Here is a 115,343-nt window from a genome sequence, read left to right on the forward strand (position 1 = left end):
GCCGCGAGGATGATGCGCATACCCAAGCGCTGACGGCGGCGCTGAACGATACCGCGGCCTGGCAGTGCTGCCAGGCCGAGCGAGCCTTCGCACAACGGCTGGGGGGCAGCTGCCAATCGCCGATCGGAGGCTTCGCGCAGGTCGAAAACGGACGACTGATTCTGTGCGGGGTGATCGGTTCGCCGGACGGGCTGGAGATCTATCGCGGCGCAGCCTCGGGAGCGCCGCAGGACGCCCGGGCGATCGGCATGGAACTGGCGGAGCGTCTGCTGGCGGACGGCGCGGGCCCGTTGCTCGAGCGCCTGCGTTCGGATCCGGCATGATCCCGAAAGTCCTGCCGCCCTTGACGGCGCTGAGCGTGCTGGTCACACGTCCCGAACCCCAATGCCTGGGGTTGTGCGAGCAGATCGAGCGCTACGGCGGCACCGCTGTACCCTTTCCGGCGCTGCGCATCGAAGCGCTGCAAGCCGCACCGGCCGCCGATCACGACTTGATCGTGTTCTTGAGCGTGAACGCCGTTGTGCACGGCGCGCATCTCGTGAAAAAAGCACCGGGAACGCGCATCGCCGCCATCGGCAAGGCCACCGCGGCGTCGCTGGCACAAGTGCGGATGCCGGTGGATATCGTCCCCGAGACCGGTTTCACCAGCGAAGATCTGCTCGCACATCCGCAGCTGGCGGCGCCGGCCGGTACTCGCGTCCTGATCGTCCAAGGCATCGGTGGACGAGGCGTCCTGCACGAGCGTTTCCGCGCCCAGGGCATGATGGTCGAATCACTGGAAGTCTACCGGCGCGTGCTGCCTGAAATCGACGAGCACGAGCGGACACGTATCGAAGCGCACTGGCAGAACGACGGCATCGACGTCGTGACGCTCACCAGCGTCGAAATCTTGCACAACCTGCTGCAAATACTGACGCCGCGAGGGCAGGAACTATTGCGCAGGACCGCGCTGCTGACCGTAAGCCGGCGCATCGCCCAAGCGGCGGCACATGCCGGATTGCACGGTCCCGTGCTGCACGCCGGTAGCGCCGACGACGCGACGATGATCGGCACGCTGGCTCAATGGCGCACGCGTGCGCGCATCGGCTGAAACCGTCTTGGGCAGCTCGACGCACGGCAGCCGGCGGCAGTGCTACCATGACCGCACCATGACCGACGAGGCTCCGCACACTCACCCCATCCAGGCGCCACCCGCCGAACCGCCCAAGACCCAGCCTGCCTCTCACGGCTGGATGGCAACGGCATTGGCCGTTCTGGCGCTGATCGCGACGGCCTATACACTGTTCAGGCTGGACGCCACACATGACCGACTGGATGGCCTGCGCGATGCGCTGCACGCTTCCCAGCAGGATCGCGATGCGCTGCGCACACAGTTCGAGGCGCTGGCCGAGCAGGAACGGCAGGCACGCGAAGACATCTCCCGCCGGCTCGATGCACTGGATGATACGCCGCGCCAATTGCAGGATCTCGCCGCCGCCATCGAAACACTGCGCGGACGCTCCGAAGGACCCGAGCGCGCCTGGTCGCGTGCCGAGGCAATGTTTCTGTTGGAGCTGGCGCAACGCCGTCTGACACTGGAGCGCGACATCGATACGGCGATCGCTGCACTGGAAGCCGCGGATTCCCGGCTCGCCGCGCTGCGCGATCAATCTTTCGCCCCCGTGCGACAACAGATCGCCCGCGAGCTGCAGTCGTTGCGCGCCGTGAACTGGCCGGATACGACCGGGCTGCTGGCACGGCTGACCAGCGCCGAGGAATACGCGGGAACCCTGTCTCCGCGAGACATGCTTGCGCATGATGCTCAAGCACACACGCATGCACAGGCACGAGGCGGTTTGTCGCGTGCCTGGTCGATCGCGCGCGAGTCCCTGGCGAAGCTGATCGTGGTGCGCCATGTGGAGGATCGGGACGCTACCGTCATGACTGCTCAGCAACGCACCTTGCGGCGTCAGCATCTGCAGCTGCTGCTGTTTTCCGCCCGCACGGCCATCGCTCGTCACGATGAGGCGGGCTACCGCAATGCGCTTGTACAGGCACGCCGGTGGCTGGAGGATTTTTTTGATTCGAACGATCTTTCAGTGCGTACGCTGCTCGAGGAAATCCAAGCTCTGGAGCCGGTGGACATCGATCCGCCTCTACCGGACATCTCCGCGTCGTCACGAACGTTGCGCCGTCTGACGCCGGATCTGCGCGGCCAGCAATAAGATGCTCGCGATGAAAAACGCCTTGATCCTTGCGACGGCACTGATCGGCGGCGCTCTGCTGGCCAATCTGCTGCTGACCGATCCCGGCTATGTCGCCCTGCGTCTGGGCGGACGTCTGATCGAAATGTCCGCGGTGACGTTTGCATTACTCCTGATCGCCCTCTATTTCCTGGTACGGCTGGGCGTTCAGATCTGGAATGCGCGGCGCATATGGCAACAGTCCCAAACAGAGCGGCGCCGTGAGCGTGCCCGGCGCAGTCTTGCCCAAGGGTTGCTGGAAATGACCGCCGGTGATTGGGAAACCGCTGAAACCACCTTGACACGCCATGTCCGCGATGCAGAGCAGCCGCTCGCCCACTACCTCGCCGCCGCGCGTGCGGCAGAGTTGCAGGGCATGGCCGGCCGCCGCGACGAATGGCTGACACGCGCACTGGAGACATCGTCCGAGGCACGCGTACCGGCGCTGGTCATGCAGGCCGAACTACAACTCAAGCACAAGCAGGTATCTGCGGCGCTGGCGACCCTGGAGCAGCTCGAAGCCGGCGGAGAGTCCAATGCACGCACGTTGATGCTGCTGGCGCGCATCTATCACCAGACCGGTGCATGGCAACAGTTGCAGGCGCTGGAGCCGCGTCTGCGCAGCATGCGCGGCATCACCGAGGACATGGTGGACCAGACTCTGGCCCAGGTCCACCTGGACCGCCTGAAGGCAGCAGGCGCAAGCGCTGACAAAGCTCAATTACAAGCGGTCTGGAAGGCCGTTCCTAAGTCGATGGCGCAACGCGCCGATGTGGCGATCGCCTATGCGCGCGCCGCCGTGGCCTGCAGCGACCCGGATGCCGCCGAAGCCTACCTCGCCGAATGCATCGCCCGCCAGTGGGATGAAGCGGCGGTGCTGGCCTACGGCGAGGTGGAAGGCAGCGATCCGCTCAAACCGCTGGAGAAGGCTGAATCCTGGCTGGCATCGCGCCCACAAGATGCGGCGTTGCTGCTGTCCTGCGCCCGCCTGGCGATACGCGCCGAGTTGTATGGCAAAGCACGCAGTTACCTGGAGACCAGCATCGGCATTCGGCCGCGTCCGGAAGCCTATCAACTGCTGGCCGGACTCATGGAACAACTGGGCGAGCGGGAGCGTTCGCTGCAGGCATTGAACGACGGACTGGCGCTCGCCGTCGGGCGCCGTGCCAACCTCAAGGTTCGCGCGCGGCGATGGACCGCTGGCGGCCGGAGCGATCCCCGATTGCGCTAGCGTGACTGTTTTCATGAATGACACGCAAGCACGCCCGCGGATCCTGGTTGCAGGGTGCGGATATGTCGGCCGGCGGCTGCTGTCGAAGCTCGAAGCAGACCACGAAGTCATCGCCCTGGTACGCTCGGCGGCCAGTGCGGCTGCGCTCGCCGCTCGAGGCACACATGTGCTGGGCATGGACCTGGATCTTGCACACAGCGGTAGAGCGGGTGGTTTCACGCTCCACCAGGAAATCGGTCAAGAACCCGATGACCGCTTCGATTTCCTGATCGATCACCCGATCGATCAGGATCCTGAGTGGGACGATGGGCGGCAAGCTCCGGTGGCGATTCTTTACCTGATACCACCGCAGCGGCAGGGCGAAAGCGACCTGCGCCTGGATCGTTTCCTGCAGCGGCTCGGCACGCCGCCGCAGTGCTTCATCTATATAAGCAGTACCGGCGTCTACGGCGATACCGGCGGCGGATTGGTGGATGAGAGCACCCCGGTGCAACCTCGCAGCGAGCGGGCGCGCCGGCGCATCAGCGCGGAAGAAATGATCCGCGTCTGGTGCCATGAACGCCATGTAAGACGGGTTGTGCTGCGCGCCGGCGGCATCTACGGGCCCGGCCGTCTGCCGCTGGAGGCACTGCGGCGCGGCGAGCCGGTGGTGCAGGAACAGGACAGCGGAATCAGCAACCACATCCATGTCGATGACCTGGCGGAAGCCTGTCTGGCCGCACTGTCCAACCACGAAGCCTGCGGCATCTACAATATCAGCGACGGTCAGCCGCTGAGTTCCGGCGACTTCTATCTGAAAGTCGCCAGAGCGTCCGGACTCCCCGACCCGCCCCGGGTATCCATGGATGAGGCGCAATTGACGTTCACGCCGCAACGTTTGTCGTTTCTTGCCGAATCCCGCCGGGTGGACAACCGGCGCATGCTGACTCATCTGGGCGTAAAGCTGAAATATACGGACCCGGACGCTGGAATACGCGCCAGCCTGCAGGAAACGATCTGACAGGAAATGATCTGAACTCGGGAAACAGGCGCCGCCGAACGCTCGCCGGATCCGACGCGATCTTGGCCGAGCGCCCGGTGCGCAGATTCAGTCGGGCTGACTGCGCTTGCTCTTCAGCCATTTGACGAGCGGTTCCCACTGCTGCCAATCCGGCCAGGCCAGGTACTCCGGAAGCTCGAAGATGCACATGCCGCGCTGGAATGCCCGCAGATAGTTGGTCGACTGCCGCAGCGCTCCCAGGTAGGGCACCCGCAGCTTCTCCAGATATTTATCCAATTCGTCGAATATCAGCGTGTGCTCGCGCACACGATTGGCAACCACCGCGATGCGCGCCTGTTCGCGCTGCACTTTGCCGAGTTCCAGCAATTCCGCCAGGAAGTGTGCGCTGGCCTTCATGTCGATGGGCGAAGGCAGGACCGGCACCAGGATCGTCTCGGCGCGGCGCACGAGTTCGTTCATTTCCGATCCATGGGTGCGCGCCGGAGCATCGATCACCAGAATTTCGGTATCCCGGGGAACGCTGCGCAGCCCCTCGTCGCAGGCGGCCACCGCGGCAATGGCCGGCAGATCATCCGGCCGCAGATCCAGCCAGTCCAGGCTGCTGCGCTGCGGATCATAATCGGCCAGGGCGACCCTGTGGCCCTGGACGGCGAAGTAGCCCGCGATATTCGTGGCGATCGTACTCTTGCCGCAGCCGCCCTTCGAATTCATTACCATCACATGGCGCATGTAATTCCTCGCTTCGCGTGGATCCAGCCCCTTGCTCGCCGGCCCGCCGGGCGTTGCCTTTACCGCTGGCCGCAAAATCGCCGTTTACTGCACGACGGTAACTTAGAATGCCCGCGCAAAAAAGTCATCCATTGTGCAAGCCCCGGCGGATGCACGCACAGTCCGCTCGATCCGCACGTGCCGCGGCGGCTCGCACGATCCAAGTAGACAGAATACAGAGGGGATGACGTATGCTTCTGCACATGCGGCTGTCGTTCACCAAGATGCAGAGCCTGGGCAACGATTTCATCGTTTTCGAGGTGCCTGACGATATCTCCGTACCCACAGCCGGCACTCTGCACCGCTTGGCCGATCGGCGCACCGGCATCGGCTTCGACCAGGCCCTGGTCCTGCTGCCCCCGCCCGGCACCCAGGCCAGTACCCGGACTGACTCCCCGGCCGGCTCGCGGGCGAACATCCAGACGGACAGGGGCACCGGCGGGCATTCGCCCGATTCCGCCCGGGATATCGACATCTTCTATCGCATCTTCAACGCCGACGGCTCCGAGGTCGAACAATGCGGCAACGGTGCGCGCTGCGTCGCCAGCCTGGTGGCCCGTCGGCTCAAGCGTCGCGAAGTGCGCCTGGGCAGCCCGGGCGGATACATCACCGGTCAGCTGCACGATGATGGACTGGTTTCAGTCGATATGGGCGTGCCCCGCTTCGATCCCGCGGCATTGCCCTTCGAAGCGACGCGCGAGGCCGACGTCTATCCCCTGAGGATCGGCGAGAAGGAAATTCAAATCGGCGCGGTGTCCATGGGCAATCCTCATGCCGTGATACAGGTGCCTGCCGTTGCCGAGGCGCCCGTGGACACCCTGGGGCCCGCCGTGGAAAATCACGTGCGGTTTCCCCGGCGAACCAATGTAGGGTTCATGGAGATCGTGGCGCCCGACCACATTCGTCTGCGGGTCCATGAACGCGGCGTCGGCGAAACGCGGGCCTGCGGTACCGGCGCCTGCGGCGCGGTGGCGATCGGCCGGCGACGCGGACTGCTCCAGGAGCTGGTACGGGTGGATGCACCGGGTGGTCGTATGAGCGTGCACTGGGCCGGACCGGGCCAGTCCTTATGGCTCACCGGTCCGGCCGTCACCGTGTTCGAAGGAACCGTGGAAATCTGACGGCCGGGAATTCCAGGCCGGGGCGCAAAAACCTGCCAGATACGCAATGAAAGTTCGACGAGGATGAGCTGAGGCCCTATGAGCAAACAACCTGTTCGCGGCGTGGGAATGGAATCTCGGATCGACACGGCCGAATCTCAGGCCGGATCCGTCGTGAGCGCATCAGCGAGCGTCCGGCACAAAGCCCCTGAACCGAGCGAGGCAGAGGTCGCGGATTTCCTGCAGCGCCATCCCGATTTTTTCGAGCGCCATGGTGCATTGTTGACGAAAATGGTGCTGTCGCATGCCCGCGGCAGCACCACCATATCCCTGATCGAACGCCAGGTGCTCGCGCTGCGAGAAAAGAACGAGGCGCTGGAGACGAAGCTGCGCGAACTGATCGATATCGCCCGCGGTAACGATGTCTTGGCAACCAGGATCCACCGGCTCGCCTGCCGGCTGCTACGCACAGGCACCGCCGCCGAGTTGATGGACGCCCTGGAAGTTTCGTTACGCGAGGATTTCGGCGCCTCCGAATGGCTGCTGCTGCTTGCCGCCGATACTCGTCCGGATTTCACCGGCATCCATGACCGGCATTTGCGCCTGGTGGCGTCCGGTGCGCCGGAATTGAAAATGTTCGAAACCTTGTTCGCATCCGCACGCCCGCGCTGCGGCCAGATCCGCGACAGCCAGCGCGATTTCCTGTTCGGCGCCGGCACCATCGAGATCGGTTCGGCGGCACTGGTGCCCCTGGGTCCCCAGCCCTCCTCCGGACTGTTGGCGATCGGCAGCCCCGATGCAGAGCGCTTTCATCCGGCCATGAGCACGGAATTCCTGGCGCGAATCGGCGACCTGGTGAGCGAGGCGGTCTGCTCGGTATAGAACGCTCGCATGTCCCCTTCGGCCTTGGCCTGGCTGCCCCGCTACCTGTCGCACCTGGCTCTGGAACGCCAGCTCTCGCGCCATACCGACGCCGGCTACAGGCGCGATCTGCAACGCTTCATCGCCTGGTGCGATCAGGCCGATGTCCAGGAATGGCGGGTCGTGGACAGCCAGCACATCCGCACCTTCGCTGCGGCCGAGTTTCGGCTCGGATTCGGTGCGCGCACGCTGCAACGCAGATTGAGCGCCTTGCGCGGTTTTTTCGCTTTCCTGCTCCGGGAAGGGCAGCTACAGGCCAACCCGGCCACCGGCATCCAGGCACCCAAGGCAGGCAAACACCTACCCGAGACATTGGACGCGGACCAGATGGCGCGCCTGCTGGCATTTCGCACCGACGCCGAGTTGGAGGCGCGCGACAAGGCCATCATGGAATTATTCTATTCCTCCGGCCTGCGCCTGTCCGAACTGGCAGGTCTGGATCTGAACGATCTGGATCTGCCCGATCACACTGTCAGGGTGCTGGGCAAGGGCAGGAAGACCCGTATCGTGCCGGTCGGCCGTCATGCAATCCAAGCCCTGTCGAACTGGCTGCGGGAACGCACTGCCCTGACCCGTCAGGATGAGCAGGCGCTGTTCGTCAGCCGCCTGGGCTCGCGTATGCATGTACGTACGATTCAGCAACGGATCACGGTCTGGGCGAAACGGCAGGGACTAGGCATGCACGTTCACCCGCATATGTTTCGCCACTCCTTCGCCAGCCATCTGCTGGAATCCAGCCATGACCTGCGCGGTGTGCAGGAATTGCTGGGTCATTCCAGCATTTCCACGACTCAGATCTATACTCACCTTGATTTCCAGCATCTCGCCAGAACCTACGATGAAACCCATCCACGCGCACGGCGCAAGCCGTGAATCCGCAGCCGATCTGCACCGCCGCCTCGATCCTTGATTCATGCCGATGACTGAACTACGCGGAACCACCATTCTTTCGGTACGCCGCCAGGGCGTGGTGGCCATCGGCGGCGATGGCCAGGTGTCGCTGGGCAACACGGTGATGAAGGGCAATGCCCGCAAGGTGCGGCGCCTGCACGACGGTAATGTGCTGGCCGGATTCGCCGGCGGCACGGCCGATGCCTTCACTTTATTCGAGCGGTTCGAAGGCAAGCTCCAGCAATACGGCAATCTCACCCGTGCGGCGATCGAACTCGCCAAGGACTGGCGCAGCGACCGCAGCCTCAGGCGCCTGGAGGCGCTGCTGTGCGTCGCCGACGCCAGAAGTTCGTTCATCATCTCCGGTACCGGTGATGTCATCGAACCCGAAGACGAGATCATGGCGATCGGTTCCGGAGGCTCCTACGCTCAGGCCGCCGCCCGCGCCCTGGTGCAAAACACCGAACTCGGCGCATGCGCGATCGTGGAAAAATCACTGCATATTGCCGCAGATATCTGTATCTATACGAATCGAAATCTGACCATCGAAGAACTCGGATGAAGCCGAGTTCGAACGACCTCCTTTTGCTCATGTCCATGACACCCAGAGAAATCGCCCAGGAACTCGACAAGCACATCGTCGGACAAGGCGCCGCGAAGCGAGCCGTCGCGATCGCGCTGCGCAACCGCTGGCGGCGCATGCAGGTCGCCGCCGCGCTGCGCGCCGAGATCACGCCCAAGAACATCCTGATGATCGGTCCCACCGGCGTGGGCAAGACGGAAATCGCCCGCCGGCTGGCGCGCCTGGCACGAGCGCCCTTCATCAAGGTCGAGGCCACCAAGTTCACCGAGGTCGGCTATGTCGGCCGCGAGGTCGACTCGATCATCAAGGATCTCGTAGACGTCGCGATCAAGATGACGCGCGAAGCGGAAATGGAGAAAGTGCGCCATCGTGCCATGGACGCCGCCGAGGAACGCCTGCTCGATGAACTCCTGCCGCGGCCTAAATCCATGGGATTCGACACCGAACCCGAGGCCGCGCCGCGCGATCACGACACCCGGCAGAAGTTCCGCAAGATGCTGCGCGAAGGCCAGCTGGATGAGCGCGAGATCGAGATCGAGGTGCGCGCGTTGCCCGTCGGGGTGGAAATCATGGCGCCCGCGGGCATGGAGGATCTCACCCAACAGCTGCAAAGCATGTTCTCGAATCTGGGGAATACGCGCACGCGCACGCGCAAGGTAAAGGTCCGCGAAGCCTTCAAGCTGCTCATCGATGAAGAAGCCGCCAAAATGATCAACGAGGACGAACTGAAGCTGCTTGCACTGGGAAACGCGGAGCAGAACGGCATCGTGTTCATCGACGAAATCGACAAGATCGCCCGCCGCCAGGAAGCGCATGGTGCGGATGTATCGCGCGAAGGCGTGCAGCGCGACCTGCTGCCGCTGGTGGAGGGCAGCACGGTCAGCACCAAGTACGGCGTCGTCAAGACCGACCACATTCTGTTCATCGCCTCCGGCGCGTTTCATACCGCCAAGCCCTCGGATCTGATTCCGGAGTTGCAGGGACGATTTCCGATTCGCGTCGAGTTGGACGCATTGAAGGTCAATGAATTCATCCGTATCCTGACCGAGCCGGATGCCTCTTTGTGCAAGCAATATCAGGCGCTGCTGGACACCGAGGGCGTCGAGCTGGAATTCGTGGACAGCGGCGTACGGCGGATCGCGGAAGTCGCCTTCCAGGTCAATGAGCGCACCGAGAACATCGGCGCACGCCGGTTGCACACGGTGCTGGAACGGCTGCTGGAAACCCTGTCGTTCGAGGCAGCCGACCGCGCGGGACTGAAGGTCACGATCGATGCCGGCTATGTCGACGAACACCTCGGCGAACTGGTCAAAGACGAAGACCTGACACGCTACATCCTGTAATGCAGAACACCCACCGACCGACCCGCCTGAAACTGCGCACTCGTTCGCGCCTGCTCGAAATCGAATTCGACGACGGCGCATGCTTCGAACTTCCTTTCGAGTATTTGCGGGTCTATTCACCCTCCGCGGAAGTGCGCGGCCACGGCCCCGGCCAGGAAACCCTGCAGATCGGCAAACATGAGGTGGGCATCACCCAGATGGAGCCGGTCGGCAGCTATGCCGTTCGCCTGGTGTTCGATGACGGACATGACAGCGGCCTGTATACTTGGTCCTATCTGCATGAGCTGGGACGGGACCGGGAGCAAAAATGGGCGCGCTACCTGGCGCGCCTGGCTGAATTGGGCATCCCCTATCCCACCCCGGCACCACGCGGCAGATAACGCGCCGGGCCGGGAAACCGGGAAACGCCTGCTCCACCCCCGGCCATAGGGTGGCCGCTGAGGGATCAAGTACGGCCTCTGATGAATTGGCCGGCTGTTCATCGAATCAAGCCGGCCAATTTCAACCGGCGGAATCCACACCGGTAGCCTCCATGAGCGAATCCGATCCCGAACCGGCTTTCGACAGGACACCCGGCAAGACCACGCCGTGGCGCCAACGTAGATTCATGCGAGAAGCGCTCAATCAGGCGCTGATCCAGCACCCGGCGTCGTTCGAGATGCGCGCTCATGAACAGGCTCGGCTAGAATGCCGCCCTCACTCCGGGACGACGATGAACGCGCCGCACGCTCCAGCCTCCGACGATAAGACCACGACCGACTTCGGCTATCAGCAGGTACCGTTCGCCGAGAAAGCGGCACGCGTGCGCGCGGTATTCGAGTCGGTAGCCGGCAACTACAACTTGATGAACGACCTGATGTCGGGCGGTACGCATCGGCTGTGGAAGCGCTTCGCGCTGTCGCAGACGGGACTGCGGCCAGGCGGTCGGGCGCTGGATGTGGCCGGGGGCACCGGCGACCTGGCAGCGGGCATGGCCCGGCAGGTCGGCGCCGACGGCCTGGTGGTGCTGAGCGATATCAATGCGGCCATGCTGCAGGAAGGCCGCAATGCGCTGACCGATCGCGGCCTTGTCGCCAATGTCCGCTACGCACTCGCGGACGCGGAGCAGTTGCCCTTTGCCGATTCCAGCTACGATTGCGTCACCATCGGTTTCGGCCTGCGCAATATCACCGACAAGGCCGCCGCACTGCGCTCCATGACACGCGTACTCAGACCCGGCGGACAACTGCTGGTACTGGAATTCTCTCACCCGGTACTGCCCGGTCTGAAGCCGATTTACGATGCCTACTCCTTTTCGGTCCTGCCCTGGCTGGGCAAGGTGGTGGCGAAGGACGAGGAGAGCTATCGCTATCTGGCGGAATCCATCCGCCGCTTCCCGGACCAGGACACCTTGTTGAGCATGATGCGCGAGGCCGGCCTCGAACAATGCCGCTACCACAATCTCAGCGGCGGTATCGTCGCTTTGCACCGCGGCTATCGTTTGTGACATGCGCCTTGCACTGCTGGAATCGCTGCTCAATCGTCATATCGCCGCCTCGTCCGAGGCACGCAGCCTGTGCCGACGCCTGGGCACAAAAACCCTCGCACTGCACATACAAGGCCTGCCGCTGAGCCTGTATTTTCTCGTCGACGGCCAGCGCCTGCAGCTGACGACCGATCACGGGGGATCGACGGACGCCAGCCTATCGGGCAGTCCGCTGTCTTTCCTGCGCCTCATGGGCCAGGCGCCGGAAGGCGCCGTACGCACAGGCTCGATCCAGATCAACGGCGATGCTGAAGTGGCACAAACCTTCAGCGAATTGCTCCGGCAGGCGCGTCCCGATCTGGAAGAAGAGCTTGCTCGTTACATCGGCGATGTGGCGGCCCATCAAATCGGCAATGCCGCACGTTCCACGCTGGACTTCGTGCAACGCAGCGGCCGGACCTTGGCGCAAAACGTCACTGAATTCCTGCAGGAGGAAGGCCGCGACGCTCCCAACCGGACGGAAGCCGACGAACTGATGACCGGTGTCGACAGGCTGCGCGACGATGTCGATCGGCTGGCGGCACGACTGGATCAGCTGGAACGGCAGCGGCTGCGCTGATGCGTCTTCGTGTTCTGTCCCGTCTGTTGCAGATCCAGCGCGTGCTCGTGCAGCATCGGCTGAGCGAGATCATCCTTGCGGCCCATCTGTTCCGACCGCTGCGTTTCGCCTTTCTGCTCTCGCCCACGGCCTGGTTTCGCCGTGGTCATCGCGGCGGCCGCGGGGAGCGGCTGAGACTCGCGCTCGAGGCGCTCGGACCGATTTTCATGAAATTCGGCCAGACACTGTCGACCCGCCGTGACCTGCTGCCGCCGGATATCGCCGATGAGCTGGAGAAATTGCAGGATCGCGTGCCGCCCTTCAGCGGCACGGACGCGCGTCACATCGTAGAAACCGCCTATGGGCGCACATTGGACCAGGTTTTCGCGCAGTTCGAGGCAACACCGCTCGCCGCCGCGACGATCGCCCAGGTGCATTGCGCGCGACTGCATACCGGACAGGATGTCGTCGTAAAGATCGTACGGCCCGGGATCCGCACCCTCATCGAACGAGACATCGAGGTGCTGTATGCGCTGGCCCGGCTCGCCAGCCGTTATTGGCCGGACGCGCATCGGTTGCGTCCGGTGGAACTGGTCCAGGAGTATGAGAAAACCATCCTGGATGAATTGGACCTGATGCGCGAGGCAGCCAACGCAGCGCAGTTGCGGCGCAATTTCTCGGACTCGAACCTGCTGTACGTTCCGGAAGTCCACTGGGATTACTGCCGCAAGAACGTCATGGTGCTGGAGCGCGTGCACGGCGTACTCGTGAACGATCTGGATGAGTTGCACAAACGCGGCGCCGACATCCAGCGATTGGCCGAAAACGGCGTGGAAATATTTTTCACCCAGGCGTTTCGGCACAATTTTTTTCATGCCGACATGCACCCCGGAAATATCTTCGTATTGCTGGATGATCCCCAGCAACCGCGCTATGCGGCGGTCGACTTCGGCATTGTCGGCACCCTGCACCCGCGCGACCAGTATTACCTGACCGAAAACTTCCTGGCGTTCTTCGAGCGCGACTACCGGCGCATCGCTCAGCTCCACATCGATTCCGGCTGGGTACCGGCGCAGGTGCGCGTCGATGAACTCGAATCGGCGATCCGTACCGTCCTGGAGCCCATCGCCAACAAGCCGCTCAAGGAGATTTCCTTCGGCCAGGTATTGCTGAGCCTGTTCGCAGCGGCACAGCGCTTCGACGCCCGGCTTCAGCCCCAGCTCATGCTTATCCAAAAAACGCTGTTGCAGATCGAGGGGGTCGGCCGGCAGCTGTATCCCGATCTGGACCTGTGGAAAACGGCGCAGCCGCTGCTGCGCCAATGGATGAAAGAGCGTTGGAGCCTGCGCGGTATGGCCCGCAGCGCACGCGCCGAGCTACCCGACCTGCTGCAAGCCCTAAAACAATTGCCGCCGCTGGCGGAGCGCATGATCCATCGTGCTGCGGACGGCCGGCTGCGCCAGCCGGTGGACACACGGGACATCGAGCTGTTGCGTCAGGAAATTCGTCTAGCCGCACGCCGTCGGGACATCACCTTGGCCGCTACGACCGGAGCACTCGCCGGCATCGTGTGGCTGGCACTGGCCGGTCAACCGGTCTGGCCCGGCTATCTCATGCTGCTGGCCAGCGCCGTCGGTTTCTTTTCGCTGCGCCGCTGACGCTCCGCCCCCTTGTGTCAGGGGCTGCCCCCCGGCAAAGCGTCACCGATTTCGTGCGCAGTACCTGATATCTTCCCGTGCCGATCCGGCGTCGAAAAAAGCGTCCAATCTATTGTGCGGCCAAGTGTCATTGCCAGGCGTCATTCATGACTGGCGAGCCGGTGCCGGCTTCAGCAATCCATAGGCCACCGGCAGCAGTGACGCCGCCACGATCAGGACCGTCACGATGCCGAAATTATTCTTGACGATGGGGACATTGCCGAACAGATAGCCGCCCCAGATGAACACGCTGACCCACAGGAATCCGCCGCCTATATTGTAGGTTGCGAAGCGCCGCCGATTCATCAAGCCGATACCGGCGACGAAGGGCGCGAAGGTACGAATGATGGGGATGAAACGCGACAGGACGATGGTCTTGCCGCCGTGTTTCTCGTAGAAGTACTGAGTACGGAACAAGTAGTCCCGCTTGAGCCAACGGATACTGCCGCTGAAGGCCCGCGGTCCTACGATACGGCCGATGCGAAAATTGGTTTCATTCCCAAGCACCGCGGCGATGACGAGCAAAACCCAAATCAAAACCGGATCGAGCGTACCGGTCCTATCGACAGCTGCCAGCGCGCCGACCGCGAACAACAGTGAATCACCCGGCAAAAACGGCGTCACCACCAGGCCGGTCTCACAAAAAATGATTACGAATAGAATCCCGTAGATCCACAGATGATAGGTGGCGATCAGCCCGGTGAGATGCTGGTCGAGATGCAGGATGAAATCGATGAACCAGGTGATCAGCTCCATGTCATGCCCATGCCGTCAACCTGCGTCCGCTGCAACGTTCCGGCGCGGGCGATTATGTTCGTCGACCAGCACGACGATCGGCTGATGATGCTCCAGCTCATCCTCCGAATAGATCGAATAGGCGCAAATGATCAGCAGATCGCCCACCAGGGCCCGGCGTGCTGCCGCGCCGTTCAAGGAAATTTCCCCGGAACCGCGCGGTGCCTTGATGATATAGGTCGAGAAGCGCTCTCCATTGGAGACGTTGTAGAGATCGATGTACTGATGTTCACGCAGACCCGAGGCATCCAGCAGATCTTCATCGATCCCACAGGATCCCTCATAGTCGAGATCCGCCTGGGTGACGCGAACGCGGTGCAGCTTGGCCTGTAGCAGGGTGCGAAGCATGGGAGTCGTTACCGGGGTGCAAGGCGCCGGGTCTGGCGTCCGGGACAAGTTTACGAAAACATGGCGGCGCAGGCTGCGGAATATGCCCCGAAGTGTCAAGCCGAAGCCGACCTTGGCCGGCGCATCCCCCTGGGGCCGGGGTGCTATGCCGGTATCGACTGCCCGGCGGAGCGGTGAACCCTCTGGAGCAGTTCATCCAGGAGAGCCGCCGGATCGGTACCGACATGCAGGGCGGCGCGGTGGCGTGGACGCAGGAATCCGGCCTGGGTCGCCTGATCCAGGAAGCCGATCAAGGCATCGAAATAGCCCTCATGATTCAGCAAAGCACAAGGCTTGTCGTGCAGATCGAGTTGCGTCCAGGTCCATGCCTCGAACAATTCATCCAGGGTACCTATGCCGCCGGGCAGCGTCAAAAACGCATCGGACAACTCTCCCATCAGCAGCTTGCGCTGGGACAAGGTCTCCACTATATGCAACTCCGACAGATCCGCGTGACCCGCTTCCCGATCCATCAGCAGGCGCGGAATCACGCCGATCACACGTCCATTCGCCGACAGGGCGGCATCGGCCAGCGCGCCCATCAGGCCGACCCGGCCGCCGCCGTATACCAGCGTCAGACCCCGTCCGGCGATCAGGGTGCCGACCCGCCTGGCAAGCGCCAGATAGGTCGGATCGTCACCTGAATTCGCGCCGCAGAACACGCACAAAGATCGCATTCCCGCATTAGAGCAGAAATCATCGGCACGGCGGTTCGGTAATGCCGAAAACGGCAGTAGCAGCAATACAAGGAACCGGGATCATCCGCGACGCAACGCTTGCAGGAAGGCGGCCGGATCCTCGCCGCGCTCGATGACTTCGACGAGCGCCGAACCGACGATGACACCATCGACATAAGGTGCCAGCCGGCTGACCTGTTCCCGGCCGCGAATACCGAAACCGGCGCAGACAGGCAAAGGCGATACACGCCGTGCCCGCTGCAAATAATCGAGCGTATTCTGCGGGATCGCCACGCTCTTGCCCGTGGTACCCGTCATCGTGACGGCATAGACGAAACCTCGGCTGTAGTCACAAAGCATCTGCAGGCGAGCGGGCGGCGTCACAGGGGTAATCAACTGCACCAGCGCAAGACCTCGGGTATCGAGTGTCTGGCGCAGTGGTCCACATTCCTCGTAGGGCAGATCCGGCACAATGAAGCCGGACACTCCGGCGCGCAGTGCGGCATCGGGCAGCCGCTCAAGACCATAGGCAAGCAATGGATTCAGATAGCTCATGAGCAGGATCGGCACGGCCGGCCGGCGCTCCGCGGCGGCAAGCTCGGCAAGGATCCACTGGAGCGAGACCCCTTGCGCCAGCGCAGCCCGATTAGACCGTTGGATGGTCGGACCATCAGCCATCGGATCCGAGAACGGCACACCGATTTCGATCACGTCCACCGCTTCGGCAATCGCATGCAATTGCTCCAGGAAGCCTTCGCGGCGCGGGAATCCTGCGGTCACATAGGCCACGAGCGCGGGTTGGCCGCCGGCCGCCGCGCTACGAATCGCCTCACTGATCCGGGTCTGCGGCGACATCATTCCTTCTCCCCGAGCAGTCTGCTTTGCAACGTCGACATGTCCTTGTCGCCTCGGCCCGACAGCCCGATGAGGATACGCGCCCCCGGATGAGCCTGGGCGTAGCGTCGCGCGCCGGCCAGTGCATGGGACGACTCGATCGCCGGCAGGATACCTTCGGCCGCGCAGCATTCCGCCAGCGCTTCCAGGGCATCCGTGTCCTCGACGGCCTCGTAGCGCACCCTTCCCACGCTCATCAGCAGCGCATGCTCGGGCCCGACGCCGGGATAATCCAGACCCGCGGAAACCGATTGGGTTTCTTGAATCTGGCCGTGCTCATCCTGCAGCAGCAGCGAATAGCAGCCCTGCAACACGCCGGGCGTGCCATGCGCCAGCGAGGCGGCGTTCTGGCCCAGGCCCGCGCCGATTCCGCCCGCCTCCAGGCCCAGCATCTGCACTTCGCTGTCCTTCAGGAAAGGATGAAACAAGCCGATGGCGTTCGATCCCCCGCCGATACAGGCTGCAATCAGATCGGGCAAAACGCCGGTTTGTGCCAGAAACTGTTCGCGAGCCTCACGACCGATGACGGACTGCAATTCGCGCACGATGTAAGGGTAGGGATGCGGACCGATGGCCGAACCCAGACAGTAGTACGTGCCGTCAGGGTCGGATACCCAGTCGCGCAGCGCCTCGTCGACCGCCGCGCGCAAGGTGCGGTCTCCACTGGTCACCGGCACGACGCCGGCGCCCAGCAATTTCATGCGTCCGACGTTCGGCGCCTGCCGCGCCATGTCCACGGCACCCATGTAGACCGTGCATGGCATGTCTAATCTTGCACAGGCCGCCGCGGTGGCGACCCCGTGCTGGCCTGCCCCGGTCTCGGCAATGATGCGCCGCGCCCCGAGTTTCTTCGCCAGCAGCACCTGTCCGATCGAATTGTTGATCTTATGAGCACCGGTATGCGCTAGATCCTCCCGCTTCAACCACACCTGTGCGCCCCAGCGGCTGGACAGACCCCGCGCGTGCGTCAGCGGCGTGGGGCGCCCGACCCAGCCTGCCAGTTCCGCATGAAACTCCTCCAGAAAATCCGCATCGCGTAAATAGCGATCGACGCCCGCCTGGAGGCGATCGATCGCCGGCACCAGCGTTTCCGGCACATAGCGGCCGCCGAACGGCCCATAGCGCCCACGGTCGTCCGGATAAGCGTCTTCGAGCAGCTTCGCGAGCATGGCTCGCGATTCATCCTCGCTCAGTATCGAATTCATCCACCTACTCCACTCTCAGCGGCACGCGCCCGGCGCACGAACGCATGGATTTTCAAGGCATCCTTGATGCCGGGCGCCATTTCGACGCCGCTGCTGACATCGACGCCGAAAGGCCTAACCGCCGTAATGGCCGCGGCGACATTATCCGGATTCAATCCCCCGGCAAGCACCAGTCGCGTCGCGCGCGACACGCGGGCGGCGCTCGCCCAGTCCGTACACTCGCCGGTACCGCTGCGCGCGCCCTCATACAGCAGGCTTCGCGGCAACGGCGCGGGCGGCGCCCGGTTCGAGCGAACGACCGGCAGCACACCGAGATCGTCCGGCAACTGCAGACCGCCCAGATCCTCGAGATCGGTCTGCAGCAGATCCGGTCGGAACCTCGACCACACCTCATCCAGCAAGGCCTGGCTCGGATGCAGCATGACCGCCACGCGCATCACCGCGCCGGATGTCTCGCCTGCCAGCCTCGCCGCCTGCCCGGGACTCACCTGGCGACTGGAGGGTGCGAACACAAAGCCGATGGCATCAGCGCCCGCATCCAGGGCGGCGCGGACATCGCTTCGGGTGGTCAGGCCGCAGATCTTGATCCACAGTCGTCCGTCAGTGCGCAGATCAGACACCGGTTCCGGGCGATCGTTCATGCCGGGAGCCGCCTCGAGGCGGTGCTCCCCTGCTCATTGCTCATCCTTGCCCGCCACGCCGGTGGCGATCCTCAAGCTACGGCCGCGCGCTGCCAGAGCGCATTCACGGCCGGCGGCCAGCATCGCATCCAGCAGCTCGCAGGGTTCCTGCGAATGCATGAGCGCCGTACCGATCAGCGCCAGCGCATAGCCGATATCGACGACACGCTTGACGTCGTCGATCGATGCGACGCCGCTTTCGGCCACGTGCGGATGGCCTTCAGGCAGATACTCGGCGAGATCCTCGAGCCGCGACAGATCCACGCCGAGTTTCTCGAGGTCGCGGCAGTTGATGCCGACGAGCGTCTGTTCATCGTGCCCCTTGCGCGCCGCCAGCACTTCGTTAGCCACGGCAAGATCCGCCTGATCGAATGCCTCGATCAGCACGAACATTTTCAACATTGCCGCGCAGTCCAGCAGTTCCGTGATCCGGCTCCGGTCCAGCATGCGTACGATGACCAGCACGCCGCCGGCACCCGCAGCCCGGGCTTCCATCACCTGGTAGGGATCGACCAGAAAATCCTTGCGCATCACCGGCACTTTCGCCGGTAGCAGTACGCGCGCCGCCTGCTGCAGATGCGCCAGCGAGCCGCCGAAACGTGTCGGTTCGGTCAATACCGACACTGCGCAGGCGCCGCCGTTGGCATAGGCCTTGATACGGCTTTCGATATCGACGGTATGCGCCGACAGATCGCCGGCCGACGGTGAGTGCAGCTTGCATTCCGCGATCACATCGAAACCTTCCGGCGAGAGGCGCAGCGGCGGCGGCGGCGGCGCATCGGAGACGCGCGCCCACAGCGCCTGTTCGGACTCGGCCGCCCGCGCCCGTTCCAGACGATCCAAGCTTCCCTGCGCCATTTCAGTCAGTAACCCGCTCATGCCCGTTTTCCGAAGGCCGAAATTCTGTCCAACAGCGCACGCGCCGCGCCGCTATCGATGGCCTGCTCGGCCATATAGGCAGCTTCCAGGGCGCTGGACGCCTTGCCCATCAATTCAAGCACCAGCGCGGCCTGTAACACGATCGCATGACGGTGCGCGCCGCGATCACGGTTTTCCAGTACGGCGCGCAGCTGCCGCGCATTGTAGGCCGCGTCGCCGCCTTTGAGATCCTGCGCAGTGCACGGCGGCAGGCCGAACTCTTGCGCGCTGCGGGTCATGCGCACGACCTTTCCGGGACACACGTCGAACAGCTCGAAGGGCCCGATCGGCGTCGCCTCATCCCAACCGGCAGCGCCATGCACCACGTAGCTGCGCCGTATCGGCATGCCGGCCAGACTGTCGGCCATCAACGCCGCGACATCCACGTGATACGCACCCAAAAGGTGATACGGAGGTTCGGCCGGATTCGACAGCGGTCCTAGAATATTGAACACCGTACGCACCCCCAGCGCCTGGCGCACGGGCATGATCGCCTTCATGGTTGGATGGTAATGCGGAGCGAACAGAAACGTGAATCCCGTGGCGGCCAGGCAATCTCCTGCCGCCTGCTCATCCAGAGGCAGATTCAAGCCCAGCGCACGCACGGCATCCGCGCTGCCGCTACGGCTGGATACGGAACTGGTGCCGTGCTTGGCGACCCGGATGCCCATGGATGCCACCAGCAAGGATGCCCCCGTGGAAAGATTGAAGCTGCCGGAGCCATCCCCTCCGGTGCCGACCATGTCGACCAGCGGTGTCCCCTCGGGAAGGAGCGGCCGCCGGGCCAACCGGCGCATGCCGAGCGCAAAGCCTCGTACTTCCTGGGCGGTTTCTCCCTTGGCGCGCAGCGCGCACAATAGTGCGCCCGCCATGGCGGGCGGCAACGTCGTATCCGTCAATGCCAGCATCAATTCATAGGCCTGGCGTTCCTCGAGGTCCTGCTTGCAAAGCAGGCGTTCCAGGATTTCGCGCAGATCGATCATACCTCGCGTCTCGCACTGCGAATGGCCAGAAACGCGCCCAGGAGCATCGGGCCATGGGGCGTCAAGATACTCTCGGGATGAAACTGTACGCCTTCGATGGCCAGCGTCTTGTGACGCACACCCATGATCTCCCCTTCCGCGGTGTGCGCCGAGACTTCCAGCACCTCTGGCAGCGACTCGGATCGTACGATCAAGGAATGATACCGTCCGGCCTCGAACGGATCGGGCAGGCCGCGCAGGATGCCCTGTCCCGAATGATGCACCGGCGAGGTCTTGCCGTGCATCAGCCGCGGAGCACGCACCACCTCGCCGCCGAACACCTCGACCAGGCATTGATGGCCCAGACACACACCGAGAATCGGCACCTCGCCCGCGAACGCCTCGATCATCGACATCGATACCCCCGCAGCCTGCGGCGTGCCCGGTCCCGGAGAAATGCACAAATGGGTCGGGCACAACGCGCGCGCCTCCTCGACCGTGATCCGGTCATTGCGATGCACCAGCACCTCGGCGCCCAGAACCAGAAAGGCTTGCACCAGGTTGTAGGTAAAGGAATCGTAGTTGTCGATCAGCAGCAGCCGCGCTGCAGCGGCATTCGTGGCGCTCATAACCCCTCCTCGACGAGCGACAGCGCACGCCGCACGATCGCGCTCTTTGCCATGACTTCCTGATACTCCGTCGCCGCGACGCTATCCGCGACGATGCCGGCGCCGGCCTGAAAGCTGTAGGTATCGCCGCGAAACACCATGGTGCGAATGGTAATGGCCTGGTCCATGTCCCCCCCATGGCCGAAGTATCCAACCGTGCCGCCATAAAAGCCCCGCCCGACCGGTTCGAGTTCATCGATGATCTGCATGGCGCGCACTTTGGGCGCGCCCACCAGGGTGCCGGCCGGAAAAGCGGCAGCGAACAGATCGAAGGCATCCTTGCCCTGCATCAACTCGCCGTTCACGCCGCTGACGATGTGCATGACGTGACTGTAGCGCTCGATGCTGCGATAGGGACTCACCTCGATCGAACCCGCCGTGGCGACACGCCCCAAGTCGTTGCGCGCCAGATCGACCAGCATCACGTGTTCGGCGTTTTCCTTGGGATCGGCCAGCAGTTCCTGCTCCAGACGCGCATCCTGTTCGTCATCCTGGCCGCGCGGCCGGGTACCGGCGATCGGCCGCAGACTGGCGCGCCCGCCCGACAGTTTCACCAGCGCCTCGGGCGAGGAACCGACGACCACACTGTCGCCTAGATCGCAATAGAACAGATAGGGCGACGGATTCAGCAACCGCAGCGCGCGATAAGCTTCAAAGGGCTCGAGTTCGCATCGGCCGGCGAAGCGCACCGATAAGACCAGCTGATAGACATCTCCGGCGGCGATGTACTCCTTCACTCGATGCACGCCGTCGATGAACTGCGCCTCCGATAAACTACCAAGCGCCGGGGAGTAGCTGATGCGGCTGCGCGGTGCCGGCAACGGTCCTCGCAGCGCCTGGATTACTTCCCGGCGCAGCGCGATGCGTTCGGCCTCGCTGCCCGCATGCAGCAGTGCGACCCCGCGGGTCAGATGATCGAACACCAGCAGCGAACGCGGCGCCAGGTAATGCGCTTCCGGCGTTGCCCCATCCGTCGATGCACTCCCGGCCCGGCGCGCCGGCAAGCGTTCGAAGCGCCGCACCAGATCATAGCCGGCCACCCCGACCAGGCCGCCCGGCAGCGGCACGCCTGGAATCTGGGGTTGCAGCTGCGGCGCATCGGCCAGGGCGGTGCGCAGCGCATCCAGCAAGCCCGCCGAGGTCGGCGGCGCCGGCCGGGTGCGGCCATCGACCGTGAGACCCCGTTCGTCCAGACGGATCTCCAGGCAATCCCCGAAACCAATGAAGGAATAACGTCCCAGATGCTCCCCGCCCTCGACGCTTTCCAATAAAAAGCGAGGCTTGAAAGGTTTGAGTTTCAAGTAGGCCGAGACCGGCGTATCCAGATCGGCAGCGATGTCGAACGGTGGTTTCAATGAAGCTTCCTCGTCATGGACTTTACCCGGTCATCAACTTTCCTGGGCAGTCCGGACGAGAGACGACAACACCCATCTCCGGACTGGTGCTCGGAGATGGGTTGCTGGATCCTGCTTATGTGTCGATCGGTTCGATCGGCCGGGTGTCGTCCGGGAAGCGCCCGGGCCGGCCATCCAGGGGCCCTCTCCTTCAGGAGGGGCGCCACCACCCGCATGGGGCCGGTATTTCGAACTGCGTGTACATGGGAATATCAGTATCACTTGGGCCTCGAAAGCCGTCAAGCGCCATGCCTGGATGAGCGCCGCCCGCCCGTCATCGGGTTTCACCGCGGCACGCAGTAGATCCACGCGCCCTGATCCCTAATCTTTCTGCCCCAGCAATCGTTTCTTCAGCTTGATCCAGGCATCGAATTTGCGCAGGTCCACCGGCGGGCGGCGGACGGGCGATGCATCGGGGAGTGCGGTCCGCCCGGCCCGGGGCACCGCTCCGCCTCTGCCGACCAGACTACCCGCACGATCGTAGGGATTGAAACCGCCGCCGGATCCGGACTGGTCATGGGGATCGAAACCGCCCGCGGACGGGGCGGCGCCGCGAGCAGCCTTCCCTGCAGCCCCGCCCGAAGGCGATCGAGGACTCCGACCGCCCGGTCGTTCCCGCAGCTGCTGGTGACGAGCCGTCTCGGCGATGGACAACTCGCTCGCCTCCAGTTGGCGCAGCCTCAGAGTGTCGGGATTGCGACTATAGATGCCGGTGGAGATCCGCCATTCCCACACGGCATTGCCACGCTCGTCGACGCCCGCGCGCCCGGATGATTTACCGGCCGTGCTGCCGGCCTCGCCCCGGACATCGTCCGGGCGGGCCGAAGAAGACTCCTTACGAGGCGTTCTGGCATTCTTCATGAGCGGTACGGCGAATGCGGCCAGATGGCACGAAAGCCCATGCTACCCTTCGAATCGCCGTGGAACCGGGGTCCGCAGCACAGATTTCGCGCCTGGATGCGTCGCTCCGGCAGTGCAGGCCGGGGCTGCTACATCGGCAGCGCTCTCCTGTCATCCTCCCTCGAGAACGGCTCGGTCCAGAATTGCTCAGTGCCGGACGCGGTCCGGCCGCAGGTCGATGACGACTTTTCCGGAGACCTGTCGATCCATCAATGCGCGGATCGCCTGCGCACCCCGCTCCAGGGGAAATTTAGCTGCGATATGAGGTCTCAACTTACCGGCCTGGAGCCATGCGAACAGCTGGGCCAGGTCAGCGGCATTGGCTTGCGGCTGTCGCCTGTTGTAGTCGCCCCAGAATACGCCGACGATCGAACAGCCCTTGAGCAGCGGCAGATTCGCGGCCAGTTTGGGGACCTCGCCGTTGGCGAAACCGACGATCAGGAGCCGCCCCCGCCAAGCGCAGCAGCGCAGCGCAGCTTCGGTGAAAGAGCCGCCGACCGGATCGAAGATGACGTCCACTCCCTTGCCGCCGCTTAAATCCATGATGCGCTGCTTGAGATCCTCCGTTGCATAGTTGATCAACTCATCGGCGCCATGCTGCCGGCAGATATCCAGCTTCGCAGCCGTGGAAGCCGCGGCGATGACGCGGGCACCGGCCGCCTTGGCGATCTGCACGGCCGCCAGGCCTACACCGCCCGAAGCGCCCAGGACCAGAACGGTTTCGCCCGGTTGCAAAGCGCCACGATCGAGCAGTGCATGATAGGACGTGCCATAGGCCATCGCGAAGGCCGAGGCGACATCCAGATCCATGCCATCCGGCACGGCAATGAGCCGATCGGCGTCCACCACCACCTGTTCCGCGAATGCGCCGAATGAAGAGAACGCAATGACGCGATCACCCGGCTGCACACCTTCGACCTTGGCGCCCACCGCAGCCACCACGCCGGCACACTCGGTACCCGGCGAGAAAGGCAGCTCGGGTCGAACCTGGTATTTTTTCTGGATGATCAGTACATCCGGAAAATTCACCCCCGCCGCATGCACGCGAATCAGCACCTGGCGTTCGCCTGGCTGCCGATCGGGCAGTTCTTCGACGACCAGATTCTCGGGGGGACCCCATTCCTTACACAACAGCGCTTTCATGACTTCCTCTGAGATGCGATTCATGCCCGCGGCCAACTTACCACAGGCGGATGCGCCGCCCCGTCCGCACCACTCCAGGGGTAGCAGTCCTGCCCCCACTACTCCACGGGTGGCAGTCCCGCCCTGGGTTCTTGGCCGCCGTAAATTCAAATTCACGGCGGCCAAGAACCCAGGGCGGGACTGCATTTCATTGATGGGCAGGCGCCACGAACAAAGAAGCGGAACTGCTATGCGACGAGAAACACCGCCGCCAAGTCGAATTTGAGAACAGCGATGCATCGTCGCCGCGACGATCAAGGTCAATCCACGATCAGCTTGTATCCTGCACCCGGCGCGGTCTGCAGGATCTGCGGGGTGGCCGGGTCGATCTCGATTTTTTGCCGCAGGCGATGCACCAGTTGCTTGAGCAGTTGCCGGTCGCCGGAACTCTTGTGGCCCCAGACTTGCTGCAGCAGCCGGTCTGAACCGACCGTATGCCCGGCATTGGCGATGAGCATCTGCAGCAGGCGCAGCTCGAGCTTGGTAAGACGCACCGGCACCTGGCCGCCGATCCGTACTGTATGTTCTGTCATTTCCAGCTGTACACGGCCAGCGGCAAGCGGTGCCGAATTCTCCATTCCGGCACGCCGCAGCAATGCCTTGACCCGTGCCAGCAAGGTGCGCGGGCTGAAGGGCTTCGTCAGGTAGTCGTCCGCTCCCTGTTCGAGGGCGCGCACCAGGTCCTCTTCCTCGCCGCGCACCGTCAGCATCATCACCGGCACGCGCGACTGGGTGCGTATGGCCTCACAGGCCTGGAACCCGCTGGCGCGCGGCATGTTGATATCCAGGATCACCAGATCCGGCGCCTCCGCCTCGAACGCTTCCACGGCGGCAATGCCATCGCTGGCCTTGACGACGAGATAGCCCGCCTGTGACAACGTAAACGCGATCAGCGCCAGCAGGTCCTGGTCGTCATCGGCGGAAAGAATCTTCATCGATCGAATCTGTACTTCTCTATACCGATCCCTGCGCGACAGGCAGCCTGACTTCGAAGCGCGATTTGGCATCCGCCGTGCGCCGTGCCGTGATCTTGCCGCCGTGTCGATCCACGATGGATTTCACGATCCATAAACCCAGGCCCAGACCGCCGGGTTCCGGCTCCTGTTCCTGATCGGTGCCACGATAGAAACGATCGAAGATCGAACCGTTCTCGATCTCCGGAACACCGGGACCCGCGTCCTCCACCCATACCGTTACACTGCCATCGTCATGGCATGCGCCGACTCCAATGATACTGCTCTCGGGCGCGAATTTGCTGGCGTTGCCCAGCAGGTTGACCAATACCTGGGTCAGACGCGGGCCATCACCCTCGATATCCGGCAGATCTTCCGGCAGATCGCGCATCAAATGTTGATGGCGCTGCTTGAGCAGCGCGCCGACCAGCTCATCGGCATCTTCGACGATTTCCGCGATCGATACGCTCTGATGCCGGATGCCGAGCTGTCCGGATTCGATACGCACGCTCTCCAACAGGTTGTCGATCAGCCGTGTCAGACGCAGTGTGCCGCGCTCCAGCGACAACACCAGCTCCTTCTGTTGATCCAAGGACATCGTATCGAAGCCTGCCCGCAGCAGTTCGATCGAAGCCAGTTGCGCCGCCAACGGCGTACGAAATTCATGCGAAATATTCGCCAGCACCGAGTCGCGCGCACGACGCACGCCCTCCAACTCGGTTTCGTCGCGAATCACCTGCACCTGCAGTTCGTCGACCGGCGCCGCGCTGGTAATGATGATGGTGCGGGGCACGCCTTCAACGACATTCAACCGCTCGGTCGCCATCGCGCTCCCTTCGGCGCGTGCGCGGATGATAGGGCAGCGGGTCTCGCAGGGCCGCTGGCCGTTCTCCAGGCAGGGCTTGAGCACGTCACCGCAAAAACGGCCGATAGCTTCGTCCGGATGCACTCCCAGCAGATGCGCCGCCTGGGGATTGAGGTAGCGGATCTTGCGTGATTTGTCGACCGCATAGACCCCCTCCACGATCCCGCTCAGTACCGCCTGCGCTTCGGCTTCGCGGCGGCGCAGTGTGCCGGTGAGTTCGATCAGGTTGTTGCGCATGTCCTCCATGGTGCGACCGAGCTTGCCCACTTCCTTGGTGCCGCCCACAGGGATGAACGTCGAGAAATCGCCTTGCCCAAGCTTCTCGGCCGCATCGGTCAGAGTGCTGACCGGCCCGGTGACCTGCCATCCCAGGATCACGCCCGCCAGAACCGCCAGCGCCGCCAGGATGACCGCGGTCAGCAGCAGGCGTTTGACCAGACCGCCGACCGATGCGTCGATCTCCGCGGAAGGCAGCCGGGCCTCGAGCAGTTCGATCGCCTCGCCGGTGGCGGCAAAAATCGGAAAGCTGGCGGCATATAGATCGCGTTCGTCGATGCGCATGACGGCGGAGCGCCCATCGGACAGGCCGGCGGAATGCAGCCGCGTGAATGCATCGGCCTTCTTGCTCTCAGCGAAGGCGCGATAATTGATGAGCCGGATCTCGATCCCGACACGCTCACCCAGCGCTGCCGCCATGCGTTCATCGAACAAACGTGCGACATAGAGGCGCCGATGGGTGGCGCCGCCGACCTGCGCCGATGCACCCAGCACCGCAAACCGCCCGGTGGCGTCGACGAACATGAAGCGCTCGCCCTGCTCGGCAGCCGCCGCGACGATCTCCGACCAGGGCAGCTCGACGCCGGCCTGGGCCATCAGGGCATCCGCCTCGAATACCGCACAGGAGACGATCGCGTCGGTATTGCAGGAACGGCGCAGATAGGGACCGACGGCCGTCGTCTGACGATCGGCAAGCAGCCGCTGGAAGGTCTGACGGTCGGCGACGCCCTTGGCCTGGGTCAGGGCATCCTCGGCATAGCGTCGAACGTCTTCGCGCGCCATGGCGCCGGCGAGCTGGACGCGCGCTTCGCCTTGCTGGTTCGCCAGGTCGCGCAAGGAGCCGATTGCCGAAATGGAGATGCCGCCGACCACCAGCACGACGATCGTGACATTGATCGCCGCGATCCATACGCCCAGGCTGGCACGCGAAGTATCGAGCTGCAGACGATCGACGAATTCCTGGATACGTTCGAGCACTAGTGCCTCTGATACCCGGTACGCCATTCCACCAACGATTTGATCACGAGCGTCACGACGGCCAGCAAGGTCAGCAGCGAGGCTACCGCGAAAGCGCCTACGAAATTGTACTCGTTATATAGGATTTCCACGTGCAGCGGCATCGTGGTCGTCAGGCCGCGGATATGCCCCGAGACAACGGAAACCGCGCCGAATTCGCCCATGGCGCGGGCATTGCACAAGATCACCCCGTAGACCAGACCCCAGCGAATCTTGGGCAAAGTGACATGAAAGAAGGTCATCAGGCCGCCGGCGCCGAGCGTGATGGCCGCTTCCTCCTCGTCATTGCCCATCTGTTGCATCAGCGGGATCAGTTCCCGTGCAACATAGGGAAATGTCACGAACATGGTGGCCAGCACAATACCCGGCAGCGCGAAAATGATACTAATGTCGTTCTCCCGCAACCACAGACCGAACCAGCCCTGCATGCCGAACAACAGTACATAGACCAGGCCGGAGATTACCGGCGACACCGCGATCGGCAGATCGATCAAGGTGATCAATATGCTCTTGCCGCGAAATTCGAATTTGGCGATCGACCAGGCGGCAGCGATGCCGAAGAGGGTATTGACGGGCACGACGATGGCAGCCACCGTCAAGGTCAGACGGATCGCAGCCAGGGTGTCCGAGTCCTTGAAGCTGGCGAAGTACAGCGCCACGCCTTTATCGAGCGCAGTGGCAAATACGATTGCCAGGGGCGCGAACAACAAGGCGGCGAGAAACGCCAGCGATACCGCAATGAATAGAACCTTGACCGCCGTAGCGGCGATGGTGCGCCCCGGACGGCTGGCGATCTCCGCCAACAATGCCTTGGAAGGGCCGCCCGTCATCTAACGTCCCGCGGCAACGACGTGCCGGCGGCCCCAGGTTTGCAGAAGATTGATGGACAGCAGCATGATGAAAGACATGAGCAGCATGACGAAGCCCAGTGCCGCCGCGCCGGCATAATCGAACTGCTCCAGCTTGATGACGATGAGCAGAGGCGTGATCTCGGTCTTCATCGGCAGGTTGCCCGCAATAAAGATGACCGAACCATATTCACCCACCGCGCGGGCAAAGGCCATGGTAAAGCCGGTCGCCAATGCAGGCATGACCGTCGGAAAAATAATGCGCCTGAAGATCGTGAAGCGGCCGGCGCCGAGCGTCTCGGCGGCATCTTCCAGGTCACGTTGCACCTCGAGCAAGGCAGGCTGCACCGAGCGCACCACGAACGGCAGGCCAATGAGCGTCAGCGCCACGACGACACCGATCCAGGTATAGGCCACCTTGATGCCGAACGGCGCGATATGCTGACCGATCCAGCCGTTCGCGGCGAACACCGCCGTCAGCGCAATGCCGGAGACAGCGGTGGGCAGCGCAAAGGGCATGTCGATCAATGCGTCGATCAGTTTGCGGCCGGGAAATTCGTAGCGCACCAAGGTCCAGGCGATGATGAAGCCGAAGATGCCGTTGAGCGCAGCCGCCAGCAACGACGCCCCGAAGCTGAGCCGATAAGAAGCGAGCGCCCGCGGATCCAAGACCACGTCGAGGAAATCGCGCCAGCCCATGCTCGCGGTCTTCATGACCAGGGCAGCCAGCGGAATCAGCACGATCGCCCCCAGAAAGAACGTCGTGAAACCGAGTGTCAGCCCGAATCCCGGCAGGATCGAGGGTGTGCGTATGGGACGGCTCATGCGCAGGCGCCTCCACGGGGCAGGATCGAACTCCTGTTCACACCGCTGCTCATCGATGGGCGCTGTAGATGCGATCGAAGATGGCGCCGTCGGCGAAGTGCCGTTCGTAAGCGCTGTCCCAGCCGCCGAAGATTTCGCCGATCGAAAACAGTGTCAATTCAGGAAACTGTTGCCGATGGCGCTGCAGGATCTGCGGATCGCGGGGCCGGAAATAGTGTTTTGCCGCAATCTCCTGCCCTTCGGGCGTATACAGGAACCGCAGATAGGCTTCGGCCACCTGCCGTGTGCCGCGGCGATCCACGACCGTGTCGACCACCGCGACCGGCGGTTCGGCCAGAATGCTGACCGGCGGGGCAATCATTTCCAGTTGGCCGGGCTCCAATTCTCTGAGCGCGAGCAGTGCTTCGTTTTCCCAGGCCAGCAGCACATCGCCGATATTGCGCTGTACGAAGGTATTGGTCGAACCGCGCGCACCGCTGTCGAGCACCGGGACATTGCGATACAGGGCGGCCACGAAAGCCTGCGCCTTGGCGTCGGCCCGCGCGACCTCTGCAGCGGCTGCCGGATCGTCGAGCTTCGACCAATCTTCGCCGAGCTGACGATACAGTTCCGCACCCCAGGCGGCCAGATAGATCCAGCGCGCGCCGCCTGAAGTCTTGGGATTGGCGGTCACGACCGCGACATCCGGCTTGAGCAAGTCCGGCCAGTCATGAATCTGCTTGGGGTTGCCCTTGCGTACCAGGAATACGATCGTCGAGGTATAGGGTGCACTGTTGGACGCAAAGCGGGTTTGCCAGTTCGCACCCAGGCGCTTGCCTTTGCGCTGGATCGAATCGATATCGTAGGCCAGCGCCAGGGTCACGACGTCCGCCTCCAGGCCATCGATGACGGCGCGTGCCTGGCTGCCCGAGCCGCCGTGCGACTGGCGAATGAACACCTGCTGGCCGGTGCTCTCCTGCCATTGCCTGGCGAAGCTCTCGTTTACCTCGCGATAAAGCTCGCGAGTCGGGTCGTAACTCACGTTCAAGAGCGTGATACGTCGCGTGCCGGTCTCGTCGGTGCCGCCGCATGCGGACAGGAACAAGGCGGCGCATAGCACCAGCGCCCGTATCGTTGCCAGCGACGGCCGGCTCTGCCCCGCCTGTATCATTCGACCGCTCCGTCGGCGTCATGTGCCGTTCGATACACAATCATCACCGGCAAGGCTCCGATCTTGGCAAGCAGCGGGGCAAAGCGATCGCGCAGCTGTGCTCGAGCGGAGACGCCCAGGATCAGCATCTGCTCGGGCAGTTCGCCCAGACGATGCTGCAGTTCCTCGGCGGCCTCGCCGAAGCGCAGTTCCGTACGCATGTCCAGGCCATGCACGGACTGCGCCTCGGAACGCGCATCCAGCAGCGTGCGCACTCCCAGAGGACGCTGCGCTTCACCCGCTCCTTCCGGAAGAATGCCCACATACACCGCTTCCGCGGCGACGTGCCGCAGCAGGCTGGCGGCGACCGCGAGCGTGGAGCGGCGGGCGGCATCGTCCGCCCAGTGAATCAACACGCGCTGCGGCGGTATCGCCTGGGACGGCATCACCAGAACTTCGGCAGCGCCGTTGCCGAGCAGCCATTCGATCTGCGCGGCCTGCTGCGGATGCGAGCCGATCACCGCGACGCCTGCGATAGGCTCGGCGAGCACCTGGCTGCAACTCTGCAGCATGGGCATTACGCGCTTCGCAATGCGCGTCTTCATGCGGCCCGCCAGTTCGACCAGGAACGGATGTGCCGCCAACCGCCCGGCGGTTGCCTCGTCCGCTGCACATACCGTGTAGCTCGACAGCGGTGTCGGCAACAAATGGATACGACGCACACCGATCGCGACCGACTGGCCCAGCACCGCCGGGAACAGCCGCTGCTCGTGCTGGGTGCGCGTCACGTCCAGGAATGCAGCCTGTGACTGAACATCCTGGGTAGTCGCATTCGCGATCTGCAGATCCGTGGTATTGCAGGTCATGCGTATACGCAGTCGCTCGTAGGCGCCGGTGAACACCTGTTCTTCGATGACGCCGCTGGCGATGCAGCTGGTGTGTAAATTATCGCGTGTGGGTGCAAGCTCCACTTCCTCGGGCCGCAATACCGCGACGACCTCGTGTTCGCGGCCGCCTTCCGGCTTGTCGGCATCGCGTATACCTGCGGGTGCGGCATTGAAGCGGATACCCTGGGAAGTCTGGCGCGCCAGCAGCAGGTTCGCCGCACCCAGAAAGGTGGCCACGAAACGCGTGGCGGGGCGTGCGTACAGTTCATCCGGCTTGCCGCTCTCCAACAATCGGCCGAGGTTCATCACGCCGATGCGATCGGCCAGCGCAAAAGCCTCTTCCTGGTCATGCGTAACCAGGACGGTGGTGATATTCAGCTCGCGCTGCACCTGGCGAATCGTGCGCCGCAGTTCCTCGCGGATCTTCGCATCCAGAGCGCCGAACGGCTCGTCCAGCAGCAACACCGGCGGTTTGTGCGCCAGCGCGCGGGCGACGGCCACGCGTTGCTGCTGCCCTCCCGACAATTGGGTCGGCAGACGATCGTCCATCCCCTCCAGGGCCACCAGCCGCAACAGCTCCCGGCGTCGGGCACGCCTTTCGGCAGCTTTGACATGGCGTACGCGCAAGGCGAACTCGATGTTCTCGCCGACCGTCATGTGCCGGAACAAGGCATAATTCTGGAAAACCAGCCCGACACCTCGCTGGCGGGCCGATACGCGAGTGACGTCGTTGCCATGCAATGCAATACGGCCGTGATCGATCCCGGTCAGGCCGGCGATGGATCGCAACAGGGTGCTCTTGCCGCTGCCGCTGGGGCCCAGCAGCACATAGAATTCACCCTCGGTGACTTCCAGTGAAACATCGTTGACGACCGGCGAGCCCTGATATCGCTTGGTGATTTGATCGAGGGTGATTGACATGGTCTGTTACCAGCAGGCTCCGGGCGTCGTCGATGTTCTGCCGCAGGAGCAATCCGCCCTGAACACGGAATTATTCCCTGAACTGTTCGAGCAGCCCCATCCGGCACTGCAAGGAAGGTGCAGATTACCCGTCCAGCGGTGATAAGGTCGGTATTATCGAGGTTATAAAGTGGTTATCCGTGGATGATTCAGCCCACTCCTCTCCCCGCTCAGCCCTATGAAAGGCTCGGCTCGTTTTATTTGGGCCGCCAGGTCGATGCTGCCACCGGCCGGGAGCAGGCCGATCTGCTGCTGTACGATTCGCGTGATCTAACCACGCACGCCGTATGCGTCGGCATGACCGGCAGCGGCAAAACCGGCCTGTGCCTGTCGTTGCTGGAGGAGGCCGCAATCGACGGTATTCCGGCGATTGCGATCGACCCGAAGGGAGATCTCGGTAACCTGCTGCTCAGCTTTCCGGAACTGCGCGCCGAGGATTTCGCACCCTGGATCGATCCCGGCGAAGCTGCTCGCAAGGGCATGACGCCCGCAGCGTTCGCGGAGCGGACCGCCCATGACTGGCGGCGCGGGCTGGCGGAATGGGATCAGGACGGCGAGCGCATCCGACGCCTGCACGACGCCGCAGAACTCGCGATCTACACCCCCGGCAACGAAGCCGGTCATCCCTTGTCGATTCTGCGGTCCTTCTGCGCACCGCCTGCCGAACTGCGTGCGGATGCCGGCGCATTGCGCGAGCGCATCGCCTCCAGCGTATCCAGTCTGTTGTCGCTGGCCGGCATCGACGCGGATCCGCTGCGCAGCCGCGAACATATTCTGCTCTCGACCCTGTTCGACCGAGCCTGGAATGCCGGACGGGACCTGGATCTGCCCGCACTCATTCAGACGATCCACAAGCCCCCCTTCGACACGGTCGGCGTCTTCGATCTGGAAACATTCTATCCGGCGAAGGATCGTCTGCAACTGGCCATGTCGATCAACAACCTGATCGCCGCGCCCGGTTTCGCCGCCTGGATGCAGGGCGATGCGCTGGACATACAGCGGTTGCTGTTCACCCCGGCGGGCAAACCGCGCATCGCCATCATTTCCATCGCCCACCTCAACGATGCCGAGCGCATGTTCGTGGTCACCCTGTTGCTCGGGGAAATCGTCGCCTGGATGCGGCGCCAATCCGGTACGTCCAGCCTGCGCGCGCTGCTCTACATGGATGAGATTTTCGGCTATTTCCCGCCGACGGCCATGCCGCCCTCGAAACCGCCGCTGCTCACCCTGATGAAGCAGGCCCGCGCCTTCGGTCTGGGCGTGGTACTGGCCACTCAGAATCCCGTCGATCTGGATTACAAGGGTCTGTCGAACGCAGGCACCTGGTTCATCGGCCGTCTGCAGACCGAGCGCGACAAGGCGCGTCTGATCGACGGCCTGCTCGGCGCGGCAGGCGAGGGATCCGGCGGGACGCTCGAGGGTCGTCTCGACAAGCCTCGCATCGAAGGGCTGCTCGCCGGCCTCGGCAACCGGGTGTTCCTGATGCACAATGTGCACGACGTCGCTCCCGTACTGTTTCGGACGCGCTGGGCGATGTCCTACCTGCGCGGACCCATGACCGTGCAGGAGATCGCCAGGATCACCGCCGCACAACGATCGGCGGCCTCCGTCCGCATCGAAGCCGGATCCCGCCGCGACGCCGCGCACACACCCGCACTCGAGAGCACCGCCGCTGCCACCATTGCCGGCACCGCCCAAAAATCGCGCGAGACCTCGAAGCCCGTCATCCCCGCCGGCATCGAGGAGTATTACTTGCATGGCGCGGTATCCACATCCGCGCCTGCGCCGGAAGCCGGTGCGATTTCCGTCCCCGCCGCTCACGCTGCGCCGCCCCTTGCCGGAACCTACCAGCCGCGCATCCTGGGCGTTGCCCGCATGCATTTCGTGGACACGGCCGCGGGCGTGGACGCCTGGGAAATCCGTTCCTGGGTGGCGCCGCTCGGTGCCGACGGGCAATCCGACTGGACACAGGCCGATCACGGTACCGATCTGCGCGACCAGCTCAGTCCCGAACCGCCCGAGGATCGCGGCCATGCGTCGGCGCCTGCCGCCTTGCTGCGGCCCCAGAATTATGTCCGCTGGCGCAAAACGCTCGCCTCCCATATCCATGCGAATTCCACCATGACCCTGTTTCGCTGTCCCCAGGCCGGCGCGAGCATGGCGGCGGGAGACGACGAAGGGGAGTTCCGGGCCCGGCTTTCGCATCTGCTGCACGAAAAACGCGACACCAAAGTCGACCGCCTGCGCAAGAAGTACGCCGCCCGGCTGACCGCCTTGGAAGACCAGGTCCGGCGCGCGAACCAGCGCATCGAGCGCGAACGCTCGCAGCTTTCGCAGCAAAAAATGCAGACGGTGATCTCGGTCGGCACCTCGCTCGTCGGCATGCTGCTCGGCCGCAGGAAGCTCGGTACGACGAATGCAGGGCGCATCGGCACCGCCGCGCGCAACGCCGGACGTATCGGCAAGGAAAGCGACGATGTGAATCGCGCCGAGGAAAGCCGTGAAATACTGGAGCGGCGGCTGACCGAACTGCGCACCGAACTGGAGCAGGAAATCGATAAAATCAAGACTGAGCTCGATCCGCGGCACGCGCAAGTGCAGCGCATCGATATCAAGCCACGCAAGGCCGACATCGAGATTCTGAACCTGGCGCTGGTGTGGGTGTGACCGTGCCGGTCCGTACGCTCGCCGCCTGGCTGTGGCTGCTGGCGGCAACGGCCTGGATCGCAGGATGCGATGCCCGCCTGACCGAACCACGGCTCGGTGCCTATCGCGCAGTGCTCGAATTGCCCGGCGGTGAAATGCCGTTCGGCCTCGAGATCACTCGAGAACGGGACCGGTATGCGCTCTATCTATCCAATGGCGAGGAACGCACGCGCATCGACGAGGTGCAATTGACGGAACGCGAACTCATCGCCCAACTATCCAACGGTGCCGAGGCTCCTTTCGAGAATTCGACATCGTTGGCGAGCGGCAATCCACCGGCCGATTTCGCCAACACCGGTGCGCAGCACCAGCATGCGGCCGGCAGGACGGCCGGCGGCGACAGAACCTTGCGTGTGGTCATGCGCCGCAAGCGCCTGGACGGGCAGCTCATTGTGATCCAACCCGACGGCGCCCGGCAGCGCATTCCGTTCAGGGCGACGCTCGGAGAGACGCACCGCTTCTATGTGAAGTCCTCGACCGACAACGCCGATGTCTCGGGCCACTGGGCCATGACGTTCACAAATGGCGACGGCCGCGCCATGCCTGCCCTGGCCATGCTCGTGCAAAGTCATGACCATGTCACCGGAAACATCGAAACGTCGGACGAGTACCAATCCGTCGATGGCCAGGTACATGGGGATGAACTGCGCCTCGCCAGCTTCACCGGCGGCACCGCACGCCTCTATCATCTTAAAGTTAACCAGGCCGGTGACCTGCAGGGCGAGTTCTGGCAGGATCTGCAGCGGCACGAGCAGATTGACGCACGGCGCGCTGCGGACGCAACGCTGGATGACGGCTGAGGAGAATACCGGGTGGCGCACCGGCGACAGCTGCGAACCATCTCTCGGTGCAATATCGCCGGAACCGGGGAGGATTGTCGGGCAGGATTGCGGATTGCATCGGCACGCCAGGATCGCGATGATGCGCACAGTGCGGTCCGCGGTGGTTTGTCATCATGCCTTCCTTCGATATCGTCTCCGAACTCAATGCGCATGAGGTCGCCAACGCGATCGATCAGGCGAGTCGCGAAGTAGACACCCGCTTCGATTTCAAGGGCACGAATGCCCGATACGAGCTCAAGGACTTCGTCGTCACCCTGAGCGCGCCGGCGGATTTCCAGCTCAAGCAAATGATGGACATCCTCAAACTCAAGCTGGCCAAGCGCGGTGTGGACATCGCCTACATGAAGGTCGATGAACCGGTGACGACCGGCCAGACGGTGAAACAAATCGCCACCCTGCGCCAGGGCATCGATACAGAGTTCGGCAAGAAGCTGCAGCGCATGATCAAGGACTCCAAGCTGAAGGTACAGGCTGCCCTCCAGGACAAGCAGGTACGCGTCAGCGGCAAAAGCCGGGACGAACTGCAGGAAGCCATTGCCCTGGTTCGCAGCAGCAAGCTGGACCTGCCGCTGCAATTCACGAATTTCAGGGATTGAACAGGCTGAAAGGATTGAGCGGGCGGTACCGCCGCGCAGTCACCCATTCGACGATTCACGCAACCTGAAGAGAAACCCGCGCCGGTGCCGGGACGGCTCGTGCGAAGCCTGCTGCCGAAACCGGGTTCATGCGCAGGATCCGGCCTGCGGAGATTTGCTAGGATGACACCATCATGCACTTGCGCCAGACACGCAGCAGGGCCCTCCCTGGAAAAGGGTTGCAGCCGTGAATCTGCGCGACCTGCGTTATTTCGTTGCACTTGCCGATACGCGCCACTTCGGCAGGGCGGCCGAGCGCTCCTTCGTCAGTCAGCCGACGCTCTCGGCGCAGATCAAGAAGCTCGAAAATCATCTCGGCGTACAGCTCGTCGAGCGCCAGCCGCGCCGTGTCACGCTTACGGACACCGGCGCCAGGATCCTGCCGCTGGCGCGGCGAATACTGCAGGAAAGCGAAGAAATCGTATCGCTGGCGCGCAATGAGCACGATCCTCTGTCGGGCAAGATCAATGTCGGACTGATACCGACGATCGGACCCTACCTCCTACCCCTGGTGGTTCGTAAACTGCGCAAGCGGCTGCCGCAGCTGCAGTTGATGCTTTACGAATACCAGACCCAACCGTTACTGGAAAAGCTGCGCTGTGGCGACATCGAACTCGGCATCCTTGCCCTGCCCGTAGCGCCGGACGGCCTGGAGATCCGCGGGTTGTACACCGAGTCGTTCCACGCGGCCCTGCCGAGCGGCAGCCCGCTGGCGAAAAAAACCTCGATCAAGCTCGACGATCTGATCGGCGAAAACCTGCTGCTGCTCGAGGATGGCCATTGCCTGCGAGATCAGGCGCTCGAGGTCTGCAATCGCATCGACATCAAGGAAAGCGGCGACTACCGGGCCACGAGCCTGGAAACCCTGCGCCAAATGGTCGCCGCAGGCCTGGGTGTGACCTTGCTGCCGGAACTCGCCGCGCGCGGACCTTTCGGCTCCGGCCATGGCCTGATCGTCCGGCCTTTTGCCCGTCCCAGCCCATCGCGCACCGTCGGTGCCGTCTGGCGCCGCAGCAGCACACGACAGACGGCGATCGAAGCCGTCTGCGATATCATTCGCACAAGCATGGATTCATGATGCAGCTCCAGCGCCGTATGTCGGCAGTGAATCCCAGGCGTTCGCGCTTCCTTCGTACCCGCGGCCGCGCCTGGACTCTGATCGCGGCCGGTGTCGCCGGCATCCTGGCGGCGATATCGATGCCGGGCTGTCATGCAGGATACGATGATGAGACCAGGATCCTGAATCCGCGAACGACGGCAACGCCGCCCGATACTGTAGTGGCCGCAGCCTACATGGACATAGTATCTGCACACGGTGACCGGCTCACCGGCGCCAGCACGCCGGCTGCCGAGCGCGTCGAGATCCATGACAGCCGACTGCATAACGGCGTGGCGAGAATGCGCCCGGTGCAGGATGTCGAACTGGCATCCGGACGACGCTTTGTATTCGAGCCCGGCGGCATGCACTTCATGATCGTCGGCCTGAAGCAGCCTCTGGCGGCGAATACGCGGATTCCTTTCATCCTGCATTTCGAACACGCCGGCGACATATCCGTCGAACTGGTCGTATCGGCAGCAGGCGCCGGTGCCGTCCCACATACGCACGGCGATTCTCACTCGCCAAGCGCCGGACACTCGCATTGAGCGGTGGATCGGATGATGTTGCCATGCCGCTGAGCGACGATTCACCGGGTCCCGGAGATCTGCACGAGGACCAGATCGTCGCCTCGCTGCGCTCCGGCGCCCACGCCGCGTTGCTATGCGCCTACTTCGGAGAACCCGAATATCATGAGCTGTGCCGGCTGGCGAAGTTGGCCGCTGCGCACTACGACCCAGGCGGTACGCAGGTATTCGTGCTGCCCGGCATCATGGGTTCACGGCTGGGGACGACATGCGATGCGATGCCGAGCCTGCTGTGGTTGAACCCCGCCGCCATCTCGCAGGGCGAACTGCTGCAACTGGCCATGCCGGGCCCGCGCTCGATACGCGCACTCGGTGTGATGCTGCCGGGTTACCTGAAGCTCAAGCTGTCGCTGGAGATCGCAGGTTTTCGAACGGTCTTTCACTCCTTCGACTGGCGCTGCGACCTGGACCGGCTCGCGCGCGAATTCATCCACGTCGTCGAGACCGCCGCCGCTCCGGCTTTCGTCGTCGGCCATAGCATGGGTGGTCTCGTAGCACGCTGCGCGCTCGCCTACGATCGTCATATGAAAATCGCGAAACTCATACAGATCGGGGCGCCCAACGAAGGTTCCTTCGCGCCGATCCAGGCTCTGCGAGCCGCCTATCCGACAGTCCGCAAGATCGCTGCTCTGGATCGGTACCACTCCGCCGAGGAACTGGCGCGGCGCGTATTTCTCACCCTGCCCGGGCTGTATCAGATGCTGCCGTCGGCGCAAAATGCCGCTCAGCCGGATTTTTTCGATCCCGGCAGCTGGCCCAGGGATGCGCTGCCGCCGGATACCCAACTACTCGCGCACGCACGCCGGCGCCTGGCGTCTCTGCCTCCGGCCGATGAGCGCTGCATGGCCATCGTCGGCGTGAACCAACCCACCGTCGTTTCGGCTGCGGTGGTCCCGGCATCGGCCGGACAAGCCGAAGGCTTCGAGTACGCCATTCGCCCCGACGGTGACGGCACCGTACCCTCGTCCCGAGCCCTGTGGAAGGGTGCACGAACCTGGTTCGTCGAGGAAATGCACGGTGCGTTGACCACTAACGACGATGTCATCGCGACGGTCGCGGACCTGCTGGGCACAGGCCGCTGCGGCCGGCTCGGCACGCAGCCCCCTCCACAAAGCGGCGACGCCACCCGATACACCAGCGATCGGGAACTGCGCCGGGAGATCGCCCACAAGGTAAACTGGGATGATTTGTCGCCTGACACTCGCCGCCGCATCCTCGAGCCGGTCGTTTCAGCGGAGTTCCGGGCACCGGCTCAAGCGGGGTCCGGTCCGGGTATTTCCTTGGAAATGGATGACGGGATCACACCTGCGGAATGATTGACGAGGCGCAAACGACGCCGCTTCCCCATTTCCGCAACTAGGTATACGCTTGGCAGGCTGAGGTCAGTGTCGCACTGGGTTTCTCAGTGTCGCGGCGGATCGATGCGCCGCCGCAACCACTCAAAGACGGAGCTTCGTACCGCGGTGCAACCAACCGATATCCGCGATCCAGGGCACTTTCATCGTGTCGTGGATTGCCAGTGGGCCTGTCCTGCCCATACCGATGTCCCTGAGTATATTCGGCTTATTGCCCAGGGAAAATTCACGGAAGCCTATCTGGTCAATCGTGAATCCAATGTATTTCCCGGTATCCTTGGGCGGGTCTGCGACCGTCCCTGTGAGCCCGCCTGCCGTCGCAGCCGGGTAGAAGCCGAGCCGGTTGCGATCTGTCGGCTGAAGCGCGTCGCTGCCGATCATCGTGACGACGTACGTCCTTATCTGCCCAGTGTACCTGCACAAAAGAATGGCAAGCGCATTGCCTGTATCGGTGCCGGACCGGCCTCGCTGACGGTCGCGAACGACCTGATGCCGCTGGGCTACGAGGTGACGATCTTCGAGAAATGGGGCACGCCCGGCGGCCTGATGCGTACCAACATTCCTGCCTTTCGCTTGCCCGAAGGCGTACTGGACGAGGAGATCGGCTACATCCTGGACATGGGCGTGGACCTGCGCCTGGGTTCGCCGGTCACGAGCATGGAACGCCTGCTCGCCGGCGGGGAATTCGACGCCGTCTTTGTCGGCAGCGGCGCACCGAAGGGCAAGGATCTGGACTTGCCCGGACGCCGCGGTCCCAAGGAAGTGCAGGATCACATCCACATCGGTATCGACTGGCTGGAATCGGTCGCATTCGAGCATGTCAAGTCGATCGGGCAGCGCGTACTGATCATCGGCGTCGGCAACACGGCGATGGACTGCTGCCGTACTTCGTTGCGGCTGGGCGCAAGCGAGGTCAAAGTGATGGCGCGCAAGCCGCGCGGCTTTTTCAAGGCCTCCGATTGGGAACTCGAGGATGCCGAGGAAGAGAATGTCGAGATCATCGTGAATCACGCGCCGAAAGCTTTTGTCGTGGAGGCGGGCCGACTCGCCGGCATGCTGTTCGATCGCATGGAATACGACTTGGACGCCGATGGGCGCATCCTGGCCGAGCGGGTGCTCGGCGAAGAAATGATCCCCTGCGACGACGTCATCCTGGCCATCGGGCAAGAAAACGCCTTTCCCTGGATCGAGGACGGATTGGGCATCGAGTTCGACAAATGGCATGTTCCCAAGGTCGACCCGGTGACGTTCCAATCCAGCCTACCGCAGGTGTTCTTCGGCGGTGACGCCGCCTTCGGGCCCAAGAACATCATCTGGGCCGTGGAACACGGACATCAGGCGGCCATTTCCCTGCACAAATATTGTCAGGGGCTACCGGTGGCCGACCGTCCGCCACCGATGGTGACCCTGTCGAGCCGAAAAATGGGCCTCCACGAGTGGTCGTACAAGAATGACTACAATCCGCTCGAGCGGCGCACGATGCCGCACGTGGCTCTCAAGGAGCGATTCAAGAAGGTCGATATCGAGGTCGAGCTAGGCTTTACCGCCGAACAGGTCGAGATCGAAGTGCAGCGCTGTATGAACTGCGACATCCAGACCGTTTTCGACGCGCGGCTGTGCATCGAGTGCGACGCCTGCATCGACATCTGCCCGATGGACTGCCTGACGATGACCACGAATGCTCCTGAAGAAGAGCTGCGTAGCAAACTTAAGGCGCCGGCACTGAACCTCGACCAGCCCTTGTTCGTTTCCTCTCCGCTGCAACACACCGGCCGCGTCATGGTGAAAGACGAAGATGTCTGTGTGCATTGCAGTCTGTGTGCCGAACGCTGCCCCACGGCAGCCTGGGACATGCAGAAATCGAAAATCCAGATTCCTTACGCGAGCGACGAGATTCCTCCATCATGCCTCACCCACAAGACTCGCAAAACCGCATAAATGATTTTGTCGTCAAGCTCGCGAATGTAAACGGTACCGGCTCGGCCAGCGCAAATACGCTGGTGATGAAGTCCATCTTCCGTATGGGCATTCCGGTGATAGGCAAGAATTATTTTCCGTCCAATATCCAGGGCCTGCCGACATGGTATGAGATCCGGGTGACTCGGGAAGGGCACGCCGCGCGCTCCAGCCGTGTCGACCTGATGGTGGCGATGAACGCCGAAACCTATGCCAAGGACGTCAAGGATGTCAGCGCCGGCGGTTACTTGATCTTCGACTCGACCTGGCCCCGCCCGATGCTGCTCAAGCGCGATGACATCACCATCCTGGGCGCACCGCTGGCACGCATGTGCAATGAAACCTTCCAGGGAGTGCGTTCGCGCATCCTGCTCAAGAACATCATGTACGCGGGGCTGCTGGGCGCTCTGCTCGACATCGATCTGCAGATCATGCGGACGCTGCTGGGTGAAAGTTATGCCAACAAGAAGGCGCTGCTGGACTCGAACATCCAGGCGTTGGAAATCGGCTACAACTACGCCAAGGAACATTTCACCTGCCCGTTGCCGCTGCGGCTCGAGCCCATGGACAAGACGTCGAATCATATTCTGATCGACGGCAACACGGCTGCCGGACTGGGCTGCCTGTATGCCGGTGCAACCGTCGGTGCCTGGTATCCCATCACGCCGTCGACTTCGATCATGGATACCTTCAAGAGTTTTTGCCAGAAGTGGCGGGTGGATGCGCAGACCGGCGAGAACGATTTTGTGATCGTACAGTGCGAAGACGAGCTTGCCGCGATCGGTGCGGTGATCGGCGCCTCATGGAACGGCGCACGGGCATTTACCCCCACCAGTGGACCCGGCATCTCCTTGATGAACGAGTTCATCGGTCTGGCCTACTATGCGGAGATACCTGCGGTCATCATGGACGTTCAGCGCGTGGGTCCCTCCACGGGCATGCCGACGCGCACCCAGCAATGCGACCTCATGCTGGCCGCCTATGCCTCGCACGGCGACACGCGGCATGTACTGCTGTTTCCCAGCAATCCCGAGGAATGCTTCTATTTATCGGTCCAGGCATTCGATCTCGCCGAACGTTTGCAAACACCGGTATTTCTCATGTCCGATCTGGACATCGGCATGAACGACTGGATGTGCACGAACCTGGCCTGGGACGACGAATATCAACCCGACCGCGGCAAGGTGCTGAGCAAGGAGCAGATCGAAAAACTCGACAAGTTTTACCGTTTCTTCGACCACGACGGCGATGCGATCCCATACCGCACTCTGCCCGGTGTGCATCCGAAGGGCGCGTATTTCACGCGCGGCTCCGGCCATAACCAGTACGGCGGCTACACCGAGGATGCCACCGAATACCAGATCGTCGTCGATCGTCTGAAACGCAAGTTCGATACGGCCAAGACGCTGGTACCGGAGGCTGTACTCACCGGTGACGGAACCCACGCAACGGGTATCATTTCTCTGGGCAGCTGCGACGGTGCAATCCAGGAAGCCCTGACCCTGCTCGAACGGCAGGGTATCCAACTGGATTACCTGCGAGTGCGCGCATTTCCTTTCGGCGAGGACGTGGAGGCATTCCTGGCCGCACACTCGCTGGTGTTCGTGGTCGAACAGAATCGCGACGCGCAGTTCAAGAGCCTGCTGACCCTGGAAACTCGCGTAGAGAAGGAAAAACTGTCCTCCATCCTTTATTACAGCGGCCTGCCGATGGCCTCGGACGTGGTGGTCGACGGCATCCTCGCCGAGCTGGGGCGCCGGCAACATCCATCCGTCGGCGGCAAACGTCCCTCCCCCGTCATCAAACTCCAGCCGAGTTTCACATGAGCTTCATCGCCAAGCCGAAAGTCGCGCATCCCAGCCTGCCTAGAAATGCGCTGGGCCTGACACGGCGTGATTACGAAGGAGGCATGTCCACCCTGTGTGCCGGCTGCGGCCACGACTCGGTGACGGCGGCGATCGTCGAAGCCATCTGGGAAATGTCCATACGCCCCGAACAGCTGGTGAAATTGTCAGGCATCGGCTGCTCCTCGAAGACGACTGCGTATTTCGACAGTGGCGGACACGGCTTCAACTCGGTGCATGGCCGCATGCCTTCGATTGCGACCGGTGCGATCTCGGCCAACAGGGATCTTCATTACGTCGGCGTCTCCGGCGACGGCGACACCTTGTCCATCGGCTTCGGTCAGTTCGCCCATGCGATCCGCCGCAATCTGAACATGCTCTACATCATCGAGAACAACGGCGTGTACGGGCTTACCAAGGGCCAGTTCTCAGCCTCGGCCGATATCGGCACAAAGGCGAAGCGCGGGGAGGAAAATCGCCAGCCGCCGGTCGATCCGGTGCTGACCGCATTGACGCTCGGCGGCAGCTTCATCGCCCGCAGCTTTTCCGGCGACAAGGAACAGCTCGTGCCCTTGATCATGGCGGGGCTGCGGCACCGAGGATTCGCCCTGATCGACGTGCTGTCACCCTGCGTCACGTTCAACGATCATCAAGGTTCCACCAAGAGCTACAGCTTCATTCGTGAAAATTACGACGCTGTCGTGCATGCGGATTTCATCGCTCCGGCGCAGGAAATCACCGCCAGCTATGCCGCCGGCGAAGCCATGTCGGTCGCCATGCACGACGGCAGCCGCATCCTGTTGCGCAAGCTCGATCCCTCCTACGATCCCACCGACCGGACGCGCGCCTATGCCTACCTGCGATCGAGGCTGGCGCAGGGTGAATATGTCACGGGCTTGATCCATATCGATGAAAGCAGCCCGGATTTCCATGAGGTCAGCGGCTCTTCCACGACACCCATGAACCAGCTGCCTTATGCAAGGTTGAGTCCAGGCAGCGAGGGACTGAAAAAGATCCTGAACCGCTATCGCTGAACGGCAGTCGGAACACACCCTTGCGCACTGCCGGTAGAGGCAAACGGAACGAGCCGTTCCGACTCGCTCAAGTCGTCAGCATCGAAGCTGCCGCCAAACGCTCGCGGCATTCGGCCACCATGCGCTCGATCAGTTCATGACAGCTCGGCACGTCGTCGATCAAACCGACGACCTGGCCCGCCCAGATCAGGCCTGCGTCCAGATCTCCGGTTTCCAGCGCCATGCAGCCTTTCTGTCCCGACACCAGGTGCTGAATATCCTTGAATTCGCAGCCGCCGGGACGTCGTTCGATGGCGATGACTTCATCGGAAACGGGCGTCTTGAGCACCCGCCCGGTGTTGTGCAGTGTACGAAAGATCAGATTCGTCTCGTGCTCCGACGCGTCGACCAGGGCTCGCTTGATATCCTCGTGGATCGGTGCCTCCCGTGTCACGCAAAAACGAGTGCCCATGTTGACGCCTTCAGCACCGAGCGCAAAGGCGGCGGCCATCGTTCGCCCGTCGCCGATGCCGCCTGAGGCGATCAATGGAATGCTGATCTTCTTTGCAGCGACGGCGAACAGCACCAGTCCTCCGACATCGTCCTCACCCGGATGGCCGGCACATTCGAAGCCGTCGATCGAGATCGCGTCGACGCCATTGCGCTGCGCCGAAAGCGCATGGCGCACCGTGGTGCACTTGTGGACGATCTTCACGCCTTTGGACTTCGCCTTGGCGATGAACTCCTTCGGATTGTTTCCAGCCGTTTCCAGGATTCTCACACCATTATCGAGCGCCGCATCCAGATAGGCCTCGTAAGGAGGCGGTTTGGCAGAAGGCAGGATCGTCAGATTCACGCCGAAGGGGCGATCCGTCATGGTGCGGCAACGCGCGATCTCCTTGATGAGTGCGTCCGGCGTCGGCTGCGTCAGCGCAGTGAGGATTCCCAGGCCGCCGGCATTGGAGACCGCCGACGCCAGCTCCGCGCGGCCCACCCACATCATGCCACCCTGGATGATCGGATAACGGATGCCTAGCAACTCGGTAACGCGTGTCTTCATCGTAACTCCAACTCAAATATTCCAGCCGGCCTCCTACGGCCTATCACGATGCGATTGATCGGGATGGGACCGAGGCCGCAGCAGCCCCCCCGGCATGGATAGTCCAGCTCCAGTTCAGCTTGGATTGCCGCTGCTTCGTTTTCAGTTATGGCGAGCGTAAACCACCTCTCCGGCGTGGCAGCACCCAAGCCAGGATACCGCAGTCATGAAGCCATCGTCATTCCGCCCGATCGGGTAATACCCTTGAATAAATCTTAAAAATTACTCCCGCGATGCGCTAGGTCGTGAAAGCCCAGGTCGACGGGCCGGGAGCATACGACGGCAGTTCGGGCCATTGTTGTGCGAGGTCTGCAGCCGGGCAATAGACTATCAAATGATGCAATATAGACCATCATTATCGCCGCCCTTCGGCCCATGAGCTACCCAAAGACTGGGGTGTGCTGCCCAGCTCGACGGCTGCAGCCGAATTCGGCGACCAATTCCTGCGCGACGGTGCGCATCTAGGCCTGGTCGTGCCGTCGGTGGTCATGCCGGAGGCTTGCAACATCGCGCTGAACCCTCTGCACCTGGCATTCAGCGCGATGGCGTTCCAGGTAGTGCCGTTCATTCAAGTTCGATTCCCGCCTGCGCTAATGGCGATCCCGTGCTGCCGTAGTCGATTATCACTATGGGCCCGGCATGTCATACCACACTTGTCTGGGCAACGGCCGGGACAGTCGCCATCGTGAGCCTGCTCTGCTTAGCAAAATCAGACCGATGCGAGCCGTGACACTTACATCATGGCCCGGGCGCGCAGCGCCGTGTCCGGGAAATCCGCGAACACTCCATCCAGTCCCAGCGCGAAGAATTGTATGTACTCGCGCACGGGGTCCGCTTCATAGACTGCCGCCAACGTCGCCGGCTCGTCCCGAAACGTGTAGGCATGAACGTATAAGCCCGCTTCATGGGCCTGCTCGACCAGGGTCGTCGGCAACAGCGAAGACTGTTCCGTATCACGCAGTATCATCCGCTTCCATGGACCGATGGCGTTTGCGTACCGCGCGATGTCCCGCAGATGCCGCGGCGGCAGGCCGCCGCGCGGATCGGCAAACTGCGGGATCGTCACTCGTGCACCAGCTCCGCCGGACGCCATCTCCAGTCCCTCGGGGCCGAGCAATTGCACCAGCGGCACTCGGCTCCTGAAGCGCAGATATTGCAGGTTTGCACTCTCGAAGGACTGGATGAACACCGGCGCGTCGGCACGATCGAGACCGCGCGCCTGCAGCGCCTGCAGCAGACGATCCTCGAGCGCGAGGCCAAGTTGCAAATGGAAGCTCGGATGCTTAGTCTCAGGATAAACGCCGATCGTTCTTCCGGCTCGCCCGGACGGCTCCTCCAGCAGATCCAGGATCTCCTCGAAAGTCGGGATTTCATATAACCGGTCATACGCCTTCGAGCGCGCTGCGTTCGGCTGCACGGCGCGCAGCTGTTTGATCTCCGGCAAAGTGAAATCGCAGGCAAAGTATCCTGTGATGGAGATGCCGTCCAGCATGCGGGTCGTACGGCGAGCAGCGAACTCGGGGTGCGCGGCCACATCCGTGGTCTCGTCCAGCAAAGGTTCATGCCGCGCGATCAGGTGACCATCCCGGGTCGACACCAGATCGGGCTCGATATAGTCGGCGCCCATCTCGATTGCCAGCGCATAGGAGGCCAGGGTATGTTCGGGCCGATAGCCGGAGGCGCCGCGATGGGCGATCACCAGCGGCGGCCTGCCATCGAGTGTGTTCCATCGGGCATCACTCAGCATGGCAGTTTTCCTTCATATATCGATCTACGAACAGACTGAATCTGCTCGCAACATCCGCACCTGCGCGCTGTGGTGACAGGCTGAAGTCGCTTCTCGCTCTCAATCCAGATTCAACCAGGATCGACTCGCGTCGATACAAACTCATCGCCAGCCATATCAATACCGCGCCTGCCAGCAGACTCGCCGCCGCAGACATCGTGACATGCAGCATGGGGATATCGTCTCCACGAATCATGGCGGTCGCCAGCAGATGCTGGCTCAGGCTCGGGATCGCCATCAGCGTCAAACCTTTGGCCCGATCGATAGGCAACAGGAGTGCTGCGAGCAAGACGGCGACGAGGACACGGAAAAAAGACACCCGGTATGTCGCTTGCCGCGGCCCCAGTCGCGGATGGAGGGGAAGCCGCCCAGGTCCGGTGCTGACAAATACGCTCCCATCGCCTGTCATCCCGTGGATGAAATGAACTCCTGATGCCACCCGAGGTCCTTCAAATACCGGCCCGAACCAGCGGCAGCGGCCTTCGCTCGCCGGTATCGCACTTGCCGGCATCACGCATCCCGCACCCAACGCCACTCTGGTACATTCCCGACTCCGTAAGCGAGTTCTCGAATAGAGTTCCACTACATGCCCCCCGGATCAAGGAGTGTGACATGCGCCTGCTTTCCCTGCTCACCGCCGCACTGAGCTTCGCCGTGGCCACCGGCGGGATTCCCGGCAGGGCAGCCGCGCAGGATCACCAGGGCCAGGCGATCGCCGAGGCCGTCGCAGCTCCGCATCGCTCCGCTGATTTCGTTGCGCGCGATCGGTATCGGCATCCGCAGGAAGTTCTGGAATTCCTGGACCTCGAGCCCGGTATGACGGTGGTGGAAATCTGGCCCGGGGGCGGCTACTGGACGGAGATGTTGGCGCCCTATCTGCGTGAACGGGGCATCTACCACACGGCGATTTCCCCATCCGGCGCCAGCGAGCGCGCCGCCCGCGCCGCCGCCGAGTGGCGCAAGAAACTGGCCGGCGCACCGGCGATCTACAGCAAGGTCAAGATCGGCGAATTCGGCCGCGGTGTCGCGGAAATCGTTCCGGCCGGCAGCGCCGATGCGGTCTTGACCTTCCGTAATATACACAACTGGATGAGTGCAGGTTTCGCCGAAGAAGCCTTTGCCGCATTCTTCAAGGCCCTCAAGCCCGGTGGCATCCTGGGCGTGGAAGAACATCGCGCGCGCACCGACCAGCCGCAGGATCCGCAAGCCTCGAACGGCTATGTACGCGAAGATTATGTGATCGAACTGGCGAAGAAGGCGGGGTTCGAACTGGCGGGCCGCTCCGAGGTACTGGCGAATCCCAAGGATACCAAGGACTGGCCGCGAGGCGTCTGGACGCTGCCTCCGACCCTGGCGTTGGGCGATCAGGACCGGGACAAGTACCTGGCCATCGGTGAGGCCGACAACTTCCTGATCAAATTTCGCAAGCCCTGAACGTTGCTCCGAGGTGCCGCCGCAAACACCGCCCGGATTCTCACCATCCGCCGCAGGGCAGGAACTCGTCAATCATCGACGTGGAGAGTATGCATGAACGAAGACGCCAAACGATGGATCTATTGGACCCTCCCGATCGTGGTCGTCATAGGCCTCCTCGTCGCGCTTTACTACGGGCGCAAGGAACGGGCAATCCCGGAACCCGTAGTGCAGGAGACGCCACTGGCAAGGAACGACGAGCCGTTGATCCAGCATCCCATCAGCGAGGAATCCGGACAGACGCAGTCCATGCCGTCACTGGCAAACAGCGATCACGACGTACAAGCATCTTTGGACGGATTGTTCGGCAGTTCCATCGATGCCTTCCTGATTCCGCAAAATCTGATCCGCCGCTTCGTCGTCACCGTCGACAATCTGCCGCGCAAAAAAGTCGCCTTGCAGCTGCGTCCCCTGAAACCAGTGCCGGGAGAACTCGTCACCTCGAACGATCTGCAAGGCCGGGAACTTACGCTCAGTGCGGAAAATTATGTGCGCTACACGCCGGTTGTCGATCTGCTGCGCAAGGCCGATGCGGCGCAACTGACCGCGCTGTACAGGCGATATTACCCGCTGTTTCAGGAAGCCTACGGCGATCTAGGCTACCCGGATGCCTACTTCAACGATCGCCTGGTGGAAGTCATCGATCATCTGCTGGCGACACCCGAGATCGATGGACCGATCCATCTTACGCGTCCCAGCGTGTACTATCAGTTCGCCGACCCCGCCCTGGAGGAACGCTCGGAGGGACAGAAGCTGTTATTGCGCATGGGCAGCAGCAACGCGGCAGTGATCAAGGATATGCTTCGTGAGCTACGCGAAGAAGTGACCACACCGGTCAACCCGCCGGCACCCTAGTGAAGACAACCGGGAATTGTCAACGAATCATCGAGGCACGATCATGAAAAATATGCCCAGGATATTCCGCGCATTCGTTCCGTTTGCTTTGAGCCTACTGGCTCTGACCGCATGCGGCGGACCGCAGCCCCCGACGACCGCCACGACTTCGACACCGCAGCCAGCCGCAGATGAGCCGGTACTGCCCGCCGACGGCGCTTTCGTCGGCCGCTTCTGGATCTCCACCACGCCAGGCAGCGCCCGCGGCTCGATCATCGTGTTCTTGCCGAATCGAACCATGCTGATGGCATCGTGTTTCGAACCCTTCCGGCTATCCGAATGGGGAAGCATGGGCGAGAGCATCCGCTGGATCGAGGACTCGATCCCGATTCAGGCCGAGGTCACGATGCAAGGCCGGGATGCATTGCGCTTGCAGATCGTCGGAATGGATCGGGCACGATCCTATGTCGCAGCGGACGTTCCCTACGTTTGTCCCGACAGGCCCAGTCAGGACGGTAACGGTTAGGACAGTTCCGATTAGGAACGAGCCAAGAAATCTATCCGCGGCTGCGGCTCAAGCCCCGGGATCGACCTCGAGCCAGCCGGTGATTCGCGCCGCTCCGCGCGTGCCCCTGCTGACCACCTCGTGATGGGCTGTTCACGACCCTGTCACCGACAGGCCGACCGGCGGTGTTCTCCTGCCTCGATCCGTTCATCGTGCGCATGCCGCCGCGCGGCTCCTCATGATCTCGAGGGGGCGGTGCGGGCGGAAACTCGGGTAGCCTGACTTGCGGAATCTGCTTGCGCAACAGCTTCTCGATATCCTTGAGCAGCCCCGATTCATCGCCGGATACCAGCGACACGGCGATGCCGCTGGCGCCGGCACGACCCGTACGGCCGATACGATGCACATAGTCTTCCGGCACATTGGGCAGTTCGTAATTCACCACATAGGGTAGTTCCTTGATGTCCAGACCCCGCGATGCCACTTCGGTCGCCACCAGCGCCCGTATGCTGTAATTCTTGAATCCTGCCAGCGCCTGCGTGCGCGCGGACTGGCTCTTGTTTCCGTGGATCGCTGCAGCTGCTATGCCGTCCTGCTGCAACTGCTTCGTCAGGCGATTCGCGCCATGCTTGGTGCGCGTGAACACCAGAACCTGCGACCAGTCTTCATCACGTATGAGGTGCGACAGCAAAGCCCGCTTGCTGTCCTTCTCCACCCTGTAGACCCGCTGTTCAACGCTGTCCACAGCCGCATTCCGGCGCGCCACCTCGACCTCGGCCAGATGGTGCAGCAAGGATTGGGCAAGTCGGCGAATGTCATCGGAATACGTTGCCGAAAACATGAGATTCTGGCGTTGTGGCGGCAACAGCTTGATCACGCGGCGAATGTCGGCAATGAATCCCATGTCCAGCATCCGATCGGCCTCATCGAGCACCAGGATCTCGACGTGGGATAGATCCACGGTACGCTGCTGCGCATGATCGAGCAGGCGTCCCGGCGTAGCAACTAGGATGTCCGTTCCGCGGCGCAATCCTTCGATCTGGGGATGAATGCCCACGCCGCCGAATACGACCAGGGAACGCAGGCGCAGATATTTTCCGTATGCCAGGACGCTTTCGTGGACCTGGGTTGCCAGTTCACGAGTCGGCACCAGGATCAGCGCCCGAGGCGCTCGCTGAGGCGCGCCGGCCTGCAGACGCTGCAGCATCGGCAGGGTGAATCCGGCAGTCTTGCCGGTGCCCGTCTGAGCGCCTGCCAGAATGTCACGGCCCGCCAGGATCGCAGGGACGACGCCGGCCTGTACCGGCGTCGGCTCGACATAACCACGTTCGGTGAGCGCACGAGCAAGTTCGGGCATCAACCCGAGAGCAATGAAGGGCATAAATTCCTCAGTCAGTTCACAGGAACAGCAGGTTTCCCGGAGGGATCCTTGAATACTTTCCTGGTCCAGTGAGGTGCAAGATGGGTTCGAGGCAGAAGGCGAGATGCCCTTGAAGACCGCACAGTGAACGAACCGACCGGACAGCGGTTTGTATGGGGTTACTTTACAGGGATTGCCCGTCTTTTGCACCTGAAGTTTGTCCCCGGGGACAGCGTAGCCGACTGCAGGAACCAAGTCCCGCCCGGAGTTGCTTCAGCGCCTTCCTCGCCGACGCCGTGGACCGTGCCCGCGCCGCCTCTGCAGTCCACAAGGATGCGGCAAGAATGGCAAGCGGCAGCGGAATGACGAACGCCTGCACGATCACTCGTCGGTCGAGGAATGCTGAAATCGCTCCTCCGGCACCGCCAGATCCTTCGTCACATTCATCGCGGCGTTGGGCATCGGCACACGCGCCAGCCGATAGCTGTTGCGCCGGATGATCGCGCGAGCGTCCTGATCGCCGCGCAGTCGCGCCAGTTCACCGAAAAACAATCGTGGAAAGATCACGGGAATATCTGCCTGCCGGTCATGGAAGGCAGCCGCAATCGTGGCATCATCATGCTTCCACGCATCCAGCAACTGACGCAGATCATCGACCGTCACTCGCGGCTGATCGCTCGACAGAATCAATACGGCATCGCAGGCTGCCGGCAGCGCTGCGACGCCGATCCGCAGCGATGAACCCGGGCCTTCGTCCCATTGCCGGTTCAGCACCATGGATACGGACAGACCGGCCAGGGCGGGCGCAGCCTGCCGGGCGTTCGCGCCCAGAACGACGGTGACGGCGTTTCCCGCCAGTGCGACGGCAGTCGACACGACACGGTGCAAAGCGGACCGCCCTGCCGGCACATACGGCTCGGCACGCGGCGAAGAAGCGGCTGCAGGTGCAGCCAGTACCAGGACATGCAAGGATGCCGTCATCTTGCGTACCTGCGTGGAATCGTGTGAGATTCTCTGCTAGCGCCGATCATAGCGGCGAATTGTCGTCTTCCACTGGAGAGATTGCCAGGTGCGACCGGCGATGGCCTTGCGAAAGATCAGGGGTAGATCATTGCTGATCGGCGCGCCATGATGATCATCCAAGGTGTTCCTGCCGATAAAGCCACGGCTTTTCGAGGAACCTTCGGCCACCAAGGTATTTGTTTTCGATCCCTTGCGATGACGATTTTCCGATGACTGTTCGTACGGTACTCAAGATGGGAGATCCCCTGCTGCTGCAGGTGGCTCGTCCCGTGGAGCGGTTCGATACCGATGAACTGCATTGCCTGCTTGCCGACATGCGGGACACCATGCATGCATTGAGCGGCGCCGGTCTGGCCGCACCGCAGATCGGCGTATCGCTACGGGTCGTCATCTTCGGCGTCGGCGCGAATCCACGCTATCCGCAAGCCGAAGAGATCCCCTATACCGTCCTGATCAACCCGCACCTGGAGCCTATCGGAGCCGACATGGAGGACGGCTGGGAGGGCTGCCTATCCGTGCCGGGCATGCGCGGCCTGGTACCGCGGTTTGCACATATCCACTACCGCGGCTTCGATCCCCTGGGCGTACCGATCGAGCGCACCGTATCCGGCTTTCATGCACGCGTCGTTCAGCACGAGACCGATCATCTCAACGGCATCCTGTATCCCACACGGATTCGCGATTTACGCAATTTCGGTTTCAACGAAGCCTTGTTTCCCGGACAAGTGCTGCTGGATGAATAAGGCGTTCAGGCGTCTGACATGAGCGCCGGTACCGACCGCCTTCATCCCGCTGATCGACCTCGATGCCGGATCCAGACATAACTAAGCACACTGCATACTGCAGCGGCGGCCATGATCACTGCCAGGGTCAATACAGTACCGTCATTCACCGCCGCGACCACCATGCTCACGATCATGGCGACCAGGGAGTGCAGCGCCCCCATCAGGCCCGACGCCGCACCCGCATCCTGCCCATGCGGCGCCATGGCCAGTGCGGCGGCATGCGGAGTCACGCGACCCACGCCGACGAAATAAGACAACTGCAGAGCCAGCAGCAAGACCAAAGGCGGCTCCATCAGGGTGGCAGACAGCAACAGAGCCAGACTCAGCCCCAGCGGCAGCCACACATGGCGTGCCACCGCCTCTGCCGGACCATACTTGCGCAATGCGCGGATGTTCAGACGGCTGGCCAGCATGAACGTCAGACCGTTCAGACCGATCAACCAGCCGAACTGCTGCGCAGACAGGCCATAGTGCTGTGGCAGGACGGTGGGTGCGCCGGCAATGTAGGCGAACAAGCCGCTCATCGCAAAGCCGCCGAGGAGGGAGTAACCAAGGAACGTGCCGTCACGCAGCAGATACAAGTAGCGGCGCAGACTGTACGCGATACTCAGCTTCCTGGGCCGGACTGCATCCGCGGATGCCGGTCTCGCATCCGTCAGTACACGATGCATCGCGAACATCAGCGCCATGCCGAACACCGCCTGGAACACGAAGGTCGAGCGCCAACCCAGCGTAGTGACAAAAATACCGCCCAGAGCGGGCGCAATCACCGGACCGAGGGCCACGATCATCATCAAGGTGGAAAACGCCCGTGCCGCCTCGTGAGGCTCGCAGCGGTCGCGTACGATCGCGCGCCCGATCACCATGCCTGCGCAGCCGCCGAGTGCCTGGAGAACCCGGGTTCCCGTCAGGATCGTCAGGCTGGTGGCGAACACGCATCCCAGCGAACCGATGGTATATAGCGCAAAGCCTACATACAGCGGTGATTTACGCCCGAAGCGGTCACTGAGTGGGCCATAGAACAGTTGCCCGATGGCGATACCGATCATGTAGGCAGCCATCGTGACTTCGACCCCGCGCTGAGCGAAGTCCCGTTCGATCTGAGGGAATCCAGGCAAATACATGTCGATCGACACGGGGCCGACCACGCTCATCGCGCCCACCAGCAGCAGCCACGACGGCAGACGCGAAAATGACTGGAATATGGCGGACACTAAGCGCCGAGATACCTGGCATGGTGGCGCAGATGATCCGCCATGAATGTCGAGATGAAGTAATAGCCGTGGTCGTAGCCTTTCTGGAAACGCAACTCAAGCGGCGTGCCGGACCGGCGACAGGCTGTCTCGAATTCCTGTGGCTTGAGTTGTTCCGCCAGGAAACCGTCCTCGGTGCCCTGGTCGATCAGGATCGGATTTTCGTAGCGCCGAGCCGCCGCGAGCGCGCTTGCGTCATGCGCCATCCAATGCGTCCGGTCCGGGCCGAGGTAGCCGGTGAACGCCTTTTCACCCCAAGGACAGCGGCTCGGCGCGGCGATCGGCGCAAAGGCCGACACCGAGCGATATTGCGCGGGATTGCGCAAGGCGCACACCAGCGCCCCATGTCCGCCCATGGAATGTCCGAAGATGCCTTGACGGTCCGCCAGGCCACCCAGAGATTTTGCGATCTCGGGCAATTCGCGCGTCACATAACTATACATCCGATAGTGGCGCGACCAGGGATCCTGGGTGGCATCGACATAAAAGCCGGCACCCAAGCCGAAATCCCAAGCAGCATCGTCGCCCGGGATCCGGTTCTTGCGGGGACTGGTATCCGGGGCCACCAGCATCAACCCCAACTCGGCAGCGAGTCGCTGCGCACCCGCCTTGGTCATGAACGTCTCTTCCGTGCAGGTCAGACCGGCCAGGTAGTACAGCACCGGCACCGGGCGCATGCGTGCCTGCGGCGGCAGATACACCGAGAAGCGCATCTCTGTGGCACATTCGCGTGACTCATGCGCGTAGAAGCGTTGCTCGCCCTCGAAGCAGCGATGCTCGGAAATCAAGGAAAGAGCGGCCATGGCTCCTCGTCCTTAGAACTTTTAATGCAATGAATCTTCACGGCGTTCCTGGAAATGCCTCCCAACCGGGACCGCGCAGCCATCTATGTCAAATGCTCATCAATCATCCCGGCTAGTACACCACTACACTGCGTATCGATTCACCCGCATGCATCAGGTCGAAAGCCTCGTTGATGTCGTCCAACGGCATCGTATGGGTGATCAGGTCGTCGATATTGATCCTGCCGTCCATATACCAGTCCACGATCTTGGGCACATCGGTGCGGCCGCGTGCGCCACCGAACGCCGTACCCATCCATACACGGCCCGTGACCAGTTGGAACGGACGCGTACGGATCTCCTGTCCCGCAGCGGCAACACCGATGATCACCGAGACGCCCCAGCCGCGATGACAGCATTCCAGCGCCTGACGCATCAAGTCCACATTGCCCACGCATTCGAAGCTGTAATCGGCGCCGCCGTCGGTCAGCGCGACCAGATACGGTACCAGTTCACCTTCTACTTCGGCAGGATTGACGAAATCAGTCATGCCGAATTTTTCCGCGAGCGCCCTGCGCCGCGGATTGAGATCAACGCCGATGATACGATTCGCGCCTGCCAGGCGGGCGCCCTGGATCACGTTCAGGCCGATGCCGCCTAGACCGAACACGACGACATTCGCGCCCGGCTCCACCTTCGCGGTATTGATGACCGCACCGATGCCCGTCGTCACGCCGCAACCGATGTAGCAGACCTTGTCGAAGGGCGCATCCTCACGAATCTTCGCCAGCGCGATCTCGGGTACGACCGTGAAGTTCGAGAAGGTGGAGCAGCCCATGTAATGATGAATCTTTTCCTTTCCGATCGAAAACCGGCTGGTACCGTCGGGCATCACTCCCTGCCCCTGCGTGTTGCGAATGGCCGTGCATAAATTAGTCTTTCGGGACAGGCAGGACTTGCACTGGCGACATTCAGGCGTGTACAGCGGGATCACGTGATCGCCCTTTTTCAGCGATGTCACGCCTGCTCCGGCCTCCACCACGATACCCGCCCCCTCGTGGCCGAAAATCACGGGAAACAAGCCTTCCGGATCGGCGCCCGAGCGCGTGAATTCATCCGTATGACAGATGCCGGTCGCCTTGATCTCGACCAATACCTCTCCCGCCTTCGGCCCCTGCAGGTCGACAGTCATCACTTCCAGAGGCTTGCCGGCGGCAGTAGCAACGGCGGCGCGGGTCTTCATGAGCGATCTCCAGCTAATGGAAGGAACAGGGAAATTCTAACCTGCTCAGTTACTCGTGGCGCAGAGCCTCGATCGGATCCATCTGCGCGGCGCGCCGCGCCGGGAAATAGCCGAACACGATGCCAACCACGGCGGCGAATGCAAACGACAGCATGACGATGCCGGGATTGAATACAAAGGGTACACCGAACATCGAGGTGGCCAGCGCACCGGCGCTCAGGCCGAGAACAATACCGATGACGCCGCCCATGGCTGCCAGGGTCACCGCTTCGACCAGGAACTGCAGCAACACATCCTTCGCCATCGCTCCGACTGCCAGTCGCGTGCCGATCTCGCGCGTGCGCTCGGTGACGGACACCAGCATGATGTTCATGATGCCGACTCCGCCGACGACCAGACTGACCGCGGCTACCGCACCCAGCAGCGCGGTCATGACCCGCGTCGAACTGGTGAAGGCACTGGCGATTTCCTTCAGGTCGCGAACATTGAAATCATTCTCTGCGCCCTGACGGATCTTGCGCCGCTCGCGCAGCAGACGTTCGATATCGGACTGCACCTTCTCGGTAGAGACACCGTCGCGTGCCGAGACCATGATACCGGTGACGTCGGCATTGCCGGCCAGGCGACGCTGCAGCATGCGCAGCGGCACGATCACGCTGTCGTCCTGGTCCTGGCCGAACCCTGACTGCCCTTTCGCACTCAATACGCCGATGACTTCGCAGGACACCTTCTGCAAGCGAATATTCGCTCCTACGGGATCCTGTTCACCAAACAGTTCCTTGCGCACCGTCTGCCCCAGCAGGCACACGGCGGCGCCTACACGCAAGTCATGGTCCGAAAAATTACGTCCCAGCGCCAAAGCCCAGTCACGCACGACCAGGAACTGATCCGTCGAGCCCGTGATCTGGGTCGACCAGTTGGCGTTGCCATAGATGGCCTGGCTCATGGTGCTGGCCGTCGGCGCCACGGCACGCACCCCCGATACCTCATCACGGATCGCCCATGCATCCTCCAAAGTAAAGGGCGCGGCGGTCGAGCGCGCGCCGCCACCGCCAAACCCCTGCCCCCGAAATACCTGCAATAGATTGGTACCCAGCTTCTGGATGTCCGAGCGCACCTGAGCGGTCGCCCCTTCACCGATGGTCACCATGGTAATGACCGCCGCCACACCGATGACGATGCCCAGGATGGTGAGCGAGGAACGCAAGACATTGCGGCGGATCTCGCGTAGCGCCAGACTCACGGCATTCCAGAACATCAGCCGGCTCTCCGCACCGGCACGTGGGCTTGATCGCTTTCGATCCGCCCATCGCGAAACCGGACGATACGGCGCGTCCAGGCGGCGATGTCCGATTCATGCGTCACCATCACGATCGTGATGCCGCGTTCCTCGTTGAGCATGGTGAGCAGCTTCATGATGTCGTTACTGGTCCCCGTATCGAGATTGCCGGTGGGTTCATCCGCAAACAATACCTGTGGGTCGGAAACGATCGCTCGCGCGATCGCCACACGCTGCTGCTGGCCGCCCGATAGCTGACTGGGAGCATGCGATTCCCGACCCGACAGACCGACATCCTGTAATGCCTGTCGTGCGCGCGCATGACGCTCCTGAGTGCCGAGACCGCGATAAATCAGCGGCAGCTCTACATTTTCCAACGCGGTGGTACGATTCAGCAGATTGAATCCCTGGAACACGAAGCCAAGATAGTTGCGTCTCAGCAAGGCTCGTTCATCGGCGTTCAACCTGCCGACGGTCACTCCCATGAAGCGATATGTGCCGATCGTCGGTGAATCCAGACACCCCAGGATATTCATGCAGGTGGATTTTCCCGAGCCGCTGGGTCCCATCACCGCCACGAACTCGCCGGTATCGATACGCAGGTCGACACCGCGCAAGGCATGCACCATGCCTTCCCCCTCACCGTAGGTCTTGGTGACCTGGGACAACTCGATCAATGGCGCCGCCGCGGGCACGTGGGTCATGACGCCGCCGTATCGATATCGACGATGACCTGCATGCCAGGTTCCAGACGGCGTTGTGGAGTCATCGCGGTCGCCTCGGTGTCCGGTGCGGCGGCAGCTTCCGGATCGCGCACCGCCGTGGGTAGGATCTGGGTCATGCGGCCGTCGCTTGCGCCGGAGCGGACTGCCACCCGCACCGGCGCACCCTTCTCGAGGATCCAGACCACACCGCTGCCGCGTTGCACGCCGCGCTGACCGCCCGATCCGGGGCGCCGCGGCATCCGCGGCATCAGGGCAGACAGCGCGCCGCCACGCTGACTCGCCGCCGGGGCGGCCGGGGCCTGGCTGGGCGGCGTGAAGCGCAGGGCGGCATTCGGCACCAGCAGCGCATCCTGCACTTGAGTCGTGACGATCTCCGCGGTCGCGGTCATGCCCGGCCGCAGCAGCTGTTCCGGGTTGTCGACTTCCAGCACGGTTTCGTAGGTCACCACACCCGTCGACGTGGCGCTGGCACCCCCCGTGCTACCGGAGGAGCTGCTCTTGGTATTGCTCGAGGCATAGTGCACCTGGGTGATGCCGGCGGCGAATGTCCGATTCGGAAATGCATCGACGGTGAAGCTGGCCTTCTGCCCCTTCTCCACCGCGCCTACGTCGGCCTCATCGACCGCCACATGCAGCTCCATCTTTTTCAAGTCTTCGGCCAACGTGAATAAGACCGGTGCCTGCAGCGACGCCGCCACCGTCTGCCCCGGCTCGATCGAGCGTACCAGCACCACGCCGTCGATCGGTGAGCGGATCTCACTCTTGCCAAGGTCGGTGCGTACCACGTCCAGATTCGCGCGCGCCTGCTCCACGGTCGCCTGCGCTGCCGCCAGTTCACCCTCAGCCTGACTCACGGCTGCTTCTGCGACGTCCATGTCCTGTTGTGAAGGCAGCTTGCCGCCGGATAGTTCGCGCACGTGCTGCATTCGCGCCAGATCGGCGCGAGCCTTCTTGAGTGCCGCCTGACTCTGCAGCACGCGTGCCTGTGCTGATTTAAGCGTGCTTTCCGCCTGCAGCGCCTGCGCTTCGAGCCGGCTGGTATCCAGCACGGCCAGCAGTTGACCTGCGCTGACCTGATCGTTCACATCTACGTTCACCACTCGCACCATGCCCGACAGTTCGCTGCCGATATCGACTTGGTTACGAGGTTCCAGATTACCTGTGGCCGTTACCGTCACCGTCAGATCGCCCCGCGTGACCTCCTGGGTCACGTACCGAGGTGCATCCGCGCCACCACGTCCCAGGATGAGATACGCCACCAGGATCAGCACCAGTGCCGCCGCCGCCCACCAGACCCAGCGTCGCCAGCCCGCCGCACGCCATGGACGCGTCCCGCTCAAGGTACGCACCACATCGGCGCTGGTGGTTGATTGGGTATCCATCGATTTACACCTTTGATTCAAAATCAGCTCGTCCGGCCTGCATCGCCGGATCCACGTATCGGCCTGTCGCGATCCGCTACGGGCTTGTCCGCCTCGGCCTTACAGGCTAGGCGCCTCATTCAGTGCAGGCTGGCCGCCTGTGGAAACACCGACCAACCACCGCCCAACGCCTTGTAGAGGCGAATCAGGTTCGAGGTGACCTCGCCGTCGCTGACGGCGAGCGAGTCCTCCAATGAAATCCGCTGGCGCTCCAAGGTGATCACGGTCTGGAAATCCACCAGGCCTGCCTGGTACTCCAGCCTCGCCAGTTCGGAGGCACTACGTGCGCCGGCCACGGCATCCAGCAGGAATCCGCGGCGGTGCTGCTCATTCGTCCACGCATCCAGCGCATTCTCGACTTCTTCGTAGGCCGCCAGCACCGTTGCCTCGTAATTGGCCAGCGCCGCATCCACCAATGCGCCCTGCGCCTTGACGGCCTGGCGCAACGCACCGCCGCGAAACAAGGGCATGCTCAGAGACAGCGCCGCGCGCTCGGTGCGCCATCCATCCAGTACATCGCTCGCCGTCGTCGACTGCAGCATGATCGAGCCGCTCAGCGACAAGCTCGGGTACAACGCCGCAGTCGCCACCCCGACCTGTGCCGTCTGCGCCGCCAGTTGCCGCTCGGCACGGCGAATATCGGGACGACGGCGCAGGATGTCGGCAGGCACGCCCGCGGCGATCTCCAAGGGCGCGACCGGAATGGCGCGGCGCGGCACCAGCCGATCGGATACGGCGCCCGGCGCCTCGCCCGTCAGTACGGCCAACCGGTTCATGCCCTGCGTCAGATTGGATTCCAGCGAGGGAATTTGTGCACGCTGCTGTTCATAGCTGGAGACGGCCTGCTGCAAATCCAGGGCCGAGGCCAGCCCCGCCTGAGCACGCCAGCGGGTCATCTCCAATAGTTCGTGCTGTGACTCCAGATTGCGCTGGGCGTATTCCAGCCGGGATTGTGCGGTGCGCACTGCCGTATAGTTCAATGCCACATCGCCCAATAGGGTCACCAAGGCATCGCGCAGCCCCGCCTCACTGGCGCCCAATTGCGCCGTCGATGCTTCCAGAGCGCGGCGCTTCGCGCCGAACAGATCCAATTCCCAGCTGGCATCCACTCCCAGGTTGTAGACTTCGCTGTCGCTCGAGGCAACGATGTCCTGGGCTGGATCGCTGCCGGAACCGCCGCTGGTGCGTGCTTCGGATTTACTACGGCTCGCCCCCGCCGAAGCGCCCAGGGACGGCCAAAAGCCGCCGACCGTCACCGCTCGGCGGGCGCGCGCCTCCGCCACGCTGGCCAGCGCCTGCCGTATCGTCCGGTTCTGAGCCAGTGCCTGGTCGATGAGTTCATTCAACAGCGGATCGCCGAGCCCGGTCCACCATTGCGCCAGGCCAGTTGAATCCGCGCTACTCTGCTCCGGTGCGTGCGGTTCCGCGTCTTCCGGATGGATGATTGCAGAATCGGCGGCGGCAGGCGGATTTTGGGAATCGGTCGCCGGCCGCGCGTGCCAATGCTCTGGGGCGGCTGTCTGCGGCGTGCGGTAATCCGGCCCAACCGCGCAGGCAGTCAATCCAAAGGCTGACAGGCCCAAGAGGAGTCGGCGCAGGCGCCGCCGCCGGTTGACGCCGAGGGTGAGTCGGCGATTCATTGCTGGTGATCCATAGGCGAGGGGTGCGTACCCGCGGCGTCATGCGCGTTGTAGACATTCGTGTTGCGGACATTAACGCACAATGGCGCTGCAGGTTGACACGATGCGCTATTGAGGACTGGGCCTCTTGCCTTATGACCGTCATTGCTGGTAGATTCGGTCCATGCGTACGATCCAGCAATTGCCGACCCTGCCCCTTCGCGGCAGCGAGCTGCTGCGTATGCGCCTGCACCTGCGTCGCTGAGACGCAACCATCCTCGCCAAACGCCAAGGACCGGCGCACCCAAACACCCTGAGTTTTGTTCGCCCTGGCTGCAACCGGCGCAGCGATCGTTTATCGTTCGTCCGTCGTCTGACAGCCGCCGCATCCGCACAGGAATCTTTACGATGTTGAAGGACCCTGCAGAAAAATACCGCGCATTTGCGCCCATCGCCCTGAGTGACCGGACCTGGCCGGACAAGACGATCACGGCCGCCCCGCTATGGTGCAGCGTCGATCTGCGCGACGGCAACCAGGCACTGATCGAGCCCATGGACACGGCGCGCAAGCGTCGCTTGTTCGACCTGCTGGTGAAGACCGGGTTCAAGGAGATCGAGGTCGGCTTCCCTGCCGCCTCCCAGACCGACTTCGATTTTGTGCGTGAGCTCATCGAGCAGAACCTGATCCCACCGGATGTGACCATCCAGGTGCTGACACAGGCTAGATCCGAGCTGATTGCACGCAGCTTTGAAGCGCTGCGTGGCGCTCGCAGGGCCATCATGCATTTGTACAACTCCACCTCCACCCTGCAGCGGCGCGTGGTGTTTGGACTGGATCGCCCCGGCATCATCGATATCGCTGTCAAAGGTGCTCAATGGGTGCGTGAGCACGCCGAGCGCCAGTCCGACACGGAATGGGTTCTCCAGTACAGCCCGGAGAGTTTCACCGGCACCGAGCTGGATTTTGCTGTCGAGGTTTGTGACGCAGTCAATGCCGTATGGCAGCCCACGCCGCAGCGCAAAGTCATCCTGAATCTGCCTGCGACGGTGGAAATGGCAACACCCAATGTCTATGCCGACCAGATCGAATGGTTCAGCCGGCATATTGCCAGGCGCGATTCGGTTATTTTATCCGTTCATCCGCACAACGACCGCGGCACGGCCGTGGCCGCCGCCGAACTGGCGGTGATGGCGGGCGCCGACCGTGTCGAAGGCACCTTGTTCGGCAACGGCGAGCGTACCGGCAATGTCGATATCGTGACCTTGGCGCTCAACCTGTATACCCAGGGCGTCAAACCCGACCTGGATTTCTCGAACATCAACGAAGCGGCACGCTGCGTCGAGTATTGCAACCAGTTGCCTATTCATCCGCGTCATCCGTATGTCGGCGACCTGGTATTCACCGCCTTCTCCGGCTCGCATCAGGACGCCATCAAAAAAGGACTGGCGGCGCGTCAGGAAGAAAGCTTGTGGGAAGTTCCGTACCTGCCGATCGATCCGCGCGATGTCGGCCGTACCTACGAGTCGGTCATCCGGGTCAACAGTCAATCCGGCAAGGGCGGCATCGCCTACCTGCTGGAGCGCGACTACGACTTGACGATGCCGCGGCGGCTACAGATCGAATTCAGCCAGGTCGTGCAGGCGGTCGCCGATGCCAGCGGCAAGGAACTCAGTGCCGAACAGATCTGGGCCTTGTTTGCGGACGAGTATCTTGGCACTCAAGGCGATTATGTCTATGGCTCACATCAATTGGCGCACTCGCGCAAGGATCAGAACCTGGAACGGCTTACCCTGAAATTGAAGTGCCGCGGACAGGGCACCGTACTGCATGGAGAAGGCAACGGACCGATCGATGCGCTCGTCGATGCCCTGGGACTGCAGTTCGACGTCCTCTCCTACGAGGAGCATTCGGTGGGCTCGGGTAGCGATGCACGCGCCGCCGCCTTCGTGGAGATCACCACACCTGGACGCGCCACCTTGTTCGGTGTCGGCGTGCACGTGAACATTATTACCGCCTCTTTGTTGGCGGTTCTGAGCGCCGTCAATCGTGCCATGCGGCGTGGACTGCTGGACGACTCGATACCGGCGGCGAGCGCAGGCGGCTAAGGCAGCGGAGCGTGGGCTCGGATCCCGCTAAGGATCCGAGCCCACGGAATCCTGATCTGGTACAGCCGGGACCACTGCGGGACCGCAGCCAGGATCGCGAGATTTAGCCGACGATATACCGTTCCAACTGGTCGATGGTTTGTTGCTGTTCTTCTATCACGGCCTTCACCAGATCACCGATCGAGACGATACCAATCACCCTGTCCCGTTCCACGACCGGCAAGTGCCGAATACGCCGCTCGGTGACCAGCTCCATGCAGTGATGCACCGTTTCGTTCTCGGTAACGGTGATGACCGGCGAATACATGATCTCACGTACCTGCGTGTCCGAGCTGGAATGGCCTTGCAGGATGACTTTGCGTGCATAGTCACGCTCGGACACGATACCTACCAATTCCAGCCCCTTTAGAACCGGCAAGGCACCGACTCCCTTCGCTGCCATCAGCTGGATGGCCCTGAGCACCGGCTCCTCCGGCGCGATGGACCATACGGAGCGGCCCTTCAGATCAAGTAAATGTTTTACTCGTAGCATCGCCACCTCCCCCTGAGCCCGGATTCAGGTCGGGCTGGATTGCATTGAAACTGCAATACCCGCAATTGTCCAGACCTGCTCTAGCCAAGGGTTGCCGCAGCGGCTTCCCGGCCGCAATGAGGATAAACCACGATCAGTGATGATGCCCGCCCGGGCCGTGCACGTGACCATGCGCCAATTCCTCTTCGGTAGCGGCACGCACTCCGGCCACTTCGATCTCGAAATTCAGGTTCTGGCCCGCCAGCGGGTGATTTCCATCGATCGTGATCATATCGCCGACGATTTGTGTGACAACCACCACACGGAAACCCTGCTCCGACCGAGCCTGCAGTTGCTGACCCACGAACAGCTTGCCGACTCCTTTCAATGCGCGTCGCGGAATGCGCTGTACGAGATTCTTGTCGTATTGACCATAGCCATCGCCGGGCGCGATTTTCACGCTGAACTTGTCGCCCGCGGACTTACCGTCGAGCTCACGCTCCAGGCCCGGCACCAGACTGCCGGCGCCGTGCAAATAGGCCAACGGTTCGCCGCCGGCCGAACTGTCGAGCGTCTTGCCATCGTCATCGGTGAGCGTGTAGTGAATCGAGGCGACGGCGTCCCGGGAAATCTGCATGGTCTTGCCTAAGTGATCAATACCGATCCTGGCGTGATTGTGCCATAGGCAACCATGGTCTCGCACTTGCCATGAAACGTGTGGATCGACGCGGCTCACCAAGTCACGGCGATGGGCTAATATGCCGGGATGAAGATTTACTCCTGGAACGTCAACGGCATCCGTGCCGTCCTCAAGAAAGGACTGTTTCAACCTTTTCTTGAAGCTCATCAGCCGGACATTCTTTGCCTGCAGGAAACCAAGGCGGAACGTGGTCAGGTCGAGATCGATCTGCCTGATTATCATGAATACTGGAACTCCGCCGTCAAGAAAGGTTATTCGGGGACAGCCATTTTCTCCAGGTGCAAGCCGCTTGCGGTGATCAACGGCTTTCCCGAAGAGTTCGCGAATCGGTTCAAATTCGCCGACGAACTGCAACGCGACAGCGCCGACGAAGGCCGGGTCATCACCGCCGAATTCGAACGATTCTTTGTGGTCACCGTGTATACGCCCAATGCAAAAGACGATCTCAGCCGGGTGAAGCTGCGCTTCGAACACTGGGATCCGGCATTTCTTGCCTACTGCAAGCAGCTCGAAACCAGAAAACCCGTCATTTTCTGCGGCGACCTCAATGTTGCTCATACTGAACTCGATCTTGCCAATCCCAAGGCGAATCGCGGCAAGAAAGGCTTCACCGATGAGGAGCGTGCCGGCTTTCAGAATCTCCTCGACGCGGGCTTCATCGACACCTTTCGGCTATTCACGCAAGGCAAGGGGCATTACAGCTGGTGGAGTCACTTCGCCAATGCACGCGCCCGGAATGTCGGCTGGAGGATCGATTACGTACTGGTTTCTCCATCATTGCGCGACGCCGTCAGCGCAGCCGAGATCCACCCCGGCGTCATGGGCAGCGATCATTGCCCGGTCAGCATCACCCTGGCGGCGGAGTGACGGGCGGCCCGGTAGCGAAGCAAGTCAAGCGCGGTTGCATCCGCACGGGTTCCTCGTGCGTGTGAGGTGACCATGAGGAATGCCCCGCTGCGACATCGCCTGGCCGCCCTGTTCAATATTCGTCGTGAGGAAGCCGTACCGGTACTGCTGGCCGTTTTTTTCTTTTTTTGCATTCTCACGGCATTGATGGTTCTGCGCCCGGCCCGCGATGCCCTCGGCATGCAGCGAGGTATCGAGACCGTGCGCTGGCTGTTCATAGGCACCGCACTGGTCACATTGCTGGCCAACCCGCTATTCGGCTGGCTGGTGAGCCGCTTCCGGCGGCTGCGGTTCATTGCGGTGACATATCTGTTTTTCGCCGCCACCCTGGTCGGTTTTCATCTGCTGCTGGTGTTCGCGCCGGATGCAATCGGGACAACCAGCGGACAGGTGTTCTATGTCTGGTTCAGCGTCTTCAATCTGTTCGCCACGATGCTGTTCTGGGCGCTGATGGCGGATCGTTTTTCGCTGGAGCAGAGCAAGCGCTTCTTTGCGCTGATCGCGGTAGGCGGAACCTTGGGTGCAATCTTCGGCCCATGGCTGGCAGCGGTACTGGCACAGTCGCTGGGCACCTCCGCATTGCTGCTGGTTTCGGCCGGATTCCTGATGCTGGCGCTGTGCGCGGCATGGGCCGTAGCTCGCAGCCAGGCCGGCAAGGATGCACCCGATGCCCGATCCTGCGTGTCTCATGACGCTCCTCATGATCGAGCATCGGCGGCATACGTCGTCATCGGCGGCAGTGCCTGGCAGGGCCTCCGAGCGGTGTTTCGTTCGCCTTATCTGCTGGGCATTGCCGGCTACGTGATCATCATGGCGATCATGGCCACACTGCTGTACTTTACCCGGCTGCAGATGGTAGCTGCGCTCGGCGAGGATATGGATCAGCGCACTGCCATCTTTGCGCGAATCGATCTGATCACGCAGGTCGCCACGCTATTGCTGCAGGCCGTCATCGCCGGACGTCTGATGAAGCGGCTCGGGGTACACGTCACCTTGATACTGCTGCCGCTGACAGTGGCGCTGGGCTTCATCGGTCTGGCCATCGCCGGCACGCTGGCGGCATTGATCGTGTTCGAGGCTGCATTCCGCGCGATCCAACGGGCTCTCACCCGGCCGGCACGCGAGACCCTGTACACGGTGGTCAGCCGCGAGGACAAGTACAAGTCCAAGGCCTTCATCGATACCTTCGGTTACCGTGGCGGCGACGTTGCCGGCGCACAGCTCGAAGGTGCGCTCGGGCGACTGGGCATGGGCCTGGCCGGGCTGGCAAGTCTCGCGATTCCGCTGGCCCTGGCCTGGGCGGCGCTGGGATTATGGCTGGGCCGGACACAGCAGCGCATCGATGCAGGCCGTGAATCCTCGTTTTCACCAGCGCCGCAGGCCGTTCCGGACCTGCTTTCCACGACCATGAGACAACGATGATCACTCGTCGGGATTACCTCAGGCTCTCCTCGGCAGCCGGTGTGGCATTGGCCATCGATCCGGCCTTGCTCATGGCCGATGACAGCCGGCACGCCTTGATCACACGAGCGATACCCGGCACCAGCGAGCAGCTACCGGTGGTCGGATTGGGTAGTTCGGCATCGTTTTCACGGATGGCCGGCGAAGGCGATGCCGCCGCTGTAGGCAAGATACTGAAAACATTCGTGCAACAGGGAGGGACCGTGTTCGACACGGCGCCCAGCTATGGCGAGGCCGAACGGCTTGCCGGAAAGGTAGCTCAGAAAGCCGGCATCGACAACCAGCTGTTCTGGGCCACCAAGTTGAACGTGGCCAGCGGCGGATCGGCGGATCCGATCGCCGCCCGCGCGCAGCTCGAACAATCCTTCGATCGACTGGGCAGATCGCCGCTCGATCTGATCCAGGTACACAATCTAAGCGATGTACCCATCCAGCTCGGCCTGCTCAAGGAATACCGCGATGACCGCCGCGTACGTTACATCGGCGTGACCACGACCTTTGCGGGGCAATACGGAGACCTCGAGCGGATCATGCGCGCCGAACCGCTGGATTTCATCGGCATCGATTACGCCATCGACAACCGCACCATGGAGAAGCGCATTTTTCCCCTGGCGCAGGAACGCGGTATCGCAGTACTGGTATATCAGCCCTTCGGGCGCACGCGCCTATGGCAGCGAGTGGAGGGGCATGCACTGCCGGACTGGGCGGCCGAATACGATATTGCCTCGTGGGCCCAATTCTTCCTGAAGTTCGCGATCTCGCACCCGGCGGTCACCGTAGTCACGCCAGCCAGCCGCCGGGTGCGCCATGTCGTCGACAACATGGGGGCCGCGCGCGGCCGGCTGCCGGACGAAGCGGTACGCGACCGCATGATCCGGCATATCGAGTCGCTGTGAATTCCGGCGGTTCAACCGCCCAACCCTGCAGCGGCGCGGCCTGCCCGCCGCCGGTCCGCTGCCAACGGCAGACGAGCCTGCAACTCGGAACCCGGAGCCAGCAGCTCCAGATGCATCTATAGCGGCCCTGCGATTCTGCGGCCCGAGGGCTCCGAATCCGCTCCCAACGCGACTCGAGGCCTCCGGCCGGGCCGAGTGCCAGGAACAAACCATACCTGCGGCTTGGATCGGCTCTTGAACAAGTTTACGAATGATTTTATTTGTAAACGCGATTGAGAATCGATCTCAATAATGAAATAATTATCGTTTCTGTTACCTGACGATTATCAGAACACGTCCCCCTTCAATAACAAGGCACCTTCATGTCCAACCTCTTCCCGATCCAGTATGGCCGGCTGGCCGCGCTCACCACCACACTGCTGTACTCCACCCTCTCGCTGGCGCAGACGACCACCTCCACCCGGGATCCCGCCATACTCGACACCGTGATCGTCAACGCCTACCGAGTCATCAACGAAACCTCCGGCGCCACCAAGACCGACACGCCGATCGCCGAAACCGCCAAATCGGTGTCGGTGATCGCCCGCGAAGAACTCGACGCGCGCGGTGTGACGAATCTCAACGAGGCCATGCGCTACGTCGCCGGCGTAGTATTGGAAAGCACCGGCAATGATAACCGCTACGATGATTTTCGCATCCGCGGCTTCGCCGCCGGCAGCGAAAGCGGCACCACCACCATCGACGGCATGCGCGCGCCGCCGATCGGTACGGCGTGGAACCGGGGCAAAATCGATAGTTGGAATCTGGAACGGATCGAAGTGCTGAAAGGTCCTTCCGCAGTGATGTACGGCCAGATGGCTCCCGGCGGCATCGTCAACCAGGCCAGCAAGCTGCCCAGCGCCGCCCAGCAGCAAATATTGCAACTGGACATAGACGGTTACGGTATGTACAGCGCCGCCTTTGATGCGGGCGCTGGCACCGGTGACAACCGCCACCTCTTTCGCCTGGTCGGCCGTTACAGTGACGGCGACACTCAGATCGACACCGTAGAACAGCAACACTGGTTCCTGGCGCCCAGCTACACCTTGCAGATCGCTGAAAAAACCCGCCTGACGCTGCTGGGTCTGTACCAGGAGGACGATGGCGGCTCGACCTATCAATTCCTGCCAATGGACGGCACGTTGGTCGCGGCGGCCAACGGCTATATGAAGAACGATACATTCATCGGCGAGCCGAGCTGGGATACCTGGGACCGCACCGTCTGGAGCGCCGGCTGGCTGCTCGAGCACTCATTCAACGACCAGTGGACGCTGAGCCAGAGCGCGCGGCGCATGCATGTGGATTCGCTGTACCGTGGCATTGTCACCAACGGCGCGCTCGGCCCCGATGGCCGCACCCAGGCGCGCCGGCAGGTCGCCGGTACGGGCGATGCCGACGGCGATAGCGTCGACACCCGCCTGGTCGGCAAATTCGCCATCGGAACGCTCGAACACACCCTGCTGCTGGGCGTGGACTGGCGGCAAGGAGACTATGACAACGCCCGCCTGACCTATGCCAATCCAGCCAGCATCGATATCTTCGCTCCGGTACATACCGGTCACTCCACCACCCTCAATTCCATTGGCTACAGCGGCGGTAAAAACACTCAGACCGGTGCCTACCTGCAGGATCAGATCGCATTGAACCATTGGCGCTTCACCGCCGGCGGCCGCTATGACTGGACCAAGGACGACATCTGGAGCCAGAACTACAATGCCCTCACCAGCCTCTTCGCTCCGCGAACGACATCGAAGGTCAAGAACGAAGCCTTCAGCGCCAATGCGGGTGTGCTGTACGTATTCGACAACGGCTTTTCACCCTACCTGAGCTATTCGGAATCGTTTCAACCGTCCAGTTACGACAGTAGCTACAGCTACGACGCCAGCACATTCGATCCGGTCAGGGGCAAGCAGTGGGAAATCGGCGTGAAGTATCAACCGGCCAGCTTCGATGGCCTGTTAACGCTGGCCGCCTACGATCTGCGCCAGAAGGATGTGGCCGTTCCCAATACGGATGTCGGCTCGGTCTGCGGCCCCACCGGTACCAGTGCGTGCTATATCGGCGGCGGCGAATCCCGCGTGCGCGGCATCGAACTGGAAGCGCGCGTCACTCCCATCGAAGGCTTCAGCGTGATCGGCGCAGTATCGCGGATGGAATCTGAATATATACGCAGCAACAACGTCTATGAAGGCAAGGATCTGGCCATGGTGCCGGATTGGCTGGCCTCGCTGTGGGGCGACTACACCTTCCACTCAGGCGCATTGAACGGCTTCAGCATCGCCACCGGTCTGCGCTACAACGGCGAGAGCTACATTGTCGGCAATAGCCGCAGCATTGCCGGCGGCAGCGGCTATCCGGACACCATCCCGTCATATACGCTGTGGGACGCAGCGATTCGTCTGGATCTGTCGCAGATTACCCAAACCAGCCTGCTCCTGTCACTGAACGCCAGCAACCTGACCGACAAGCGCTACGTCACCACCTGTACCGGCACATCATCGTGCTGGTACGGCAGCGGCCGTACGATCACCGCCAACGCCCGATGGAACTGGCGGTGATCGCGTTCTTGCCCTTTGCCACCGCTGCTTGCTCGCAGGAGCAGCAGTGGCTGGGCGAATCATTACGTCGTCTGTTGATCGAGCGATGGCGGAAGGACGGTTCTCGATGACCGCATGGCTGTCCTTGCTGGCAATGCTGTCCGGTACTGGTGCCGCGGCGCTGTTCTATCTGGCCTCCCCGCAACAACAATGGCGCGCGGCCGGGCCATGGCCGGCTCGCCAACGCTGGTGGCCGGGCTGCCTCTGCGCGCTGCTGTCACTGATCGTGATGACTCGACTGCTGGCACCAAAGGAAGCGGCATTCGCATGGTGCGTGTTGCTAATGTTCGGTGGATCGGTCGCGCCGTTTCTGGGCGCATGGCGTGCGCGCGCAGGAAAAAGCGGATGAACGGAACGACTCGACGGAAGCTGGACAGCCGCCATTGGTTCGGCAAGACCAGCGCCGGCGTGGTGCTCGGCTACACCTTGTCGGTGGCGCTGAGCGGCGTGATCGCCGGGCTGACGCCCGCAGGATTCGGCGGCGGCAGCGGCAAGATCCAGTTCAACATGTGGATGATCGCGCCGCTGTGGGCCTGCGTGCTGGGCTTCGTCTACCTGTTCCGCGACAGCCTGCGCGCCTGGCTGTGGCTGGGACTGGCGAACGTAGCAGCGTTCAGCCTGCTGTGGACGGTAAAATCATGGCTGGGATGAAGCTGACATGAAGATCGGCAGCGATGTCATCAAAGTCTACAAGGACGTGCACATCTGGATCGGCATCATCTGCGGACTGCTGCTCTTCATCGCGTTCTATGCCGGCGCGATCACCCTGTTCGAAAAGCCGCTGGAGCGCTGGGCAACGCCGCCCTCGGCACTCGCAAAGGCACCGCCGCTGAAAGATGCCGAAAGGCTGCTGGCGGCCGTGCTCGCAGCATATCCGGAAGCGGCCAATCGTTATTCCATCGTCGTCGCGCCCACGCCGGACCAGCCGGCACGGGTGACCTGGGCCAAGCGCGGCGAGCGCCCGCGTCAGCTGATCGAGTATGGCGCCAGCTTCTCGTCCGACGGCAGCCTGCAGGTCGAAAAGCTGCGCAAAGCCGAGGTCGCACAACGGGTCGATCGTATGCACCAGTTCGTCGGTCTGCCGCTGCCCGACGACATCGCCCGCATCATCATGGGCGCGGTAGCGCTGGCCTATGCCGTAGCGTTGTTGTCGGGATTGATCGTGCTGCTGCCGACGCTGGCTGAGGATGTGTTCGCGCTGCGCATCGGCAAGAATCTCAAGCGCACGTGGCTGGATACGCATAATGCATTGGGCATCTTCAGCCTGCCGTTCCATTTGATGATCGCTCTGACCAGCGTGGTATTTGCCTTCCATACACCGTTTTATGCGACTCAGGCGAAAGCGCTGTACGGCGGGCAGATCGATTGGGGCGAGCATGAACCGCCCCCGACCGGTATCACACCGCTATCAGCCAGCGAATTGCTGGCCCGCGCCAACACGCAATTATCTGGATTCGAGGTATACAGATTCGACTTCCAGAAGAACCGCGATGGCCTGCTCGAAACAGGCATCATTGGATTGGATATACGCCGTGGCGCACGCGGACGCACCTACATGCGAACCCACGTCGACCCGTACACCGGCAGGATCGATACCCACGATCTGCCCGGTCATATGGACGGCTGGAACGAGGCGGTCAACGCCTTTTTTGCGCTGCATTTCGGCAGCTACGGCGGCAACGCAGTGCGCTGGTTGTATCTGTTGATGGGACTGGCCGGCGCAGCACTGTTCTATACCGGCAATCTGCTGTGGATGGAATCGCGACGCAAAAAACAGCGCGGCTCGGTACCAGTAGTGCAGGAGCGCTCAGCGCGAGTTCTGGCCGAGCTGACCGTCGGTATCGCATTCGGCAGCATCGCCGGAATCTCAACCACGATTGCCGCGGCAAAGTGGTTACCGGCGCAGGTAGAGGACCTGGCGTTCTGGCACGACACAATCTACTACGCTGTATTCTTCGCCTCGGTCGGCTGGGCATTGCGACGCGGTGCAGCACGCAGTGCCCGCGAACTACTGTGGCTGTGTGCGCTGGCAACCCTGCTCATTCCGCTGAGCAGTCTGGCAGGCGTCTGGGGCATCGGCGGCGCCTGGAACCATCCCGGCACCACGGCAATCGACCTGACCGCATTGATAGCGGCGCCGGTATTCCTGCTGATCGCGCAACATGCTCGCCGACGCGCATGCATGGGCCATACTGACAGCGTATGGTCGGTGGCGCTGGCTGCGGATGCCGGCGCTCAATCCCCTTGATAGCAGGAATCACCACCTCATCGTCGGCATGACGCTGCACTACATCGCGGTTCGACACGCGAGCTTCGAGCACAAAGCCAGCATATCCACGCTACGCGCTACCGGGGTATACCGCTATTGATTTGCGAACAGGCGCCGGCCTGGGCAACATACGGCTACCGCCCAGGACATTCGGACTGAGTCTCTACCGGGGAACGAATCCGAACGCTGGGGTATTATAGTCTTTCGTCCCCAACTCGGCTGGAACGCGCAAGTCGCGTTTCGCCATGCCGACCGATTCCACCGAGTAACAACTCATCAGAGGTGCTGCCGTCATGCGCTTACAGGAAATCATGAATACCGAGGTCGTGACCATCGGTCCGGAAGCAACAGCAAATCAGGCCTGGACCTTGATGGAGCGCAAGCGCATACGCCATCTGCTTGTCATGGAAGAGGGGCATCTCGTGGGCGTAATCTCCGAGCGGGACCTTGGAGGCCGTAAGGGTAGCGCGGTACGCAGAGGTCGCAAGGTGGAAGAGCTGATGGTAGAGGAAACAGCCAGCGCATCCCCGAGGACCACGCTGCGCCAGGCGGCGAACCTCATGCGCAGCCGGCTCATCGGCTCGCTGCCGGTGCTGGAGGATGGACGTATCGTCGGCATCGTGACCGCGACGGATGTACTGGAGGAACTCGGACGTGGATCCACCCGTCCTGCCGTCCAGGCGAAACGGCGATCCATGCGGCTGGCGCCTGTAGCGACGCGGCGAAAGTCCCCAGCCAAGCAGGTTGGTACCGCCAAGCGCGGACGGAGCATCGCCAAACAGATAAAGCGCTCCGCAAAATCCAAACGCGGCTCCGCCCGGGACAGCGGCGGCGGCGATCCTCCCGCGCGACGCTCCAAGACCGATGCTCCGACGCGTGCTCCCATGGCTGCACGCGTGCCACGACGGGCCAAGCAGCTCGCAGGGCGTACGGCATCAGCGGAAGTTCCAGTCCACATCCGTGCCGCAGGGACGCAGCTCGAGCCCAGCGACAGGGACTACATCCGGCGCAAACTCGGACGCAAGCTCGGCAAGTTCGCCACGTCGATCGAGCGCGTCAGCGTGCGCGTCGAGGACATCAATGGGCCTCGCGGGGGCATCGACAAGCGCTGCCGCATCAAGGTGGTGCTGAGCGGCCTGCCGAGCGTCATGGCGGAGGAGCGTCACGATACCGTGCAGGCGGCGGTCGATGCCGCCCTGACGACAGCGGAACGCGCGGTCCGCCAGCCCGTGCGGCGGCGACGTATGCAGCCGATGAGGCGTCGCAATACATCGAAATTGCATACCCTCGACCTGGTATGAATCCCGCAGCTTTCGAACTAGAGGCGCTCCGCCGGATCATTCTTCGCGTGACGCCACGCACGACAGGTTCAACACCGAGCTCTTGTATCCGTTTCATGTGCGCCGCTACTAGAGCAAGCGCCATGGCGCTAAAGAACCATTCCCTGGCGTGTGCTCGCCAAATGCTTGGAGTCGATGACCTGCACATTTTTGTCATCGAGTGCGGCGCGTAAAACGTCATCGCCGGCCGGGTTCACCGAGCGCGTGAGATCCCAGATCACGGCCACCTCGAAACCCAGATCGGCAGCATCCTCGGCACTCCAGCGCACGCAGAAGTCGCGCGCGAGCCCGCAGACGTACGCCCGCTTGATGCCACGCTCACGAAGATAGCCCGCGAGCCCCGTCGCGGGCCGCTCGCCGTTCTCGTCCCAGTTGTTGCGGAAACCGCTGTAGGAGTCGACCTTGGGATCTGTGCCCTTGCGGATGATCGCATCGACATGCTCGAGCGGCAGCGAGTCATGTAGCGCGGCGCCGCGCGTGCCGGCTATGCAGTGGTCCGGCCAGAGCACCTGCTCGCGGCCATGAAGCAGCATCACCTCGAAGGGCGTGCGGCCGGCGTGGCTGCTCGCGAACGATACATGCCCGGCGGGATGCCAGTCCTGCGTCGCCACGACACAGTCGAACAAACACGATTCAAGCAACTCGCGGATCGGCGCCAGGATCGCTTCGCCGCCGGTCACGGCGAGCGCGCCCCCAGGCAGGAAATCATACTGAATATCGATCAGCAGCAACGCTGTTCGCGCTCTATCGTTCACGATGCGTCTCCTCGTATCGTCTTTCCGCGACAAGTATGCCCGAGGCTCACCGGTAGAAGTACGGACAGCGCGATTGGCCCGCGGGCGTTAACGTCATCCGAGAGCGGCTCGGACGGCCCGTCCGACGATCCGCCGGTGTTAAGAATGGTTGCTGGAGCCTGCGATTGGATACGCTGCTATGCCTGCAGGTCGATGCGACGATCGACCTCGCGCGCGAGAGTCTCGAGCGCCGGCGCAATTTCGACGGGATAGGCAGCGTGCCGCGTCAGCGAGCGCAGATCCTCCGGCAGGCGACGCAGTTCGTGCTCCACGCGCATGCGTATCGCATGGAGCGTGGGCGACGGCGCGACGCGCCGGCCGGCGCGCATGACGGGCTCGAGCAGCGCCTCTCCCGGCTGAGGGTCGTCCACGAGCGTAAGCACATCGCGCGTGAGTTTCCCGCGGCGGTCGTAGTGGCGAAAGACCTGCTTGGCGCCGGGCCAGGTCAACTTGCCACTGGACCGCTTGCGCCGCGCAATGCCGGCGTATTCCTGAAGCTTGTACGCGCAATCGAGCGCGGGTGCATCGCTCGAGACGTCGAGGCTCGTGCCGATACCGAAACCGTCGATCGGAGCGCCTTCTCCAAGCAGTCTTTGCACTTCGAGTTCATCGATACCGCCACTTGCAAAAATTCCGATCCGTGTCTGTCCCCCCTCGTCGAGAATTCGCCGCACGCGGTGCGCAAGCTGGCCCAGATCGCCGCTATCCAGGCGCACCGAATGGATATCTATGCCGGCAGCGGCAAGGCCACGGGTGAGACTCACCACGCGTTCGGCCCCGGTTTCAGTATCGTAGGTATCGATGAGCAGCACGATCGCCCCGCGATGGCAGCGCGCGAAGTTTTCGAATGCCGCAAGCTCGGAATCATGGGCTTCGATGAACGAATGCGCCATCGTACCGAAGACCGGTATGCCGAAGAGCCGTTTTGCGAGTACGGTCGCCGTGCCGGTGAATCCGGCAAGGTAGCTGGCGCGCGCGGCCAAGATGGCTGCTTCGGCGCCGTGCGAGCGGCGCATGCCGAAATCCACGAGCTGTTTGCCCGGTGCCGCGAGCACACAGCGAGCAGCCTTGGAAGCGATCAGCGTTTGATAATGCAGGATGTTGATCAAACGGCTCTCGACGAACTGCGCCTCCGCAAGAGGCGCAGTGACGCGCAGCAGCGGCTCGTTGCCGAAAATCGCCGTGCCTTCGGGCACGGCGTCGACGTCGCCGGTGAAATGCATCCCCTGGAGCGAATCGAGGAACGCTTCCCCGAACAGTTCCGTGGATCGCAAGGTGTCGAGATCCGCCGTCGAGAATCGCAGGCCCGTGAGATAGTCGATGGCCTGATCGAGACCCGCGGCGATCAGGAAGTTACGCTGCGGAGGCAATCTGCGCACAAAGAATTCGAATATGGCCGTGTCGTTCATGCCGCGGTCGAAATACGCCTGCAGCATCGTGAACTGGTACAAGTCGCACATGAGAGCGCTGTTGTGCCAGTCCGGCGAACGTTGTGTCATTGGCGCTCTCCAGTGATTCGGACATGAAAATCTTCGCTTTGAATACGAGCCGCGAGTTTGGCGCAGCCATCGCCGCGACCGTCGGTATCGAACTCACAGCGCACGAAGAGCGCGAATTCGAGGACGGCGAGTTCAAGGTGCGAACGCTCGAAAGCGTCCGCAACGAGCGGGTATTCGTTTGCCAGACGCTCCACGGCGATGCCACGCAGAGCACGAACGACAAGTTGTGTCGGTTGCTGTTCTTCATCGGTGCGCTCAAGGATGCGGCCGCGGCCGACGTAACAGTGGTCGTTCCGTATCTCGCATATGCGCGCAAAGACCGGCGTACAAAGCCGCGCGATCCGGTGACCACACGTTACCTGGCGGCGCTGTTCGAAGCCGTCGGACTGGATGCGATCGTTACGATGGATGTTCACAACATCGCGGCATTCGAGAACGCGTTCCGCTGCCGCAAGGAGCATCTCGAGGCCGCGCCGCTCATAGTCCGGCACTTTCATCACCGTATCGAGATAGGCCGACGTATCGTCGTGCTCGCACCCGACGCGGGCGGTGTCAAACGCGCCAAAGCTTTCGCGGAGCTTTTCGCGGACTCGGCAGGGCGTGCAGTGGAGCTTGCATTCATGGAGAAACAGCGCAGCGAAGGCCACGTAACCGGTTCCGCATTCGCCGGGGATGTATGCGCCGCCGCGGTGATCATCGTCGACGATCTTGCGAGCACCGGCACGACACTTGCGCGGGCCGCGCGGATGTGCCGGGAACGCGGCGCAGCCGAGGTGTACGCCGCCGTTACGCACGGGATATTCGGCTTCGGCGCAGCCGAAGCCCTGGGCAGCACCGACATCGACGGTATTGTGACCACGGATACGATCGGCGATGTTTGCCGGCGCTGTCCCGCACTCGCCCCGAAGCTTGCGGTACTCGAAACGGCACCCTTGTTTGCCGAAGCCGTACGCCGTATGGCGCATCTGTCGTGTTCCCACGACAACCTCGTTCCTACGAAACTGCCAACGCATGGGTGATCGCATCGAGCGCCTTGGCGAGATACCCGTGCCCCCGCTCGATCCACCGGCGACGTAGATCCTCATCCATAGGTTCGTCCAGGTGCCGGACGCAGATCAGCGCCCGTACCATGGCACGACGGCTCGAATAGAAATCGAGCAGATTTTGTGATACGAAGTCGCCGGAGAGTTCGCGGTAGAGCGCAGTGATCTCGTGTGCCAGATCGGCTCTGTCGAGTTGTTCGCACTCGAGCGCCAGGAACATGATCTCCTCTGCCGTATCGAGCAGGCGCAACGCAGCTGAAAACTCCAGACAGTCGATGATCTGAGGATTCTCACCGAGCAGTATGTGTTCGGGCCGCAGGTCGCCATGTGCGTCGACGATCCGCCCCGCCGCGCAACGAGCCTCCAGCGTTTTCGCGAAGACTTGCAGGAACTCAACCTGCCCGGCCACGATACGTTCGATCGGGCATTCACCGAGCGACGACTCATAGGCGAGCAACTCGGTACGGCGCTGCCGGGTCTCCAACTCCAGGCGCCGAAGATATTCGGGGCCGTCCCAGGCGGCGCGGTGAGCACGCGCATAGTATGCAACGAGCTTTGCGACGAGCTCGCGCAGCTCTTCCTGGCCGATCGGTCCTGCCGCGGCGCGGGCATCGAGCATGCGCTCGCGCGGCAGTCGATGCATCTTGACGAGCCAGTCGACGATCGTGCCGCCGGCAGCGGAATCGATGGTCAGCGTCTTTCCGGTGCTCAACAACGGCACCACCGCGATGTAGACCGCTTCAGCGAGTCTCATGTTCAGCGTGAACTCGAGTTCGCAATAGGTACGCCGCAGTTCGACCGTCGTGAAGTCGATCTCATAAAACCGGATGGGCTTCTTGAGCTTGTACGCATATCTTCCCGCCAGAAAGACGCAGGCGAAATGCGTTTCTATGAATTCGACGTCAGCAGGAGCGTGTGGATATGAACCGGGATGCCGCAGGAACCGGGTTTTCATCGCGAATGGAACTGCGCAATGCGGCGGCACGATATTCATCATAGGTATCGGAATGCGAAGATCATATACGTACGCCCCACATTTGCGGCACGAAGCTGGAGCCGCATACTGAAAAAATGAATATATCCTTCGACGATTCGGCTCATGTATTTGTCGATCGTAGCGAAGCAGGCCGCGAGCTCGGTGCGTGGTTTCGCCAACGGCCGCCGATGGGTGAGCTGATCATACTAGGCTTGCCCCGTGGTGGCGTGCCCGTCGCCCGGGAGCTTGCCGACACCCTGGATGCGCCGCTCGACGTACTTCTGGTGCGCAAGCTAGGCGCACCGTTCAATCCCGAGTTCGCGGCAGGTGCGGTCGCAGCGGGTGGCATTATCGTCTATAACGCGGACGCGTTCACCGCGCGCACGCTCGAGAAACGTGATCTTGAACCCATCATCGAGCGCGAAAAAGCGGAGCTTGCGCGTCGGGAGCAGGTCTATCGAGCTGGAAGGCCGCCGCTCGCCATTGAAGGCAAGACCGTGATTCTTGTCGATGACGGCATTGCCACCGGATCGACGATGCAAGCGGCAGTGGATGCGGCGCGGAAGATGCAAGCGGGACAAGTCATCGTCGCGGTCCCGACCGCGTCGCGTCAGGCACTCGATGAATTGGAGCGCAGCGCCGACCTGGTCGTCGCCTTGTGCGCCCCGGAGCCCTACATCGCCGTCGGCAGATGGTACAAATATTTTCCCCAGATCCAGGATCGCGAGGTCGTGGAGTTGCTCTCGGCCTACGAGCCTCGACACGCCGGATACGAGGTCTCGGGAAAGTCGTAAGCGCGATCGGATGCTCAGACACGTGGCGGTTTCGGCCGCGTATCGAGCACAATATCCGTTTGATCACGAAGTCGATACTTGCCGGCGGCGAGCACAGGATTGAAGGGCAGATTCCAACTCAACGGCAACATCGCTTTGGAAATCCGACACGTATCGGTCGAAATCATCGTTGTATCGCCTGCTGAGCGCCCGGCTGAAACATGAGACGATCGCGATCGATGGGGTGGATTTCATCGGACGACTCAGGAACCCCCGATTCGATATGCCCACGCCTACTGCTGCAGAGGCCGTGGATGCGGCAACTCGACCGTGGACCCTTCCGTTACCATGAACTTACCAAGTTGTGACAACTCAGCGTTAGCAAGATGACCACGTACACACGCAATTGGTCCTCCATGCGTGACGACAATGACGAAGCCGTCTTTCGGCAGCGCGTGCCACGCTCGAATGCTGCGTGCAAACAGTTGCGCCGTCGTTTCTCCCCCGCCCGGCCGAAATTTATCCGGCTCGGTGAGCATACGGTCCATGGCGCTTCCGCTCGCGCGCCAGATCGAATCCCATGAACGTGTTTCCCAGCACCCGAAGTTTCGCTCGCGCCAGCGAGGATCGGTACGAGATACGACGCCCGCCGCTCCGGCAATAAGATCGGCCAGATACGATGTGCGCAATAGTCCCGAGTGAAATACGGCGGCTATCCTGCCTGCGCCGTATTGCCGTAGAACGGCGCCGACAATCGATTTCGATCGTCTGACGCCATCCCGGCTGAGGCCGACATCGGTCTGTCCATAACAGCGTCCGCGCCATCGCAGGGCCACTTCGGCATGGCGAACCAACAGTATCCGCCCATTCACGCAGCCACCAGGACAAAGAGAACCACGAGCTGACCTGCATAGGTCGCAAATCCAAGGCAATCGCCGGTGCTGCCGCCGATATGCATCATAAGCAATCGTCTGAACCACGTGATAAACACCATGCTGGCTGCGGCGATGGTCAGCACGGCGAATGGCGCGGCCCAGACAAGCGGCAGCAAGCCTGGCGATGCGAGTGCGAACGCCCAGGCTGCGTACCGTACGGACACTCGGCCGCCAACGTCCTTCGCCAACGTGTTGGAAGAGGCGACCGGTGAAACCGATGCCATCACCATGACGGCCAGCAGCCTGCCGACGGTGGCTGCTCCAACCACGCCGACAAGTAATGTTGCCGCCGGCAGCAGACAGGTGAGCGCGACACGCAGTCCAACGCCGAGCAGGAGCGCCAGCGAACCATACGTGCCGATCCGGCTGTCTTTCATGATCTCGCGTGCATGCTCCGGATCATTTCCGCCGCCCACGGCGTCGCAGAAATCCGCAACGGCATCTTCATGAAACGCACCGGTCAAGCGCGCCTCCACGACGAGCGCAATCAGCACTGCGACGAGACGCGGCCACCACTGCTCGACAAGGATGATGGTGAGCGCCGTGATGGCCCCGATGAGCGATCCTACGAACGGAAACCAGATCACTGCGCGTTTGAGCCCATCGAGAACCGCCTCGCGCGACAAGGAACTCACGGCAGGTATGGGTATGCGCGTAAGAAACTGAACAGCCAGCAGCGGCAACGCCCAATGCGGACACTCAGTCTTCACGCGGCACGCCCAGTCCATCGAGCGAGGCGACATCGCGAAGCAACGAAACCGCACTGTCGAGCAGCGGCAGTGCGATCAAAGCCCCGGTTCCTTCGCCGAGCCGCATGTTCCAATCGAGCAACGGTCTCAGGCCCAAGGCTGCAAGTGCACTACCGTGACCGGGTTCGGAAGACAGATGCGAGGCGACCATGCATGCAGCCGTGTCGGATTGCAGGGTGGCGGCGATCAATGCCGCCGCGGTGGCCACATAGCCGTCGATCAGCACCACCACGTCGTGCCGGGCGCTTTCGGCAAAGAATCCTGCCATCGCCGCCATCTCAAAGCCAGCGACCGAAGCAATCGCCTTCCGCGTGTCTTGTCTCAGTATTTTCCGCGCCTTTGCGGAAGCTTCGGCCACGATCTCCTTCTTGATGCGGAGAATGACATCATCGGCGCCGGCACCGCGACCGGTCGCCTGCTCCGCCGACACTTCGGCCAGCAAGCTGGTGAGACAGGCCGCAGCCGTCGTATTACCGATACCCATCTCTCCAGCGATGAGAACCTTGTAGCCATTCTCGATGGCTGCCTGGGCTTCACGCACACCCACATTCCACGCCGCGTCGAATTCATCGGCCGTCATCGCGGGTTCTTTGGACAAATCACGAGTACCGTGGGCAACGCGAGCTTGGGTAAAATTCGAGGCACATAGGTCGTCGAGCGATGTGGAAACACCCACATCCACGATCCGCAAGTCGCACCGATGCGTTCCGGCAAGCGCAGCACTGGCCGATCGACCCGCAACAATCGTACGCACCATGAGCGCCGTCACTTCCGGGCTCCACGCCGACACCCCGCTCGCAACCACGCCATGATCCGCCGCGAACAGTACCAGGCGGCGCGGCCGTACCACGGGCTCCAGTGTCTTCTGAATACGCGCTATTCGTGCCGCAAGCTCCTCGAGCTTTCCGAGGCTGCGTTTGGGTTTGGCCAGAGCGTCCAGGTGCGCCCAGATGTCGGTTTCGGTCGTCATGCGGAACACCGTGCGATATCCAACAACCTGTCCAGATCGACTGAGCGCTCCAACACTGCCGCAAGCTCATCCAAAGCAGCGTCTATCCGCTGGTGTTGCTGGACTCTGTCGGACGAAACTCCAAGTGACTCCAGCCAGGCGCCGCGAAACTCCGCCCGATTGTAGAGTCCGTGAACATAGCAACCGGCAACGAGTCCGTCGGCGCGTATGGCACCGGCGGCGCTGCCGTCATCGAAGCGCAGCCACGGAGTGAGACCAGGCTCCAAACGCGTTTGACCTGCATGAATCTCGTATCCGTCGAACACCGCGCCGCTATCGATGTGAATTCCGCGTACCTCGCCTACCTGCTTGGTCTTCATAAGGTACGTATCCATCGGCAACAGATCCAATCCATCGACGGATTCCACGGGGCCTTCCATACCTTCCGGGTCGGTGATGCTGCTTCCCAACATCTGGAATCCGCCACAGATGCCGACGACGTGGCCGCCGCGCCTTACATGCGCCGCGATATCGATATCCCAGCCCTGGCGTCGCAAGAACTTGAGATCCGCAATGGTGGCTTTCGTACCGGGAATAATGACCACTTTCGCGTCGCCGGGAAGTGCGGTGCCTGGAGGAATCAGCTGCAACGAGGCGCCGGAATCCTGCATCAAGGCATCAAAGTCATCGAAATTTGCAATATGCGGTAGCAAGGGTACGACGATTCGTAAAGCCCCTGGCGTTGCAGCAGGAGCGTTCAATGTGACGGCATCTTCCGCCGGAAGCGTACGCGCAGCTGCGAGCCATGGAACCACACCGAGTGAGGGCCACGAAGTGCGCCGGGTGATCTCGGCGACACCTGATTCAAACAGACTGATATCACCACGGAACTTATTGATAATAAATGCCTTGATCATTGCCCGATCTTGTCTGCTGAGCAGCGTGCTCGTACCTACGAGCGCGGCGATGACACCACCGCGATCGATATCGCCGATGAGGACGACCGGAACACGCGCGGCGCGCGCAAAGCCCATATTGGCGATATCGTGAGCGCGTAAGTTGCTTTCAGCTGGGCTACCGGCGCCTTCTACTACTACGATATCAGCCTCGCGCGAGAGTCTGCCAAAGGATTCCAGTACGATCTCCAGGAGTTCGGCCTTGTGCTGGCGGAAGTAGCCCGCGTCGACGGTTCCGCGAACGACACCGCGAATGACGAGTTGTGCGCCGATATCCGATTGCGGTTTGATGAGAACGGGGTTCATGTGAACACTCGCAGGCACGCGGCACGCGATGGCTTGTAATGCCTGGGCACGGCCGATTTCACCGCCATCGGCTGCCACCGCGGCATTGTTGGACATGTTCTGTGGTTTGAAAGGCCGTACCGTCAAGCCGCGGTTCACGAGTGCGCGGCAAACACCGGCGACAATCACGGACTTGCCCACATCAGAACCGGTACCCTGGAACATCACTGCAGCCATGCGATCACTCCCACCAGCAACCAGAGCAGCAGACACGCCGTGACATACACTCGCAGCGCATCGCGAAGATCATTTACACGGGGCTTCGGCCCAGTGCCAAAAGTGGCACGCCAGGCCAGCTCTCCATCGTAGGAAACGGGACCACCGAGCTGTATGCCCAAGACGCCCGCCATCGCCGCTTCGGTCCAGCCCGCATTCGGCGAGGCGTGCTTGCCCGCATCGCGCCACATGATGCCAAGGCCTCGAAATCGAGCCAGACACAGAAACAGGCCGGCGATTCTTGCTGGAACGAAATTCATGACGTCATCGGTGCGTGCAGCAGCCCATCCGAAAGCACGATAGCGCTGGTCGCAATGGCCGATGAGGCTATCGGCGGTGTTGACGGCCTTGTATATGAATAACCCGGGAAGCCCACCTACCAGAAACCAGAACGCGGGCGCAATGACGCCATCGCAGAGACTCTCCGCCAGGCTCTCGGTCGCTGCCGTCGCAATGCCGGTCTCATCCAGTATTGCCGTGTCACGCCCAACGATGCAGGCAACTTCGGAGCGAGCTCGTTCCAGGTCATTGGCAAGAAGCGGATTGAGTACTGCCACGACATGAATATAGAGACTACGTTGGGCCAGACCGGTCGTCGCCGCCAATAGCCCGACAATGATGAATGTCCGATCGGCGAGCTGTTCGAGCAGCCATGCCGCGCCGAATGCAATCAACATGACGAGTCCGAGCAGCAACATGCCTTTTGTATAGTTGCCCTTTCCATTGCGGGTGTTCCACGTCTGCTCCAATGCAGTGATGACGTGACCGATCCACACCACCGGATGTCGGATGCGGCGATACAAGGCGTCGGGATATCCAAAGCACGCCTCGAGAGCGAGTGCGATAGACAACTGTTGTGCGTGGTCGAGACTCATTTTCGATAGCGGCGCAGCGGAACCACGTAGGGATTGGCATCTCCCACCATCCCGAAGTGCGCGTCGATCCCAAAGGCCTCGCGGATGGGTTCTGGATGCAGCACCTGGTGACGCGATCCTGAGGAAAGCACCTGGCCTTCATGCAGAAGTACGACAAAGTCGGCAATGCGTGCGGCGAAGCTCAAGTCGTGAAGTACCAGCACGACGCCTACGCCCTGACGTGCAATGCGGCATAGCTGCTCGAGCACATCGAGCTGGTGAGCAGGATCCAGATTCGCAAGGGGTTCATCCGCCAGCAACCATTGTGGCTTCCCAGCAAGCACGCGAGCGAGCAGCACGCGCGCGCGTTCTCCACCTGAGAGCTGCCGGGCGGTACGCGTCGAGAGCTTTGCGACATCGGTCGCAAGCATGGCCTGCGCGATCGCCTCGCGATCCTCGTTCGTCTCGCCCCCTCGTCCGCGATGTGGCAATCGCCCGAGTGACACGAGCGTCATGACATCGATGTCCCAATGAATCTCCGGTGCTTGCGGCAACAGCCCAATGCGACGTGCCCGATCGCGACGAGCCAAAGTCAGGACATTCTCCCCGTTCAGCGTCACGAACCCGGATTCCGGACAGCGCAATCCTGAGAGGCAGGCAAGCAGCGAGCTCTTTCCCGCACCGTTAGGCCCCAGTAACACCGATACCTTGCCGGTCTCGAAGCGCGTTGACACACCGCGCAGCGCGGCATTGCCACCAAGCGCGAGGCTGACATTCGAAGCTGCTAGGATTTCCCGAGTCGAGGCGGTCATGTCTGCGTCTTCCTGAGTCTCAGCAGCATCGCCAGGAAGAAAGGTGCACCGAGCATGGACATGACAATGCCGAGGCGAAGCTCAGTCACCGTAGGGGAGATCCTCACCAGGCTGTCGGCAATCAGTAGCAGCAGCGCGCCGCCTAACGCCGACGGTAGAATCACGGCGGAAGGCCGTGCACCCACGATAGGGCGTACGATATGCGGCACCATCAGTCCGACGAATCCCACGATGCCGGCTGCCGCGACAGAGCCGCCGACGCACAATCCCACGCCGATCACGACCTTCCACTGGAGCATATACTCGTTGATGCCCATGGAGCGTGCAGCTGCTTCACCAAGTGTCAATGCATCGAGCGAACGACCCGTGGTCAGCAGCACGGCGATTCCCAAGCCCATCACCGGCACAGTGATACGTACGTCGTCCCAACTGCGATCGGTGAGCGTACCCATCAGCCAGTTCACGATCTCGGATGCTACATAGGGAGTCGGAGCGAGACTGATCACGAGCGTCGTGGCCGAGCCGGCGATACTGGCGAGGATCATGCCGGCGAGCGCGAACATGATGAGGCTGCCCGAACGGCCCGCGAGCAATGCCAGCAACATCATGGCGATTCCCGCACCGGCAAGCGCGAATACCGGAAGAAGAAACGTGGCCGACGCATAACCGAAGTAAAGCGAGCTGACTGCGCCGAGTGCAGCGCCGGAAGAAATGCCGAACAATCCCGGATCCGCCAGTGGATTGCGCAGATAGCCCTGCATCACGGCACCTGCGGCACCCAGTGACGCACCAAGCACCATCGCCAGCAGGGTTCGCGGAAAGCGAAGCTCCGCAATGATGAGCCAGCGTGGATCGCCGGAACTCCAGGCATCCCACGGTATCCATACCTTGCCCGATGCCACCGAGAACGCCGCGGCAGCGCCAATCAACACCAGAAACAGGATGTTGACCTTGAGCGATGATGCTCTCATCGCAGCACCAGTTCGCGGCGGATTTCGGCGAGACGCGTGATGGCATCGATGATCGTCGGGCCTGCACAGCTCAGCAGCCGAAAGGGATAGCTGCGAAAGGTGACGGCGTCCCTCGGCAATTTATCGATCGCCGGATGGCCAAGCATGCGATCTCCAGCAGCATCGCTCCGGCTGATGGAAAGTACCAGCCGCGGCGGCTTGCTGAGCAGATACTCGATCGGCAGTACATCCCACTGCTTGAGGCCGTAGTCCGTACTCATGTTCTTGAAACCCGCAAGTTGAAGCAGCTGGTCGGACAACGTACCCGTACCCGGCACCATGCCGCCGCTCTGCCAAATGAGCGCGGTGATTGGAGCGCCCTCATCGAAGCGCGCACGCTCCACTGCGCTGGCGATCTCCTCTACGAGCTGCTTGCCACGCTCTGGGTGTCCTGCCGCCGCGGCAATGGATTGCACCTGCTCGATACTTCTTTTCACGCTATCCGGCACCGGATATGTCATGACGCGGATGTTCATGCGTTCGAGCGCCAGCAGGGTCGCAGGAGATGCGTGTGGACCGGACATCAGGATATCCGGCTGAAGAACGACGATTTCTTCCGCGGTCCCGGATGTCGCATGGAAGCGCATTGCGACATCCATGGATATGGAAGTCGATCGCGGATCTTGCGAGTAGTGGCTGATACCGACGATCTGATCGGCATCGGCCACACGAACCAGGATCGCATCCACGCAGGGATTGATCGAAGCAATACGTGGACCGGCCGCTACTACGGGCGTGACAGTTATCAGTACTAACACGACGACAAGCATCTGCAAGATTCGATGCCCTTCTGCGTTCATTGGAGGGCGACGTACAGGCGTGTCCATTGATCGTCGTCCGCAGGCAAGCCAATGCGTACCAGTCGCGAGTCCTCGTTGAGAGGCCTGATCAGAATTCCACGCATGGCCAGGCGGCGGAACAATGCATCGGCATCCGCGCAGCGCACCAGACGATAAAGAGGGGTTCCACCCTTGAGCTCGAAACCTGTTGCGAGCAGCAGCGCATCGAGATCGGCACCTGCATGGAGGAGGCGTTGTCGCTGGGCCGACTGCCAGTGACTATCGCGGTACGCGGCGATGCCTATGTCGACGGCGGGGCCGCAGACCGGCCAGTCTCCGATCAATTGACGGAACGACATCGCATGGCGCGACGTGACGACAAAGCCAAGTCTTAAGCCCGCCAGACCGAAGAATTTACCGAAGGATCGGAAGACGAGGATACCGTCGCTCGCAGCCGTACAAAGACTGTTCTCCGGAACGATATCCGCGTACGCCTCGTCGATCACGAGCATACCGCCACGCGCTGCGAGGCGTTTGGCAACGGCGCGCAACCGATCCGGGCAGATCGTCCGCCCGTCCGGATTGTTGGGATTGGCGAGTATGATGACGTCGTTCGATCCAGCGGCCTGTTCGAGCGACTCCGAGGTTGCTTCGGTAACGGACGAATGTTTCCAAGCCAGCAGATGCCCGGAATACCCTGGCCTCACGACCGCAACTTTCCGCTCATGGAAAATGGGCTCCAACAGACGCAGCGCCAGGTCGGTTCCCGGAACCGCCACGACCTGGCTGGGGTCCTCGACGCCGAAAGCTGTGGCGGCGGCATGTTCAAGTTCCGCGATGTGGTCCGCCTCGGGCAACCGCGCAAATACCGAATGCGCAAGATCGGCATGCGGATACGCCCACGGGCTGATGCCTGTGGACAGATCGATCCATGGCCGCGGGGCGAGCGGAAATAGTGCGCTTGCCGCGTCGATCCTGCCGCCGTGCTCGCGAAACACATCTAGGGATGTGGCGACCACGTTACAGGCATCAGAAATCGAAGCGTACGCCCGCGTAATACGAGCGACCATAGGTACCGTAGAGATAAACGGTCTCGTACTCCTCATCGAGCAAATTCTCGATGCGAGCTTGCAACAGCATCTTCTCACCGACGCGATATGCGAGGCGCAGATCTACGAGCTTGTAACCGTCGACGATTCGCGTATTCGTCGCATTGTCGTAGCTGCGGCCATTCTTGGTATATGTCACTCCGGTCTCGAGATCGAATGGCCAGCGATAGTCGATCAGCAGGTTTGCCGTTTCGCCGGGGCGGCGGGCCAACCTGTTGCCGTAATTCGCTCCGGGTGAACGATTCTCGGTATCGATCCGGCTGTAATTGGTCTGGATCATCAAACCATTCACCGGTTCTAGAGCCAGCGTCAATTCGAAACCATCGGCGCGCGCCTGGGCGACGTTGTCATAAGTACCGAAAGGACGATTTGTACAAATACCGGCAAGAGGCGCGGCGCAGGAAACGAAGTTGATGAGATCTTTGGTATCGCGGATGAAGTAGGTGACGCCGATTTCACCCTTGTCCCGCCAGAAGCGCTGTGCGAGGCCGACATCCCAGCTTTCGGCCGTCTCCGGCGTCAGCAGCCCGTTGCCGTACTCACTCTGCAACTGGTAGAGCGAGGGCGCTTTGAAGGCTTCGTTGTAGCTCGCTCGCAGCGTGGTCGAGCCCTGGTTGGGAGACCAGGCAAGACTTCCGCCTACATTGGTGCGGCCGCCAAACTCATCATGATCATCACGGCGCACGCCGGCAATGATGGTGAAATGATCGATGGGCTTGCCGATAAGCTGCAGGTACGCACCATCGATTCTCGCTTTCCCGCGCGTGACCGGGCCGCCGTAGCTCGAACTATTGAACTTGGATGTCTCGCTCTCCAGGCCAAAGCCGGACGCCAGTTTTGGGGTAAATTCGAAAGTGCCCTGGTATTCGAAACGTGCGTTCTCGCCATCGGCATCGAAAGTCTGGATCGGAATGCTGTCCGGATCCTCATTGGTTCGAGACGTCTCGGTATAGGCGTACGCCACACGATTATGAAAGCGGCCGGCAAGCAGATCGAAATTGACACCGGCATAGCCCACAGCCTCGCGCGTGCGCGCCTCTTCGCGTGTGTCCCCGAAAGCGTAGGTAGGAGGCGGGAAGCCGTCGATACCGGTCTTGGCCTTCGAGTACCATCCACGCAGATCGAGCCACGCATCATCGGTCAGGTCGATAGTGAACTTCGCGTTGGCACTGATGTTGCGATAGTCGTCTTTTTCCCGGCCACCACGCGCTTTATTGAAAGCGGAAATACCATCGGTGTCGTAACCGTTGACTCCCATACTGGCTGCAACGCGACCGAACCTCTGAGAAAGATTCACGCCGGCTTGACTCGTACCGTGCGATCCATATTCAAGCTTGGCCACGCCCTTGAATACTTCGGTAGGTTCGGCAGTGGTCAGGTTCACCACGCCGCCAATGGCCTGGCTTCCCCACACGATGGACTGTGATCCGCGCAGCGCTTCGACGCGGGTGACATTGCCGAGTAGCATATTGCCGAAGTTGAAGCCGCCGCCCGGCGCCGACGGGTCGTTGAGCTTCACGCCATCGATCAGTACGACGGTGTGATCGCTCTCCGCGCCACGAATGAACAGCGACGTGCTCGTTCCAACGCCGCCATTTCGCACGAACGAAACGCCGGGGACCGTGCGCAACACGTCTACGATGGCATCGTTCTGGCGCGCTATCAGCGATTGCTCATCGATGACCGAAATCGACTGACCGACGTCGGATGCCGATTGCGCGAAGCGCGTCGCAGTGACGACGATGACTTCTTCCGCCCATGCGGGCACAGAGATGGAAGTGATGGAAAGAGACAGCAGGCAGATGCGCTGAAGCGTACGCATGGAAAACCTCGGACCGTTGACGAATCCAAGAGCCGCTTACACGGCTCCACCTTGTCGTCACGCGAGGTTTTCCTCGATCGCTCGGCACACCCCGACCAGCGAAGGACAGACTGCGATAGGCAGGTTTCCTGGCTTCCGAGTCGTTATGCCTGGCCGCCTTCCCGGTATTACCCAGTGGCATTCTTGGCCAGCACTCGTCGGTTACAGTTGCGGGGGCAGCCCCGGTTCGTGAATTTCAATTCACTTCCGGGTTCCCTTTTGATCCCAGTTTCTGGGAACCTAACGCGGTATAAAGTGTAGTGCAGCGGCTAATGGGGATGCAAGATGCAACGGTCGGGGCGAGTGATTCTGTATTTGGGAGGGGCGCGTTCAGGAAAAAGTCGATTGGCGCAAATTCGCGCTGAATCAACGGCTAACGAGCTTATTTACGTCGCTACGGGGCAGGCTGGCGACGCAGAAATGGCGAGGCGCATCCGCCAGCACCGGGCTGAGCGCGGCGAGCGCTGGCGCACCATCGAAGCACCGCTCGATTTGCCGCAGACCCTGATTCAGAACGACGCCGTCCGGCGAACCTTGCTCGTCGACTGTCTCACGCTTTGGCTGAGCAATTTGATGCTCGCGGAATACGATATTCGCAAGGCGCGACGATCTTTGGTCGATGCACTTGCTGCCAGCAACTCGACGGTGCTGCTGGTATCCAACGAGGTCGGCATGGGCATCGTGCCTGACAATACTCTGGCAAGACGTTTTCGCGACGAGGCCGGTTGGTTGCATCAGAAGATCGCCGCAGTGGCCGACGAGGTATGGCTGGTGATGGCGGGGTTGCTCTTGCCGCTCAAGAACGAACGATCCATGATCGAGAGTTGAATTCAACCGAGTCGCAACCGGCTCAACTCAGGCGATTCAACCCGTTATAGGCCGCTACCCGGTACGCCTCCGCCATGGTCGGGTAGTTGAATGTCGTGCGAGTAAAATAGCGTACGTCATTGAGCTCGGACGAGGCCATCACGGTCTGTCCGATATGCACGATCTCCGAGGCGTTATCGCCGAAGCAGTGCACACCCAGCACCTGCAGGTTCTCGGCGTGAAAAATGATCTTGAGCATGCCGACGCGCTCATCGGTCATCTGAGCACGCGCGAGATTCTTGAACGCACAATGACCCACCTCATAGGGGGCTTTCAGCTCCTGCAACTCGCGCTCGCTCTTGCCCACCGAGGAAATTTCGGGAATCGTATAGATGCCGCTCGGAATCATCTCCAGACAGTGCGGCTCTATCGCAGGGTCCAGGATGTGCTGGACCGCATGCGAGCCCTGTACATACGCTGCGCTCGCAAGCGCCGGTGGACCGGCGATGTCGCCCACCGCGTAGATATTCGGCACGGCGGTTTGATAGTGACCGTTGACCGGAATCTGCCCCCGCAAGTTGCTCTCCAGACCAACGGCCGAAAGTTGCAGCGTCTGTGAGGCGCCGGTGCGGCCGTTCGCCCAAAGCAGCACATCCGATTTGATCCTGCGGCCGGAGGTGAGGTGCAGCAAGACATCATGCTCACGTGCCTCTACCGCCTCGAACTCCTCGTTGTGCCGGATGACACAGCCCTGTTCACGTAAATGATACGACAGCGCCTCGGCGATTTCGTCATCCAGGAACGACAGCAGGCGGTCATGCGTATTGACCAGCGTCACTTTGGCGCCGAGGTTGATGAAGATGGACGCATACTCGCAACCGATTACGCCCGCGCCATAGATCGTCACGGAAAACGGATGCTCGGCGTAGCGCAGGATGCTGTCGCTGTCGCGTACACGTGGATGTGTGAAGTCCACGTCGGGTGGATGATAGGGCCGCGAGCCGGCGGCGATCACGATGTGCTTGGCGCTCAACCGGTAGGGCTTGCCTGCCCCGGGCTGCACTTGGAGCGTATGTGCATCGAGCAAACGCGCCTCGCCGCCGAATATCGGCACGCGGTTGCGGTCATAGGACCGGCGGCGGCTAGCCACCTGCAAGTCAATGACATTGGCTGCGGAAGCCAGCAGTTGCGGATATGTCAAACGGGAGGAGAGATGCTGCTCGCGCAGCAACGGGTTACGCTTGAGGTCGTGCAGGACCTTCACGGCATGCCGCAGCGCCTTGCTCGGAATCGTACCCCAGTGAGTACAGCCGCCGCCTACTTCGAAATGGCGCTCGATCAGCGCCACCTTCAGACGGTTCTTGGCAGCCATCATGGCCGCACCTTCTCCCGCCGGGCCGCTGCCGATCACCAGGACGTCGAATTTTTGCATCTTCATCTTCCGCAAAGGACGTAATGATCGACGAGAGGCCTACTATAAAACAACAATCCCGGTGTACTCGCTCTTGCGAACGACTTTGTTTTTCAGGTAAGGACTTTGTTTTCGACGCGCAACAGCCTAAAGATGACACGCAACCGCTATTCCACCGTCACCGACTTGGCGAGGTTGCGCGGCTGATCGACATCCGTTCCTTTCAGGATGGCGCAATGATAGGCCAGCAACTGCAAAGGGATGGTGTAGACGGCCGGCGCCTGGAAATGACTGACATGCTTCGGCATGGTGATCACCGTGACGCCTTCGGATGAACTGATGCCGGCATCGGGATCGGCGAACACATAAAGTTCGCCGCCTCGGGCCCGCACTTCCTGCAGGTTGGATTTGAGCTTTTCGAGCAGGTCGTTGTTGGGTGCGACCACGATGACGGGCATCTCGGCATCCACCAGCGCCAGCGGGCCATGCTTGAGTTCGCCGGCAGGATAGGCCTCGGCGTGGATGTAGGATATTTCCTTGAGCTTCAGCGCGCCCTCCATCGCGATGGGATGCATCTGGCCGCGGCCCAGAAACAGGGCATGGCGCTTGTCCGCAAAGCGCGTCGCCAGTTCCCTGATCTGTCCATCGAGATGCAGCGTCTTCTCGATCAAGGCCGGAATTTCGATCAGGCGCTGTACCAGGCCGCGCTCGCGCTCCGCATCGGTGCCATGAAATTTCGCCAGTGCGACCACCAGCATCCCCAGGGCCGTCAGCTGGGTCGTAAAGGCCTTCGTGGAGGCAACGCCGATCTCCGGACCCGCACGCGTCAACAGCACCAGATCGGATTCGCGCACCAACGAACTTTCGGGCACATTGCAGATCGACAGGCTGGATAAATATCCCGCCTGCTTGGCCATGCGCAATGCCGCCAGCGTATCGGCGGTTTCGCCTGATTGAGAAATCGTGACGAACAAGGTATTGCGCGGCACGACCGGATTGCGATAGCGATATTCACTGGCGATCTCGACCCAGCAAGGCAGCCGCGCGATCTGTTCGACGAAATATTTCGCGACGACGCCGGCATGGAAACTGGTGCCACAGGCGATGATCTGCACCGCTTCGGTACGCCGGAACACCTCGGTAGCCAGCGGTCCGAATGCCGCCTCCAGCAACTTTCCGCCCACTGCTCGCTCATCCAGCGTCTGCGCCACGGCACGCGGCTGTTCATGGATCTCCTTGAGCATATAGTGCGAATACTCGCCTTTCTCCGCGGCGTCGGCCGACAATGCACTCTCGGACACCGGCCGCCGCGCCGTGTTGCCCTCGTGGTCCAGAATACGGATGCTCTGGCGGCGAACCTCGGCGACGTCCCCCTCCTCCAGAAAAATGAACCGGCGCGTCACCGGCAACAGCGCCGCGACGTCGGACGCCACGAAGTTGCCATCTGTGCCGACTCCGATCACCACGGGGCAGCCGGCGCGGGCAAGGATGATGCTGTCCGGCTCGTCCTCGCTGATGACGGCGAGCGCATAGGCACCTTCCAGCTCCGCGACCGTGGCGCGCACGGCCCGAAACAGGTCTCCCAACTTCTGCTTGTGATGGTGGATACGGTGAGCGATGACCTCGGTGTCGGTCTCCGAAGTGAATTCATAGCCCAGCCCCGCCAGTTCCTCGCGCAGTTCCTCGTGATTCTCGATGATGCCGTTATGGACGATGGCGATGCCGTCTCGAGAAATATGCGGGTGTGCGTTGCGCTCTGATGGAGCGCCGTGAGTCGCCCAGCGCGTGTGGGCGATACCCAGGTGTCCGGCGACCGGTGTCTCCTCGATGGCTTCCTGCAGCACCCTGACTTTGCCCACGGTACGCTGACGGCTCAGCTGACCGCTGCCGTTCAGGATGGCGACGCCGGCCGAATCATAGCCGCGGTATTCCAACCGCCGCAGGCCTTCGATCAAGATGGGGATGACGTTCCGATCAGCGACTGCGCCGACGATGCCGCACATGTGGGACCCTCGAAGTCAGATAACTCATTGTATCGAAGGGTATGGAGATAAACCTGTACCCCATCACACGACCTCCCTGCACGTTGCGCCGGACCGCGGGCTCCGATCGCTCATCGGAACCTGCCTGGAGCCTATTTCGCAGCCTATTTCTCCGAGCCCGGCTTCCCCGTATCCGCCTTCCTAACCGGTCGCCTCCAGGCGTCGATGGTGACCTGGCGCGCCCGCGCGAGGGTCAGCTTGCCCGCCGGCGCATCCCTGGTGATCGTCGAACCCGCACCGGTGTTGGCGCCCGCCCCCACCTTCACCGGAGCAACCAGCATGGCCCCCGAGCCGATGAACGCTTCGTCACCGATTTCGGTTCGCCATTTGTTGGCGCCATCATAATTGACGGTCACCGTACCGGCGCCTACGTTGACTTTTCGCCCCAGGGTCGCGTCGCCTAAATAGGTCAGATGATTGGCCTTGCTGCCGGCGCCGATATCGCTGTTCTTGACCTCCACGAAGTTGCCGATATGGACTTCCTCGTGCAGCACGCTGTGGGGACGCAGGCGTGCAAACGGCCCGATCGAGCCGCGCGGGCCAATGGTCGCGCTATCGATGACGCAGTTCGGATGAAGACGGGTATCAGCCTCGATCCGGCAGTCCTTCAGGTAACAGTTCGGGCCGATATGCACCCGATCGCCGAGTTCGACAGTGCCGATCAGGACACAGTTCACATCGATGAAAACATCGCGCCCAACCCCCACCTTGCCGCGGATGTCGGTACGAGCAGGATCCACCAAAGTGGCGCCCTCGATCATCAGGGCACGGGCCCGCTGAACTCGCAGCTCCGCTTCGAGGCTTGCCAGTTGAATCTTGTCGTTCACGCCCATCACCTCCGCCTCGGTGGGAGCGATGACGGCATTGATACGCAATCCTTCACGGGCCGCCATGACGATGATGTCGGTCAGATAATACTCACCCTGGGCATTGTCGTTCTTCAGCGCGGCCAGCCAGCGGCGCAACGCCGCCGCGGGGGCGGCGATCAGGCCGGTATTGATCTCCTTGATGGCCTGCTCCTTGGTGTTTGCATCCTTCTGCTCCACGATACGCACCACGTTTCGGGCGGCATCGCGCACCACCCGGCCGTAACCGGTCGGGTCAGCCAGCTCCACGGTCAATACCGCGATGGAGCGCTCGTCACACCGCGACAGCAGCTGCACCAAGGTTTCCCGGCGCACCAGCGGCACATCGCCATACAGGATCAGTACCTGGTGATCGTCGGGAATGGCGGGCATCGCCTGTGCAACCGCGTGCCCCGTGCCGAGCTGCTCGGCCTGCAGGACCCATTGAACGGGTGCATCGGCCAGCGCTTCACGAACCTGCTCGCCGCCATGGCCATGGACCACGTGGATCGTCTCCGCCTGCAGGGTGCGAGCACTGTCGAGCACATGCTCCAGAAGCGGGCGGCCGGCCAAAGGCTGCAGCACCTTCGGCAAATCGGACTTCATGCGTTTTCCCTGCCCGGCGGCAAGAACGACGATTGACAGCGGCATACGAGTCGGCCCTCGCCATTTCGTACAGACTTTGGACAGGGTAACCTGGAATCAGGCGTCGAACTGCGACACAGAGCAGAATGCGCCCCGAAGGGCGCATTCTTTCCTTGAGCCGGTCGTCAGCAAGGCATCATTGCTTCAGCTTGCGCAGTTTCTCGATCGCCTTGATCTGGGCGATGGCCCGCGCCAGTTCGGCCTGCGCCTCGGCCAGCTCCATCTTGTTGCCGCGATCGCGCAGGGCTTCCTCGGCGCGCTGCTTCGCCTGCAGCGCGGCAGCCTCGTCCAGATCCCGGGCACGCAAAGCCGTATCGGCCAGCACCGTCACCAGGTGCGGCTGGATTTCCAGCGCGCCGCCCGAGACATAAAAGAACTGCTCTTCACCCGCCGGCGTCTGGACCCGGACTTCGCCCGGCTTGAGCGTAGTCAGCAGCGGTGCGTGGCGCGGCGCAATGCCGATCTCACCCATGATCGCCGGTGCGAAGACCATCGCGGCCTCCCCGGAGAAGATTTCGCCTTCGGCGCTGACGATATCGACGTGTAAAGTTGCCATGGCGTCTTACTGCAAGGTCTTTGCTTTTTCCACCGCCTCGTCGATGCCGCCCACCATGTAGAAGGCCTGTTCCGGCAGATGGTCGTATTCACCGTCGAGAATGCCCTTGAAGCCGCGGATGGTTTCCTTGAGCGGCACGATCTTACCGTCCTGGCCGGTGAACACCTTCGCGACGTTGAAAGGCTGCGACAGAAACCGCTGGATCTTGCGCGCCCGCGATACGGTGCGCTTGTCGTCTTCCGACAGCTCGTCCATACCCAGGATCGCGATGATGTCCTGCAGTTCCTTGTAACGCTGCAATACGGCCTGTACGCCGCGTGCGATACTATAGTGCTCTTCGCCGATGACCAGCGGATCGAGCTGACGGCTGGTGGAATCCAGCGGATCGACTGCCGGATAGATACCCAGGGAGGCGATCTGGCGCGACAACACCACGGTCGCGTCCAGATGCGCGAAGGTGGTCGCCGGGGAGGGGTCGGTCAGATCGTCGGCGGGCACGTAGACGGCCTGGATGGAGGTGATCGAACCGGTTTTGGTCGAAGTGATGCGCTCCTGCAGCACGCCCATTTCCTCGGCCAAAGTCGGCTGATAACCCACCGCCGAGGGCATGCGTCCGAGCAGCGCGGATACCTCGGTGCCGGCCAGCGTATAGCGATAGATATTGTCGATGAACAGCAGCACGTCACGGCCCTTGCCGGTTTCGGTCTTTTCATCGCGGAAATACTCCGCCATGGTCAGACCGGTCAGCGCAACGCGCAGACGGTTGCCCGGCGGCTCGTTCATCTGCCCGTAGACCATCGCTACTTTAGAGTTCGACAGGTCATCGGTATCGATGACACCGGATTCGATCATCTCGTGGTAGAAGTCGTTGCCTTCACGGGTACGCTCGCCGACGCCCGCGAACACGGACAGGCCGGAATGCTGCTTGGCGATATTGTTGATCAGCTCCAGCATGTTGACGGTCTTGCCGACACCCGCACCGCCGAACAAGCCTACCTTGCCGCCCTTCGCGAAGGGGATCAGCAGATCGATGACCTTGATGCCCGTGACCAGCAGGTCCTGCCCGCCGGCCTGTTCGTCGTAGGCCGGCGCCGGGCGATGGATCGGCCACTGCTCCTTGGCCTGCACCGGACCCTTCTCGTCCTGGGGCGTGCCCAGCACGTCCATGATGCGTCCCAGAGTTCCCTTGCCGACCGGCACGGAAATCGGCGCGCCGGTGGCCTTGACCGTCATGCCGCGGCTCAAGCCTTCGGATACGCCCATGGCGATCGTGCGCACGATGCCATCGCCCAGCTGCTGCTGCACCTCGAGCGTCAGGTCGGCGTCCTCGAGCTTGAGCGCTTCGTAAACCCGCGGAATACTGTCGCGCGGAAATTCCACATCGATGACCGCGCCGATGATCTGCACAATCTTGCCGGTAGACATTGACTCGTTCCTCTAACCGTTTCGCGTAAGTGACCTGCGGTCTGCCGCCCTGTCCGGCGTCATCGACTTCAGGTCACCCTTTGGATTTCAGTAAGCCCCGATCCGTTGCTAGACCGCGGCCGCACCGCCGACGATCTCGCTGATTTCCTTGGTGATCGCTGCCTGGCGCGCCTTGTTGTAGATCAACTGCAGTTCCTCGATCAGCTTGCCGGCATTGTCGGTGGCGCTCTTCATCGCCACCATGCGGGCGGCCATTTCGCAGGCGACGTTTTCCACGGCGCCCTGATAAACCTGCGATTCCACATAGCGCATCAGCACACCGTCCAGCATCTCCTCCGCGGACGGCTCGTAGATGTAGTCCCACATCTTCTGCAACTCGCCCTCGTCTTCGGTGAGCACCGGCAGAACCTGTTGGACGATGGGTTTCTGGCTCATCGTATTGAGGAATTCATTGTTCACCAGAAACAAGCGATCCAGGCTGCCCTCACGATACTGATCCAGCATCACCTTTACGGTGCCGATGAGATCGGCAACGTGCGGACGATCACCCAGGTGCGTCACGGTCGCTAGTGTCTGTGCACTCTCGATACGGCGAAAAAACTGTACGCCCTTGGAACCGATCAGGCACAGGTTGATGCTGGCGCCCTTTTGCTGCCATTCGCGCATTGCTGCCAGCGTGGCCTTGAACAGATTGACGTTCAGGCCGCCGCACAGACCGCGATCGGTCGTGATGATGATGAAGCCGACCGATCGCGCCTCGCGTTCGACCAGAAACGGGTGCTTGAAATCCGGATTCGCGAGCCGCAGGTGTCCGATCACGCGCCGGATCTTCTGTGCATAGGGACGCGTCGCGCGCATGCGATCCTGCGCCTTGCGCATCTTGCTCGCGGCGACCATCTCCATGGCCTTGGTGATCTTCTGAGTACTCTTGAAGCTCGCGATCTTGACGCGTATTTCTTTGACGCCAGCCATCAGTAGGTACCGGTGGTCGCGAACTCTTCCGAAATCTTCTTGAGCTGGGCCTCGTTCTCGGTCGAGAGCACCGGATCGGCGTTGATGGCATCCATCGCCGCCTTGTAGTTCGTTTTCGCAAAAGCCTGCAGACCCGCTTCGAAGGCGTTGATTTTCTTGATCTCCACCTTGTCCATGTAGCCGTTGTTCACCGCATAGATGGACAGCGCCATCTCGGCCACCGACATCGGCGCATACTGCTTCTGCTTCATCAGCTCGGTGACCCGTTGACCGCGTTCCAATTGACGGCGGGTCGATTCATCCAGATCCGATGCAAATTGCGAGAACGCCGCCAATTCCCGGTATTGCGCCAGGGCAAGGCGAATGCCGCCGCCGAGCTTGGAAATGATCTTGGTCTGCGCTGCACCGCCGACTCGGGACACGGAGACACCCGCGTTCATGGCCGGGCGGATGCCCGCGTTGAACAGGTCGCCCTCCAGAAAGATCTGTCCGTCGGTGATCGAAATCACGTTGGTCGGCACGAAGGCCGTCACGTCGCCTGCCTGGGTCTCGATGATCGGCAGGCCGGTGAGCGAGCCGGTTTTGCCCTTGACGCGTCCTTCGGTCTTCTTTTCCACGTATTCCTCGTTGACGCGTGCGGAACGTTCCAGCAAACGCGAGTGCAGATAGAACACGTCGCCGGGATAGGCTTCGCGGCCCGGCGGCCGGCGCAGCAACAGCGAGATCTGGCGGTATGCCCAGGCCTGCTTGGTCAAGTCGTCGTAAATGATCAAGGCATCGCCGCCATTGTCCATGAAATACTCGCCCATCGCGCAACCGGCGTAGGGAGCGATGTATTGCATCGAGGCCGGCGTGGAGGCGGACGCAGCCACGATGATCGTGTGCTTCATCGCGTCGTGTTCCTCGAGCTTGCGCACTACGTTCGCGATCGAGCTTTGTTTTTGGCCGATCGCGACATAGATACACTTGATGCCGCTGTCTTTCTGATTGATGATCGTATCGACCGCCAGCGCGGTCTTGCCGGTCTGGCGATCGCCGATGATCAACTCACGCTGGCCGCGGCCGACGGGCACCATGGCATCGACGGCCTTGTAACCGGTCTGCACCGGCTGACTGACGGACTTACGGTACACGACGCCCGGCGCCACGCGCTCGACCGGAGAATGATAGGCCGCCTGGATCGGACCCTTGCCGTCGATGGGCCTGCCCAGCGCATCCACGACGCGGCCCAGCAGGCCCTCGCCCACCGGCACTTCCAGGATGCGTCCCGTCGTGCGCACCGTGTCGCCCTCGACGATATGCTTGTATTCGCCCAGCACGACCGCACCGACCGAGTCCTGCTCCAGGTTCAGTGCCAGACCGAAGCTATCGCCGGGAAACTCTAGCATTTCACCGTACTTGACGTCGGCCAGGCCGTGCACGCGCACAATACCGTCGGTGACGGTCACGACCGTACCGACATTGCGCTCCTCGGTGGCGCTCGAGAACTTTTCGATGCGCGCCTTGATCAAATCGCTGATTTCAGATGCCTTGATGGACATGTTCCCGGTACCTCGTTCGAGCCGCGGGCGACACGCCCGCGGCTCCTTAAGACATTGTTCTTCGCCGGCGCCCTCGCCAGCCGTATCACGACGCCGGTGCCGCGCACCGGCGCATCCTTAGTGCGTAAGCTCGGTGGCCAGGCGCTGCAGCCGCGCCTTTAGCGATCCATCGATGACGAAATCCCCGCAACGCACGATCGCACCGCCGATCAGCGATGGGTCGATATCGACATGCAGGCGTACTTCGCGCTTCAGACGCTTGGCCAGCGCATCGCGCAGGCGGGTGCGCTGTACATCGTCCAGCACCATGGCGGAGGTAACCTGTACGTCGGCGATATTCTCGACATCCGCACGCAGCGTCTCGAAAATTGCCGCAACCTGCGGCAACAGGGCCAGCCGACGATTGTGCGCCAGCGTTTCGAGGAAGTTGCTCATCGGCTCATCAAGGGTTTCGTTGGCGGATTTGTCGGGGGATTCGCCGGACGAATCGGCGCAGACTCCTGCAATCACCTCGACCAGATCGGCCGGCATGACACGCGGACTCAGCAGCAGCTTCGCGACACGATCGTCCGTGACGATCGCCGATGCATTCGCCAGAAAATCCGACCAGCGCGCCAGTGCGCCGTGCTCGCGTGCAAACTCGAACGCCGCCTTGGCGTAGGGTCTGGCGATGGTTACTTTCTCTGCCATGAGTTGCTCCCGGAGGCGGCCTCGCTAAAGGACCTCAGCCCTTCTCCACTTCGAGGGCCAGCTGCTCCAACAGGTCGCTATGCGCCTTCGCATCGATTTCACGACCCAACAGCTTGCCGGCCCCGGCCACCGCGATTCCCGCCACCTGCTTGCGCAGCTGCTCGCGTGCACGGCCGGACTCGAGAGCCACTTCCTGGCGCGCCTCGGATACCAAGCGTTGCCCTTCGGCGATCGCCGTGCCGCGCGCTTCTTCGACCAACTCGTTCGAACGGCGATTCGCCTGATCGATGATCTTGCCTGCCTGGATGCGCGCTTCCTTCACCAGATCGGCCGCGACCGACTTCGCCTCGGCCAGGCTTTTTTCGCCCTTCTCCGCCGAGGCCAAACCCTCGGCGATCTTGCGCTGGCGCGCCTCGATAGCGGCAATCAGCGGCGGCCAGATGAAGCGCATCGTGACCCAGCCGAGGATCAGGAATACCACCGACTGAATGAACAGTGTTGCGTTTAGATTCATGAGACGTGTTGCCCTGCTCGAATCGGGGGAGCCTCCGGTCGGCGTGCTACGCGCGCCGCCGGCAGGCCGGTCCGCAACGGCCGGTCCAAGTCCGATCGGCCGCGTGCCATTCGACCAGACCGGTCAGCCCATGAACGGATTGGCGGTCGCGAACCACAGCGCGATACCCACGCCGATAATGAAGGACGCGTCGATCAGGCCCAGCAACAGGAAGACTTTGGTCTGCAGGGCATTCATCAGTTCCGGCTGTCGCGCCGATGCTTCGATGTACTTGCCCGCCATGATACCGACACCGATACAGGCGCCGATGGCGCCCAGGCCGATGATCAAACCACAGGCAAGAGCGACAAAACCGATGTCCGTCATGAGTTTTCTCCGAGTTGAAAAGTCGAAACCTTATCCGCCGATAACCGATGATCCCCTGTGCTCAAGCCAGGGAATCGCTCCAGATCCATTCAATCTCAATCGTTCGATCAGACTCGTTCAATGATGGTCGTGCGCCTGGCCGATGTAGACCAGGGTAAGCATCATGAAAATGAATGCCTGCAACAGCACGATCAGCACATGGAAGATCAGCCAGGCCGTGCCGGTGATCAAATGCAGCGCCACGCCGGCCACCGTGAGGCTGCCGCCCAGGCCCGCGATCAGGAAAAAGATCAGCTCGCCGGCATACATGTTGCCGTACAACCGCATGCCGTGTGACAAGGTCTTGGATACATATTCCACGATATTCATCGCCAGATTCGCGATGGCCAGCAGCGCGGCGCCGACCCAGGTCAGGGGATTGAACGACAGATTGACCATGCCGAACGGTGCACAAACCAGTTCATGCGCCCAGCCGCCGAGCCCCTTGATCTTGATGCTGTAGTAGAAGACCAGGAGCAAGACGCCGATGGCCATGCCCAAGCTGGCGTTGAGATCCGCCGTCGGCAGCGGGCGCAGATAATGCACGCCCACGGCGCTGGCGGCCGTCGGAAACCAATCGACCGGCAGCAGGTCGATGGCATTCATCAACGTCACCCAACCGAACACCGTGAGCGCCAGGGGTGCGACGTAGGTCAGATCTCCCTTGACCAGGGTGCGGGCCTGTTCATTCACCATTTCGACCAGCATTTCCACCGCCAGTTGAAACTTGCCGGGCACGCCGGCGGTGGCACGCTTGGCGGCGGCACGCATGACGAGCAGGAAAATCGCGGCGCACAACAGGGAGAAGGACAATGTATCCCAGTGCACGATGGAGGAATCGAACAGCGCGGTCTGTTTTGCACTCGCCAGATGCTGCAAGTGATGCGCAATGTAGGCGGACATCCCGCCGGCATCGCCGCCTTCACCCGCTATCAACGGAATTCGCATGCTTCACCCGACCCAAAACCATACACAGCCAGTAGGCGGCCAGCGCCACGCCCACCCCGCCCAACAGCGCCGGCGGTGCGAAGGCGCGGGATCGAAATGCAATGACCAGCAGAGCGATGGTCAGTACATTCTTGATCACCCAGCCCGCAAAAACGCGTAGCACGCTCACCGGAGCGGCTCCTGCGCTGAGGCTGCTTCGCAGCAGCGCCAGCGCGACATACACGGTCGGCATGGCGCCAATACCCCCTCCCGCCAGCACCGCTCTGCCGATCCCAGCGTCCCACAGGATTGCGGCTATAGCCGCAGAGAGACCGACGCCAAGCACTTGCCAGCGCAGGATTCGTATTGCCTGCCCGGTCGGCGTCGCCGCCAAACTCACACTCACCGCCGCACTCCCGGCAGATCCGCTCGACACGTCCATGACCAGGCCCACGGCTCAGGTCACGGCACCAAATGGAGCATCGGCCCCGGGGCATCGATCGTCGCCTCACCCATTCGACGGGCAACAAAAATGCCACTGCGCTGGGCCGGATCGCCGGCAACGTGTGGCATCGCTCATCCCCGAATATCCAGCCGAAAATACCAGTCCGGCCGGAAAAGGCCGCGCATTATACTCAGCGCCCTGCGGTGCTTCAAGGAACTTGGCGCCAAGGAACCGGGCACCGGTCGATCCGCCGCGCTACAGGCGATAGCGCAGCTTGAGCATGATCTGGTCGGCATCGCGGACACTGCCCAGATCCCACAGCAACCGGGGTATGTCGCGTCGATCGTCCCTGAGCATGTCGTATCCACCGCGGCCGTACACCAGGAATATCTCCGATAACGGCCCCATCTCGTAACGATAGCGGATCTGCAGGCCGAGGCTGCCGACCGTGAACCCGGGAGGGCTGTACTCGGCCGCATCCAGGATACGCAGGCGGCCGTCCGGGTCCGAACGATAAGTGCGCAAGATATCGGCATCGATGCCGATCCACTGCCATTTGACGCGCAGTTCGTGGCGCGGCGCAGGAATCCAGTCCAGCCGGAAATCCAGATCCAGACGCCGGGCACGGTAAGTGGCGAACTCGCGGCCATGCTCCCACAACAGCCAGTCACCGAAGTATTGCGGCAGCAGGTCCAGACGCAAGGTCAAGGTTTCGGTCGGATACCAGCTCGTGAGCATTTGCAGCCGCAGCGAATAGTCGCGCAGTCCCTGCTGGAAAACATAGCCGCCTAATGTGAATTGCCAGTCGCCGATTCGCGGCGAGGTCACATCGAAGTAGGCATCCAGCCGCGCATCGATCCGGACCGGACCATTGCCCCGCGACAATAGATCATCCATGCCGCCGCTGAGGTAACGCAGCTCCTGGTAGGAACGCCAGATGCTCGCATACTGGACGTCGCGCGACACCTGCAGGCGCGAGGGCAGGTGCTCTCCTCGGGTGTTCTCCCGGTACAGCGCGTACAGCCGTTGGGTCTCGCCGCTGATACGGCTGCCGCCGGTGCTGGCTACCCGTCGGCGGATATCCCATTCGACCTGCTTCAAGGCGTTGCGCTCCATGTAGCCTAAATCGTTCAAATCGAAGCGATCATCGATATGCAGCAGCTTCAGGCTATGACGCATCGAGGCCGATTGATTGAAATCGACCTGCAGCCAGCTTTCATATCCTGTGGCATTCGCCGGGTTCAGGCGCGGCGGCGGTGTCAGCGAATCCAGGCCCGGCAGGCTCAGGTCCAGACCGGCCGTGCCGATGTCCGTGCGAATGAACTGGCCGGCAACGCGCCAGTCGTTGTTCGGCGTCACCTCGAAATCCAACGCATTGATCAAGGCGTCGCGATCCAGCGCCGGCCTGTCGGTCCAGGTCGCCAGGTACCCCAAGCGGCCATGCTCCAACGGCGCCGCCAGGCGCAGCGCCGAGAACAAGCGGCCCTGATCCTGAGCATAGCCATCCTCCCAGGCGACGAAACCGCCGTAGATCAGCGGGCCGACGCTGCCCGTCAATCTGAAAGCACCATCGATGTCCGTGGAACCGCCCGGACCATGATCGGGCGAGCCGCCGATCCGCCGGGTATAGATGAGCTGCCCATTGGCCGGCGTACGCAGATCGAACAGACCGTGATTCTGGGTGAAGAAGGGCCGCTTATCGGTGAACACGGTTTCTATCGCCGAGAAGTCCACCACCAGTTCATCGCTCTCGATCTGGCCGAAATCCGGGTTCAGCGTGGCCGTCAACCACATGCGCGGAGAAATCTTCCAGGACAGGTCCGCGCCGGCTTTCATCCGCATATCGTCGCGAATCAGATCGGTGATGACGCTGGCATACGGAACCAGGTCGAAGCGTCCTCCGGCCGTATGCCGCCTGACCTCCAGGCGCTTGAAATCACTCAAAAAGACGCCTGTTTCACTGGAAATACCGGGGCAGGCGTAACGTTCCGCGCGCTCGGACAGGTAGCGCGTCGCATAGATCGCAATGCTGCGAGTCTCGGCTTGCGAGTCCCGCAACCTGATATCCGACCAGGGAATGAACAACTCCACGAACCATTGGTCCTCGGTCTCACGCACCGCGTACTGCCAGGACCCGTCCCAGTCGCGATCGAAGTGGTTCTGGTTCGTGATCAAGCCATCGCGCACGCCGCCGCCCAGACCCACGCTGAATTCGTAACCCACCTGACCGGTGGCATCGAAATCGATCATTAGCGCAACCGTGTCACCGACCAGGTTTTCAGCGTCACGAGGCGTACGCGGCCGTATCCGCCGCTCACCGGGCGGCTGATCGATGACGAAGGCTGCTGCCAGGCCCCGTTCGGCCGACAGGATGCGCAGTTCGTTGCGGTAACGCGGCTCATCCAGCGCAAACGGCTCGATACGGTGCCAGTCGTCGCAGCGCACTGCCTCCTGCCATTGCGGTTCGTCGAAATACGCATCGACACGAATCTGCGCTTGCACCTGTGAGGCAAATATCAGTCCCGCACCGAACAGCGGCACGCCTTGCAGGAATACGCGCTCCAGCCAAGCTGCTGCAGGCCGCACAAAAGAAGAGCATCTGCCCGGTCTCCCGTGTTTCCGGGCCGATGCACTATGAAAATCCGCTGCTGCCGCTGCGTATGCGGCCAACCGTGCCGCGGGTGGCCCGCCATGGCGGCGGATCGCTGATCCTGCTCGATGACGATGCAATGCCGAATCAACGGATGTGTGCGAGTATTCCGTCAAGCTCATCGAGGGTGTGATAGCTGATGACGAGCCGCCCCTTGCCGGAGCCGGAATGCTGCACACTCACCTTGGCGCCGAGCTTCTCGCTCAAATCCCCCTCCAGCTTGCGAATGTTCGGATCGGCGCGCGCCGCCGACCGCGCCGCCTTGCCGGAAGGCTGGGCCCGCAGGCGCTTGACCAGCGCTTCAGTTTCGCGAACCGATAATTTTTGCTGTACGATCCGCGCACCGATTTGCGCCTGCTGGCGAGGATTCTCCAGTGCCAGCAGCGCGCGCGCGTGGCCCATTTCCAGTTCACGAGTCTCGACCTGCCGTTTCACTTCGTCGCACAGCTCTAGCAGGCGCAGCAAGTTCGAGACTGCTGCCCGGGAGCGGCCGACCGCCTCGGCTGCGCTCGCATGGGTCATCTCGAACTCACCGATCAGACGATCCAGCGCGCGCGCTTCCTCGAGCGGATTGAGATTCTCGCGCTGGATGTTCTCGATCAGCGCCATGGCCACCGCAGCCTGATCAGGAACCCGGCGTATGACGGCAGGAATCTCGTGCAGCCCCGCCAATTGCGCCGCACGCCAGCGCCGCTCGCCGGCGATGATTTCATAGCGTCGCACCGATCCACCCTGACCTGGCGCCCGATCTTGCAAGCCAGGATCATCGAGCGGCCGCACCACGATCGGCTGTATGACCCCCTGCGCCCGAATTGAATCAGCCAGCTCCTGCAGACTTTCTGTGCGAATATCGATGCGAGGCTGATACTTGCCGCGCTGAAGCAGATCGACCGGCAGCTTCTGCAGTTCCTCATCGGATCGCTGCACGCCGGTCCCCGCAACCCCCACCGCAGGCTGTCCTAGCAATGCACCCAGCGGTCGTCCGAGACTTGGTCGTTTTGTCGCCATACTTGCCATTCTTGACTAAGGTTCGCGCCCGACACGTCGAGCCTCATATATCGAGCTTGATGCTCCGGGTCCGGCCCGCGCCGCCCCCTTGCGGTACGTAGCCGGCGCGATGATGCCGTCTAGCCGCCGTCCCCGCCGTCCTGCAGCGAAGCCTTCGACCCCTCCTCGCCCCTGCGGATCATCTCCCCGGCCAATGCAAGATACGCCAGGGCGCCGCGTGATTCGCGATCGTAATGCAACGCAGGCTTGCCGTAGCTCGGCGCTTCCGCCAAGCGCACGTTGCGGGGGATGATGGTCCGAAAAACCTTTTCGCGAAAGTGCTCGATCAACTGCGAGGAGACTTCGTTGGACAGGTTGTTTCGTGGATCGAACATCGTCCGCAGGATGCCGCCGATCTCCAGCCGCGGATTTGGTCCGGCCTTGATCTGCTCGATCGTACCGACCAGGGCGCTCAGCCCTTCCAGCGCGTAGTACTCGCACTGCATCGGAATAAGTACGCCTTCGGCTGCGACCAGCGCATTGACCGTCAACATATTGAGCGCCGGCGGGCAGTCGATCAGTATCATGTCGAACTGGTGCAGCACCGGCTGCAGGGCATCGCGCAGCCGAGTCTCACAGCCCGGCTTACCCATCAGCGCCACTTCCGCGACCACCAGATCCTGGTTGGCGGGCAGCAGCTTGAAGTCTCCATACTCGACTTCAAGCATCGCCGATGCAATGTCGGCTTGACCCAGCAGTACATCGGTCGTTGAACGATCTACGGTAAGCTTGTCCACACCGCAGCCCATCGTGGCATTACCCTGCGGATCCATATCGATGAGCAGCACACGACGTTTCGTCGCTGCCAGGGAGGCGGCGAGATTGACGCTCGTCGTCGTCTTGCCGACGCCGCCCTTCTGATTCGTGATAGCGAGAATGCGATACATGAAAATCCAGGGAGTCTGCCAGCTTCCAAGGTCAGCAGCCCGGCCGGGGACCAGGCTGCGGCGTCTGTCGGCGCACGAAGAATCCTCGTCGAGCCTTCCAGGGCTCGCCAGCGTCTTCTCCCCCTAAAGATATCAAACCACAGCGATGCCCCAGGACAGGAATATCAGATTTTGTCGTGTGAACGGCAGATTTCCACAAGATGCCGCTCTTCGTCCAGGCCCGGCACCTCGAGCCGCTGCACGGCCGCCACTTTCCAGCCGCTGGGCAGCTTCTCGATCTCCTGCCCGGGATAACGGCCCTTCATAGCCAGCAGTCGCCCCCCGCCAGTACATAAATGGCCGCACCATTTCACGAAATTCCGCACCGGCCCCACGGCGCGCGACAGTACGCAATCGAAACGCTCCAGCGGCCGGTAAGCCTCTGCACGAGCATGCACGACCTCGACATTATCGAGACTCAGAAAGCGTGCCGCATGCTGGACGAATGTCAGCTTCTTGGCCGTGGCATCGATCAGGGTGAAATGCGAGCCGGGATTGACCAGCGCAAGCGGCAGCCCGGGAAACCCTGCACCGGTACCGACGTCGGCGATACGCCTGCCGCGCAAAAAAGCCTGTATCGACAGGCTATCCAGCAAATGCTTGGTAACCTGCTGCGAACGCTCGCGAATAGCCGTGAGGTTCATGCGCCGGTTCCAATCATCCAATTCATCGAGCAGACCGATCAATTGCGCCGCCTGCCGCTCGCTCAAGGCCAAGCCGAGTTTCTCGGCGCCGTCGATCAAGAGGGTCCGGGGCATGCAGACTCCGCGCTATTCGGCAACATCCACGGGAATCCCCGTAGCCGGCGCCGGCCTCAGCCGGCGCCGATGCGCACGACCGTCCGACCGGTCACGCTACCTTCGAGATACGCCCGGAACGCACCGGGAAGCTCCTCGAAGTCGATCGTCCGGGTCACGATCCGATCCAGATGGCGCGGACGCAGATCACTTGCCAGCCGCTGCCAAACCGCCAGGCGCAACGCCCGCGGTGTAAAGACGGAATTGACGCCCAGCAAGCTCACGCCGCGCAGGATGAACGGCATGACGGTGGTATTCAGCTCCATGCCGGCCGCCATGCCGACGCTGGCGATATTGCCGAAAACCTGGGTGGTACGCGTCAGCCAGGCCAGCAGTTCGCCGCCGACATTGTCAATGGCCCCCGCCCAGCAGGCCTGCTCCAGCGGCCGCGACCCCAGGTCGATCTGTTCACGTCGCAAGACGCGCGCGGCGCCGATTTCCCGCAGGTAGGGCGCGCTGGAGTCCTTGCCGGTCACAGCGACCACGGTATAGCCACGCGCCGCGAGCATGTCGATCGCCAGGCTGCCGACTCCGCCGGTCGCGCCCGTGACGGCGATCTCCCCCGCTTGCGGACGCTGATCGTTCTGCTCCATTCGGTGGATCGCCAATGCCGCCGTGAATCCCGCCGTACCGATCGCCATGCATTGGAACGCGTCCAGACCGGCGGGAATCGGAATCACCCATTCCGCCTTGACGCGCGCGTACTGCGCGTACCCGCCGTCATGTGTCTCGGAGAGGCCGCAGCCCGTCACCAGCACCTGCTGGCCGGCGGTAAAGGCCGGATCAACCGATGCGACGACCTCGCCGGCCAGGTCGATGCCGCCCACCAGCGGATACCGACGCAGGATCTTGCCCGCCCCGGTAGCCGCCAAGGCATCCTTGTAGTTGATCGTCGAATGGCTGACCCTGATGACGACCTCGCCCTCGGCGATATCGTCCAGACCTATCGTCTCGAAACGCGCAGCGATCGTGCCGCCTTCATCGTGAATACGAAAGGCGAGGAAAGATTCTGGATACATGGCGTACAGCGCGACCCGGGGTGCGTCCTACCGCTACCGGCAGCGGCCCTGCCGGGCGATGACCTGAGTGTTGCACAGGCCGGGTTGCCGAGCAAAGAACCGTGCGATCGTCTCGAAGTCCTTTTCGTCCACGCCGGTCGCGATCCCCGCCATGATGGGATTCTTGCGTCGGCCGCTCTTGTAGTCATGCAGGGCCTGGATGAGATAATCCGGGTGCTGTCCGGCAAGAATGGGATAGTCGGGCATGACCGCTGTCGCACCATCCGCACCATGACAGGCGACACAGACCTGAGTGGCCGGCGGCGGCGTACCGACCGGTTCCTTGACGGACTGCACTCCTTCCCCTTGCAGGAAGGCGGCAATGTCGGCGCGATCCTGGTCGTCCATCGAGACTGCATGCGAGTGCATGGTCTGGTGGGGGCGGTCGCCCGAGGCGTATGCCATCAGCGCATTCACCAGGTATGCGGCACTCTGACCACCGAGTTTGGGCACCGAATAATTCGGATAGGCGTTCTTGTAGGTTTCCACGCCGTGGCAACCCTGGCAGGTATAGGCCAGTATTTTACCGCGCGCAGCATCGCCCTCGGCGGCCGCCCCGTACGCGGCAGCCGCCAGCACTGTCAAGCCGAGTACCCCCAGGTTCGGTCTAAACTTCATGCCTGTCTCCGCTGTAGAATCCAATCTCCACTTCCAGCCCGTATCGATTCATACGGGACTCGCCGATGAGCAGCCATGCCGCGAGCATGTCATGGTAGCGGAATACCGACGTCGAGTCAGGAGCATGCCGCCCCCCTCGTTTCGGTGCCGACAGAGATCCAGGCGCAAGATTCGAGACATTTCGCCATGCGATCCAGGGACCGAGTGAGATACACTGTACGGTCTGATCGACTTCGGTCGATCATCCGTTGCCGGCCGTTACGGCCGACCCTGCACCGAGGTTGCTGTATGGCCCGTATTACCGTCGAAGATTCCCTGAACAATATTCCGAACCTGTTCCAACTGGTCCTGGTTGCGGCCAAACGTGCCCGACGCCTGGCCAACGGCGCCGAAGCGACGGTGGAATGGGAGAACGATAAGCCGACGGTGGTCGCCCTGCGTGAAATCGCCGCAGGCCACATCGGCCCGGAGATCCTGGAAGAAGTCGAGCGCCCAACGCCGGAGATCATGCCGGAACCCGAAATGATGGCGGGTGAACTGCGCGCGCCCCATCTCGGCATCATCGAGGACTGATCGCGCAGCATGTAACCGATGCGCATCTTATGGACTATGCGTCTTCCATCCTGAATCTGCTGCCCTCCGGAAGACGTTCGATCGGCGTCACCCAGCTGCTCAACAAGCTGGAAACCTATCTTCCGCCGACCCAGGTCGATCGCATCCGCGACGCCTACGAGTTCGGTGCCGAAGCGCATGAAGGCCAGAAACGGCGCAGCGGCGAGCCGTATATCGCTCATCCGGTCGCCGTAGCCCATATTCTCGCCGATCTGCGCCTGGACGCCCCGACGATCATTGCGGCGATCCTGCACGACGTCATCGAGGATACCCAAACAGCCAAGGACGAGATCGCCGAGCGCTTCGGAGCCGATGTGGCCGAACTCGTCGACGGCGTCTCCAAACTCGATCACATCCAGTTTCGCAATCGTGCCGAGGCGCACGCCGAAAGCTTCCGCAAGATGCTGCTGGCGATGGTGCGTGACATCCGCGTCATCATGGTCAAGCTGGCCGATCGCACCCACAACATGCGTACCCTGGGCTCGATGCCGCCGGCCAAGCGGCGCACCATCGCGCGCGAGACGCTGGAGATCTACGCGCCGATCGCCAATCGCCTGGGCATTCATTCGATCAAGTCCGAACTCGAGGATCTGGGTCTCAAGGCGTTATATCCGAGCCGCCATCGGGTCATCGAGAAGGCGCTCAAGCGCGCCCGTGGCAATCAGAAGCAGTTCGTCGGCAAGATCGAGCACAATCTGCGCGCCGCGCTGCAAAAAGCTGGAATCCATGGCCGCGTCGAGGGCCGTGAAAAACACCTGTACAGCGTCTACCAGAAGATGCGTCGCAAGCGCGTGCCACTGAGCGCGATCGTGGATGTGTTCGGCTTTCGCATCGTGGTGGACTCGATCGACACCTGTTATCGCGTGCTTGGCCTGGTGCACGGGCTGTATCGGCCGATGCCGGGACGCTTCAAGGATTACATCGCCATTCCGCGTATCAATGGCTACCAGTCGCTGCATACGACGTTATTCGGTCCGAACAGCATGCCGATCGAGGTGCAGATCCGCACCGAGGACATGCACCACATTGCCGAATCCGGTATCGCGGCACATTGGCAGTACAAGACAGGCGAGGAGACCGATCATGCATATCGCGATCGAGCCAGCGAATGGCTGCAACAACTGGTAGAAATGCCCGGCGGCAGTTCTGAAGAGTTCATGGAAAGCGTCAAGCTCGACCTGTTCCCTGACAAAGTCTATGTATTCACGCCGCGCGGCGAGATCCGGCGATTGCCGCGCAACGCCACCGCCGTCGATTTCGCCTACTCGGTGCATACCGATATCGGCAATCATTGTGTGGCGGCCAAGGTCGACCGGCGACTGGTGCCGCTGCGCACGCCGCTGCGCAACGGCCAGACCGTCGAGATCATCACGGCCAAGGGGGCGACGCCGAATCCGGGGTGGGCGAACTACGTGGTCACCGCCAAGGCGCGGGCAGCCATCCGTCATTACCTGAAGAGCCTGAAGCATTCCGAAGCCGTTGAATTGGGCAAGCGGATGCTGACCCAGGCGCTGGCCGACCTGTCACTGACGTTGAAAAAGATACCCGAGGAGCGTTTGCAGGCCGCTGCCGCCGAACTGAATCTCAAGTCACCGGTGGATCTGTACGAAAAAATCGGTCTGGGCGAGCGCCTGGCGGCACTGGTAGCTCGGCGGCTGCTGCCGCCCGGCACCGATACCGGCAAGCTACCGCAGTTGCCATCCAAGGCCGGCGCGCTGGCCATCGCCGGTACGGAAGGCATGGTGGTCAACTACGCGCGCTGCTGCTTCCCGATACCGAATGATCCGATCATGGCCTACTTGTCCAGCGGCCGCGGCATGGTCATCCATCGCGAGGCCTGCGGCAACCTGCATAGCTATCGCAAGCAGCCGGAAAAATGGCTATCGGTCACCTGGGCGCCCGACGTGGATCGGCTGTTCAACGTGGAATTGCGTATCGACGTCAACAACCGTATGGGTGTGTTGGCGGCCATCGCCGCCAACATTGCGATGACGGAGACGAATATCGAACATGTCGGCGTGGATGAACGCGACGGCCAGGCGACCACGCTGGTGTTCGATCTTCAGGTACGCGATCGCAAGCATCTGGCACGCACGATCAAGCACCTGCGCAAAATGCCCGAAGTGCTGCGCGTCACGCGTGTACTGGCATAGGGCTTAGAAGCGTATCGACTTTCGGCTCGATGATGACGGATCATTGACCTTCATTGCCGACAGCCATTCCAGGAACCTTTCAGAGCACACCCATGGCGCGTACGATCATCCGCACCGCGGCCGCCCCCCAGGCGGTCGGTACCTATTCGCAAGCCGTGAAATGCGGCAATACCGTGTACGTCTCGGGACAGATCCCGCTCGATCCGGTGACGGGCGAATTGGAAAGCGGCCCCATGGAGGCGCAGATTCGCCGTGTCTTCGCCAACCTGCAGGCCATCGTGCAGGCGGCCGGCGGCGATTTTTCGCAGGTGGCGAAACTGAACGTGTTTCTCATCGATTTGGGTAATTTCACCTTGCTGAACCAGATCATGGCCGAGTATTTCACCGAGCCTTATCCGGCCCGTGCAGCCGTCGGCGTAGCCTCGCTGCCCAAAGGAGCACAGGTCGAAATGGAATGCGTGGTGGAGCTGGAGTGAACACGGCCGCGGCCCGGCGCACCGGCGTCGAGTCGCCCGAATTTCGGCCGGTCACCGCCCTGCGCGGGGTCGGCGCGGCGCTCGCCGCCAGATTTGCACGCCTCGGCGTAAATACTGTCCAGGATCTGCTGTTCCTGCTGCCGCTGCGCTACGAGGACCGCACACGCACCCTTCCTATCGGCTCGCTGCGCATCGGCGATCGTGCGGTCATCGAAGGAGAGATTCTGCTCGCCGAGGTTGCCTTTCGCGGCCGCAGACAGCTGTTGTGCCGGCTCAGCGACGGCACCGGCACGCTGACCTTGCGCTTTTTTCATTTTTCCCTGGCGCAACAACAAGGCTTTCAGCGCGGTACCCGCTGGCGCTGCTGGGGAGAGGTGCGCCGGGGCCCGGCGGGCCCGGAGATCGTTCATCCGGAATATCGGCGCATCGCGGCCCCGGACGCGCACGGCCGGGAAGCCGCCGCACCCGAAGGACTCACCCCCATCTATCCGCTCACCGAAGGCATCCAGCAGGGACGGCTGCGGCAGTTGACCCTGCTGGCATTGCAGGAACTGTCCGCCCGCACACTTCCGGACTGGCTACCGGACGGGATGCTGGAGCGTCTGGGCTTGCAGCTACCCTCACTATCGGATGCCTTGCGCTATGTGCATCGCCCGCCGATCGATGCAGATACTGAACGATTGGCCGGCGGGCGGCATCCGGCGCAGCGCCGGCTGGCCTTCGAGGAACTGCTGGCGCATCAGCTAAGTCTGCGGCTGCTGCGCCAGGAAATTCAGCGCGATCCCGGCTGGCCATTGATGCCGGCCCAGCCGGCGCTCATCGATCGATTACGCCAGTCGCTGCCCTTCGCACCCACCGGTGCGCAGTTGCGGGCATGGGCGGATATCGAGGCGGACCTGGCACGATCCCATCCCATGCTGCGGTTGGTGCAGGGTGATGTCGGCTGCGGCAAGACGCTGGTGGCCGCGTTTGCAGCGGCCAGAGCAGTGGAGGCGGGTTTCCAGGCGGTAATCATGGCGCCGACCGAATTGCTGGCGGAGCAGCATGCGCGCAATTTCACCACCTGGTTCGCACCGCTGGATCTACCCCCGGTCCTGCTCACCGGCAGCCGCACCGCGGCCGCACGCGCCCGGGCGCTGGCGGATCTGGCCTGCGGGGCGACAAAGCTGGCGGTCGGCACGCACGCGCTATTCCAACATGATGTCGAATTTCATCGTCTGGGGCTGGTGATCATCGATGAACAGCATCGTTTTGGCGTACACCAGCGTCTGCAGCTGCGGGAGAAGGGGCTCGCCTCCGGCCGCTATCCGCATCAGCTCATCATGACGGCCACGCCGATCCCCAGGACCCTGGCGATGACCGCCTACGCCGACCTCGACGTGTCGGTGATCGATGAACTGCCGCCCGGACGTACTCCGGTGCGCACGGTCGTGCTGCAAGACAATCGCCGCGACCAGGTGGTCATGCGCATACGCGATGCCTGCCGCCAAGGACGCCAGGCCTACTGGGTCTGTCCGCTGGTGGAGGAATCCGAACAGCTCAACGCGCAAGCCGCGGAACAAACCGCCGCTGTACTCACCGAAGCACTGCAGGAACTGCGGGTCGACCTGGTGCACGGGCGGATGGCGCCCCGCGACAAGGATGCGATCATGAGTCGCTTCAAGGCCGGGGAAATCGACCTGCTGGTGGCCACGACCGTGATCGAGGTCGGCGTGGATGTGCCCAACGCCAGCCTGATGGTGATCGAGAACGCCGAGCGCATGGGCCTGGCCCAGCTGCACCAGCTGCGCGGCCGGGTAGGGCGCGGAACAGCCGAAAGCACCTGTGTTCTGTT

Annotated in this window: 107 protein-coding genes, 1 pseudogene and 1 riboswitch (2 of these 109 running past the window's edge); of the genes and pseudogenes, 44 read left to right on the plus strand and 64 right to left on the minus strand. The window is 62.1% G+C overall.

Annotated features, from left to right (window positions below):
• The 5 genes in view from hemC to ACG33_RS14770 are tightly spaced (at most 58 nt apart) and all read left to right on the plus strand, a layout consistent with a single transcriptional unit that may run on beyond the window.
• Positions 1–323, plus strand: the end of a protein-coding gene (hemC, locus tag ACG33_RS14750; protein ID WP_066923549.1) for a hydroxymethylbilane synthase. 619 nt of this gene lie to the left of the window's left edge; 323 of the gene's 942 nt are visible here — the last part of the coding sequence; the start codon falls outside the window, past its left edge; its stop codon occupies positions 321–323.
• Positions 320–1,090, plus strand: coding sequence for a uroporphyrinogen-III synthase (locus ACG33_RS14755; protein WP_066922326.1), 771 nt, complete (start codon positions 320–322; stop codon positions 1,088–1,090). The genes hemC and ACG33_RS14755 overlap by 4 nt, the downstream gene beginning before the upstream one ends.
• Before the next feature lie 58 nt (positions 1,091–1,148).
• Positions 1,149–2,204, plus strand: a complete 1,056-nt coding sequence (locus ACG33_RS14760) for a uroporphyrinogen-III C-methyltransferase (RefSeq protein WP_157071818.1) — start codon at positions 1,149–1,151, stop codon at positions 2,202–2,204.
• Between the two features lie 10 nt (positions 2,205–2,214).
• Positions 2,215–3,453 carry a heme biosynthesis HemY N-terminal domain-containing protein gene (locus tag ACG33_RS14765; RefSeq protein ID WP_168160114.1) on the plus strand — a complete coding sequence of 413 codons (1,239 nt, stop codon included), beginning with the start codon at positions 2,215–2,217 and terminating at the stop codon, positions 3,451–3,453.
• 13 nt (positions 3,454–3,466) lie between these two features.
• Positions 3,467–4,453, plus strand: coding sequence for an NAD-dependent epimerase/dehydratase family protein (locus ACG33_RS14770; protein ID WP_066922332.1), 987 nt, complete (start codon positions 3,467–3,469; stop codon positions 4,451–4,453).
• 87 nt (positions 4,454–4,540) lie between these two features.
• On the opposite strand, the gene ACG33_RS14775 is transcribed toward ACG33_RS14770, so the two are convergent.
• Positions 4,541–5,164 (minus strand): nucleotide-binding protein, encoded by a 624-nt coding sequence (locus ACG33_RS14775; RefSeq protein ID WP_210399107.1) that lies wholly within the window; start codon positions 5,162–5,164, stop codon positions 4,541–4,543.
• 260 nt (positions 5,165–5,424) lie between these two features.
• Here ACG33_RS14775 and dapF point away from each other — a divergent pair, with 260 nt between their 5' ends.
• The 9 genes from dapF to ubiB all read left to right on the plus strand — a co-directional run bounded on the left by dapF (position 5,425) and on the right by ubiB (position 13,780).
• The gene (gene dapF, locus ACG33_RS14780; protein ID WP_066923552.1) at positions 5,425–6,342 is read left to right on the plus strand and encodes a diaminopimelate epimerase; all 918 of its coding nucleotides are present in this window, start codon (positions 5,425–5,427) and stop codon (positions 6,340–6,342) included.
• A gap of 78 nt (positions 6,343–6,420) precedes the next feature.
• Positions 6,421–7,203, plus strand: a complete 783-nt coding sequence (locus tag ACG33_RS14785) for a DUF484 family protein (RefSeq protein WP_066922336.1) — start codon at positions 6,421–6,423, stop codon at positions 7,201–7,203.
• Positions 7,204–7,212: 9 nt separating this feature from the next.
• Positions 7,213–8,115 (plus strand): tyrosine recombinase XerC, encoded by a 903-nt coding sequence (gene xerC, locus ACG33_RS14790; protein ID WP_066922338.1) that lies wholly within the window; start codon positions 7,213–7,215, stop codon positions 8,113–8,115.
• A 46-nt stretch (positions 8,116–8,161) separates the two neighbouring features.
• The gene (gene hslV / locus ACG33_RS14795; RefSeq protein ID WP_066923555.1) at positions 8,162–8,695 is read left to right on the plus strand and encodes an ATP-dependent protease subunit HslV; all 534 of its coding nucleotides are present in this window, start codon (positions 8,162–8,164) and stop codon (positions 8,693–8,695) included.
• Between the two features lie 35 nt (positions 8,696–8,730).
• Complete coding sequence (gene hslU, locus ACG33_RS14800) at positions 8,731–10,059, plus strand: ATP-dependent protease ATPase subunit HslU (RefSeq protein WP_083537311.1); 1,329 nt, start codon at positions 8,731–8,733, stop codon at positions 10,057–10,059.
• Complete coding sequence (locus tag ACG33_RS14805) at positions 10,059–10,439, plus strand: gamma-butyrobetaine hydroxylase-like domain-containing protein (protein ID WP_066922342.1); 381 nt, start codon at positions 10,059–10,061, stop codon at positions 10,437–10,439. Before hslU ends, ACG33_RS14805 begins: the two co-directional genes overlap by 1 nt.
• 332 nt (positions 10,440–10,771) lie before the next feature.
• Positions 10,772–11,545: a bifunctional demethylmenaquinone methyltransferase/2-methoxy-6-polyprenyl-1,4-benzoquinol methylase UbiE gene (gene ubiE, locus ACG33_RS14810; RefSeq protein WP_066923558.1), complete on the plus strand. Its 774-nt coding sequence runs from the start codon at positions 10,772–10,774 to the stop codon at positions 11,543–11,545.
• A 1-nt stretch (position 11,546) separates the two neighbouring features.
• Positions 11,547–12,143 carry a ubiquinone biosynthesis accessory factor UbiJ gene (locus ACG33_RS14815; RefSeq protein WP_066922344.1) on the plus strand — a complete coding sequence of 199 codons (597 nt, stop codon included), beginning with the start codon at positions 11,547–11,549 and terminating at the stop codon, positions 12,141–12,143.
• Entirely contained in the window at positions 12,143–13,780 is a 1,638-nt protein-coding gene (gene ubiB / locus ACG33_RS14820; protein WP_066922346.1) for a ubiquinone biosynthesis regulatory protein kinase UbiB, read from the plus strand. Before ACG33_RS14815 ends, ubiB begins: the two co-directional genes overlap by 1 nt.
• Before the next feature lie 144 nt (positions 13,781–13,924).
• Here ubiB and ACG33_RS14825 read toward each other — a convergent pair whose 3' ends face one another.
• The 18 genes from ACG33_RS14825 to ACG33_RS14910 form a co-directional block, all read right to left on the minus strand.
• Positions 13,925–14,575, minus strand: coding sequence for a DedA family protein (locus ACG33_RS14825; protein WP_066922348.1), 651 nt, complete (start codon positions 14,573–14,575; stop codon positions 13,925–13,927).
• Positions 14,576–14,590: 15 nt separating this feature from the next.
• Positions 14,591–14,962, minus strand: a complete 372-nt coding sequence (gene panD, locus ACG33_RS14830) for an aspartate 1-decarboxylase (RefSeq protein ID WP_066922350.1) — start codon at positions 14,960–14,962, stop codon at positions 14,591–14,593.
• A 143-nt stretch (positions 14,963–15,105) separates the two neighbouring features.
• Positions 15,106–15,678 (minus strand): LOG family protein, encoded by a 573-nt coding sequence (locus ACG33_RS14835; protein WP_066922352.1) that lies wholly within the window; start codon positions 15,676–15,678, stop codon positions 15,106–15,108.
• An 81-nt stretch (positions 15,679–15,759) separates the two neighbouring features.
• Entirely contained in the window at positions 15,760–16,536 is a 777-nt protein-coding gene (gene trpA, locus ACG33_RS14840) for a tryptophan synthase subunit alpha (RefSeq protein ID WP_083537048.1), read from the minus strand.
• A complete protein-coding gene (gene trpB / locus ACG33_RS14845) occupies positions 16,533–17,777 on the minus strand; it encodes a tryptophan synthase subunit beta (protein WP_168160117.1) in 1,245 nt (414 codons plus the stop codon). Before trpB ends, trpA begins: the two co-directional genes overlap by 4 nt.
• Positions 17,774–18,418: a phosphoribosylanthranilate isomerase gene (locus ACG33_RS14850; protein WP_066922356.1), complete on the minus strand. Its 645-nt coding sequence runs from the start codon at positions 18,416–18,418 to the stop codon at positions 17,774–17,776. The genes trpB and ACG33_RS14850 overlap by 4 nt, the downstream gene beginning before the upstream one ends.
• 33 nt (positions 18,419–18,451) lie before the next feature.
• A complete protein-coding gene (locus ACG33_RS14855; RefSeq protein WP_066922358.1) occupies positions 18,452–19,336 on the minus strand; it encodes an indole-3-glycerol phosphate synthase TrpC in 885 nt (294 codons plus the stop codon).
• Positions 19,333–20,358: an anthranilate phosphoribosyltransferase gene (trpD, locus tag ACG33_RS14860; protein ID WP_066922360.1), complete on the minus strand. Its 1,026-nt coding sequence runs from the start codon at positions 20,356–20,358 to the stop codon at positions 19,333–19,335. The genes ACG33_RS14855 and trpD overlap by 4 nt, the downstream gene beginning before the upstream one ends.
• Positions 20,355–20,966: an anthranilate synthase component II gene (locus tag ACG33_RS14865; RefSeq protein WP_066922363.1), complete on the minus strand. Its 612-nt coding sequence runs from the start codon at positions 20,964–20,966 to the stop codon at positions 20,355–20,357. Before ACG33_RS14865 ends, trpD begins: the two co-directional genes overlap by 4 nt.
• Entirely contained in the window at positions 20,963–22,360 is a 1,398-nt protein-coding gene (locus ACG33_RS14870) for an anthranilate synthase component I family protein (RefSeq protein WP_066922365.1), read from the minus strand. The genes ACG33_RS14865 and ACG33_RS14870 overlap by 4 nt, the downstream gene beginning before the upstream one ends.
• A gap of 360 nt (positions 22,361–22,720) precedes the next feature.
• Positions 22,721–23,260, minus strand: coding sequence for a hypothetical protein (locus ACG33_RS14875; protein WP_066922367.1), 540 nt, complete (start codon positions 23,258–23,260; stop codon positions 22,721–22,723).
• 186 nt (positions 23,261–23,446) lie between these two features.
• The gene (locus ACG33_RS14880) at positions 23,447–24,442 is read right to left on the minus strand and encodes an NADPH:quinone oxidoreductase family protein (protein ID WP_066923563.1); all 996 of its coding nucleotides are present in this window, start codon (positions 24,440–24,442) and stop codon (positions 23,447–23,449) included.
• A 299-nt stretch (positions 24,443–24,741) separates the two neighbouring features.
• Complete coding sequence (locus ACG33_RS14885; RefSeq protein WP_066922369.1) at positions 24,742–25,416, minus strand: response regulator transcription factor; 675 nt, start codon at positions 25,414–25,416, stop codon at positions 24,742–24,744.
• A 19-nt stretch (positions 25,417–25,435) separates the two neighbouring features.
• On the minus strand, positions 25,436–27,553 hold the full coding sequence (locus ACG33_RS14890; protein WP_066922371.1) for a sensor histidine kinase: 2,118 nt from the start codon (positions 27,551–27,553) through the stop codon (positions 25,436–25,438).
• On the minus strand, positions 27,553–28,422 hold the full coding sequence (gene cysW / locus ACG33_RS14895) for a sulfate ABC transporter permease subunit CysW (RefSeq protein WP_083537053.1): 870 nt from the start codon (positions 28,420–28,422) through the stop codon (positions 27,553–27,555). The genes ACG33_RS14890 and cysW overlap by 1 nt, the downstream gene beginning before the upstream one ends.
• Positions 28,423–29,265, minus strand: coding sequence for a sulfate ABC transporter permease subunit CysT (gene cysT / locus ACG33_RS14900; RefSeq protein ID WP_066922373.1), 843 nt, complete (start codon positions 29,263–29,265; stop codon positions 28,423–28,425).
• Positions 29,266–29,314: 49 nt separating this feature from the next.
• Entirely contained in the window at positions 29,315–30,415 is a 1,101-nt protein-coding gene (locus ACG33_RS14905; RefSeq protein WP_066922375.1) for a sulfate ABC transporter substrate-binding protein, read from the minus strand.
• Positions 30,412–32,202 (minus strand): ABC transporter ATP-binding protein, encoded by a 1,791-nt coding sequence (locus ACG33_RS14910; RefSeq protein WP_066922377.1) that lies wholly within the window; start codon positions 32,200–32,202, stop codon positions 30,412–30,414. Before ACG33_RS14910 ends, ACG33_RS14905 begins: the two co-directional genes overlap by 4 nt.
• Positions 32,203–32,385: 183 nt before the next feature.
• On the opposite strand from ACG33_RS14910, the gene ACG33_RS14915 reads away from it, so the two are divergent.
• The 9 genes from ACG33_RS14915 to ACG33_RS14955 all read left to right on the plus strand — a co-directional run bounded on the left by ACG33_RS14915 (position 32,386) and on the right by ACG33_RS14955 (position 44,296).
• Positions 32,386–34,908: an ATP-binding protein gene (locus tag ACG33_RS14915; protein WP_066922378.1), complete on the plus strand. Its 2,523-nt coding sequence runs from the start codon at positions 32,386–32,388 to the stop codon at positions 34,906–34,908.
• A 2-nt stretch (positions 34,909–34,910) separates the two neighbouring features.
• Positions 34,911–35,747: a hypothetical protein gene (locus ACG33_RS14920; RefSeq protein ID WP_210399108.1), complete on the plus strand. Its 837-nt coding sequence runs from the start codon at positions 34,911–34,913 to the stop codon at positions 35,745–35,747.
• A 155-nt stretch (positions 35,748–35,902) separates the two neighbouring features.
• On the plus strand, positions 35,903–36,385 hold the full coding sequence (locus tag ACG33_RS14925; RefSeq protein WP_066922382.1) for a YajQ family cyclic di-GMP-binding protein: 483 nt from the start codon (positions 35,903–35,905) through the stop codon (positions 36,383–36,385).
• A gap of 226 nt (positions 36,386–36,611) precedes the next feature.
• On the plus strand, positions 36,612–37,502 hold the full coding sequence (locus tag ACG33_RS14930) for a LysR substrate-binding domain-containing protein (RefSeq protein WP_066922384.1): 891 nt from the start codon (positions 36,612–36,614) through the stop codon (positions 37,500–37,502).
• Positions 37,499–38,068: a copper chaperone PCu(A)C gene (locus ACG33_RS14935; RefSeq protein WP_066922387.1), complete on the plus strand. Its 570-nt coding sequence runs from the start codon at positions 37,499–37,501 to the stop codon at positions 38,066–38,068. Before ACG33_RS14930 ends, ACG33_RS14935 begins: the two co-directional genes overlap by 4 nt.
• Positions 38,069–38,091: 23 nt before the next feature.
• The gene (locus tag ACG33_RS14940; RefSeq protein ID WP_066922389.1) at positions 38,092–39,423 is read left to right on the plus strand and encodes a lipase family alpha/beta hydrolase; all 1,332 of its coding nucleotides are present in this window, start codon (positions 38,092–38,094) and stop codon (positions 39,421–39,423) included.
• Positions 39,424–39,570: 147 nt separating this feature from the next.
• Entirely contained in the window at positions 39,571–41,400 is a 1,830-nt protein-coding gene (locus tag ACG33_RS14945) for an FAD-dependent oxidoreductase (RefSeq protein WP_066923569.1), read from the plus strand.
• The gene (locus tag ACG33_RS14950; protein ID WP_066922391.1) at positions 41,367–43,244 is read left to right on the plus strand and encodes a 2-oxoacid:acceptor oxidoreductase subunit alpha; all 1,878 of its coding nucleotides are present in this window, start codon (positions 41,367–41,369) and stop codon (positions 43,242–43,244) included. Before ACG33_RS14945 ends, ACG33_RS14950 begins: the two co-directional genes overlap by 34 nt.
• Positions 43,241–44,296 (plus strand): 2-oxoacid:ferredoxin oxidoreductase subunit beta, encoded by a 1,056-nt coding sequence (locus ACG33_RS14955; RefSeq protein WP_066922393.1) that lies wholly within the window; start codon positions 43,241–43,243, stop codon positions 44,294–44,296. Before ACG33_RS14950 ends, ACG33_RS14955 begins: the two co-directional genes overlap by 4 nt.
• 67 nt (positions 44,297–44,363) lie before the next feature.
• Here the strand turns inward: ACG33_RS14955 and ACG33_RS14960 are convergent, their stop codons facing one another.
• Positions 44,364–45,335 (minus strand): NAD(P)H-dependent flavin oxidoreductase, encoded by a 972-nt coding sequence (locus tag ACG33_RS14960; protein ID WP_066922395.1) that lies wholly within the window; start codon positions 45,333–45,335, stop codon positions 44,364–44,366.
• A gap of 437 nt (positions 45,336–45,772) precedes the next feature.
• Here ACG33_RS14960 and ACG33_RS17145 point away from each other — a divergent pair, with 437 nt between their 5' ends.
• Positions 45,773–46,063 carry an RES domain-containing protein gene (locus ACG33_RS17145; protein ID WP_407696463.1) on the plus strand — a complete coding sequence of 97 codons (291 nt, stop codon included), beginning with the start codon at positions 45,773–45,775 and terminating at the stop codon, positions 46,061–46,063.
• A gap of 44 nt (positions 46,064–46,107) precedes the next feature.
• Here the strand turns inward: ACG33_RS17145 and ACG33_RS14965 are convergent, their stop codons facing one another.
• Positions 46,108–47,121, minus strand: a complete 1,014-nt coding sequence (locus ACG33_RS14965) for a glycerophosphodiester phosphodiesterase (RefSeq protein WP_066922397.1) — start codon at positions 47,119–47,121, stop codon at positions 46,108–46,110.
• On the minus strand, positions 47,111–47,449 hold the full coding sequence (locus ACG33_RS14970) for a hypothetical protein (RefSeq protein ID WP_210399109.1): 339 nt from the start codon (positions 47,447–47,449) through the stop codon (positions 47,111–47,113). The genes ACG33_RS14965 and ACG33_RS14970 overlap by 11 nt, the downstream gene beginning before the upstream one ends.
• Positions 47,450–47,772: 323 nt before the next feature.
• Here ACG33_RS14970 and ACG33_RS14975 point away from each other — a divergent pair, with 323 nt between their 5' ends.
• The 3 genes from ACG33_RS14975 (at position 47,773) to ACG33_RS14985 (ending at position 49,993) form a co-directional block, all read left to right on the plus strand.
• Complete coding sequence (locus ACG33_RS14975) at positions 47,773–48,594, plus strand: class I SAM-dependent methyltransferase (RefSeq protein WP_066922401.1); 822 nt, start codon at positions 47,773–47,775, stop codon at positions 48,592–48,594.
• A 93-nt stretch (positions 48,595–48,687) separates the two neighbouring features.
• Positions 48,688–49,488: a DUF3014 domain-containing protein gene (locus ACG33_RS14980; RefSeq protein WP_066922403.1), complete on the plus strand. Its 801-nt coding sequence runs from the start codon at positions 48,688–48,690 to the stop codon at positions 49,486–49,488.
• A 43-nt stretch (positions 49,489–49,531) separates the two neighbouring features.
• On the plus strand, positions 49,532–49,993 hold the full coding sequence (locus tag ACG33_RS14985) for a hypothetical protein (protein WP_066922404.1): 462 nt from the start codon (positions 49,532–49,534) through the stop codon (positions 49,991–49,993).
• Between the two features lie 34 nt (positions 49,994–50,027).
• On the opposite strand, the pseudogene ACG33_RS14990 reads toward ACG33_RS14985, so the two are convergent.
• Together ACG33_RS14990 and ACG33_RS14995 are read right to left on the minus strand one after the other, a co-directional pair.
• A pseudogene (locus tag ACG33_RS14990) lies at positions 50,028–51,353 on the minus strand (DEAD/DEAH box helicase); the annotation flags it as partial.
• A 360-nt stretch (positions 51,354–51,713) separates the two neighbouring features.
• The gene (locus ACG33_RS14995) at positions 51,714–52,313 is read right to left on the minus strand and encodes a nucleotidyltransferase family protein (RefSeq protein ID WP_066922408.1); all 600 of its coding nucleotides are present in this window, start codon (positions 52,311–52,313) and stop codon (positions 51,714–51,716) included.
• Between the two features lie 251 nt (positions 52,314–52,564).
• On the opposite strand from ACG33_RS14995, the gene def reads away from it, so the two are divergent.
• Positions 52,565–53,098: a peptide deformylase gene (gene def, locus ACG33_RS15000; protein WP_066922410.1), complete on the plus strand. Its 534-nt coding sequence runs from the start codon at positions 52,565–52,567 to the stop codon at positions 53,096–53,098.
• Between the two features lie 41 nt (positions 53,099–53,139).
• Here def and ACG33_RS15005 read toward each other — a convergent pair whose 3' ends face one another.
• The 7 genes from ACG33_RS15005 to ACG33_RS15035 form a co-directional block, all read right to left on the minus strand.
• Positions 53,140–54,354, minus strand: a complete 1,215-nt coding sequence (locus ACG33_RS15005; RefSeq protein WP_083537055.1) for a multidrug effflux MFS transporter — start codon at positions 54,352–54,354, stop codon at positions 53,140–53,142.
• On the minus strand, positions 54,354–55,196 hold the full coding sequence (gene fghA, locus ACG33_RS15010) for an S-formylglutathione hydrolase (RefSeq protein ID WP_066922412.1): 843 nt from the start codon (positions 55,194–55,196) through the stop codon (positions 54,354–54,356). The genes ACG33_RS15005 and fghA overlap by 1 nt, the downstream gene beginning before the upstream one ends.
• A gap of 112 nt (positions 55,197–55,308) precedes the next feature.
• Complete coding sequence (locus ACG33_RS15015) at positions 55,309–56,418, minus strand: S-(hydroxymethyl)glutathione dehydrogenase/class III alcohol dehydrogenase (protein WP_066922414.1); 1,110 nt, start codon at positions 56,416–56,418, stop codon at positions 55,309–55,311.
• 49 nt (positions 56,419–56,467) lie between these two features.
• Complete coding sequence (locus ACG33_RS15020; RefSeq protein ID WP_066922416.1) at positions 56,468–57,676, minus strand: ABC transporter permease; 1,209 nt, start codon at positions 57,674–57,676, stop codon at positions 56,468–56,470.
• A complete protein-coding gene (locus tag ACG33_RS15025) occupies positions 57,676–58,401 on the minus strand; it encodes an ABC transporter ATP-binding protein (RefSeq protein ID WP_066922418.1) in 726 nt (241 codons plus the stop codon). Before ACG33_RS15025 ends, ACG33_RS15020 begins: the two co-directional genes overlap by 1 nt.
• Entirely contained in the window at positions 58,398–59,804 is a 1,407-nt protein-coding gene (locus tag ACG33_RS15030; protein WP_083537057.1) for an efflux RND transporter periplasmic adaptor subunit, read from the minus strand. Before ACG33_RS15030 ends, ACG33_RS15025 begins: the two co-directional genes overlap by 4 nt.
• 119 nt (positions 59,805–59,923) lie before the next feature.
• Positions 59,924–61,483 carry an efflux transporter outer membrane subunit gene (locus tag ACG33_RS15035; protein WP_066922420.1) on the minus strand — a complete coding sequence of 520 codons (1,560 nt, stop codon included), beginning with the start codon at positions 61,481–61,483 and terminating at the stop codon, positions 59,924–59,926.
• Between the two features lie 387 nt (positions 61,484–61,870).
• On the opposite strand from ACG33_RS15035, the gene leuA reads away from it, so the two are divergent.
• Positions 61,871–63,568, plus strand: a complete 1,698-nt coding sequence (leuA, locus tag ACG33_RS15040) for a 2-isopropylmalate synthase (RefSeq protein WP_066922422.1) — start codon at positions 61,871–61,873, stop codon at positions 63,566–63,568.
• A 103-nt stretch (positions 63,569–63,671) separates the two neighbouring features.
• Here leuA and ACG33_RS15045 read toward each other — a convergent pair whose 3' ends face one another.
• Together ACG33_RS15045 and slyD are read right to left on the minus strand one after the other, a co-directional pair.
• Complete coding sequence (locus tag ACG33_RS15045) at positions 63,672–64,100, minus strand: CBS domain-containing protein (RefSeq protein WP_066922424.1); 429 nt, start codon at positions 64,098–64,100, stop codon at positions 63,672–63,674.
• Between the two features lie 133 nt (positions 64,101–64,233).
• Complete coding sequence (gene slyD / locus ACG33_RS15050) at positions 64,234–64,716, minus strand: peptidylprolyl isomerase (protein WP_066922426.1); 483 nt, start codon at positions 64,714–64,716, stop codon at positions 64,234–64,236.
• A 129-nt stretch (positions 64,717–64,845) separates the two neighbouring features.
• On the opposite strand from slyD, the gene ACG33_RS15055 reads away from it, so the two are divergent.
• The 8 genes from ACG33_RS15055 (at position 64,846) to ACG33_RS15090 (ending at position 74,248) form a co-directional block, all read left to right on the plus strand.
• Positions 64,846–65,646, plus strand: coding sequence for an exodeoxyribonuclease III (locus ACG33_RS15055; protein ID WP_066922428.1), 801 nt, complete (start codon positions 64,846–64,848; stop codon positions 65,644–65,646).
• A 72-nt stretch (positions 65,647–65,718) separates the two neighbouring features.
• Positions 65,719–67,107, plus strand: a complete 1,389-nt coding sequence (locus ACG33_RS15060) for an NTP/NDP exchange transporter (protein WP_083537059.1) — start codon at positions 65,719–65,721, stop codon at positions 67,105–67,107.
• Complete coding sequence (locus ACG33_RS15065; RefSeq protein ID WP_066922431.1) at positions 67,104–68,042, plus strand: aldo/keto reductase; 939 nt, start codon at positions 67,104–67,106, stop codon at positions 68,040–68,042. The genes ACG33_RS15060 and ACG33_RS15065 overlap by 4 nt, the downstream gene beginning before the upstream one ends.
• Positions 68,043–68,404: 362 nt before the next feature.
• A complete protein-coding gene (locus tag ACG33_RS15070; RefSeq protein WP_083537061.1) occupies positions 68,405–70,639 on the plus strand; it encodes a TonB-dependent siderophore receptor in 2,235 nt (744 codons plus the stop codon).
• A 106-nt stretch (positions 70,640–70,745) separates the two neighbouring features.
• Complete coding sequence (locus tag ACG33_RS15075) at positions 70,746–71,027, plus strand: hypothetical protein (RefSeq protein ID WP_066922433.1); 282 nt, start codon at positions 70,746–70,748, stop codon at positions 71,025–71,027.
• Entirely contained in the window at positions 71,024–71,329 is a 306-nt protein-coding gene (locus ACG33_RS15080) for a hypothetical protein (RefSeq protein WP_066922435.1), read from the plus strand. Before ACG33_RS15075 ends, ACG33_RS15080 begins: the two co-directional genes overlap by 4 nt.
• Positions 71,330–71,336: 7 nt before the next feature.
• Positions 71,337–72,926 (plus strand): PepSY-associated TM helix domain-containing protein, encoded by a 1,590-nt coding sequence (locus ACG33_RS15085; RefSeq protein WP_066922437.1) that lies wholly within the window; start codon positions 71,337–71,339, stop codon positions 72,924–72,926.
• Positions 72,927–73,240: 314 nt separating this feature from the next.
• Positions 73,241–74,248 carry a CBS domain-containing protein gene (locus ACG33_RS15090; RefSeq protein ID WP_066922439.1) on the plus strand — a complete coding sequence of 336 codons (1,008 nt, stop codon included), beginning with the start codon at positions 73,241–73,243 and terminating at the stop codon, positions 74,246–74,248.
• A gap of 128 nt (positions 74,249–74,376) precedes the next feature.
• Here ACG33_RS15090 and pncA read toward each other — a convergent pair whose 3' ends face one another.
• Together pncA and ACG33_RS15100 are read right to left on the minus strand one after the other, a co-directional pair.
• Entirely contained in the window at positions 74,377–75,018 is a 642-nt protein-coding gene (pncA, locus tag ACG33_RS15095) for a bifunctional nicotinamidase/pyrazinamidase (protein ID WP_210399110.1), read from the minus strand.
• Positions 75,019–75,218: 200 nt separating this feature from the next.
• Positions 75,219–76,580: a nicotinate phosphoribosyltransferase gene (locus ACG33_RS15100; protein WP_066922441.1), complete on the minus strand. Its 1,362-nt coding sequence runs from the start codon at positions 76,578–76,580 to the stop codon at positions 75,219–75,221.
• Between the two features lie 23 nt (positions 76,581–76,603).
• On the opposite strand from ACG33_RS15100, the gene ACG33_RS15105 reads away from it, so the two are divergent.
• A complete protein-coding gene (locus ACG33_RS15105; protein WP_066922443.1) occupies positions 76,604–77,599 on the plus strand; it encodes a ribose-phosphate diphosphokinase in 996 nt (331 codons plus the stop codon).
• On the opposite strand, the gene ACG33_RS15110 is transcribed toward ACG33_RS15105, so the two are convergent.
• Positions 77,574–78,578: a phosphotransferase gene (locus ACG33_RS15110; RefSeq protein ID WP_157071821.1), complete on the minus strand. Its 1,005-nt coding sequence runs from the start codon at positions 78,576–78,578 to the stop codon at positions 77,574–77,576. The genes ACG33_RS15105 and ACG33_RS15110 overlap by 26 nt on opposite strands.
• A gap of 116 nt (positions 78,579–78,694) precedes the next feature.
• Between ACG33_RS15110 and ACG33_RS15115 the strand changes: the two genes are divergently transcribed.
• Positions 78,695–79,393, plus strand: coding sequence for a phosphoribosyltransferase (locus ACG33_RS15115; protein ID WP_066922447.1), 699 nt, complete (start codon positions 78,695–78,697; stop codon positions 79,391–79,393).
• A gap of 272 nt (positions 79,394–79,665) precedes the next feature.
• Here ACG33_RS15115 and ACG33_RS15120 read toward each other — a convergent pair whose 3' ends face one another.
• From ACG33_RS15120 to ACG33_RS15165, 10 genes are read right to left on the minus strand one after another with little or no spacing between them, the layout of a single operon-like run.
• Entirely contained in the window at positions 79,666–80,352 is a 687-nt protein-coding gene (locus ACG33_RS15120; RefSeq protein WP_083537063.1) for a histidine phosphatase family protein, read from the minus strand.
• Complete coding sequence (locus ACG33_RS15125; protein ID WP_210399111.1) at positions 80,241–81,017, minus strand: adenosylcobinamide-GDP ribazoletransferase; 777 nt, start codon at positions 81,015–81,017, stop codon at positions 80,241–80,243. Before ACG33_RS15125 ends, ACG33_RS15120 begins: the two co-directional genes overlap by 112 nt.
• A complete protein-coding gene (cobT, locus tag ACG33_RS15130; protein ID WP_066922453.1) occupies positions 81,007–82,026 on the minus strand; it encodes a nicotinate-nucleotide--dimethylbenzimidazole phosphoribosyltransferase in 1,020 nt (339 codons plus the stop codon). Before cobT ends, ACG33_RS15125 begins: the two co-directional genes overlap by 11 nt.
• Positions 82,023–83,483 (minus strand): cobyric acid synthase, encoded by a 1,461-nt coding sequence (locus ACG33_RS15135; RefSeq protein WP_066922455.1) that lies wholly within the window; start codon positions 83,481–83,483, stop codon positions 82,023–82,025. Before ACG33_RS15135 ends, cobT begins: the two co-directional genes overlap by 4 nt.
• On the minus strand, positions 83,471–84,397 hold the full coding sequence (cbiB, locus tag ACG33_RS15140) for an adenosylcobinamide-phosphate synthase CbiB (RefSeq protein ID WP_066922457.1): 927 nt from the start codon (positions 84,395–84,397) through the stop codon (positions 83,471–83,473). The genes ACG33_RS15135 and cbiB overlap by 13 nt, the downstream gene beginning before the upstream one ends.
• Positions 84,394–85,188 carry an ABC transporter ATP-binding protein gene (locus ACG33_RS15145; RefSeq protein WP_066922459.1) on the minus strand — a complete coding sequence of 265 codons (795 nt, stop codon included), beginning with the start codon at positions 85,186–85,188 and terminating at the stop codon, positions 84,394–84,396. The genes cbiB and ACG33_RS15145 overlap by 4 nt, the downstream gene beginning before the upstream one ends.
• Complete coding sequence (locus ACG33_RS15150; RefSeq protein ID WP_066922461.1) at positions 85,185–86,159, minus strand: FecCD family ABC transporter permease; 975 nt, start codon at positions 86,157–86,159, stop codon at positions 85,185–85,187. Before ACG33_RS15150 ends, ACG33_RS15145 begins: the two co-directional genes overlap by 4 nt.
• Positions 86,156–86,956 carry an ABC transporter substrate-binding protein gene (locus ACG33_RS15155; protein WP_210399112.1) on the minus strand — a complete coding sequence of 267 codons (801 nt, stop codon included), beginning with the start codon at positions 86,954–86,956 and terminating at the stop codon, positions 86,156–86,158. The genes ACG33_RS15150 and ACG33_RS15155 overlap by 4 nt, the downstream gene beginning before the upstream one ends.
• Before the next feature lie 38 nt (positions 86,957–86,994).
• Positions 86,995–87,996 carry a threonine-phosphate decarboxylase CobD gene (gene cobD, locus ACG33_RS15160; RefSeq protein ID WP_066922463.1) on the minus strand — a complete coding sequence of 334 codons (1,002 nt, stop codon included), beginning with the start codon at positions 87,994–87,996 and terminating at the stop codon, positions 86,995–86,997.
• A gap of 10 nt (positions 87,997–88,006) precedes the next feature.
• Positions 88,007–89,908 (minus strand): TonB-dependent receptor plug domain-containing protein, encoded by a 1,902-nt coding sequence (locus ACG33_RS15165; RefSeq protein WP_066922465.1) that lies wholly within the window; start codon positions 89,906–89,908, stop codon positions 88,007–88,009.
• Positions 89,909–90,009: 101 nt separating this feature from the next.
• Positions 90,010–90,206: riboswitch (cobalamin riboswitch) on the minus strand.
• A 26-nt stretch (positions 90,207–90,232) separates the two neighbouring features.
• Here ACG33_RS15165 and cobU point away from each other — a divergent pair.
• Positions 90,233–90,775 (plus strand): bifunctional adenosylcobinamide kinase/adenosylcobinamide-phosphate guanylyltransferase, encoded by a 543-nt coding sequence (gene cobU, locus ACG33_RS15170; RefSeq protein ID WP_066922467.1) that lies wholly within the window; start codon positions 90,233–90,235, stop codon positions 90,773–90,775.
• A gap of 22 nt (positions 90,776–90,797) precedes the next feature.
• Here cobU and sthA read toward each other — a convergent pair whose 3' ends face one another.
• The 18 genes from sthA to ACG33_RS15260 form a co-directional block, all read right to left on the minus strand.
• Complete coding sequence (gene sthA / locus ACG33_RS15175) at positions 90,798–92,192, minus strand: Si-specific NAD(P)(+) transhydrogenase (RefSeq protein ID WP_066922469.1); 1,395 nt, start codon at positions 92,190–92,192, stop codon at positions 90,798–90,800.
• A gap of 140 nt (positions 92,193–92,332) precedes the next feature.
• Positions 92,333–94,168, minus strand: a complete 1,836-nt coding sequence (gene glmS / locus ACG33_RS15180; protein ID WP_066922471.1) for a glutamine--fructose-6-phosphate transaminase (isomerizing) — start codon at positions 94,166–94,168, stop codon at positions 92,333–92,335.
• A 143-nt stretch (positions 94,169–94,311) separates the two neighbouring features.
• On the minus strand, positions 94,312–95,697 hold the full coding sequence (gene glmU, locus ACG33_RS15185) for a bifunctional UDP-N-acetylglucosamine diphosphorylase/glucosamine-1-phosphate N-acetyltransferase GlmU (protein WP_066923584.1): 1,386 nt from the start codon (positions 95,695–95,697) through the stop codon (positions 94,312–94,314).
• 136 nt (positions 95,698–95,833) lie between these two features.
• Positions 95,834–96,253, minus strand: a complete 420-nt coding sequence (locus ACG33_RS15190; RefSeq protein ID WP_066922473.1) for a F0F1 ATP synthase subunit epsilon — start codon at positions 96,251–96,253, stop codon at positions 95,834–95,836.
• A gap of 6 nt (positions 96,254–96,259) precedes the next feature.
• Positions 96,260–97,678 (minus strand): F0F1 ATP synthase subunit beta, encoded by a 1,419-nt coding sequence (atpD, locus tag ACG33_RS15195; RefSeq protein WP_066922475.1) that lies wholly within the window; start codon positions 97,676–97,678, stop codon positions 96,260–96,262.
• Positions 97,679–97,786: 108 nt separating this feature from the next.
• Positions 97,787–98,650: a F0F1 ATP synthase subunit gamma gene (gene atpG, locus ACG33_RS15200; RefSeq protein WP_066922477.1), complete on the minus strand. Its 864-nt coding sequence runs from the start codon at positions 98,648–98,650 to the stop codon at positions 97,787–97,789.
• Entirely contained in the window at positions 98,650–100,191 is a 1,542-nt protein-coding gene (atpA, locus tag ACG33_RS15205) for a F0F1 ATP synthase subunit alpha (RefSeq protein WP_066922479.1), read from the minus strand. Before atpA ends, atpG begins: the two co-directional genes overlap by 1 nt.
• 117 nt (positions 100,192–100,308) lie before the next feature.
• Entirely contained in the window at positions 100,309–100,881 is a 573-nt protein-coding gene (locus ACG33_RS15210; RefSeq protein ID WP_066922481.1) for a F0F1 ATP synthase subunit delta, read from the minus strand.
• A gap of 34 nt (positions 100,882–100,915) precedes the next feature.
• A complete protein-coding gene (locus ACG33_RS15215; RefSeq protein ID WP_066922483.1) occupies positions 100,916–101,395 on the minus strand; it encodes a F0F1 ATP synthase subunit B in 480 nt (159 codons plus the stop codon).
• A 123-nt stretch (positions 101,396–101,518) separates the two neighbouring features.
• On the minus strand, positions 101,519–101,761 hold the full coding sequence (atpE, locus tag ACG33_RS15220; RefSeq protein ID WP_066922485.1) for a F0F1 ATP synthase subunit C: 243 nt from the start codon (positions 101,759–101,761) through the stop codon (positions 101,519–101,521).
• Between the two features lie 117 nt (positions 101,762–101,878).
• On the minus strand, positions 101,879–102,736 hold the full coding sequence (gene atpB / locus ACG33_RS15225; protein ID WP_407696505.1) for a F0F1 ATP synthase subunit A: 858 nt from the start codon (positions 102,734–102,736) through the stop codon (positions 101,879–101,881).
• Entirely contained in the window at positions 102,723–103,133 is a 411-nt protein-coding gene (locus ACG33_RS15920) for an ATP synthase subunit I (protein ID WP_168160119.1), read from the minus strand. The genes atpB and ACG33_RS15920 overlap by 14 nt, the downstream gene beginning before the upstream one ends.
• A 294-nt stretch (positions 103,134–103,427) precedes the next feature.
• Complete coding sequence (locus ACG33_RS15235; RefSeq protein ID WP_066922490.1) at positions 103,428–105,758, minus strand: DUF5916 domain-containing protein; 2,331 nt, start codon at positions 105,756–105,758, stop codon at positions 103,428–103,430.
• 151 nt (positions 105,759–105,909) lie between these two features.
• Positions 105,910–106,830, minus strand: a complete 921-nt coding sequence (locus ACG33_RS15240) for a ParB/RepB/Spo0J family partition protein (protein WP_066922492.1) — start codon at positions 106,828–106,830, stop codon at positions 105,910–105,912.
• 119 nt (positions 106,831–106,949) lie between these two features.
• Positions 106,950–107,756 (minus strand): ParA family protein, encoded by an 807-nt coding sequence (locus ACG33_RS15245; RefSeq protein WP_066922494.1) that lies wholly within the window; start codon positions 107,754–107,756, stop codon positions 106,950–106,952.
• A 164-nt stretch (positions 107,757–107,920) separates the two neighbouring features.
• Positions 107,921–108,553: a 16S rRNA (guanine(527)-N(7))-methyltransferase RsmG gene (gene rsmG / locus ACG33_RS15250; protein ID WP_066922496.1), complete on the minus strand. Its 633-nt coding sequence runs from the start codon at positions 108,551–108,553 to the stop codon at positions 107,921–107,923.
• Positions 108,554–108,609: 56 nt separating this feature from the next.
• Positions 108,610–109,611, minus strand: a complete 1,002-nt coding sequence (locus ACG33_RS15255) for an oxidoreductase (RefSeq protein WP_066922498.1) — start codon at positions 109,609–109,611, stop codon at positions 108,610–108,612.
• Positions 109,612–109,644: 33 nt separating this feature from the next.
• On the minus strand, positions 109,645–110,268 hold the full coding sequence (locus ACG33_RS15260; protein ID WP_066922500.1) for a c-type cytochrome: 624 nt from the start codon (positions 110,266–110,268) through the stop codon (positions 109,645–109,647).
• Positions 110,269–110,556: 288 nt separating this feature from the next.
• Here ACG33_RS15260 and rpoZ point away from each other — a divergent pair, with 288 nt between their 5' ends.
• The 4 genes from rpoZ to recG form a co-directional block, all read left to right on the plus strand.
• Positions 110,557–110,841, plus strand: a complete 285-nt coding sequence (rpoZ, locus tag ACG33_RS15265; protein ID WP_083537068.1) for a DNA-directed RNA polymerase subunit omega — start codon at positions 110,557–110,559, stop codon at positions 110,839–110,841.
• Positions 110,842–110,870: 29 nt separating this feature from the next.
• On the plus strand, positions 110,871–113,033 hold the full coding sequence (spoT, locus tag ACG33_RS15270; RefSeq protein WP_083537069.1) for a bifunctional GTP diphosphokinase/guanosine-3',5'-bis pyrophosphate 3'-pyrophosphohydrolase: 2,163 nt from the start codon (positions 110,871–110,873) through the stop codon (positions 113,031–113,033).
• A 92-nt stretch (positions 113,034–113,125) separates the two neighbouring features.
• Entirely contained in the window at positions 113,126–113,509 is a 384-nt protein-coding gene (locus ACG33_RS15275) for a RidA family protein (RefSeq protein WP_066922503.1), read from the plus strand.
• Positions 113,506–115,343 carry the 5' portion of an ATP-dependent DNA helicase RecG gene (gene recG, locus ACG33_RS15280; RefSeq protein WP_066922505.1) on the plus strand. It continues 292 nt past the right edge of the window, so 1,838 of the gene's 2,130 nt are visible here — the first part of the coding sequence; it begins with the start codon at positions 113,506–113,508; the stop codon falls past the right edge of the window. The genes ACG33_RS15275 and recG overlap by 4 nt, the downstream gene beginning before the upstream one ends.

Source organism: Steroidobacter denitrificans (assembly GCF_001579945.1).
Classification (GTDB): Bacteria; Pseudomonadota; Gammaproteobacteria; order Steroidobacterales; family Steroidobacteraceae; genus Steroidobacter; species Steroidobacter denitrificans.

Coding starts and splice junctions, on each gene's coding strand:
- ACG33_RS14880 (WP_066923563.1), bottom strand. CDS start 24,442: ATGAAAGCGCTGTTGTGTAAGGAATGGGGTCCCCCCGAGAATCTGGTC.
- ACG33_RS15090 (WP_066922439.1), top strand. CDS start 73,241: ATGCGCTTACAGGAAATCATGAATACCGAGGTCGTGACCATCGGTCCG.
- ACG33_RS15070 (WP_083537061.1), top strand. CDS start 68,405: ATGTCCAACCTCTTCCCGATCCAGTATGGCCGGCTGGCCGCGCTCACC.
- spoT (WP_083537069.1), top strand. CDS start 110,871: ATGGACTATGCGTCTTCCATCCTGAATCTGCTGCCCTCCGGAAGACGT.
- ACG33_RS14875 (WP_066922367.1), bottom strand. CDS start 23,260: ATGAAGAATGCCAGAACGCCTCGTAAGGAGTCTTCTTCGGCCCGCCCG.
- ACG33_RS14935 (WP_066922387.1), top strand. CDS start 37,499: ATGATGCAGCTCCAGCGCCGTATGTCGGCAGTGAATCCCAGGCGTTCG.
- ACG33_RS14965 (WP_066922397.1), bottom strand. CDS start 47,121: ATGCTGAGTGATGCCCGATGGAACACACTCGATGGCAGGCCGCCGCTG.
- ACG33_RS14980 (WP_066922403.1), top strand. CDS start 48,688: ATGAACGAAGACGCCAAACGATGGATCTATTGGACCCTCCCGATCGTG.
- ACG33_RS15100 (WP_066922441.1), bottom strand. CDS start 76,580: ATGACACAACGTTCGCCGGACTGGCACAACAGCGCTCTCATGTGCGAC.
- ACG33_RS14905 (WP_066922375.1), bottom strand. CDS start 30,415: ATGATACAGGCGGGGCAGAGCCGGCCGTCGCTGGCAACGATACGGGCG.
- xerC (WP_066922338.1), top strand. CDS start 7,213: ATGTCCCCTTCGGCCTTGGCCTGGCTGCCCCGCTACCTGTCGCACCTG.
- ACG33_RS14960 (WP_066922395.1), bottom strand. CDS start 45,335: ATGAAGACACGCGTTACCGAGTTGCTAGGCATCCGTTATCCGATCATC.
- rpoZ (WP_083537068.1), top strand. CDS start 110,557: ATGGCCCGTATTACCGTCGAAGATTCCCTGAACAATATTCCGAACCTG.
- ACG33_RS15150 (WP_066922461.1), bottom strand. CDS start 86,159: ATGAGAGCATCATCGCTCAAGGTCAACATCCTGTTTCTGGTGTTGATT.
- ACG33_RS14855 (WP_066922358.1), bottom strand. CDS start 19,336: ATGAGCGGGTTACTGACTGAAATGGCGCAGGGAAGCTTGGATCGTCTG.
- ACG33_RS15025 (WP_066922418.1), bottom strand. CDS start 58,401: ATGACCCACGTGCCCGCGGCGGCGCCATTGATCGAGTTGTCCCAGGTC.
- ubiE (WP_066923558.1), top strand. CDS start 10,772: ATGAACGCGCCGCACGCTCCAGCCTCCGACGATAAGACCACGACCGAC.
- ACG33_RS15210 (WP_066922481.1), bottom strand. CDS start 100,881: ATGGCAGAGAAAGTAACCATCGCCAGACCCTACGCCAAGGCGGCGTTC.
- ACG33_RS15055 (WP_066922428.1), top strand. CDS start 64,846: ATGAAGATTTACTCCTGGAACGTCAACGGCATCCGTGCCGTCCTCAAG.
- ACG33_RS14775 (WP_210399107.1), bottom strand. CDS start 5,164: ATGAATTCGAAGGGCGGCTGCGGCAAGAGTACGATCGCCACGAATATC.
- ACG33_RS14910 (WP_066922377.1), bottom strand. CDS start 32,202: ATGTCAATCACCCTCGATCAAATCACCAAGCGATATCAGGGCTCGCCG.
- ACG33_RS15030 (WP_083537057.1), bottom strand. CDS start 59,804: ATGGATACCCAATCAACCACCAGCGCCGATGTGGTGCGTACCTTGAGC.
- atpG (WP_066922477.1), bottom strand. CDS start 98,650: ATGGCTGGCGTCAAAGAAATACGCGTCAAGATCGCGAGCTTCAAGAGT.
- cobU (WP_066922467.1), top strand. CDS start 90,233: ATGCAACGGTCGGGGCGAGTGATTCTGTATTTGGGAGGGGCGCGTTCA.
- leuA (WP_066922422.1), top strand. CDS start 61,871: ATGTTGAAGGACCCTGCAGAAAAATACCGCGCATTTGCGCCCATCGCC.
- ACG33_RS15015 (WP_066922414.1), bottom strand. CDS start 56,418: ATGAAGACCCGCGCCGCCGTTGCTACTGCCGCCGGCAAGCCTCTGGAA.
- slyD (WP_066922426.1), bottom strand. CDS start 64,716: ATGCAGATTTCCCGGGACGCCGTCGCCTCGATTCACTACACGCTCACC.
- ACG33_RS14995 (WP_066922408.1), bottom strand. CDS start 52,313: ATGACGGCATCCTTGCATGTCCTGGTACTGGCTGCACCTGCAGCCGCT.
- panD (WP_066922350.1), bottom strand. CDS start 14,962: ATGCTTCGCACCCTGCTACAGGCCAAGCTGCACCGCGTTCGCGTCACC.
- ubiB (WP_066922346.1), top strand. CDS start 12,143: ATGCGTCTTCGTGTTCTGTCCCGTCTGTTGCAGATCCAGCGCGTGCTC.
- ACG33_RS14940 (WP_066922389.1), top strand. CDS start 38,092: ATGCCGCTGAGCGACGATTCACCGGGTCCCGGAGATCTGCACGAGGAC.
- ACG33_RS14760 (WP_157071818.1), top strand. CDS start 1,149: ATGACCGACGAGGCTCCGCACACTCACCCCATCCAGGCGCCACCCGCC.
- ACG33_RS15115 (WP_066922447.1), top strand. CDS start 78,695: ATGAATATATCCTTCGACGATTCGGCTCATGTATTTGTCGATCGTAGC.
- ACG33_RS14950 (WP_066922391.1), top strand. CDS start 41,367: ATGCCTCACCCACAAGACTCGCAAAACCGCATAAATGATTTTGTCGTC.
- ACG33_RS15190 (WP_066922473.1), bottom strand. CDS start 96,253: ATGGCAACTTTACACGTCGATATCGTCAGCGCCGAAGGCGAAATCTTC.
- ACG33_RS15165 (WP_066922465.1), bottom strand. CDS start 89,908: ATGCGTACGCTTCAGCGCATCTGCCTGCTGTCTCTTTCCATCACTTCC.
- ACG33_RS14865 (WP_066922363.1), bottom strand. CDS start 20,966: ATGAGCGCCACGAATGCCGCTGCAGCGCGGCTGCTGCTGATCGACAAC.
- cobT (WP_066922453.1), bottom strand. CDS start 82,026: ATGACGACCGAAACCGACATCTGGGCGCACCTGGACGCTCTGGCCAAA.
- ACG33_RS15080 (WP_066922435.1), top strand. CDS start 71,024: ATGAACGGAACGACTCGACGGAAGCTGGACAGCCGCCATTGGTTCGGC.
- ACG33_RS14985 (WP_066922404.1), top strand. CDS start 49,532: ATGAAAAATATGCCCAGGATATTCCGCGCATTCGTTCCGTTTGCTTTG.
- ACG33_RS15085 (WP_066922437.1), top strand. CDS start 71,337: ATGAAGATCGGCAGCGATGTCATCAAAGTCTACAAGGACGTGCACATC.
- dapF (WP_066923552.1), top strand. CDS start 5,425: ATGCGGCTGTCGTTCACCAAGATGCAGAGCCTGGGCAACGATTTCATC.
- ACG33_RS15105 (WP_066922443.1), top strand. CDS start 76,604: ATGAAAATCTTCGCTTTGAATACGAGCCGCGAGTTTGGCGCAGCCATC.
- def (WP_066922410.1), top strand. CDS start 52,565: ATGACTGTTCGTACGGTACTCAAGATGGGAGATCCCCTGCTGCTGCAG.
- ACG33_RS14885 (WP_066922369.1), bottom strand. CDS start 25,416: ATGAAGATTCTTTCCGCCGATGACGACCAGGACCTGCTGGCGCTGATC.
- ACG33_RS15145 (WP_066922459.1), bottom strand. CDS start 85,188: ATGACCGCCTCGACTCGGGAAATCCTAGCAGCTTCGAATGTCAGCCTC.
- sthA (WP_066922469.1), bottom strand. CDS start 92,192: ATGAAGATGCAAAAATTCGACGTCCTGGTGATCGGCAGCGGCCCGGCG.
- ACG33_RS14770 (WP_066922332.1), top strand. CDS start 3,467: ATGAATGACACGCAAGCACGCCCGCGGATCCTGGTTGCAGGGTGCGGA.
- ACG33_RS14815 (WP_066922344.1), top strand. CDS start 11,547: ATGCGCCTTGCACTGCTGGAATCGCTGCTCAATCGTCATATCGCCGCC.
- ACG33_RS15260 (WP_066922500.1), bottom strand. CDS start 110,268: ATGAAGTTTAGACCGAACCTGGGGGTACTCGGCTTGACAGTGCTGGCG.
- ACG33_RS15075 (WP_066922433.1), top strand. CDS start 70,746: ATGACCGCATGGCTGTCCTTGCTGGCAATGCTGTCCGGTACTGGTGCC.
- hslV (WP_066923555.1), top strand. CDS start 8,162: ATGACTGAACTACGCGGAACCACCATTCTTTCGGTACGCCGCCAGGGC.
- ACG33_RS14785 (WP_066922336.1), top strand. CDS start 6,421: ATGAGCAAACAACCTGTTCGCGGCGTGGGAATGGAATCTCGGATCGAC.
- hslU (WP_083537311.1), top strand. CDS start 8,731: ATGACACCCAGAGAAATCGCCCAGGAACTCGACAAGCACATCGTCGGA.
- ACG33_RS15215 (WP_066922483.1), bottom strand. CDS start 101,395: ATGAATCTAAACGCAACACTGTTCATTCAGTCGGTGGTATTCCTGATC.
- ACG33_RS15035 (WP_066922420.1), bottom strand. CDS start 61,483: ATGAATCGCCGACTCACCCTCGGCGTCAACCGGCGGCGGCGCCTGCGC.
- ACG33_RS15245 (WP_066922494.1), bottom strand. CDS start 107,756: ATGTATCGCATTCTCGCTATCACGAATCAGAAGGGCGGCGTCGGCAAG.
- ACG33_RS14850 (WP_066922356.1), bottom strand. CDS start 18,418: ATGAACGATCGCCCGGAACCGGTGTCTGATCTGCGCACTGACGGACGA.
- trpA (WP_083537048.1), bottom strand. CDS start 16,536: ATGATGTCGCCGCAGACCCGGATCAGTGAGGCGATTCGTAGCGCGGCG.
- ACG33_RS15135 (WP_066922455.1), bottom strand. CDS start 83,483: ATGGCTGCAGTGATGTTCCAGGGTACCGGTTCTGATGTGGGCAAGTCC.
- ACG33_RS14805 (WP_066922342.1), top strand. CDS start 10,059: ATGCAGAACACCCACCGACCGACCCGCCTGAAACTGCGCACTCGTTCG.
- atpA (WP_066922479.1), bottom strand. CDS start 100,191: ATGTCCATCAAGGCATCTGAAATCAGCGATTTGATCAAGGCGCGCATC.
- ACG33_RS14835 (WP_066922352.1), bottom strand. CDS start 15,678: ATGCGATCTTTGTGCGTGTTCTGCGGCGCGAATTCAGGTGACGATCCG.
- ACG33_RS14765 (WP_168160114.1), top strand. CDS start 2,215: ATGAAAAACGCCTTGATCCTTGCGACGGCACTGATCGGCGGCGCTCTG.
- ACG33_RS14825 (WP_066922348.1), bottom strand. CDS start 14,575: ATGGAGCTGATCACCTGGTTCATCGATTTCATCCTGCATCTCGACCAG.
- ACG33_RS15275 (WP_066922503.1), top strand. CDS start 113,126: ATGGCGCGTACGATCATCCGCACCGCGGCCGCCCCCCAGGCGGTCGGT.
- ACG33_RS15020 (WP_066922416.1), bottom strand. CDS start 57,676: ATGTTCTGGAATGCCGTGAGTCTGGCGCTACGCGAGATCCGCCGCAAT.
- atpE (WP_066922485.1), bottom strand. CDS start 101,761: ATGACGGACATCGGTTTTGTCGCTCTTGCCTGTGGTTTGATCATCGGC.
- ACG33_RS14925 (WP_066922382.1), top strand. CDS start 35,903: ATGCCTTCCTTCGATATCGTCTCCGAACTCAATGCGCATGAGGTCGCC.
- ACG33_RS15110 (WP_157071821.1), bottom strand. CDS start 78,578: ATGAAAACCCGGTTCCTGCGGCATCCCGGTTCATATCCACACGCTCCT.
- glmS (WP_066922471.1), bottom strand. CDS start 94,168: ATGTGCGGCATCGTCGGCGCAGTCGCTGATCGGAACGTCATCCCCATC.
- cbiB (WP_066922457.1), bottom strand. CDS start 84,397: ATGAGTCTCGACCACGCACAACAGTTGTCTATCGCACTCGCTCTCGAG.
- cysT (WP_066922373.1), bottom strand. CDS start 29,265: ATGAGCCGTCCCATACGCACACCCTCGATCCTGCCGGGATTCGGGCTG.
- atpD (WP_066922475.1), bottom strand. CDS start 97,678: ATGTCTACCGGCAAGATTGTGCAGATCATCGGCGCGGTCATCGATGTG.
- rsmG (WP_066922496.1), bottom strand. CDS start 108,553: ATGCCCCGGACCCTCTTGATCGACGGCGCCGAGAAACTCGGCTTGGCC.
- ACG33_RS14755 (WP_066922326.1), top strand. CDS start 320: ATGATCCCGAAAGTCCTGCCGCCCTTGACGGCGCTGAGCGTGCTGGTC.
- ACG33_RS15060 (WP_083537059.1), top strand. CDS start 65,719: ATGAGGAATGCCCCGCTGCGACATCGCCTGGCCGCCCTGTTCAATATT.
- trpD (WP_066922360.1), bottom strand. CDS start 20,358: ATGATCGATCTGCGCGAAATCCTGGAACGCCTGCTTTGCAAGCAGGAC.
- ACG33_RS15045 (WP_066922424.1), bottom strand. CDS start 64,100: ATGCTACGAGTAAAACATTTACTTGATCTGAAGGGCCGCTCCGTATGG.
- ACG33_RS15255 (WP_066922498.1), bottom strand. CDS start 109,611: ATGTATCCAGAATCTTTCCTCGCCTTTCGTATTCACGATGAAGGCGGC.
- ACG33_RS14955 (WP_066922393.1), top strand. CDS start 43,241: ATGAGCTTCATCGCCAAGCCGAAAGTCGCGCATCCCAGCCTGCCTAGA.
- ACG33_RS14915 (WP_066922378.1), top strand. CDS start 32,386: ATGATTCAGCCCACTCCTCTCCCCGCTCAGCCCTATGAAAGGCTCGGC.
- trpB (WP_168160117.1), bottom strand. CDS start 17,777: ATGAATTCGATACTGAGCGAGGATGAATCGCGAGCCATGCTCGCGAAG.
- ACG33_RS14975 (WP_066922401.1), top strand. CDS start 47,773: ATGCGCCTGCTTTCCCTGCTCACCGCCGCACTGAGCTTCGCCGTGGCC.
- cysW (WP_083537053.1), bottom strand. CDS start 28,422: ATGACGGGCGGCCCTTCCAAGGCATTGTTGGCGGAGATCGCCAGCCGT.
- ACG33_RS15065 (WP_066922431.1), top strand. CDS start 67,104: ATGATCACTCGTCGGGATTACCTCAGGCTCTCCTCGGCAGCCGGTGTG.
- fghA (WP_066922412.1), bottom strand. CDS start 55,196: ATGGCCGCTCTTTCCTTGATTTCCGAGCATCGCTGCTTCGAGGGCGAG.
- ACG33_RS15240 (WP_066922492.1), bottom strand. CDS start 106,830: ATGGCGACAAAACGACCAAGTCTCGGACGACCGCTGGGTGCATTGCTA.